The sequence below is a fragment of the Streptomyces krungchingensis genome (assembly GCF_054729265.1).
This window is the reverse complement of the sequence record NZ_JBPUKY010000001.1, coordinates 4,913,383-5,028,052: the sequence shown is the minus strand read 5'-3', so window position 1 is coordinate 5,028,052 and position 114,670 is coordinate 4,913,383. Positions and strand designations below refer to the sequence as shown.

Genomic DNA, 114,670 nt, shown 5'->3' with positions numbered 1-114,670 from the left:
AGGGCGTGCGCGGTGGCTTCGGCGTCTTCCGGATGTGAGGTCCCTCCAGTGATCAGCTCAGTCCTTGTCGCCAACCGGGGCGAGATCGCCTGCCGTGTCTTCCGCACCTGCGGCGAACTCGGGATCCGGACCGTCGCCGTGTACTCCGACGCCGACGAGAACGCCCTGCACACACGCATGGCGGACGCGGCGGTGCGGCTGCCGGGCGCGGCCCCGGCGGAGACGTACCTGCGCGCCGACCTGATCGTGAAGGCGGCGCTGAACGCGGGCGCGGACGCCGTGCACCCCGGCTACGGCTTCCTCTCCGAGAACGCCGACTTCGCGCGCGCCGTCCTCGACGCCGGCCTCGTGTGGATCGGGCCGCCGCCCGGGGCGATCGAGGCGATGGCCTCCAAGACCCGCGCCAAGCAGCTGATGGGCATCGAACCCCTCGCGTCGGTGACGGACGGCGACCTGCCCGTGCTGGTGAAGGCCGCCGCGGGCGGCGGCGGACGCGGCATGCGGATCGTGCGGGACCTGGCCGACCTGGACGCGGAGCTCGCGGCGGCACGCGCCGAGGCACTGAGCGCGTTCGGCGACGGCGAGGTCTTCGTCGAGCCGTTCGTGGAAGGCGGCCGGCACGTCGAGGTGCAGGTCCTCGCCGACACGCACGGCACGGTGTGGGCGCTGGGCACCCGCGACTGCTCCCTCCAGCGCCGGCACCAGAAGGTTGTCGAGGAGGCGCCGGCACCGGGCCTGGGCGACGAGCTCGCCGCCGAGCTGCACGCGTCGGCCGTGCGCGCCGCCCGCGCCGTCGACTACGTGGGCGCCGGGACGGTCGAGTTCCTGGTCGCGGACGGCCGGGCGCACTTCCTGGAGATGAACACCCGTCTCCAGGTGGAACACCCGGTGACCGAAGCCGTGTTCGGCATCGACCTGGTGGCGCTGCAGATCCGGATCGCCGAGGGCGGTGCCCTGGAGGACGAGCCGCCCCGGGCGCGGGGGCACGCGGTCGAGGCCCGCCTGTACGCGGAGGACCCGGCACGCTCCTGGGCCCCGCAGACCGGGGTCCTGCACCGCCTCGCCGTCCCGGACGGCATCCGCCTGGACACCGGGTACGCCGACGGCGCCGAGATCGGCATCCACTACGACCCGATGCTCGCCAAGGCGGTCGCCCACGCCCCCACGCGCGCCGAGGCCGTGCGGAAACTGGCGGGCGCCCTGGAGCGGGCGACCGTGCACGGCCCGGTCACCAACCGGGATCTCCTCGTCCGCTCCCTGCGGCACCCGGAGTTCGCCGAGGCCCGCATGGACACCGGGTTCTACGACCGCCACCTGGACGAGCTGACCGAGCCCGCCCCCGACCCGTACGCGCCGCTGGCCGCGGCCCTCGCCGACGCGCACGGCCGGTCCCGGTTCGGCGGCTGGCGCAACGTGGCCTCGCAGCCGCAGGTCAAGCGCTACCTGATGGCCGGCACCGAGCACGAGGCGCGCTACCGCCACACCCGCGAGGGCCTCGCGGCCGACGGAGTGCGCGTGGTGCGCGCCGACGACTCTCTCGTCGTCCTCGAAGTCGACGGTGTGCGGCGCGACTTCGCGATCGCGCGCCATGGCGACCAGGTCTTCGTGAACGCCACCGCGCTGACCGCGCTGCCGCGCTTCCGTGATCCCACCGCCCAGCAGGACCCCGGCTCGCTGCTCGCACCCATGCCCGGAACCGTCGTACGCGTCGCCGAGGGCCTGGCCGTCGGCACCTCCGTACGGGCGGGGGAACCGCTGCTGTGGCTGGAGGCGATGAAGATGGAGCACAAGATCTCCGCGCCCGCAGCGGGCACGCTGACGGCCCTGCACGCGGCCCCCGGCCGGCAGGTCGAGGTGGGCGCGCTGCTCGCGGTCGTGCAGCCGGCCCCGCAGGACGACACCCCGTAACGCCCCGGTGCGGCGGCCGGTGCCGCCGCGCCGCGCGCGACCCGGCCGGACCGCGCGACCCGTCATGAACCAGCCGTACTTTCCGTCTTCAGGAGGCTCCATGAGTTCCGCCGTCGAGACCGAAGAGCACAAGGCACTCCGTTCCGCCGTGGCCGCCCTGGGCGCGCGCTACGGCCGCGACTACCTCGCCAAGGTCGTCGCTGACGGAGGGCACCCCGACGAACTCTGGTCCGAGGCGGCCAAGCTCGGCTACCTCGGCGTGAACCTGCCCGAGGAGTACGGCGGCGGAGGCGGTGGCATAGCGGAACTCTCCATCGTCCTGGAGGAGCTGGGCGCCGCCGGCTGCCCCCTGCTGATGATGGTCGTCTCGCCCGCGATCTGCGGGACCGTCATCGCACGGTTCGGCACCGAGGAGCAGAAGCGGCAGTGGCTGCCCGGACTCGCCGACGGCAGCCGCACGATGGCATTCGGCATCACCGAGCCCGACGCCGGCTCCAACTCGCACCGGATCACCACCACGGCCCGCCGGGACGGCACCGACTGGGTCCTCACCGGCCGGAAGGTGTTCATCTCGGGCGTCGACATCGCCGACGCGACGCTCATCGTGGGCCGCACGGAGGACGCACGGACGGGCAGCCTGAAGCCCTGCCTGTTCATCGTCCCGCGGGACGCGGAGGGCTTCGGCCGCCGTCCCATCGACATGGAACTGCATGGCGCGGAGAAGCAGTTCGAGCTGACCCTGGACGACGTGCGGCTGCCCGCCGACGCGCTCGTCGGCGACGAGGACGCCGGCCTGCTCCAGCTCTTCGCCGGCCTCAACCCCGAGCGGGTGATGACGGCCGCGTTCGCGATCGGCATGGGCCGGTACGCCCTCGCCAAGGCCGTCGGGTACGCGCGCGAGCGCACCGTGTGGAAGGCGCCCATCGGCGCCCACCAGGCCATCGCGCACCCCCTGGCGCAGTCCCACATCGAACTCGAACTGGCCCGCCTGATGATGCAGAAGGCGGCGTATCTCTACGACCGCGGGGACGACGTGGCGGCCGGAGAGGCGGCGAACATGGCCAAGTACGCGGCCGGTGAGGCCTGCGTACGGGCCGTCGACCAGGCCGTGCACACCCTCGGCGGCAACGGCCTCACCCGTGAGTTCGGCCTCGCCTCCCTGATTACGGCCTCGCGCGTGTCTCGTATCGCGCCGGTGAGCAGGGAGATGATTCTCAACTACGTCTCCCACCAGACCCTGGGTCTGCCCAAGTCGTACTAGGACCCGGCGAGCCGCTCCAGGAGGAACCGTGTTCCGCAGCGAGTACGCAGACGTCCCGGCCGTCGAGCAACCCATCCACGAGGCCGTCCTCGGCGGGGCCGCCGAGCGCGGCGACACGCCCGCGCTCGTCGACGGTGTCGACGGCACCACGCTCACCTACGGCCAACTCGACCACTTCCACCGCAGGCTGGCCGCCGCGTTCGCCGAGGCCGGCGTCCGCAAGGGCGACGTGCTGGCCCTGCACAGCCCCAACACCATCGCCTTCCCCACGGCGTTCTACGCGGCCACGCGCGCGGGGGCCTCGGTCACCACCGTGCACCCGCTCGCCACGGCCGAGGAGTTCGCCAAGCAGCTGCGGGACAGCGCGGCGAGCTGGATCGTGACCGTGTCCCCGCTGCTGGAGACCGCCCGCCAGGCGGCCGAACTCGCGGGCGGGGTACGGGAGATCTTCGTCTGCGACCAGGCGCCGGGGCACCGTTCGCTGATCGAGCTGCTCGGCAGCACGGCGCCCGAGCCCCAGGTGCACATCGACCCCGTCGAGGACGTCGCGGCACTGCCGTACTCCTCGGGCACGACGGGCGTCCCCAAGGGCGTGATGCTCACCCACCGGTCCATCGCCACCAACCTCGCACAGCTCTCGCCGTGCATGCCGATGGGCACCGGCGACCGCATCCTCGCCGTACTGCCCTTCTTCCACATCTACGGGCTGACCGCCCTCATGAACGCGCCCCTGAGGCAGGGCGCCACCGTCGTGGTGCTGCCGCGCTTCGACCTGGACACCTTCCTCGCGGCCATCCAGAAGCACCACATCACCGGTCTGTACGTGGCCCCGCCGATCGTCCTGGCCCTCGCCAAACACCCGGCCGTCGCGCAGTACGACCTGTCGTCCCTGAAATACATCATCTGCTCGGCCGCGCCGCTGGACGCGGCCCTGGCCGCCGCCTGTTCGCGGCGGCTCGGACTGCCGCCCGTCGGCCAGGCGTACGGCATGACGGAACTGTCGCCCGGCACGCACGTCGTCCCGCTGGACGCCGAGAACCCGCCGCCCGGGACCGTCGGCAAGCTGATAGCCGGCACCGAGATGCGGATCGTCTCCCTCGACGACCCCGCCAAGGACCTGGGCGTCGGCGAGGCCGGCGAGATCACCATCCGCGGACCCCAGGTGATGAAGGGCTACCTCGGGCGCCCCGACGCCACCGCCGCGATGATCGACGCGGACGGCTGGCTGCACACCGGGGACGTCGGCCATGTCGACGCCGACGGCTGGCTCTTCGTCGTCGACCGCGTCAAGGAGCTCATCAAGTACAAGGGCTTCCAGGTCGCGCCCGCCGAACTGGAGGCGCTGCTGCTCACCCACCCCGGCATCGCCGATGCCGCCGTCATAGGGGTCTACAACGAAGACAACAACGAAGTCCCGCACGCCTTCGTGGTGCGCCAGCCGTCCGCACCGGACCTCTCCGAGGCGGAGGTCATGATGCACGTCGCCGAACGCGTCGCCCCGTACAAGCGGGTCCGCATGGTCACCTTCGTCGACGGGGTCCCCCGGGCCGCCTCCGGGAAGATCCTGCGCCGTCAGCTGCGGAGCCTTTCATGACCGTCGTGCACGCGGCACACGACCGCGCCGTCACCACGCTGACCCTCGACTCGCCCGCCAACCGCAACGCCCTGTCGGCCGTCCTCGTGGGCGAACTCGCCGACGCGCTCACCCGGTGCGGCAAGGACGACGGCGTGCGCGCCGTCGTCCTCACCCACACCGGGAACACCTTCTGCGCGGGCGCCGACCTGCGCGACCCACCGCACCCGGACGCCCTCGTCGCGCTGCTGCGGCAGATCGTCGAGCTGCCCAAGCCCGTGGTGGCCCGGGTGACCGGCCATGTGCGGGCGGGCGGGCTCGGCCTGCTCGGGGCCTGCGACATCGCGGTCGCGGGGGAGGGGGCGAGCTTCGCCTTCACGGAGGTGCGTATCGGCGTCGCACCCGCCGTGATCTCCCTCACGCTGCTGCCCCGCACCGACCCGCGCGCCCTCGCCCGCTACTACCTCACCGGCGAACGCTTCGACGCCGCCGAGGCGGTCCGCACCGGTCTGCTGACGGCCGCCGGCCCCGACGCCGACGAGGTGCTCGCCCCGGTCCTCGACGGGGTGCGCCGGTCCTCGCCCCAGGCTCTCGCCGAGACCAAGGCGCTGCTCACGGCTAAGGTGCTGGAGACCTTCGACCGGGAGGCGGCCGGGCTGACCGCGCTCTCGGCCCGGCTGTTCTCCTCCGCGCAGGCCGCCGAGGGGATGACCGCCTTCCTCGAACGACGGGATGCCGCATGGGTGGTGTGAGCACGACGGAACACGTCGGGCGTCTTCCGCATGTCCCCAAGCAGGACCGCAGCCGGGCCACCCGGCAGCGGCTCCTGGAAGCCGCCGTGGCCTGCCTCGCCGAACACGGCTGGGCGGGCTCGACGGTCTCCGTCGTCGCCGAGCGCGCCGGTGTCTCCCGGGGCGCCGCCCAGCACCACTTCCCCACCCGTGAGGACCTGTTCACCGCGGCCGTCGAGTACGTCGCCGAGGAACGATCCACCGCCCTGCGCGCGCTCTTCCCCGACGGCGCCGCCGACCGCCGGGTCGTGGTGGCCGCCCTCGTCGACCTCTACACGGGGCCGCTCTTCCGCGCCGCCCTGCACCTGTGGGTCGCCGCCTCGAACGAGGACCAACTGCGGACGCGGGTCACCGAGCTGGAGGCCCGCGTCGGCCGTGAGAGCCATCGCATCGCGGTCGACCTGCTGGGCGCCGACGAGTCCCGGCCGGGAGTGCGCGAGACGGTGCAGGGCCTGCTCGACATGGCCCGCGGTCTCGGCCTCGCCAACCTCCTCACCGACGACGGGGCGCGGCGGGCGCGGGTGGTGGAGCAGTGGGGGGCACTCATGGAGCAGGCGCTGGACTGAGGCCGCGGGCCGGAGCCCCGGGCCCCGGCCCGACCCTCAGGGGCTGAGGCGCTCCACCCGCCAGCTGCCGTCCGGTTCGGCCACGTAGCGGAGCCGGTCGTGGAGCCGGTTCTCACGGCCCTGCCAGAACTCGACGGCCTGCGGGGCGACGCGGAAACCGCCCCAGTTCGGCGGCACCGGGACCTGCTCGCCCTCCGGGTACCGGGCGCTCAACTGCGCGTACGAGGACTCCAGTTCGTCCCGCGAGGCGATGACCGAGGACTGCTCGCTGGCCCAGGCGCCGAGCTGCGAGCCGTGCGGGCGGGTGCGGAAGTACGCCGCGGTCTCGTCCCGGGCGGTGCGCCGCGCCGTGCCGGTGACGATCACCTGCCGGGCCATGGGGTGCCACGGGAAGAGCAGCGAGACGTACGGGTTCTCGGCCAGCTCGCGGGCCTTGCGCGAGTCGTAGTTGGTGTAGAAGACGAAGCCCTGCTCGTCGTACTGCTTGAGCAGCACGGTGCGGGAGCTCGGCCGGCCGTCGGCGTCCGCCGTGGAGACGACCATCGCGTTCGGTTCGTGCACGAAGCCGTGCACCGCCGCCTGCGCGGCCTGCCGGAACCAGTGGCCGAACTGATCCATGGGGTGCGCCGCGAGATCGTCCTCCACCAGGCCCTCGGCGCGGTAGTGCGCACGCATCGCGGCGGGATCGACGGCCAGCTCCTCCTCGGCGGCCTCTGCCGCCTCGGCGGCACGCTGGACGATGGGTTCGGCGGCGGAGTCGTCCGGGAAACGATCGTTCACGCGGTCATCTTGCCGTATACGCGGCCCTCCCTGGAGAGGAGTGTGGTTCATCACTGCGTGGCACTGAGTGCCGCACACCCTCCCCAAAGGTGGCACCCGGGGATATCGTGCTGCTGCCGTCGCGGTTGGATGACCGCCAGCCGCACGGGGCATCACCGGGGTGAGACCGCTTCGGACCGCGAGTCGCAGAGGGCTGTTCGGACGACTTCCGAGATCTTTCGGAAATTGCCCGCAGCCTTCGCCGCCGACCGTGGAACCGGACCGGCCGGTCGAACGACCATCGACCGTCGCCCTGTCGTCCACGCCTGACACATGGTCGCGAACACGCGTACACCCGTACGTGCCGTACACCCCCACAGCCATCTGTCGCACACGTCACGAGGAGCCGCCTGATGTCCGACTTCGTACCCGGACTCGAAGGAGTCGTCGCGTTCGAAACGGAGATCGCCGAACCGGACAAGGAGGGCGGCGCACTCCGGTACCGGGGCGTCGACATCGAGGACCTGGTCGGCCACGTCTCGTTCGGGAACGTGTGGGGTCTCCTCGTCGACGGCGCCTTCAACCCCGGCCTGCCGCCCGCCGAGCCGTTCCCCATCCCCGTCCACTCCGGCGACATCCGCGTCGACGTGCAGTCCGCGCTCGCGATGCTCGCCCCCGTCTGGGGCCTCAAACCGCTCCTCGACATCGACGAGGAGCAGGCCCGCGACGACCTCGCCCGCGCCGCCGTCATGGCGCTGTCGTACGTCGCCCAGTCCGCCCGCGGCCAGGGCCTGCCCATGGTGCCGCAGAGCGAGATCGACAAGGCGCACTCCGTGGTCGAGCGGTTCATGATCCGCTGGCGCGGCGAGCCCGACCCCAAGCACGTCGCGGCCGTGGACGCCTACTGGACGTCGGCGGCGGAGCACGGCATGAACGCCTCCACCTTCACGGCCCGCGTCATCGCGTCCACCGGCGCGGACGTGGCGGCGGCGCTCTCCGGAGCGGTCGGCGCGATGTCCGGACCGCTGCACGGCGGCGCGCCCTCCCGCGTCCTCGGCATGATCGAGGAGATCGAACGCACCGGGGACGCCGAGGCCTACGTCAAGAAGGCCCTCGACAGGGGCGAGCGCCTGATGGGCTTCGGCCACCGGGTGTACCGCGCCGAGGACCCCCGCGCGCGCGTGCTCCGCCGCACCGCCCGCGACCTCGGTGCCCCCCGCTTCGAGATCGCCGAGGCCCTGGAGAAGGCCGCTCTGGAGGAGCTCCACGCCCGCCGCCCGGACCGCGTGCTGGCGACGAACGTCGAGTTCTGGGCCGCCATCATGCTCGACTTCGCCGAGGTCCCGGCGCACATGTTCACCTCGATGTTCACGTGCGCCCGTACCGCCGGCTGGTCGGCGCACATCCTGGAGCAGAAGCGCACGGGCCGCCTGGTGCGCCCCTCCGCGCGCTACGTGGGCCCCGCGGCGCGCGGCCCGCAGGCGATCGTCGGGTACGAGGACATCGCGCACTGAGGGGCGCCGAGCCCCACTCGCACGCCGGTCGTCACGCGGGGGTGAGCAGCTCCGCGTGATGACGGGCGGCGGCCAGCGGGTGGGCGCGCAGCTTCCCCTTCAGCTCGTTGAAGCCGTACTCCGCGAAGAGCGGGTTGTCCGGGTCCGTCGTCACACCGGGGGCGGCGGACGCGTACGGGAAGGGCAGCGGCTCGATACGGGCGTCCAGCCGGGGGTTGTAGAAGAACGGCACCGAGAACCGCTCGGTGGCCCCGGCGGGACTCACCACCCGGTGGTTGGTGGCCAGCAGGTACCCGTTCGTGGCCACCTCCAGCAGCTCGCCCAGGTTGACGACGAAGGCACCCGGCAGCGGCGGCACGTCGTGGAACAGCCCGTCCTCCCGCTGCACCTGGAGTCCGCCGACCTGGTCCTGGAGCAGCAGCGTCAGGAAGCCGTAGTCCTTGTGCGCGCCGACGCCCTGATCGGCGCCGTCCCCGGAGCTCCCGGGGTAGCGCACCAGCTTCAGGTGCGGGTGCGCGCGCTCCCCGAAGACCGGGTCGTAGAAGCCGGCCGGAGCCCCGATCGCGGTCAGCAGCTCGCGCAGCAGCCGCTCGGCGACCGAGCTGAGCCGGTCGATCCAGGCGAGCGCCGCGGTGCGCAGCTCGGGCAGCGCGGCGGGCCACTGGTTCGGGCCCTGCAGCCACCAGTAGGCGGGCTCGCCGGGGCCCGGCACGTGCGGGGCCCGCTCGGCCCCTATGTCCAGCTGGTCGCGCCAGTCCCGGCTGCCGCCCGTGCGCTCGTCGCCGGTGCGGGTGTAGCCGCGGAAGTGCGGCGAGTTCACGTTGTCGAGGGCGAGCCGGTCGGCCTCGGGGAGGGCGAAGAACCGGTGCATCGCGCGCAGCAGCGCGCCGGTCTCCTCCTCGCTCACGCCGTGCCCGACGAGCTGGAAGAAGCCCACGTCGTGGGCTGCGCTGTGCAGCTGCGCGTGCAGCAGGGCGCGGGCCTGGGGTCCGCGGTCGGCCGCGGACAGATCGATGATCGGAAGCTGCCGGGAGCCGTGCTGCTGCCCGGGCAGGCGGTGGTCCGGGGAAGACGTGTACGTCGTCATGAGGTGCGTCCGCAGGGTGTACGGGTGCCCGGGCGGCCGCCGGGGGTGGGGCGGGGGCCACGGGTGCCAAATGGAAGAGGAGGCCGTGCGAAGAGGGGCTGGGTCAGGCAGAGCGCCGACAGCCCATGCTCGTGACGCGCACGAAGTCCACGTGGCGGCGTCGAACGAGCATCGGAAGCATGGCCCAAGAGTACTGCGGGCCTTCGGATACGGGTGTGTCCCGCCTCACACCCCGCGAAATCGCCCGCGGGCGGGTGCGGGGCGCGGGTCGGGCGGCCCCGCGGACGAGGGTGCCGGGCGCGGAACGCCCCGTGAAACGCAGACGACCTGCGGGCTCGGGTCCCTCCGCCTCGCGGCAAAGGAGCCGGCCGGACGTACCGGCGAGCCCACAGGTCGGGTGACTGCTTGGGATTGGGGCCGGCTGCACGCTCGATTCACGTGCTGGTCCGGCACCGCACTGGATGTGGTGACGGGCCGCTAGCCCGCAGCCACCTCACGCGTCCGGTTTCCATACATCTGCCGAACCACCTCCCTTCTCGTGTGCACCACACACTAGGAACCGATCCCGCACGCTTCAACCGTTTTTTTGGAAAGTATCCGCGGCGCCCGTGCGGGGCGTTCCCGCAGGCCCCGTGCGGTGGCCGGGAAAGTCATGGGTTTCTGGGGCGGGCGGGACGGAAATCCGGCGTACAACGATTTCGTCCAATCTTTGGGGAAGGCGATGTGGGCTGGGTCACGTTCGAGTTGAATGATTGCCAGTGAGTGAACTGTCGCGCCGTACGTGCGGACACACAGCCTGCAGGGGGTCCAGGTGAGTGCTTCCCGGCGTAGTGGGACCACCGACGAGCTGGGGCCCGACGAGCCCGAGCGGGATGGTTCGGATCTGCTTGCCGCGCTGTTGGACGGGATGGACGCGGCGCTGTGTGCCTTCGACGCCGACGGCGTCGTCACCCACTGGAACCGCGAGGCCGAGCGCATCCTGGGCTGGACCGCCGCCGAAGCCGTCGGCCGGCACGGGTTCGCCGGATGGGCGGTGCGCACCGCGGACGCCGAGGAGGTCGAGGCGCGGCTGCTGTCCGCCATGCAGGCACCCGGACGGCAGGTCCACGAGTTCGCCCTGCTGACCAAGGAGGGCGGCCGGGTGCTGGTGCGCACCCAGTCCGCCGCCGTGCGCGGACCGGACGGCAAACCCGCCGGCGTGTACTGCGCCTTCAGCGAGGTGCACGCCCAGATCGACCTCGAACGGTCCATCGCACTCAGCGAGGCGCTGTTCGAGGACGCCAGTTGGGGCGTCGTCCTCGTCGACGCCGACCTGCGGCCCGCCGTCGTCAACGCCCACGCCGCGCGAGCCCTCGGGACCGGCCGTACGTCCCTGCTCGGCCGCCCCCTCGGAGAACTGCTCTCCCAGGGCGTCGAGGACCTGGAGGGTGCGCTCACCCATGTGCTCGCCGAGGGCGCCCCGCCCGCGCCCGCCGAGATGTGGGTGAGCCTGCGGACCCCGGAGGGCGAGAAGCGGCGCTGCTGGCGCAGCGGGTTCCTGCGCCTCGCCTCACCGCTCGCCGAGGAGCCCGTACCGCTCGGCGTGGGATGGCTCTTCCAGGACGTGACGGAGGCCAAGCAGGCCGAGCAGGACGCGGCTCAGCTGCGCTTCCGCGCCATCCAGCTGCACCGCGCGGCACGGGCCGCCGCCGAGTGCGAGGACCCGGCGGAGGCCGCCACCGTCCACCTCGACTTCTCGCTCGCCGGCTTCGCCGACCACGCGCTGATCGACCGGGTGGCGGGCGGCTCGCTGCGCGACGGGGAAGGCCCCGTCCGGCTCGTCCGGGCCGCCGCCACGCCCTCCGGGGCACCCGGCCCGAGCATGCCGACCGGCAAGGCGGGACTGCCCGTGCGCTACGGGGACGGACATCCCGCGCTCCAGAGCGTGGACCGCGCCGGGTCCGTACGGGCCAGCGCGGGTGCCGCCGGGACCGAGCAGGCACGCGAGTGGGCCGTGGCCCGCCAGTGGCCGCCGGACTCGGTGCACGCGCTGTGCGTGGTGCTGCGCAGCCGTGGACGGACCCTGGGCGTCGTGACGTTCCTGCGGGGCGCGGGACGCAGCCAGTTCGAGCGCTCGGACGCCACGTACGCGGAGGACGTGGCCGTCCGGATCGCGATGGCACTGGACCTGGAGGGACTGCTGGGGAGCGAGTAGGGACCGGCCCCGCGCTCCGGCCCGTGTCCGCCTGCCGGGGCGGGACGCCTGAACTGCCGGGGAGCGCGCAGGGTCCGGCCCCGCCGCCCTGGCGTGCCCGTCATGGGCGGGACACGTGGACCGCCGGGCGGGCCTGGCCCCGCTGCCCGCGCGTGCTCGCCGGGACGAGGCACCCGGTGCCTGGGCTGCCGGGCCACGGCGGTGCCGGGGGGCAGGCCGTTCCCGCCTCCGGCGGGCCGGGTCAGCGCCGGTAGAAGATCCGGTCCCCGTACTCCGTCATCACCCGGTTGTTCCAGTCGTGGCCGCCGTCCACGTTGCCCGAGCGCAGCAGGGGCGGTTCGATGCCGCGGCCGGCGAGGGTGCCCGCTGCCGTCGCCATGACGGCCTGGAGCACGGCCGTGGTCACCACGGTGGACGCGGGGGCGAAGGGGGCCTCGATCGCGTCGAGGGTGAGCTCCGCGTCACCGACCGCGATCTTCGAGTCGAGGACGACGTCGCAGTGGTCCTTCAGATAGGTGCCCGAGACGTGCCGCGACGTCGTCTCGGTGGCGTAGGCGACCGAGGTGACGCCGATGACCTTCACCCCCAGCGCGCGGGCGTTCATGGCCATCTCCACCGGGAGCGCGTTGCGGCCGGAGAGCGAGATGATCACGAGCAGGTCGCCGGAGCGCAGCGGGCTGCAGTCGAGGACCGCGCTCGCCAGCCCGTCGACCCGCTCCAGGGCGGAGCCGAGCGTGGCGGGCATGACGTCGACGCCCACGACCCCCGGCACGGTCAGCAGGTTCATCAGGGCGAGGCCGCCCGCGCGGTACACGATGTCCTGCGCGGCGAGCGAGGAGTGCCCGGCGCCGAAGGCGAACAGCCGCCCGCCGTCCGCGACGGTGTCGGCGATCAGGGTGCCGGCCGCCTCGATGTCCGCGGCGCCCTCGTCCCGTACCCGCTGGAGCAGGCCGATCGCGGCGTCGAAGAACTGCCCGGCCAACTTGCTGTCGCTCATCGGCGAAGCCCTTTCCACGTCTCGTCGTATCGTCGGGGTCGACGCGCACGGCCGAAGGGCGGCTGAACCGGAGTCCCGGTGCGGCCGTACTCCTGTCGTGTCGCGGATCACGTTGCGGTCTGGACCACTGCGCTGTCAACAACGCCCGCCCGTCCGGGCGGGTCCGTCGCTCCGGCCCGCTCCCTGCCCGCACGGCCGCGGCGGGCAGGCGTGACGGCCCGGTTTCGACGGCCGGGCACGGTTGTCAGTGGTATGCGTCAGAATTGAGTTCAGGGCCAGCGCACACGCCGGTGGGCCGTCGCGTCTCCGGCAGAGCTAATCGAGGGGCACGAATGTCCGGACTGATCGACACCACGGAGATGTATCTCCGCACCATCCTCGAACTCGAGGAGGAAGGCGTGGTCCCCATGCGCGCCCGGATCGCGGAGCGGCTCGACCAGAGCGGCCCCACGGTCAGCCAGACGGTGGCGCGCATGGAGCGCGACGGCCTGGTGGCGGTGGCCAGCGACCGCCATCTGGAACTCACCGAGGAAGGGCGGCGGCTGGCCACCCGGGTGATGCGCAAGCACCGTCTCGCGGAGTGCCTGCTCGTCGACGTGATCGGTCTGGAGTGGGAGCAGGTGCACGCCGAGGCGTGCCGCTGGGAACACGTGATGAGCGAGGCCGTCGAGCGCCGCGTCCTGGAGCTGCTGCGCCACCCGACCGAGTCGCCGTACGGCAACCCGATCCCCGGCCTGGAGGAGCTCGGCGAGAAGGACGGCGCCGACCCGTTCCTCGACGAGGGCATGGTGTCCCTGTCCGAGCTCGACCCGGGTATGGACGGCAAGACCGTGGTGGTCCGCCGGATCGGCGAGCCGATCCAGACGGACGCGCAGCTGATGTACACGCTGCGGCGCGCGGGCGTGCAGCCCGGCTCCGTGGTGAGCGTGACCGAGTCGGCGGGCGGGGTCCTCGTGGGCAGCGGCGGTGAGGCCGCCGAGCTGGAGGCGGACGTCGCCTCCCACGTGTTCGTCGCCAAGCGCTAGCGCCCGCGTCCTGGGCGGCGCTTCGGGGCCCGTGCTCGTGACGGGCCGCCCGCGCCGCCCGCCGGAGGCGCCGGCGCGACCGGTACCCGCGAGGGGCAGCTCCCGGGGGCCGGCGCGGGGACGGCATCGGCCGGTCCCGCGCCGGTTCCCGGGCGCACGCCGTCCCGTGTACCGCGCATTCCGGCCGATCCGCTTGGGACATGTCAACTCCCGCGGTGTCAGGGGCAGTTGTGATGTCTCCGCGATCCCGCCGAAACCAAGATTCAGTGTGCGGAATCGCAGCGGCGGGACCGTATGCGTGCGAGGCTGTCGCGTGAGGCATATGACCTGAGGGCTCTTGACCGTGTCCGAGAGCGATGGTGCGCGGTCGGGGAGGGGGCGCAAGGATGTGCCGTAGTCGTGGAGAGGGCCCCGGCGCCGCATGGCGCCGGGGCCTGTCCTCCCCTGTGCTGACCCGGAGCCCCGAGCTCTCAGGGTCAATCCCCTCGGACCGTTTTCCCCGAGCGGTCCGCCTCCCGCTGAAGATCTCCCCTCGGCGGCGGCGGTCAATCCTGGGACATGGTCACTCGAATGAGGGGTGTTGCAGCCAGGAGGCCCATTTTCGAAACCTCATTCGATAGCGTGGCGGTGCGTCAGGGGTACATGTAGAGCAGCACACCAGCAGGAGCAGCGGCAGGAAGCGGTACGAGTGGACCGGCCGGTTCGAGCGGGAGTGAGCCGGTCCGAGCGAGCTAGGGGGGTGCCCGATGGTGCGGCGCATCGACGTGAGGGGAACGGGCGGCGTACGCCTCGCCGCTTGGGAGTTCGCCGACCCGCCGAAGACCGACCCGCCCAGGGCCTCGGAGGAGTCGCCCGGCGTGCTGTTACTGCACGGCCTCATGGGCCGTGCCTCGCACTGGGCGTCCACCGCCCGCTGGCTCTCCGAGCGGCACCGTGCCGTCGCGCTCGACCAGCGCGGCCACGGCCAGAGCGAGAAGCCGCCGGAGGCGGAGTACACCCGCGAGGCCTATGTGGAGGACGCCGAGGCCGCCCTCGAACAGCTCGGTCTCGCCCCCGCCGTCCTGATCGGCCATGCCATGGGCGCGCTGACCGCCTGGCAGCTCGCCGCCAAGCGCCCCGACCTCGTCCGTGGAGTGATCATCTGCGACATGCGGGCCTCCGCGCTCGGGGCCGCGTCCCAGCGTGAGTGGGAGGACTGGTTCAAGGCCTGGCCCGTACCCTTCGCCACCCTCGCCGACGTACGGAAGTGGTTCGGTGAGGACGACCCCTGGGTGGAGCGCCCCAACCCGTCCCGCGGCGAGTTCTACGCCGAAGTGATGCACGAGTCCCCGGACGGCTGGCGCCCGGTCTTCGAACCGGAGCAGATGCTCAAGTCCCGCCAGACCTGGGTGTTCGACGCCCACTGGGAGGAGCTCGCGCAGGTCCGGTGCCCCGCCCTGGTCGTCCGGGGCCTCGACGGCGAACTGGGCCGCGCCGAGTCCCAGGAGATGGTCCGTGTCCTGCCGCGCGGCCAGTACGCGGAGGTGGCCGACGCCGGGCACCTGGTGCACTACGACCAGCCGGAGGCCTGGCGCGCGGCCATCGAGCCGTTCCTCGACGGCGTCCTCACCGGCTAGGTCCCCCGACCGGCCTCGGCGCCCGCACCTGGGCTGTCCCGTACCCACGACCTCGTCCCGGCCCGCGTCCGGGCTCCGTGACGGTGCCGCTCCGCCGCCACTTCCCCGCGACGGCCCCTGAGCCGTGGGATCCGTGAGATCCGTGGGATCCGCGGCCGGCCTGTGGATCAGCCCTTGCTGACCGCCGCCAGTATCTCCGGCAGCCGGTCTGCCGTCCGCGGTGCCGCCATCCGCAGCCCCAGCTCCGTGATCAGGGCCCCGTATCCGGCGCCCAGCGGCAGCACCAGCCAGCTCCAGTCGTCGCCGCCGGACGTCACGTTCAGCCAGATGGTGAGCGCGATGACGGGGGCCGCGAGCAGCGCCGCCGAGACCATGCCGCCGACGACGGAGATCCAGGCGAGGCCCGCCTGCCCCGGGGCCACGTTCTTGTAGCCCTCCTGCGGGATCGAGTACGGGAAGCGTGCCGAGGACCACGCGCCGGTCGCCAGCATCGCGCCGAGCAGCGCGAAGGACAGACCGAGCACCTCGGGCAGCTTCGGCCAGTCGCCGAGCATCGCCGTCGTCAGGACGGTGACGAGCGTCGCGTACGGCAGGGTGATCACCAGCAGCGCCAGCGCACGCCCGCGCAGCTCGACGTACGCGTCCCGGGTGGACGAGATCGTCATCGCGACCATCCAGAACGCGGACGTGTCCTGCCCGAACTGGTTGTACATCTGGATGCCGAGCATGCCCGCGGCGAAGCACGCGAAGTAGATCGAACCGGTGCCCTGGAGAGCGTTGAACACCGGCACGATCAGACCGATGGCCAGCGACGTCACCCAGGCCGCCTTGGTCTTCGGATCGCGCCACACGTACCGCAGGCTGCGCTCCATGACGGTCCCGGTGCGCCCGGACGGCAGGAGCCGGGCCGCTCCCGACGCCCCCTTCTCCCGCGCGGCCGGCTCGGCCGCCTGAAGCGTCGAACCGTCCGGCGAGGTCATCAGACGGGTCAGATGCCGCGACCACAGTGCCAGCAGCCCCGCCAAGGCGGCCACGGCCAGCAGCAGTTGGACCACGCCGGTCGTGTACGACCCGTCGCTCACCGAGTCCACCGCGCCGATCGCGGAGGCGGGCGGCACCCAGCGCAGTACGTCCGCCACGGGGTCGAGCTGCGACAGACCGCCCGCCGAACCGAGGCGCTGCGCACCGAAGTTGACCAGCTGCGCGCCGACCGCGATCACCAGACCGCTGAGCACCGCGAGATCACGGCCCTTGCGGCTGGACAGCAGCCGGATGTTGGCGGCGGCGACGGCCCGTGCGAGGGCCACGGAGACGAGGAGTGCGACGGCCACGGCGACGACGGCGGTGACGTACGCCGCCGCACCGTGCGCGACGGAGATCACCGAGCCGATCAGCAGACAGAGCGTGAAGAGAGGCCCGACGCCGACCAGGGAGGCCGCCAGCAGCGCCCGTACCAGCGGGTGCGGACGCAGCGGCAGCATCACCAGACGCGTCGGGTCGAGGGTCTCGTCGCCGCTGGGGAAGAACAGCGGCATCACGGCCCAGCCGAGTGCGAGCAGCGCCACCAGCAGCAGGGCGACGGCGGGCGCGTGCGTGTTGCCGCGCAGCGCGATCAGGCCGATCAGCTGAAGGGCGGCGACGAGCAGGACGAGGACGACGGAGGAGACGTACGCGGCCCGCCGGCCGGCCGACTGGCGCAGCCCGTTGCGCAGCAGCGACAGCTTCAGCCGTACGACGACGGGGGTGATCGACGCGGTCGAGACGCCGCCGGCGGCGCTCATCGTGCCCCGCCGCCCAGCCAGTCCAGATCGGCCCCGGCGGAGCGGCCCTGCGCGCCGACCAGTTCGAGGAAGGCCTCCTGGAGGGAGGGCGCGCCGCCACGGACCTCGGCGAGCGGGCCGTGCGCGCGGATGCGCCCCGCGGCCATCACGGCGACCCAGTCGCACAGCGACTCCACCAGCTCCATCACATGGGAGGAGAACACGACCGTGGCGCCGGAGCCGGTGTAGCGCTCCAGGACACCGCGGATCGTCTGCGCGGAGACGGGGTCGACGCCCTCGAACGGCTCGTCGAGGAAGAGGACCTCCGGGTTGTGCAGGAGGGCACAGGCCAGGCCGATCTTCTTGCGCATGCCGGTCGAGTAGTCGACGACGAGTTTGTGCTGGGAGCCCGCGAGGTCGAGGACGTCGAGGAGCTGGGTGGCGCGCTTGTCGACCTCGGCGCCGGGCAGACCGCGCAGCCGGCCCGTGTAGGCGAGGAGTTCGCGCCCCGAGAGCCGTTCGAACAGCCGCAGCCCCTCGGGCAGCACGCCGATGCGCGCCTTCACCTCCACCGGGTCGCGCCACACGTCGTGGCCGACGACCTCGACGGTGCCCTGGTCGGGCCTGAGCAGCCCGGTCACCATCGACAGCGTGGTGGTCTTGCCGGCCCCGTTCGGGCCGACGAGCCCGATGAACCGGCCCGCGGGCAGCTCCAGATCGATCCCCGCGACGGCGATCTGTTCCCCGAACCGCTTCCAGAGCCCCTGTACACGTACGGCGGGCACACCGGCCCCTGCTCCCTCGGTCATGCGAGAACCCTACGTGGGTGCGGTGCAGCCCCCGGAAGCCCGGAGACCGGCGGGCGGGCGCACGGCGACCGCGGACAGCCGTGCGCCCGCCGACGCCGAACGGCGGTGGCGGGCAAGGCGGTCGGCGGTGCTACCGGTCCCGTCCGCACGCGTACGCCAGGGGCGAGATGAGCTCCTCCGCGTCCGGCAGCCACCGGTTGGCGGGCGTGGGGCGGCGGGCCCACTGCACGGCGCCGCGGGAACCGAAACGGGTGGGCGGGGCGGCCACGTACGAGCCCTCGCCGAGCGCCTGCAGATCGAGGGAGGCGGGCGGCCAGCCCAGCTTCCGCACCAGGTCGGGGACCTTCGCGGCGGCACCCGGGAGCACGAAGAAGTGCATGCGGCGGTCCGGGGTGCAGGTGACCGGACCGAGGGTCAGCTCCATGCGCTCCATGCGGGCCAGGGCGAGGAAGCCGGCCGTCTCCGGGACGTCGATCGCGTCGAACGTCCGCCCCGTGGGCAGCAGGATCGACGCCGACGGCTGCTTCGACCACAGCCGGCGCGCGACGGTCGAACTGCCCGTCGCCTGAGTCGCCCAGTCCTCGCGCGCCGGGTGCGCGCCGGGTGAGGCGCACGCGGGATCGCCGCAGGAGCAGTGCTGCACCCCGTCGACGGCTTCCAGCCAGGTGCCCGGGACCACGTCCCAGTGGCGTTCATCGGCATAGCGCACGGCGGTTTCCTGCAGCGATTCGCCACGCTGCTGGGGGATATGTGCGGACTCGGTGCCTGCCATGGTCTTTTCCACGTGGAACTCAACTCCCGTGTCCACCTCGGGTTACGGGGGACACACGCGCGGGGGAGGAGCATCGATTCCGCGTCTGGGGCGCATGGATGCACGTGTGGGGGCGCGCGGGAGGAACAGCCGCGGGGAGTGGGTAGGCAGCGGTGGGGTCGGCAACCGCCTTTACCCCGGCAAACCTCACATGTCTCGCATCTTCGGCATGTCTGCGGGGCATTGATCTTCCTGGCCGACTTCTTTCGGTGCGGTCGGCCGCTGAAGACACGTCAAGTCGGTGCGTGGGCAGGCACCGCAGCCACGGGCGGGTGAGTCGAAGGGGCATGCCGGTGCGAGGGACGACGCGCAAGGGCCCGCGGGGCCCGGGCGCGATCGCCCCCTCGGCACCGGTCGGCGCGCCCCGGAGGCGAACCGCCGGAGAGCAGGGGGTACGCCATGGCCGCAAGGCCTCTCATCGCCAGGCAGCCGAACGAACGGCTCCAGGCACTCATCCAGGAAGCGGGCTGTTCCAATGCCGGGCTCGCGCGCCGGGTCAACATGTGCGGCGCGGAACACGGTCTCGATCTGCGCTACGACAAGACGTCCGTGGCGCGCTGGCTGCGCGGACAGCAGCCGCGCGGGCGGGCCCCGGCGATCATCGCGGAAGCGCTCGGACGCAAGCTGGGCCGCACGGTCACGATCGACGAGATCGGCATGGCCAACGGCAAGAACCTCGCGTCCGGCGTGGGCCTCCAGTTCTCGCCGACCGTACTGGGCGCCATCGAGCAGGTCTGCGAACTGTGGCGCAGCGACGTGGGACGACGGGACTTCCTGTCCGGTTCCTCGGTCGCCGCCTCCGCGCTCGTCGAACCGAGCCGGGACTGGCTGATCTCCGCGCCGGACGCCCAGGTGGCGCGCTCGGCGGGCCCGCGGGTGGGGCTCTCGGACGTGGCGGCGGTCCGCGCCATGACCCAGGCGCTCGTCGACCTGGACCACCAGTACGGCAGCGGGCATGTGCGCCCGGTGGTCGTGCACTACCTCAACAGCGTGGTGTCCGGACTGCTCGCCGGCTCCTACCGGGAGGCCGTCGGGCGCGACCTGTTCGCCGCGGTCTCACGGCTGACGGAACTCGCCGGGTACATGGCCGTCGACACCGGCCAGCCGGGGCTCGCCCAGCGCTACTACATCCAGGCGCTGCGGCTCGCCCAGGCGGCCGGTGACCGCGGCTACGGCGGCTACGTGCTCGCCGCGTCCATGAGTCATCTGGCCGCACAGCTCGGCAACCCGCGTGAGATCGCGCAGCTGGCGCGCGCCGCGCAGGAGGGCGCGCGGGGGCGGGTGACGCCCCGCGCCGAGTCGATGTTCCACGCCGCGGAGGCGCGCGGGCACGCGCTGATGGGCGACGCGCGCGCCGCCCAGCTGGCGTCCGGGCGCGCGGTGACCGCACTGGAGGGCGCGGACGCGGCCTCCGGGGACGACCCGACGTGGATCGCGCACTTCGACGAGGCCTATCTCGCCGACGAGCTGGCGCACTGCCACCGCGACCTGGGGCAGGCGGAGGCGGCGGCGCGGTGCGCGGAGGAGTCCCTCGCCGGGCACCCCGAGTCGCGGGCCCGGCGCAGGGCGATCGGCTATGTGCTGCTCGCCACGGCACAGGTGCAGCAGCGCGAGGTGGAGCAGGCCTGCCACACCGGGATGCGCGCCGTGGAGCTGCTGGGCACGTTGCGTTCCAACCGGGGCGCGGAGTATCTGGACGACCTCCAGCAGCGGCTGGAGCCGTACCGGGACGAGCCGGTGGTCCGGGAGTTCGGCGCGCGGATGGACCTCCAGGCGGCGGCGTGAGCCCGGGGGCCGTGCGGGCGACATGAACGCACGCTCCGCCCGGGCGTGAACGGCGGGGAAACGGACGCGGCGGTGAAGAAGGGAGCCGTATACAGCGCCGCGCGGGACGGATTCGTTACCCGGGTCACAGGGGGCGGTGGTCACGTCCCGTGCTGCGTGGCACCGGGTTGTGGGGACCCGGTAGCGTGAGCCGACGATTCCGAAGGTCCCCCATTCGTAGGAGTCCCGGTGACGCAGAGTGGACAGGGCGAGGAGCCCTCGGCGCGGCCCGCGCACGAAGGCATCGTGCTGCCCTCCGACGGTGGCGCGCCCCTGCTGCCCGGTACGGCGGGTGACGCCGCGACCCCGGCGGGCGGCCAGGCCTGGGGCCGGCCGTGGGGCCCGGACCAGTCGGCCGCGCCCGCGCCCGGCGGCGCCGAGGGCTGGGGGGCGCCCGAGAACGACGCCCAGGCATGGGGAGCCGCCGAGCCGCCGGCACCGGCCGCGCCCGCCTCCGACTGGGGCACCTCCCACCCCTCCCAGGGCTGGGCCGCCTCCGGCGCGCACGCGGCTCAGCAGCCGCAGGGATTCGCCCCGCAGCCGCCGGCCGGTGCGGGCCCGCTGCCCCCCGAGGGCGCGCAGGCCCCCTTCGGTGTACCGGGCGGCGGGTACGGTTACCCGCCCCCGGTGCAGCACCCCGGCACCGCCCTCCCGCAGGAAACGAGCGGGTACGGCACCCCTGGCGCTGCTCTTCCGCAGGCCGGCGACGGGTACGGCGCCCCCGGGGCGCCGCTGCCGCCCGCTGCCGTCGACGGCGCCACGCAGTACATACCTCACATGCCGCCCGCCCCGGCCGGTGACGAGGGAGCGACCCAGTTCATCCCGCCCGTCCCCGCCACGCCCGACGAGGGCGCCACCCAGTTCATCCCGCCGGTCGGCCCGGGGGCACTGCCGCCCGAGATGCCGGCCGGCGACGCCACGCAGTTCCTCGGCCGGGCGCCGCAGGGCGGCCCCGAGGCCGGGCAGCTGCCCACCGCCGGGCACCCGGACGCCGAGGCCACCCAGTTCATCGCCCCCGTTCCCGCACAGCCCGGATCGGAGCCGTACGGCATACGTCCGGGCGCGCCGGAGGACCGGCAGCCCCCGGCGGAGTTCGACAACCTCTTCCGCAGCGAGCCGGAGGGGCCGGCGTCGACGCAGCAGATGCCGCGCTTCGACCCCTCGGCCCAGCAGACCCCGTACGGCGCGCAGGCCCCGTACCCGTCACCCGCCCCCGGCGGCCGGGCCGCCGCACGGCGCGGCGGCACCTCCGACTTCGAGGAGGGCGGCGGCCGCGGCGGGCGCAGCGGCTCACGTATCCCGGTGATCGCGGCCATCGGCATCGGTATCGCCGTGCTCGGTGTCGGCGCCGGTGCGCTGCTCAGCGGCGGCGGGGACTCCGACAGCAAGGACGACGGCAGCAAGACCGTGTCGGCGACGGCTCCCGCCACGCAGGAATCGGCGTCGCCGGCCGCGGACCCGGTCAAGGCGCAGGCCGTCGAGCTGGACAAGCTCCTCGCGGACAGCAGCAACAGCCGGGACTCGGTGATCAAGGCCGTGGCGAACGTGCGGGCCTGCAACAACCTGGACCAGGCGGCCGGTGATCTGCGTGACGCGGCGAAGCAGCGGGGCGAGCTGGTCACCCGGCTCGGCGCGCTGTCCATGGACAAGCTCCCGAACCACGCCGCGCTGTCCACCGCGCTCACCAACGCCTGGAAGGCCTCGCAGTCGGCCGACAACCACTACGCGGCCTGGGCCGACCAGGTCGGCGGCAAGAAGGGCTGCCGCAAGGGCCATGCCCGCGAGACCGGGCAGACCCAGGCGGCCACCCGGGCCAGCGGCACGGCCTCCACGGAGAAGGAGAAGGCCGCCCGGCTGTGGAACTCCATCGCGTCCAAGTACGGACTGACGCAGCGGACGCGGATCCAGCTGTGAGCCGCCCCTGACGGCGGGAGGGCGCGGGCGATCTCAGTCCGCGTTCTCCAGCGTCCTGGACACGTTCACGAACCCGCGCCGCTCCGAGGTCAGCAGACCCTGGCGGACCACCTGGAAGGTGACGTCGGCGTTGACCAGGCGCGGGAAGTCGACGGCCGCGATCAGGTCCTCGAAACGCCAGCTGAGCGTCGGGGTGAGCCCGCCCGTGGTCACCTTCAGTCCGTTGTCGAGGGCGCGCCGGATGGCCAGTGAGGTCACCTTCTGGTCGCCGAGCGACTCGATGACCGCCTTCAGCACGGTGTACGCGATCCAGGTGGTCTGCACTCCGGCGTCCGCGGGGTCGATCCGGTTGTCGCCGAAGGCCTGCTCCTTGATCACGGAGCGCATCTGGTCCCAGCGGGAGTCGTTCGAGGTCGGGTACCAGCCGGTGACGTAGGAGCCCTCGTACGGGCTGGACTTGCCGCCCGTGGCGTCGATCAGCGACTGGTCGACGCTGCCGAGCACCGTGCCCGTGCTCACCTTCGGATAGTTCTGGCGGTCGCGCCGGAAGGAGTCCATGAAGGTGTCCGTGCGGTCACCGAGCGCGGGCACCACACAGCCCCGCTCGGCCGGGTCGGAGGTGGCGTGGGTGAGCGCCTGCTGCGTCTGCCGCGCGTACTCCGTCGCGTCCTCGGCGGCCCGCTGGTCCGCCGCGGCCGAGTGGGCCCGCGACTTCAGGCCCGAGTCGAGCAGCACCGGGAGCTGGTCGCCGGCGATGGTGTCGGGACGGATCAGCGCGACCGGACCGCAGTTCTTGCCGAGCTGTTCGCCGAGCCCGGCCAGCAGCGCGGGCTCGCCACCGTTGACGGGGTAGGACAGCGGGCTGGTGAATTCGTCGTCGGTGACGCCGTAGCCGCCGATGTACGGGATGCCCGCGCTCTCCAGCGGAGCGAGGAAGTCCCGGCTGTGCTGGCTGTAGGAGCCCACGACCGCGACGACGTTCTCCTTCGCCGCGCGCTGCGCGCACTGCGCGGCGAACACGGCGTCGTTGTGGTCGTTGCAGGTGAGCACCTTGAGCGGGTGGCCGTTGATCCCGCCGTGCGCGTTGACCCAGCGGGCGTAGGCCTTCGCCATGGCGGGCATGCCGGGTTTGTTGGTCGCCGCGGTCTTCTCGGGCGCCCAGGTCATGACGGTGACGGAGTCGTCCCCGGAACCCCCCGTGGCACCAGGGATGACCCCGCATCCGACGGCGATCGACGCACACGCGGCCAGCGCGCCCGCGGACAGCAGCGTGGCCCTCAGGGGCCGGGGGAGGACGGAGGAGCTGGTGCGCGTACGCCGACTGCCGGTCATGGACACGCACGATTCCGTCACATCACTAACCTTCGAGTGACCCGTGGTCAACGGAAGGTGACACAGAGGTGAATTACGGGGGCCTGTGATCCGGATTTCGCGGGGAACGTACGATCGATGACCGTGCAAGGTTCGGAGAACTCTTCCCGTCGCGGCCGTCGCTCATCCACCATGGGCGGCATGCCACTCAACGACATGCCGTGGTGGCGCTGGCGCAGCAATGTGCGCTCCGCGCTGCACATGCTCTCCGACCCCGTGTTCCAGCGTGACGTCTGGCTCGCGGGCATCGACGGGTACGGGGACGTCACCGACGCCGTGTACCGCCTGGTCGAGGACACCTGGCTGGACAACTGGTCCGCCGAGAAGTACGTCGGCACGATATTCCGGGACTCCCAGGAGGCGGCCCTCGTCGACACCGCGGTGCTGCGCGTGCTGCGGATCATGCACCAGGTCGGGCCCGACGCGCCGGTCTCCGCGTACCTCGACCACCACGCCTGGCCGGAGGCCGTGCGCGCCGCGCGCGACGCGCACGTGCGGCTGGCGGCGAGCGACGGTGAGGACCCCGACACCCCGCCGCGCACGCTCGAAGTGCTGCGCATCCTGACGCGCTCGGCCTGAGGGCTGTCCCGTAATCCCTGGTGGATCAGCGCGCGGCGTCGGATGCGGTGCATCGCAAGGCAAGGCGGAGGGTCGTCCTCATACTGGGTGTATTCGGGCGATCCGACAACGCGGCGAGGTGCCGTAGCTGTCGTCGTGTGCCCGCCAGGGATGACGGGACAGCCCTTAGCGCCCGCCACGCCCCGACGGCGTCCGTGTGGCGGGACGGCTGCCCGCCGCGGGGGTCTGATATGGGACCCTGTGCTGCATGAATGAGCAGTCCGTCCGCGGGGCCGCACCCGCCGCCGAGCAGTACGTCCTGATCCTCTCCTGCCCGGACAAGCAGGGGATCGTGCACGCCGTGTCGAGCTATCTGTTCATGACCGGCTGCAACATCGAGGACAGTCAGCAGTTCGGCGACCACGACACGGGACTGTTCTTCATGCGGGTCCACTTCTCGGCGGAGGCGCCGGTGACCGTGGACAAACTGCGGGCGAGTTTCGCGGCGATCGGTGACTCCTTCCACATGGAGTGGCAGATCCACCGTGCCGAGGACCGGATGCGGGTCGTCCTCATGGTCAGCAAGTTCGGCCACTGCCTGAACGACCTGCTGTTCCGCGCACGGATCGGCGCGCTGCCCGTCGACATCGCCGCCGTGGTCTCCAACCACACCGATTTCGCCGAGCTCGTGGCGTCGTACGACGTCCCCTTCCACCACATCCCGGTGACCAAGGACACGAAGGCGGAGGCCGAGGCCCAGCTCCTCGAACTGGTCCGCGGCGAGAACGTCGAACTCGTCGTCCTGGCCCGCTACATGCAGGTCCTCTCCGACGACCTGTGCAAGCAGCTCAGCGGGCGGATCATCAACATCCACCACTCCTTCCTGCCGAGCTTCAAGGGCGCGAAGCCCTACCACCAGGCCCATGCCCGGGGCGTCAAGCTGATCGGCGCGACCGCGCACTACGTCACCGCCGACCTCGACGAGGGCCCGATCATCGAGCAGGAGGTCGAGCGGGTCGGCCACGACGTGACGCCCGACCAGCTGGTCGCCATCGGCCGTGACGTGGAGTGCCAGGCGCTGGCGCGGGCCGTCAAGTGGCACGCGGAGCGCAGGATCCTGCTGAACGGGCGCCGGACGGTGGTCTTCGCCTGAGGGCTGTCCCGTGCTCCCCGGCGGGCGCACGACGACAGCTACGGCACCTCGCCGCGTTGGAGGGCCGCCCGAATACGCCCAGTATGAGGACGCCCCTCTGCCTTGCGATGCACCGCATCCGACGCCGCGCGCTGATCCACCGGGGATCACGGGACAGCCCTCAGGGCCGTCCCGAGCCGCCGCAAGGGGGCTCACCCCTTGTATCCGACTCGGCGACTGCATCGGCCTCGGCGACTACATCCGGCTCAGCGACGCCGCGGCGAAGAGCACGTCCCTGATCGCCTCGCGGTCGCCGTCCTGACCGGCGGCGGCCTCCTGCGGGGAGACATGGCCCGCGGCGAGGCGGCAGAACTCCACGCCGTCCAGCGCGACATGGGCCACCTCCCGCTCCGTGGAACCGACCGCGCCCGGCGAGTCGAGCGGGATCATCCACTCACCGCCCCCGGACCCCTCGATCTCCAGGCGCAGGCTGCGCCCCGGCGCCCCCGCGGCGACGAGATGACGGGACGGGGCCTCGGAGAGCCCCGCACGCCGGCGCCCGGCGAGCGTGGCGGGCAGCATCCGCGCGGCCAGGTCGATCATCTTGTGCAGATGCCGGGGCGCGGGCGGCTCGTACGGGTAGTCGACGGCCTCCGCGATGTCGCCCGCGTGCACCCAGCACTCGAAGGCGCGGTCCAGCATCGCGTCGCTCAGCGGCAGTCCGAAGCCGCCGTACGCCACGGTCAGACCGCCCGAGCCGGTCCCGGCCTCGCCCGCCGACGCCCCCTCGACGGCGAACGACACCGTACGGACGAGATGGTGGCTCTGCTCCCGCCAGGGCAGGCGCACGGCCCGGGTGGGCGGGAAGTGCGAGGCACGCCAGTACGCCTCGGTGCGGCCCTCCGGGGTGGCGGGGTCCGCGGACTCCGGGACGGCCGGGCCGAGCGGGTCCTCCAGGCCGAGCGCCGTCGCGACGAGCCCGTCGACGCTCAGCAGATGCGCGATGACCCCGGCGACCGTCGTACGGCGGCTCACCGGCCGGTCGGCGGCGAACCAGCGCAGCCGCACCGGCGCATGCCACTCGGCGCCCCCGATGTCCTGGAGCAGTGCGTCGAGCCGGGCGGTCTCGGCGTCGTACGGATCCGCCCAGTCGGGCACCGGGATGCGCGGCGGGCGCCGGTCGAGGCAGCTCTCCAGGACACGGGTGCGCAGCGTCGGGTCGAGGTCGAGGCTCTCGGGCGGATGCAGCAGCCCGACCGCCTCGCGCAGCCGCAGCGCCTCGTCGGCGCAGGAGCCGCAGTCCCCGAGATGCTCCTCGACGGCCCCCGTCTCCTCCGCCGAGCAGGCGGCCAGCGCCCATGCGCCGAGCAGGGACTTCAGCACCCGGTGGTCGAGGACGAGCGGCGCCGGGGCGGTGGCGGTGGCGGGGGCCGGGTCGGGCAGCGGGAGTCCGGTGTCCTCGACCGAGGAGCGGGGCAGCGGTATGCGCGGGGGCCCGCCCGGCTGTCCGGCGGCGCCTGAGTGCTCCGGGGAGCCGGGGCCGCCCGGACCGGCCGGATCGCCGCCCGCCGGGGAGCCGGGGCCGTCGTGCGGTGCCGCGCCGGCGTCCGTGCCGTGCCCGGTGTCCGTCCGCTCGTCGGGCGCGTCCTCCCAGGGGCTGCTGTCGGGGGCCTCTTCCCGGTCGTCGTGCTCGTCGTGTGCGGCGTGTGCGGCGTGTGCGGCGTGTGCTTCGAGCGCGCCGCGTCCGTGTCCGTCGCGTCCGTCGGGCCCGTATGCGCCGGGCCCGTGGGCCTCGTGCTCGTCGAAGGCCTCGGACCGGTCGGGTCGTCCGTTCACCGCGCACCCCCGTACTCGGGCGGGGCGCCGGCGGGGCCGGCGTCGTGGGCGGTGGACAGGAGCTGGAGTCCGAGACGGAGCCTGCGGCGGGCCTCGTCCTCGGTGACGCCCAGGTCGGCGGCGGCCTGGCGGTAGTCCCGGCGCTGGAAGTACGCGAGCTCCAGCGCGGCCCGCAGCGGGGCCGGCATGGACGTCACGATGTAGTCCGCGCGGGCCGCGACGGAGGCGCTGCGCACCTTCCGCTCCAGCTCCTCGGTGGTGCCGTGGCCGCCCCGGGCGAGGGCGGCGGTCTCGTTCACCCGCAGCCGCTGGACGGCGAGGCGGTGGGTGAGCGTGGCCACCCAGGAGCGCAGCGGGCCCTGTTTGGGGTCGTAGGCCTCGGGGTTCTCCCAGACGTGGGTGAACACCTCGCGGGTGATCGCGTCGGCCGCGCGCTCGTCTCCGAGCACGCGGTGGGCCAGACCGTGCACGAGCGAAGCGAACCGGTCGTAGAGCTCACCGAGCGCCGCGGCCTCCCCGCGTGCGAGCCGCTGTTGCATCTTGCGGTCCCAGCGGGGCGGTGTGTCCCTCTTCGCCATGCGGCCCCCCTCACCCCTGGTCGTGCCGGCGCCCGTCCCTGTCGCCCGTGCGTGTGCCCGTGTGCGTCCTGTCCCTGTCCAGCCTGTGTGCACGGCTGTCTCGAATGTAGTCGGCACGTCTGACGGTGCACGCCCCTTTACGTCAATACGCGCCCCTGGACAAGCCGCAGATGGTAGAAGCCCGACACCTTCCCCATCGAATCCGATCAAAACGCGACCGAAGAAGACCGTAGTCGTCCGAAAAAGCGCGCTCGGCTGACATTTTCGACCGTGGACCGGCGTTTCTTCCTGTGCGAACCGGTGTTTCATGGAACGACGGCTGGGCAGCCGCGCTGGAAGGAAGCGAAGTGACTGCTTCCGTTTCTATTGGGCGAGGCGAGCGAGAGGCGTGGCGGTGACGCTCAAGGTGACCGACGGCGTACAGGGCGAGTGGGCCGTGCTCCGGGTGTCGGGCGAGCTGGATCTCGTCACGTCACCGGTCCTGCGCCAGCGGGTGCACGACGCGGTGGCCGAGGGCCGGCGAAGTCTCGTCCTCGACCTCTCCGAGGTCTTCTTCTGCGACTCCAGCGGTGTCGGCGTCCTCATCGCCACCCGCCGGCTCCTCCGCTCCTGCCGGGGCCGGCTGAGACTGATCCTGCCCGCGCGCGGCGCGCTCGACGGCTCCCACGTCAACCGGGTCCTCGGCGCCCTCGGCGTGCGCCGGCTCTTCGACGTGTACCCGGACGTGACCTCCGCCGTCGACGAGGAGTCCAGCCCCCTGTCGGCGTGACGTGTTCCACCCCGCGGCCCTCCGGTGCCACACAGTTGTCCCAGAATTCCCGCGGTCTTGGTACAACCGTCGTTTTCCCGTGCCCGCGGCGGGTCCGGCGTCGTACGCTCCGTCCCAGATGAACCCCAGTCCGGTCAGACAGGAGACCGGCTGAGATGTAAGGCGGTCCGAACACACCATGGTCAGTACCGAGTACGAACGCAGGATTGCCGACCGGTTCGCCGGCTTCGACCAGGACGGCAACGGCTACATCGACCGTGAGGACTTCAACGCCGCGACCAAGGCGGTCCTCGCCGAATTCGGTACGACGGCCCGGTCGGACAAGGGCCAGGCCCTGTACGGCGGCGCCGAGGCGTTCTGGCAGGGCATGGCGGGGATAGCGGACCGGGACGGCGACCAGCGCATCACCCGCGAGGAGTTCGTCAGCGGCGCGGTCAAGCGGCTGCGCGACAACCCCGAGCGGTTCGCGGAGATCGCCCGTCCCTTCCTGCACGCGGCCCTCGCCGTCGCGGACTCCGACGGGGACGGCGCGGCCACGGTCGAGGAGACCGAGCGCGTCCTCAAGGCGCTCGGCGTGCGCGACGAGGTCGCCGCGGTGGCCGCGGCCGCGCTCGACACGGACTCCGACGGCCGGATCGGCGAGGCGGAGATCGTGACCGCGTTCGCCTGCTACTTCACGGTGCCGGAGTAGCGCCGTCCCGCGCCGCCGGGCCCCCGCCCGGCCCGGACGGTGCCGCATAGCGCTCCCTGAGCTTGTACTTGAGCACCTTGCGCAGCGTGTCGTTGCGCGGAAGGGCGTCCACCACCTCCAGTTGTTCCGGCAGCTTGTGGACGGACAGCCCTTCCCCGCGCAGGTGGGCGGTCACCGCGTCCAGGGTCAGCACGTCCGCGCCCGGCGGCTGTTCGACCACCGCGCAGACGCGCTCGCCGCGTTCGGCGTCCGGCAGCCCGATCACCGCGGCGTCGGCGACGCCGGGGTGCCGGTGCAGCAGGTCCTCGACCTCCTTGGCGGAGATGTTCTCGCCCTTGCGGATGATGATGTCCTTCAGGCGCCCGGTGAGGACGAGATGTCCGCTCTCCGTCAGATGCCCGACGTCCCCGGTGACCAGGAACCCGTCCGCGTCGAACGCGGCGGCGGTCTGCGCGCCGTCCAGGTAGCCCTGACAGACGGCCTCGCCGCGCAGCCGCACCTCGCCGTCCACGATCCGTATCTCCATGCCCTCCGGGGGCCGGCCCTCCGTGGTCGCCAGGTTCTCGGCGGTGTCGTCCGGCGCGCCCATCGTGATCATCGGGACCTCGGTCATCCCGTACCCGTGGGTGAGCTGCACCCCCATCTCCCGTACGACGCAGTGGTAGACCTCGGGCGGCTTGGGCGCGCCGCCGCCCGCGAGGAGCCGCAGGGTGGGGACGACGGGCACCCCGGGCTGCTTGCGCTGTTCGGCGAGGAACATCGAGTAGAAGGCCGTGGAGCCGCCGGCCACCGTCACCCCGTGCCGGCGGTAGTCCTCCAGGGCGGCGGGCAGCGCGAAGTGCTCGAACATCACGGCCGGGAAGCCGTACAGCAGCAGCATCACGGTGTAGTCGGGCCCGGCGATGTGCGCGTAGGGAAAGGCCATCGAGCCCACGTCGTCGGCCGTCAGGCGCAGCGCGTGCGCGAGGCACGAGCCGCCCGCGATCAGCGAACGGTCCGTGTGCAGGACGCCCTTGGGGTCGGAGGTGGTGCCGGAGGTCCAGTAGATCCAGCGCACCGAGGTGCCGTCGGCGGGCGGCGGCGGGAGCACCGCCGGATCGCCGTCCGGCAGTGCGTCGTACGCCTCGAATACGCCCTTGGCGCCGAGCCGCCGTGCTATCGCGGTGTGGTCGAAGCCCCGCCACTCGCCCGGCACCGCGAAGAACTCCGCCCTGGACTCGCGCAGGGCGAAGCCCACCTCGCGGTCGCGGTAGAAGGGGATGACCGGGGACTGCACGGCGCCGAGCCGGGCCAGCGCGAAGGACAGCAGCGCCGTCTCGATGCGGGTGGGCAGCTGCCAGGCCACCACGGTGCCGGGGCGTACGCCCATGTCGTACAGGCCCGCCGCCACCCGCTCGGCGCGGTCGCGCAGCGCGCCGAAACTCAGCGACCGGTCGTCCTGGAGGAGGACGGGCCGGTCGGGGGTGAGCGCGGCGCGGCGGTCCACCAGTTCCCAGAGCGTGCGCGCGGAACCCAGGGCGTGTGCGGTGTCGTTCACGTCGGCCCTCCTTCGGCCGGGCTTCGCCGGCCCGACTTCAGCTGACGGTCAGTCAGATCCTGGCAGAGCGTAGGGCTCGCCGCCTTGTCGGTCCATAGGTGCGGGGCTAGCCTGCTTGTGTCGAGAGATCTGACGGGTCATCAGATAAGTTCGCCAGGCGGAGGGGAACCATGACCGAACTGCCCCGCATCATCAGCGTCGACGACCACGTGATCGAGCCCGCGCACCTCTTCGAGACCTGGCTGCCGCGGAAGTACCACGACCGGGGACCGAAACCGCTGACCGCCGGCATCGGCGAACTCGCCTATGTGGGCGGCAAGTACCAGATCACGATGGACCCGGACGGCCCGCCCACCGACTGGTGGATCTACGAGGACCTCAAGTTCCCGTACAAGCGCAACATCGCCGCCGTCGGCTTCGACCGCGACGAGATGACGCTGGAGGGCATCACCCGCGCGGAGATGCGGCGCGGCTGCTGGGACCCCGTCGAACGGCTCCGGGACATGGACCTCAACCACGTCGAGGCCAGCCTCTGCTTCCCGACCTTCCCGCGTTTCTGCGGGCAGACCTTCGCCGAGGCGCACGACAAGGAGGTGGCCCTGGCCTGCGTGCGCGCCTACAACGACTGGATGGTCGACGAGTGGTGCGGCGACAGCGGCGGCCGGCTCATCCCGCTCTGCCTGATCCCGCTGTGGGACGTCGGCCTCGCGGTCGCCGAGATCCGGCGCAACGCCGCCCGCGGCGTGAAGGCCGTGACCTTCTCCGAGATCCCCACCTACCTGGGACTGCCGTCCATCCACTCCGGCTACTGGGACCCGTTCTTCGCCGTCTGCCAGGAGACCGGCACGGTCGTGAACATGCACATCGGGTCGAGCAGCCAGATGCCCGCCGCGTCCCCGGACGCCCCGCCCGCCGTGCAGGCCTCGCTGTCCTTCAACAACGCGATGGCCTCGATGATGGACTTCCTCTTCTCCGGGGTCCTCGTCAAGTTCCCGCAGCTCAAACTCGCCTACTCCGAGGGCCAGATGGGCTGGATCCCGTACGCCCTGGAACGCGCCGACGACGTCTGGGAGGAACACCGCGCCTGGGGCGGCGTCCGGGACACGATCCCGGAACCCCCGTCGACGTACTACTACCGGCAGATCTTCTGCTGCTTCTTCCGCGACAAGCACGGAGTCGCGTCCCTGGACGTCGTCGGACGGGACAACGCCACCTTCGAGACCGACTACCCGCACGTCGACTCGACCTTCCCGCACACCAAGGAGGTCGCCCTCGACCACGTGAAGGGCCTGGACGACGAGACGATCCACAAGCTGATGCGCGGCAACGCGATCCGCATGCTCGACCTGGACCTGTAGTGGACCTGGACCACACTCCCGAGGAGGAGGAGTTCCGGGCCCGGCTGCGCGAGTGGCTCGCCAAGGCGCTCCCGACCCTGCCCGCGAAGCCGTCCCCCGACGACTGGCCGGGCAGACGGGCCTACGACCTCGGCTGGCAGCGGATGTTGTACGACGCCGGGTACGCCGGACTGCACTGGCCCGTCGACGCCGGCGGCCGGGGCGCCACCCCGACACAGCACCTCATCTACCTGGAGGAGACGGAGAAGGCGGGCGCCCCCTATGTGGGGGCCAACTTCGTCGGGCTGCTGCACGCCGGGCCGACCATCGTCTCCGAGGGCACCGCCGAGCAGCGGGCTCGCTGGCTGCCGCCCGTGCTGCGCGGCGAGGAGGTCTGGTGCCAGGGCTTCAGCGAGCCGGACGCGGGCTCCGACCTCGCGGCGCTGCGCACCCGCGCGTGGCGCGACGGCGACGAGTACGTGGTGAGCGGGTCCAAGATCTGGACGTCCCACGCGGAGGTCGCGGACTGGTGCGAACTGCTCGTCCGCACGGACCCCGACGCCCCCAGGCACCGGGGCATCACCTGGCTCGCCCTGCCCATGGACGCGCCGGGCATCACCGTCCGGCCGCTGCGGACCCTCGCGGGCTCCACCGAGTTCGCCGAGGTTTTCCTCGACGAGGTGCGCGTCCCCGTCGGCCACCGCGTCGGCGCCGAGAACGACGGCTGGCGGGTCACCATGGTGACGCTGTCCTACGAGCGGGGCACCGCCTTCGTCGGAGAGGTCGTCGCCTGCCGCCGGGTGCTGGGCGCCCTCGCCCGCCGGGCACACGAGAACGGGCGCTGGGACGACGCCGTGCTGCGCCGCCGCCTGGGCAGGCTGAACGCCGAGTTCCGCGCGCTGTGGCGGCTCACCCAGTGGAACGTCGGCGAGGCGCAGCGGACGGGGTCGGTGCCAGGCGTCGGCGGCTCGGTCTTCAAGCTGCGCTACTCGCACGCGCGCCAGGAGCTGTACGACGCCGCGGCCGAGGTGCTCGGCCCCGAGGCGCTCGACCTCGGGCAGGAATGGACCCTCGACCGGCTCTCGTCGCTGTCGTACACGATCGCGGCCGGCACCTCGCAGATCCAGCAGAACATCGTGGCCGAGCGCATCCTCGGCCTCCCCAAGGGACGGTGAGCGGCGCGCCATGGACTTCCAACTCACGGACGACCAGAAGGCGTTGCGGTCCGGCGTGCGGGAGCGGCTGGCGGCACGCTTCTGCCGCGACCGACTGCGCGCCGCCGTCGACGACGGGCCGCCGCGCCTGGACCGGGCCCTGTGGCGCGAGCTGGGCGAGGCCGGGTTCTTCGCCCTGCGGCTGCCGGAGGCCGAGGGCGGCGTCGGGCTGGGCCTTCCGGAAGCGGTGCTCGTCTTCGAGGAGGCGGGACGGGTGCTGCTGCCCGGACCGCTGATCGCGACGCACCTCGCGGCGGGAGCCGTGGCCGGGGCCGCCGCCGGCGAGACGGTGGTGACCGCCGTCGACGGAGGTCTCGTGGAGTGGCTGGAGGCCGCCGACGCGGTACGCGGGGACGCGGCCGGCGCCGAACCGCTGGCCTCGGTGGACCCGCTCACCCCGCTGCACCGGGTGCCCGCGTCCCCGGCCCGGGACCGTGAGGGCGGCCGGGAGGCGGGCCGGGACGCTGTCGCCCGGCTCCTCACCTCGCTCCTCACCGCCGCGGAGCAGCTGGGCAGCGCCGCCCGCACCTGCGAGCTGGCCGTGCAACACGCCCGGACGCGCGAGCAGTTCGGACAGCCGATCGGCGCCTTCCAGGCGGTGAAGCACCTGTGCGCGCAGATGCTGGTGCGGACGGAGGTGGCGCGCGCGGCCGTCTACGCGGCCGCCGTGACCGCGGATCCGGTGGACGTCGCCGCGGCCCGGCTGCTCGCCGACGAGGCCGCCGTGCGCGGCGCCCGCGACTGCCTCCAGGTGCACGGCGGCATGGGCTTCACCTGGGAGTCCGACGTCCACCTCCATCTGAAGAGGGCCTGGGTGCGGACGCACCGTGCGGGCGGCGCTACCGAGAGTGAGGACATTCTGTCCGACGGCCTTTCCGTGGCGATCGCCTGAAAGGCCCCTGGGCAGGCATGTCGCGGGAAGAGGCCGAGAAATGTCGCGGATCGTGGCATACCGGAATTACGGAGCGTTGATATCGGGTTGTGTCCTAGGCGTGACTTGTCACGGCCTGGAGTCGGCGCCCGGCTCGGGTACCTTGTGTGGGATGCGAGTGGTTCTGAGGCTGAGCCATCCCGGTGTTGCCCGCGAGGCGGCGCCGGATCCGGCGATGCGTGCCGCTCGTGAGGCGGGTCGGGCCCCCGAGCCCGCCTGTTCGACTCCCCATGGCGAGCGTCGCACAGTATGCCGCACGCGTACTCCTTCGCGCTGGAATATGCCCGAAGCGCTTGTTGGGGTGACTGTACGTCAACCATGCTGTCTCGTAAGGGAATCACGTTCCGTGATCCTTGTTCTGGCCATGCAGAAAATGGCTACGATCGTGGCCCTTGTGAGGCGCGAGGCGATGTGTCCGCCGGTTCGGATGGTGTGAGCGGTGCAGGTGCTTCAAGTGCAGCTGGAGATCCGGCCCGACCCCGCGGAGGTGGGGCGAGCCCGGCGATGGGCCAGGTCGAGGCTCGCCGGGTCCGGGATAGGGGCCGATGAACCGCTCGCCGAGACGCTGATCCTGCTCGTCTCCGAACTCGTCACCAACGCCGTGGTGCACACCGGCTGTCCGGCCGTGCTGCGGCTGTCCCTGCCGGGCGGGTGCGAGGCGGCCACCGTCCGCCTGGAGGTGGCCGACACCAGCGCCCGGCCCCCGATTCCCCGCCATGCCGAGGGCGACGAGACCAACGGCCGCGGCCTGGAACTCGTCGACGGACTCGCGGACCGCTGGGGCTGGAACCCCGAGGGCGCCGGCAAGCGGATCTGGTGCGAGGTGGACCGCTGCGCACCGGGCGCCTCGACGGGCGCCGCCTATCCGGGCTACGAGGACTTCGCGTACGAGGCGGTCTAGGGCTCATCTCCCGGGCCGCACGACGGTCCAGGGCCGGTCCGCCGAGCCGCCCGCGCCGACCGTGGCGCGCAGTCGGGGTCGCGCCGGGGCTGCGGAGCCGTGAGCGCCTTCGTCGTGCCGGGTTCGCCGTGCCGTGATGTGCCTTCGTCGTGCCGAGCTCGCCGTGCCGTGATGTGCCGCCACCGCGCCGCCGTGTCCCCGATGCTCCGTATCGCCGGCTTCTCCGGCTCGATGCGGCCGGGTCCGCCCCGGCCGGGGCGCGGGGTGCACGATGCGGGCACATGCGCACGGGCCCGCGGTGCCGGGCCGCGGTCGCGGCCGAATGCGCCGGGGTGTGCTTCGGTCCGTGCTGTCGCAAACAGGGATGTACAGGGATGAACCGTCGAGCGGGTGTTGACGTGGCGTGTCCGTTTGATCACGCTTGTGGTCAGCGATTCGCCGCGAGGGGACGACGAGGGTTCCGGTGACGGGAGCCCTCGGCGAGTGTGAGTCGCATTCGGCGTCGGCTCCTCCCCGGGCCAGGAGGAGCAGGGCGGGTACGCCGGAGCCGGATGGCGGCGCGCAGTGCCGTGCTCGGGGCGCGCAGTGACGCGCCGCCAGCCGATCCAGGTCCGCGGCGGTTCGTGGTGGCGCCGGACGCGGGCCGAGGGCGGCTCACCACGGCGGTCGACGCACGTCCATGACGGTCACCGGCCGGCCTCGGGGCGTCGCGGTTCGCGGCGGGAGCCGGTGGCCGGCCGCCGTGCCGCGTGACGGACGGCCCTCAGAGCACCGCGACCGGTGCCACCGGAGTCCCCGTGCCGCCGACGAAGGGTTCGGGCATCGCCGACAGCAGGAACGCGTAACGCCCTTCTTGTCCACAGGCTGTGGACAACTCTTCGAGATTCCAGTTCTGGCCCTGCAGCATGCCCATCTCGACCAGGTCGAGCGCGTGTACGGGCAGCCACAGGTCCTCGATCTCGGGCGGGAAGATCTCGAAGGTGAGGGTGTCGTTCGCGACCGCCGCGACGTCGCGTGCGTGGAACCACTCCGGGGTGTGCACCGACAGACCCGGTGAGGGGTAGCCGTACGCGTGCTTGTCCCCGGCGAGATACACCTGGACCTGGCCCGTGCGCACCAGGACGACGTCTCCCGCCCGGACCCGGGTGCCCGCCAGCTCCTCGGCGGCGTCCAGGTCGTCGGGCGTCACGGCGTGCCCGCCGTCGAGGCGCTCCACGCCCCGCGCCCGCGCGACGTCGAGCAGGACGCCCCGCGAGACGATGTGCCGCGGCTTGTCGATCCCGCTGAACTCGGCGCCGCCGTGCGGGGTGACCGTGCCGGCCGGGCGGCCGTTGTAGATCTTCCCGGAGTGGGAGACATGGGTGAGGGCGTCCCAGTGGGTGCCCGCCTGGAGCCCCATGGTCACCGCGTCGTCGCTGCACGCGACGGTCCCGGGACCGAAGAGCTCCTGGTTGATCTGCACCATGACGTGCAGCGGATTGACGCGTCCCGGGATCATGCCGGTCTGTACGCCGTCCTGCCTCAGGGGCAGCGCCAGCGGCACACGGCGTCCCGAGCGCACGGTCGCGGCGGCCTGCCGTACGACCTCGTCGGTGATGAGGTTCAGCGTCCCGATCTCGTCGTCCGACCCCCAACGGCCCCAGTTGTTCACGCGCTTGGCGATCTCGTGGAACTCCGGACGGAGCGCCGGCTGCGACATGAGTCCTCCCCGGGGGCTTGTCTCCAGGTATCTGACGGGTCGTAGAATCCGAGTTGAATCTAACGGACCGTCAGAAACTGCGGGAAGGGGCCGGGCGTGGGGAACTTCTTGGCAGGCAAGGTCGTCGCCGTCACGGGAGGCGGACGGGGGATCGGCCGGGCCGTCGCCCTCGCCGCCGCGGCGGCGGGCGCGCGGGTCGTCGTCAACGACTACGGCGTGTCCGTCGAGGGCGCCGAGCCCACCAGTTCGGTCGCCGAGGCCGTCGTCAAGGAGATCGAGGCGGCCGGCGGGGACGCGGTGGCCGTCGCCGACGACATCTCGACCATGGCGGGCGGGCAGCGCGTCGTGGACACCGCGCTCGCGTCGTACGGACGGATCGACGGCGTGGTGTGCGTGGCCGGCATCCTGCGCGAGCGGATGTTGTTCAACATGTCCGAGCAGGAGTGGGACCCGGTGGTCGCCACCCATCTGAAGGGCACCTTCACGCTGTTCCGGGCCGCCTCCGCGGTGATGCGCAAGCAGGGCTCGGGCACCCTGATCGGCTTCACCAGCGGCAACCACCAGGGGTCCGTCTCGCAGGCCAACTACAGCGCGGCGAAGGGCGGGATCATCTCGCTCGTCCGCAGCGCGGCGCTGGGGCTGCACAAGTACGGAGTGACGGCCAACGCGGTCGCGCCGGTCGCCCGGACCCGTATGTCCGCGGGCGTCCCCATGGAGCTCAAGGAGATCGGCGAACCGGAGGACGTCGCCGCGCTGGTCGTCTACCTGCTGTCCGACCGGGCTCGCGAGGCCCGGATCACCGGCCAGGTGTACACGATCGCCGGCCCCAAGATCGCGGTGTGGGCGCAGCCCCGCGAACTGCGCGCCGGGTACGCGGACGGCACCTGGACCCCCGAGCGGATCGCCGACTTCCTGCCGGGCACCGTGGGCGTCGACCCGATGCCTCTGCTGGAGCAGGTCGAGGCCATGGCGCGGGCGGCGGCCGACAAGGCCCGGCCGAACGCGTGAGGGACCTGGCTGCCGGGGAGGGGGAGCGCGCATGGAGTTCGGATTCGGCGCCGAGGACGAGGAGTTCCGGCACGAGGCGCGGGCGTGGCTGGCGGCGCACCTCACCGGCCGGCCCGAGCGCCGAGACTGGGAGCGGGAGCTCGGCCGGGGCGGCTGGATCGGCCTCGGATGGGGCGAGGACGGGTACGGCAACCGGCGGGTGAGCCTGATCCAGCAGGTCGTCTGGGCCGAGGAGTACGCCCGCGCGAAGGCGCCCGCCCGCTCGGGGCACATCGGGGAGAACCTGCTCGCCCCGACCCTCGTCGCGCACGGCACACCGGAGCAGAAGTCCCGGTTCCTGCCGCCCGTCGCCCGCGGCGACGAACTCTGGTGCCAGGGCTACAGCGAGCCGGGCGCGGGCTCGGACCTCGCCGGCGTGCGGACCGCGGCCGTACGGGACGGCGGCGCGTACCGCGTCACCGGGCAGAAGATCTGGACCTCGCTGGCCCACGAGGCCGACTGGTGCTTCGTGCTGGCCCGTACCGGTGCCGGCTCCGTCCGCCACCACGGCCTGTCCTTCCTGCTCGTCCCGATGGACCAGCCCGGCCGCGTCGAGGTCCGCCCCATCCGGCAGCTCACCGGCACGAGCGAGTTCAACGAGGTCTTCTTCGACGGGGCGGTGGCGCGCGCCGAGCACCTGGTCGGCGGCGAGGGCGACGGCTGGCGCGTCGCGATGAGTCTCCTCGGCTTCGAGCGGGGGGTCTCCACACTGGCCCAGCAGATCGGGTTCGCCGAGGAGTTGGGGCGCGTCGTGGAGTCGGCGGTGGCGACCGGAGCCGTCACCGATCCCGTCCTGCGCGACCTGCTCGTACGCCAGTGGGCCGAGCTGCGCACCATGCGCTGGAACGCCCTGCGCACGCTCGGCGGTCCGGACGCGGGCGGCACCGGGGCGCCCAGCGTGGCGAAGCTGCTGTGGGGCGGCTGGCACCGGCGGCTCGGCGAACTGGCCGTGCGGGTGCGGGGGGCCGCGGCGGCGGTGGGGCCCAAGGACTGGTCGGCGGCGACACCGTACGAACTGGACGCGTTCCAGCACCTGTTCCTGTTCAGCCGGGCCGACACCGTCTACGGCGGCTCCGACGAGGTGCAGCGCACGATCATCGCCGAGCGCGTGCTCGGCCTGCCGAAGGAACCCAGGGGATAGCTCCGGGACACGAACCCACGGGACGGCCCCGGGACCGGAACCCGGTGGCGGCCCGGGACAGAGGGGAGCACGGCGCGATGCGAGGCGTGATCTTCGACGGGAAGCAGACCCAGGTCGTGGACGACCTGGAGGTACGGGAGCCGGGTCCCGGCGAGGTGCGGGTCGCCCTCTCCGCGGCCGGACTCTGCCACAGCGACCTCTCCGTGGTGGACGGGACCATCCCGTTCCCCGTGCCCGTGGTGCTCGGACACGAGGGCGCGGGCGTGGTGGAGAAGATCGGCGACGGCGTCACCCACGTCCGGCCGGGCGACCATGTGTCACTGTCCACGCTGGCCAACTGCGGTGCCTGCGCGGAGTGCGACCGGGGACGGCCGACGATGTGCCGCAAGGCGATCGGGATGCCGCAGCAGCCGTTCACGCGGGCGGGGCGGCCGCTGTACCAGTTCGCCGCCAACTCGGCCTTCGCGGAACGCACGCTCGTGAAGGCGGTGCAGGCGGTCCGGATCCCCGAGGACATCCCGCTGACGTCCGCCGCGCTCATCGGCTGCGGGGTCCTGACCGGTGTCGGCGCGGTCCTCAACCGCGCCCGGGTGGACCGGGGCGACAGCGTCGTCGTGATCGGCACCGGCGGCATCGGTCTCAACGTGCTGCAGGGCGCGCGGATCGCGGGCGCCCTGAAGGTCGTCGCGGTCGACGCCAACCCGGCGAAGGAGTCCGCCGCCCGCCGGTTCGGCGCGACGCACTTCCTGACCTCGACGGAGCGGGTGAAGGACATCCTGCCGACCGGCGCCGACCACGTCTTCGAGTGCGTCGGCAGGGTCGAACTCGTCCGCGAGGCCGTCGACCTGCTCGACCGTCATGGGCAGGCGGTGCTGCTCGGGGTGCCGCCGGCGACGGCCGAGGCGTCCTTCCTCGTCTCCTCCCTGTTCCTGGACAAGTCGATCCTGGGCTGCCGCTACGGCTCCTCCCGCCCGCAGCGCGACATCGCGCTCTACGCGGAGCTGTACCGCGAGGGCCGCCTGCTGCTGGACGAGCTGGTCACGGCGACCTACCCGGTGGAGGACTTCGACAAGGCCGCGGAGGACGCGCACCAGGGGAGGGTGGCGAGGGCGGTGCTGACCTTCTAGCGCCCCGGGCTCCGCGACCGGGCGGCGGCCGCCACCCCGCTCACCGGCCCGGCGCGGACCGAGTGAGCGAGTCGCCGGAGCCCGCGCCGCCGCCGGGCCCGGGGCCGGTGCTCCCCGCCCGGAACGTCCGCCGGTACACGGTGGGCGTGACCCCGAGCGCCGACTGGAGGTGCTGGCGCATCGACTGCGCCGTGCCGAAGCCCGCGTCCCGCGCCACCTGGTCGATGGACAGGTCGCTGGACTCCAGCAGATGCCTGGCCCGTTCGACGCGCTGCTGGGTGAGCCACTGCCCGGGGCTGATGCCGACCTCCTCGCGGAAGCGGCGCGTGAAGGTGCGTACCGACATGGCCTCCTGCTCGGCCATGTCGCGCAGCTGGATCGGCTCGTGCAGGCGGCCCAGCGCCCAGGCGCGGGCCGCGGTGGTGGTGGCCGCCTGCGCCTCCGGGACCGGGCGCTGGATGTACTGCGCCTGGCCGCCGTCGCGGTGCGGCGGCACGACCGTGCGGCGGGCCACCTCGTTGGCGACGGCGGCGCCGTGGTCCCGGCGTACGAGATGGAGGCAGAGGTCGATCCCGGCCGCGACCCCGGCGGAGGTGAGGACGTCGCCGTCGTCGACGAACAGGACGTCCGGGTCGACCTGGATCTTCGGGAAGAGCTGCTGGAAGTGGTCCGCGTGCATCCAGTGCGTGGTGGCGGGGCGCCCGTCGAGGCGGCCGGCGGCGGCGAGGACGTAGCCGCCGATGCAGATGGAGACGAGCCGGGTGCCGGGGCGGATGCGGGCGAAGGCCGAGGCCAGTTCGGGGGTGAGGACGCCGTCCTCGTAGACCGGGCCGAGCTCGTACGACGTGGGGACCACCACGGTGTCGGCGGTGTCGAGCGCCTCCGGTCCGTTCGCGACGAGGACGGCGAAGTCGGCGTCCGTCTCGACCGGTCCGGGCGCCCGGACCGAGCAGGTGACGACCTCGTACAGGGGCCGGCCCTCGGCGTCCCGTGCCTTGCCGAAGATCCGCTGCGGGATGCCCAGCTCGAAGGGCATCAGGCCGTCGAGCGCGAGGATGGCGACACGGTGCCGCCGGTGCGGTGCCTGCTGTTCGGTCATGGCCCGATCCTAACGAATGCTGTCTCTCGGGCCAGTGGTTCGCGCGGAGCCCGTCCCCGAAGCTCTATGTCGTGACCCAGACAACCGAAGCCGCCGCGCCCGTCGAGGACTCCCGACCCGCACGCCCCTTTGGCGCCCACCGCATCCACCGCGCCTGGTTCGTCGCCGCCGTCACCTTCGTGACGATCATCGGCGCGGCGGCTTTCCGCTCGCTGCCGGGACTGCTGATCGATCCGCTGCACCAGGAGTTCCACTGGTCGCGCGGCACGATCGGAGCCGCCGTCTCGGTCAACCTCGCGCTGTACGGACTGACGGCGCCGTTCGCCGCCGCGCTGATGGACCGCTTCGGCATCCGGCGCGTGGTCGCCGTGGCGCTGACGGTGATCGCGCTCGGCTCCGGTCTCACCGTGTGGATGACGGCGGCCTGGCAGCTGCTGCTGTGCTGGGGCCTGCTCGTGGGCCTGGGCTCCGGCTCGATGGCCCTGGCCTTCGCCGCGACGGTCACCAACCGCTGGTTCACCGAGCGCAAGGGGCTGGTGACGGGCATCCTGACGGCCGCCTCGGCGTCCGGCCAGCTGATCTTCCTGCCGGTGCTGTCCTGGATCGTCGAGGAGCACGACTGGCGTCCGGCCGCGGTCACCGTCTCCCTCGCCGCCCTCGCGGTCGTCCCCTTCGTGTGGCTGCTGCTGCGCGACCATCCGGCGGACGTGGGCCAGAAGCCGTACGGGGCCACGGAGTTCGTGCCGAAGCCCGAGCCGGTGCCCGGCGCCGCCCGGCGCGCGGTGACCGTCCTGCTCTCCGCCGTCCGCACGGGGCCCTTCTGGCTGCTCGCCGGAACCTTCGCGATCTGCGGCGCCTCCACGAACGGCCTCGTGCAGACGCACTTCGTGCCCGCGGCCCACGACCACGGCATGCCCGTCACGGCGGCCGCCTCGCTCCTCGCGGTCATCGGTGTCTTCGACGTCGTCGGCACGGTCGCCTCGGGCTGGTTCACCGACCGCTTCGAGCCCCGCCGGCTGCTGGCCGTGTACTACGCGCTGCGCGGCATCTCGCTGCTGTTCCTGCCGATGCTCCTCGCCCCGAGCGTGCACCCGCCGATGATCTTCTTCATCGTCTTCTACGGCCTCGACTGGGTCGCCACGGTCCCGCCCACGCTGGCCCTGTGCCGCGAGCAGTACGGCGAGGACAGCGCCATCGTCTTCGGCTGGGTCCTCGCCTCCCACCAGGTCGGCGCCGCCCTCGTCGCCTTCCTCGGCGGTGTCGCGCGGGACACCTTCGGCTCGTACGACGTCGTCTGGTACGCCTCGGGCGCGCTGTGCGCGGCGGCGGCGCTGATGGCACTGGTGATCCGGCGCAGGCGTCCGGCGACGGCCGCACCCGCACCCGCGCTCGCGTGACGGTCGGGGTCCCGGGAGCCGCGGTCCAGGCGAGGGCCGCGGCTCTCGGGTCGGTGGCGGTCCGTGCGCCGGTCGCTTTCCGCGTGCCGGTCGCGGTCTAGAGGAAGCGGCCCTTGTGGAAGAGCAGCGGTGCCGCGTCGTCGTCTCCGGCGCCGAGGGCGTCCACCCGGCCCACCACGATCAGATGGTCCCCGCCCGTGTGCACCGCGTGGATCGTGCAGTCGATCCAGGCCGCGGCCCCCGCGAGCCGCGGCGAGCCGGAGACCGGCGCCGCGTCGTACGCGACCCCGGCGAACTTGTCCGCGCCGCTCACCGCGAAGCCGCGGCACAGATCGCCCTGGTGGGCCCCGAGGACGTTCACGCAGAAGACTCCCGCGCGGGCGATCCGCGGCCAGGTCGTCGACGTACGGCCGACCATGAAGCAGACCAGCGGGGGGTCGAGGGAGAGCGAGGCGAAGGACTGGCAGGCGAAGCCCGCGGGCCCCGCCGGTGCCTCGTGATCCGTCGCCCGGGTGTCCGGGGCGGTGACCACGGTGACGCCGCTCGCGAAGTTCCCGAGCACCCGGCGGAACTCGGCCTGGTCGACCGGCGCGCGTTCGTCGTCGCCGACCGCGCGGAGGTCCGGGCGCGGCAGCGCCTCGACGGGCCCCGCGGCGGTGGGGGCCCCGGCCGACCGGAGGTAGCGGACGGCGGCTGCGGCCATTCCTGCGTGTCCCATCACATTCCCCATTGAAGCTGACGGTGCGTCAGATGGGAAGGGGTGAAGTGACGGAGGAGGGGACGGGACGGGAGGCGCAGGGGCGGAAAGGGGCCGGGGGAGCGATGTCGAACGGCGGCGGAGGCGCGGGGCCGGGTCCGGCGGGCGCGGCGTGCGGGCCGGGGCGGTCGCCGAACCCCTCGCGTGCCGTCGCGCACCGGCCGCGTATCTTTCGCCCATGGGGTGGGGAGACACGGGTCGGCCCAGGCATTCGCGGCTGACATGGGAGAACGCCGAACTGAGCGCCGCGGCCGCGGTCTCGGCCGTACAGCTCGCGGTGGCCGCCACGGTCTGGTGGGTCGGGACGTTCGACGACGACAATCACGGCGCCGGGACCGGCGGCGCACTCGCCGCCGCGGGCCTGCTGTGCATGGTCGTCCTCGGCCCGCTGCTGCTCGCCGCGCTGGGCATGCTGCACGCGGCCGTCCACACCATGCCGGCCGCCACGCTGGCCCGGCTGACGAACCGGCACGCCCCCGGTCCCGAGACCGTCCGGCACCTGGTGTCCGTGATCCTCCTGGGCGCCCTGTGGGCCACCGTCGCCGTCACCCTCGGCGGTCTGCCGCCCACCGGCGCACCCGCCCTGCTCCTCGCCGCCTCCGGGATCCTGCCCGCGCTGGGCGTCGGCCACGTCCGGCGGCGGGCCCGCGCCAACGGCCGCGCGTCACGCGTCCGTCGCATCTGGTCCCGCTCCGCGCTCGCCGCCCTCGCGGCGTGCGTCCTGGTCGCGACGGCCGGCGCGGTGGGGCTGTCCACCGGACTCATCGAGGAGTACGAGCCCCCGACGCTGACCACCGCACAGCTCGTCGGGGTCTGGCACGGCGACGGCGGTGCGGTGCTGCGGTTGCGGGCCGACGGCCGGGCCGACCTCACGAAGCTGCCCGCCGAGCCCGAGTTCGACGACGTCGCGAAGCGCGACTTCACCCGCTGCGACGGCACGGGCAGCTGGTTCCTGGACACCGAGGGCCGTTACGACCCCTACGCGGGCGGCGACGGGCCCGAGGTGCGGGACGGCGTCGTCGTACGCGTGAAGGACTGCGGCCACGACACCTACTGGACCATCGGGGGCAGCGAGAGCGGCCCCGAACTGTTCGTGCTCTTCGGCGACCCGGACAGCGGCGACCTGCGGACCCTGACCCGCGACTGAGGGCTGTCCGCCGCCGGGCGGACGGCGGTGCCGAGCGGCCGACGGCGGATGCCGACGGGTCAGCGGCCCTCGAAGCGGGGGGCGCGCCGTTCCACGAAGCTCGTGACGCCCTCGACGGCGTCCGCCGTCGTCATGTTGATCTCCTGCGCGGCCGCCTCCGCGGCGAACGCCGTCGCACGGTCGGTGTCGAGGGAGGCGTTGACCAGCTGCTTGGTGAGGGCGAGCGCACGGGTCGGGCCGGCGGCGAGCCGCTCCGCCCACTCACGGGCGGTCTTCTCCAGGTCGTCCGGCGGCACGACCCTGTTGACGAGCCCGATCCGCTCCGCGTCCGCGGCCGCCAGCGCGTCGCCGAAGAACATCAGCTCCTTCGCGCGCTGCGGACCGACGAGCCGCGGCAGCAGATGGGCGCCGCCGCCGTCGGGGACGAGACCGCGGCGCACGAACACCTCGATGAACCGGGCCGGTTCCGCCGCGAGCACGAGGTCGCACGCGAAGGCGAGGTGCGCGCCGATCCCGGCCGCCGTGCCGTTGACGGCCGCGATCACCGGCTTCTCGCAGTCGAGGACGGCGGCGATCAGGCGCTGCGCGCCGAGCCGGATCGTCCGGGCGACGTCGCCGGCGACCCGCTCCCCGGCGGGCGGGCCGCCGCGCAGGTCCGCGCCCGCGCAGAAGCCGCGCCCCCGCGCGGTGATCACGACGGCCCGCACGGCGGGGTCGGCGGACGCCTCGGTGAGCAGCGCGATCACCCGTTCCCGCTGGTCCCAGGTGAGGGCGTTCATCGCCTCGGGCCGGTTGAGGGTGATCCACGAGACGGCGTTGTCAGTGGTCCGAAGTATCGATGAGTCGAGGGGATTTCCGGACGGGTGGGGTGATTCCGACGGTTCGCGGGCCTCGCGCGGCTCAGGTGTTCCGCGTGGGTCGGCGGACCGACGGGATTCCGGGGATTCGCGGAGGGAGTCGGACATGGGGGTACTCCGATGCGTGCGGGGGACGGTGGGCCGTGCGGCGGGCCGGTCAGTGGCAGACGACCATGGCGTCCAGGGCCACCGCGCCCTGCCCGCGCGGCAGCACCATCAGCGGATTGATGTCCAGCTCCGCGATGTCGTCGCCGAGTTCGAGGGCCATCCGCTGCACCCGCAGGGCGACCTCGACGAGCGCGTCGACGTCCACCGGAGGCCCACCGCGCACCCCGTCGAGAAGGGCTCGCCCCCGCAGCTCGGACAGCATGGCCCGTGCCTGGTCCTCACCGAAGGGCGGCACGCGCACGGCGGTGTCCCGCAGCACCTCGACGAGCACACCGCCGAGTCCCACGGTCACGGTCGGCCCGAAGAGCGGGTCGTGGGTGACACCGACGACCATCTCGACACCCCGCTCGACCATCTGGCACACGAGCACACCGTCGAGCGTGATCCCCTCGTAGCGCGCGATGTCGGTCAGCTCGCGATAGGCGTCGCGGACCTGGCTGGCGGAGGTCAGCCCCACCTTGACCAGCCCGAGTTCGGTCTTGTGGGCGATCTGCGCGCCGGAGGCCTTCATGACGACCGGGTAGCCGACCAGGCTCGCCGCCCGTACGGCAGCCGCCGCGCTGGTCACCAGTTGCTCGCGCGGCACCCTGATGCCGTAGGCGCGCAGCAGCTGCTTGGCCGCGTGTTCGCTCAGCTGCTGGCCGGGGCGCATCAGTGCCTGCGCCTTGCGGAAGGAGGGGGAGGGCGTGCGGGGTGCCTCGTCGAAGGGGGAGCGGTAGGTCGAGACGAACCGGTGGTGGTCCAAGTGGGCGCGGACGGCGGTGATGCAGTTGGCGAAGGTGCGGAAGGTGGCGACCCGCGATGACCCGAGCAGCGTCTCGCGGTAGGCGGCCTCCGTTCCGACCGGCGACCCCCACACCACGCACACCAGCTTGTCCGTCTGCTCCGCCGCGTCCACCAGATCCCGGGCGAGCCGGTCGCTCATCGGCGGGAAGGGGCCGGTGATGGGGCAGATGAGCACCCCCACGGAAGGGTCGGCGAGGATCGCGTCGATGATCTTCCGGCCGCGCCAGTCGCCCACCGGATGCCCGCCGTTGTCGACGGGGTTGGCGACGTTCAGGTAGTCGGGTATCCACTGGTGCAGCTCGGCCTGCTTCTCCTCGGACAGCGTGGGCAGCGCGAGGCCGGCCTCGCTCGCCAGGTCCGCGAAGTGCGCGCCCGTGCCGCCCGAGATCGAATAGACGACGACGCCGTCGGCGTGCGGGGTGCGTGCCCGCGCCAGCAGGGCGGCGGTGTCCTGGAGCTCGTCGAGCCCGTCGACGCGGATCACTCCGTACTGCCGCATGGCCGCGTCCACCACCGCGTCGGCCCCGGTCAGCTTGCCGGTGTGCGAGGCGGCTGTGCGCGCGCCGGTCTCGGTGCGGCCGACCTTGACCGCGACGACGGGCACCCCGCGCCGGGCCGCGCGGTCCGCGGCGAGCAGGAAGGAACGGCCGTCCTTGAGGCCCTCGACGTAGCAGGCGATGGCTCCGATGCCGGGCTGTTCGGAGAAGTAGGAGATGAAGTCGGCGGTCTCCAGGTCGGCCTCGTTGCCGGTGGGCGCCCAGTGGGAGAGCCGGACGCCCAGCTCCTGCAGGGCGAACACCGGGCGTCCCTGGTGTCCCGACTGGGTGATGAGCGCGATCGCCGGACCCGTCAGGTCGTCGCGGAACTTCTCGAAGGCGTTGAGGTTCGTGTTGGGACCGAGCAGCCGGAGCCCGGAGCGCCGGACGGCGGCGGCGAGACGGTCCTGCGCCTCGGCGCCGTCGGCCCCGGTCTCGGCGAATCCGGAGGCGAAGGCGACGGCGAACCTCACCTTGGCCTGGGCCAGTTCCTCGATCACGGAGAGGGGGTCGCCGACGAGCAGCACGGCGAGATCGACCTGCTCGGGCAGGTCGGCGACGGAGGGGAAGCAGGGGATGCCGAAGACGGACCGGCGGGTGGGGTGCACGGGGTGCAGCCGGGCGCCGACCCGCTCCGCCCAGGCGATGAGCTGCCTGGTGATGCCGGTGTTGGGCCGTCCCTCGGCGTCCGAGGCGCCGACCACGGCCACGGATTCGGGACGGAAGAAGCGGTCCAGATCGGGGACGTCGGCGTACAGCGGACGCCCGCTGACGTCCAGGTCGTCGACCTCGGCCGGCCGGCCGTGCACGACCGGCGAGGGTTGCTCGCCGCAGGCGATGACCCGGGCCCGGCGGGAGTCGGTGGTGAGGGTGCCGTGGGTTGATCCAAGCATCGGTCCGCCCGCTCCTGTGTGACAGCCAACTTCTAACTGACGCAGTGTCAGATTACGCAACTGACGCCGCGTCAGGAACCGTTGTGCAGGCAAAGGCTGTGCGCGGCGAGGGGGCGCGATGGTGCGGCCCCGGCCCCGGTGGCCCGGCGGGACGCGCGTGCGGGGGTGCGGCGGGTACGTGGTTCGTACCCGCCGCCCGGCCGGGCGGAACCGTCACAGCACCGCCAGGACCTCCTTCGCCACACGCTCGCCGGAGCGGACCGCGCCGTCCATGTAGCCGTTCCAGTAGGTGGAGGTCTCCGTGCCGGCCCAGTGGATGCCGCCGACGGGCCTGCGCAGGGCCGGGCCGTACTCGGTGAGCACCCCGGGCGGGGCGTAGGCGACCGGGCCGCCGCGCGAGTACCCCTCGTTGTCCCAGCGCTGGAGCACGAAGGAGATGGGCGACCTGGCCTTGTCGCCGAAGTACACGGCGTAGTCCTTCAGCACGGCGGCCTTCACCTCGTCGGCCGTCGCGCTGTCACACGCGCGCATCTCGTCGGCCTCGATGAAGCCCATCAGGGCGCCGTAGGAGGCCTCCGGCGGCGAGTTGTCGAAGGTGGAGCGGACGGTGCCGGTGTCGCTGACGACCTGGCCGTTGAGGCCGTCGGCGCGCCAGAACGGGGTGTCGTACACGGCGATCGCCTTGCCGATCGACCCCATCGGCAGCCGCTGGCAGAGCTGGTCGCGGTCGGCGGGCAGCAGCGGGTCGTACGCGATGCGCGCGGCCAGCGGTGGCGGGAGCGCCACGACGACGCGCCGCGCGGAGACCGTCGTCCCGTCGGCGCCCACCAGGTACCTGCCGCCGGAGAGCGTGACGGAGCGCACCGGGGCGCCGAGCACCACCCGGTCGCCCAGGGTCTCGGCGAGCTTGACCGGCACCTGCTGGGAGCCGCCGACGAAGCGGGACTCCTGGGCGCCGTTCGCGGTCTCGGTCAGGCGCTCCAGGGTGCCGGGGCTGGACTCGTTCCCGGCGGCGGCGATGTAGAACAGCACGAACAGCAGGGAGAGTTCGCGCGGCTGCGCGGAGAACACGGACGTGCAGGCCACGTCGATGAGGAACTTGGCCGAGGGGACGACGGCCTTGGCGTTCAGCCAGCTCTCGAAGGTCTGCTTGTCCCACTCCGCGGCCTTGGCGGCGGTCCACGGCGCGGCGACGGGGACCTGCTTGGCCATGGCGTCGAGTTCGGCCTGCACGACGGCGGCGTTGGCGAGCCCCGCCACGTCGACGGGCGGGACCGAGCCGAGCAGGCCGTCGGTGGCGTACGGGGTCCTCTTCCCGTCCTTGTAGAGCAGGTTCTTGCCGGTGTTGTAGGTGGTGAAGGTCGCCACGCCCAAGCTGTCGGCGAGGGCCTTGATGCGGTCCTGGGTGGGGCCGATGAACTCGCCGCCGCCCTCGGTGACACCGCCGTTCGGCAGCTTCAGGTTGACCACCCGGCCGCCGACGCGGTCGCGGGCCTCCAGGACGACCACGGATTGGCCCGCAGCCACCAGGTCGCGGGCCGCGGTCAGTCCCGCGAGCCCGCCGCCGATGACGGCGACGTCGGCCTCGCGGGCGGTGGTGGCGGCCGCGGCGGGGTGCGCGGTCACGCCGGTGAGGGCCACGCCCGTCGCGGCGGCGCCGCCCAGGACCGAGCGCCGGGAGAGCCGGGTCGCCGGGCGGGGAGAGAGCTGTCTTTCACGTGCCACGTTCATCCTCCGTCGATGCGAGTCGAACACGAGAGGTGGATGGAGCCGGAACCGGAAAGTGAGCAGGGCTCGCATTCTGGCTCGCGTGGCTGGATCGGTACAGCACCGGCGCCACATCTGACGCGCGAGTAACACGGTTGGTACGTCGATGAGTTGATGGCTGCCGCTGCCGCACGACGGAGCGGCCCGGCGCGCGGACGCGATGGCGGGGCGCGGGGCGCAGGCGCCGCGTGTCCGGTGCCGGGCGTCGGATGCCGGATGCCGGATGCCGGATGTCGAGTGCCCCACCGGGGCCGAGGCCCGGCTGTCGGGCGGGGTGCGTGGGTCAGCGGGTCCCGGCTGTCGGGCGGGGTGCGTGGGTCAGCGGGCGGCGGGTGCGGACCCCCGCGCCGCGGTCGTGCGGCGGGCGACAGACTTGGCGATCTTCTGTGCGTCCAGGGCGAGTTCGCGGAACATGCCGCTGATGGGGTTGGTGAAGCCGGTGAAGTAGAGACCCGGGGCGTCCTTCGGGGAGCGGGCGCCGTGCACGACCGGGCGGCCGCGCGGGTCGAGCACGCCGAGGTGGCCCACGACGTCCTCCAGCGCCCGGACGTAACCGGTGGCGGCGATCACCGCGTCCGGACCGATCCGTTGGCCGTCGGCGAGGATCACCTTGCCGTCCTCGAAGCCGTCCACGGCGGCCACGATCTCCACCTTGCCCTTGCGGACGGCGTCGATGAGGCCGACGTCCTGGACGGGGATGGAGCCCTCGTTGACACGGGAGTAGAGCCCGGTCCCGGGGCGGGGCAGCCCCTGGGCCGACAGGTCGGGGACGCTCAGCCTGGCCATCGGCCGGGCGAGCCGGTCCACGAGCCGTACCGGCAGCCGTCGGACCAGGATCCCGGTGAACTGCGCGGCCCACCCGGCGGTGGAGCGGCGCACGATGTGCGGTGCGGTGCGGACCGACAGGCGTACGCGGCGGGCGCCGCCCTCGACCAGGTCCACGGCGATCTCGGCGCCCGTGTTGCCGATGCCGACGACGAGGACGTCCCGGCCGGCGTAGGGCGTGGGGTTGCGGTACTGCCCGGCGTGCAGCAGCTCGCCGGTGTAGTCGTCCCGGCCGGGCCAGTCGGGCACGCGGGGCGTGTGGTTGTAGCCGGTGGCGACGACCACGGCGCTGCCGGTCAGTTCGCGTCCGCCGGTGGCGCGCAGCAGCCAGCCGTCGCCGCCCGGCGCGGGCTCGATGCGCGAGACCTCGACGCCGGTGACGATCTCCAACTGGTGGTGCTCGGCGTACTTCTCCAGGTAGCGCACCACGTCGTCGCGCGACACCCAGCGCCCGAAGGAGCGCGGCATGGGCAGCCCCGGCAGCGCGGACAGCCGCCGGGTGGTGTGCAGGTGCAGCCGGTCGTAGTGGCGCCGCCAGGAGGCGCCGACCTTGTCGGACTTCTCCAGCACGACGGCCCGTACGCCCTGGGCGCGCAGCGCGTACGCCGCCGCGAGTCCGCCGGGGCCGCCGCCGATCACGTACACGGGGCGGTCTTCGTGGGACGGCACCGTGCGGGGCGTCGAGGAAGCAGTCGAGTCGGCCATGAGCGCGAGCGTAATCACGACTTAGCTTGATAGGTCTCGGTCAAGACCGGAATCGGTTGCGAACTGATCACGGCTGTAGGAGGAGTGGGTGGGGCCGGTGGCGTAGACGGCCTCGTTGTGGTGGGGGTGTGGAGTGGGTGGCGGTGCCGCGCCGGTCCGGCGGGAGGTGCGCCGGAGCCGGTGCACGCCTCTTGCGCGGCCCGCACGCTTGCGCTGAACTGACGTACCGTCAGATCTGCGCGGGCGGCGGGAGGATCGGCCATGGACACCATCTGGCTCAGCGGCGCGGAATGGCTGGCCGTGCTCCGGATCGGGCTCGGCCTGTGGTGGCTGGAGAGCTGGCGGCACAAGGACAGGAAGGGCTGGTTCGAGCGGGGCACCGGGATCGCCTGGGCGGCGGACGTCGCGGCCAAGCACCGCTGGAACGCCGTGCGCTCCGGCTTCGACGTGGTCGTCGCGCCGCGCCCGCGCACGATGGCGTACGTCGTCGTCTACGCCGAACTGGCCCTCGGGCTCGGGCTGGTCACCGGCCTGCTGACGCCGGTCGCGCTGGTCGGCGGACTCCTGCTGAACCTCCTCTACCTCGTCCTCATGATCCACGACTGGGCCGAGCAGGGGCAGAACTCGATGATGGCGCTGATCTCCCTGGTCGCCCTGTTCGGGATGTCGTGGCAGACGTGGTCGCTGGACGACGCGTTCGGGCTCTTCCGGTGAGCGGGACGGAGAGCGGCGCGGCCGGCGCGCGGTTCGACCTTCCGGAGGTGGACGCCTTCACCCGGCCGTACTGGGACGCGGCGGCCGAGGGCCGCCTGTTGCTGCGCCACTGCGCCGCCTGCGGCCGGGCGCACCACTATCCCCGGGAGTTCTGCCCGCACTGCTGGAGCGACGACGTCGCCTGGCGGCCGGCGAGCGGGCGCGCCACGCTCTACACCTGGTCCGTCGTGCACCGCAACGACCTCCCGCCGTTCGGCGGGCGTGTGCCGTACACCGCCGCCGTCGTGGATCTCGCCGAGGGCCCGCGGATGATGACCGAGGTGGTCCAGTGCCTCCCCGCGGCCCTGCGGGTGGGGATGGAGCTGGAGGTGACGTTCCGGGACGCGGGGGCGGTGCGCGTGCCCGTGTTCCGGCCCCCGGTGTGAGCGGGCCGCGACGGAGGCGGGGACGGGGGCGGGGACGGGGACGGGGGCGGGGACGGAGGGGCGACGGAGGTGGGGACGGAGGCGGTGACGGCCCGGCACGGTCCGGGGTACCGCCGTCGCGGCTGCCACGGACCCGGTCACCTCCGACGCGGTCACCACCGTCGCGGCCGCCACGGACCCGGTCACCTCCGACGCGGTCACCGCCGTCGCGGCCGCCACGGTCCCGGTGACCACGGACCCGATCGCCGCGGCGTTGGCCGGCGCGGACCGGGATCCGAACAAACCCCACGACTCCGTGTGAAGCGAGGGGATTGAATGGTCCGATGAGCAACGTCCACCAGCAGTACGCAGTGAACCCCTTTCCCGAGCTGCGTGGTCACGGCCTGTGGCTGCGCCCCTGGGACGCGGAGTCCGACGCCGACGCCGCGTCATGGCTCCGCGGGCTGTCCGATCCGGAGTTCCAGCGCTGGAACACGCCGCTCAAGTTCGTGCGGGACGTCGACGCGGCCCGGGAGTCGCTGCGTTCGCGCGCCGAGAGCGCGCGGGAGGGCACCGGCGTCGCCTTCCGCGTCACCGACCCGGACACCGGGGACGCGCTCGGCCACATCGGCGTCAACGCCATCGACCACGTGATGCGCCGCGCGATGGTCGGCTACTGGGTGCTCCCCGAGGCCCGCGGCCGGCACGTCGCCACCCGTGCCCTGCTCCTGGCCACCCGGTTCGCCTTCACCGAACTGGCCCTGCACCGCCTCGAACTGGACCACGCCGCCGGCCACGACGCCTCCTGCCACATCGCCGAACGCTGCGGCTACCGGTACGAGGGCACGCTGCGCGGCGCGATGTTCGACGCGGGCCGCCACGACGCCTTCCGCGACTGCCATCTGCACGCCCGCCTCACGACCGACCCGGAACCGGAGGTCCGGGACCTCGCTGAGGGCGCGCGGTGAGATCCGCCCCGGGGGAGCCGCCGGTGCCCGGGGGCCGCGGAAAACCGGAGGCGGGACGCGGCCGGCCCGCGGGACCATGGGGCATGGACCCCGCTTCCCGTTCCTCCGCCGCGTCCGCCGCTTCCCACGACTGGCAGGTCACCCACGACCTCGACCGCTTCCTCGGGCAGGCGGGGGACTTCCTGCGCTCCGAGCCCGCGCTGCACACCGTGGCGCTGTCCGTGACGGCGGCGCTGCGCCGGCGCGGGGATCAGGCGTTCGGGCAGGAGGCGCCCGTCTTCGGATTCCTGGAGCGGGAGGGTGCCGTGCGGGCGGCCTTCTTCCGCACGCCGCCGTACGGGCTGAGCCTGACGCGGCTGTCCGCGCGGGACGCGGACGCGCTCGCCGCCCGGCTCGTCGACGAGCGGCACCGGCTGCCCGGGGTGACCGGGGACAGCGCCACGGCTGCCGCGTTCGCCGAGGCCTGGCAGCGGCGCACGGGAGCCGGCGCCGTGCTGCGCCGGAGCGAGCGGCTGTACCGCCTCGGCACGCTGACGGTGCCGGCGCCGGCCCCGCCGGGCAGGGCGCGGGTCGCGACCGCGGCGGACCGGGACCAGGTCGCCCGGTGGAGCGCGGAGTTCGCCGAGTTCCTCGGCGAGGACGCCGACCGCGACCACGGGGCCTGGGCCGACGACCGCGCGGCCTACGGGGGCGTGACTCTCTGGGAGACCGACGACGGCAGGCCGGTGGCCATGGCGAGCGTGACCCCCCTGATCGCCGGACAGGTCCGCGTCGGTCCCGTCTACACCCCGCCGCGGCAGCGCGGCCGTGGCTACGCGGGCGCCGCCACCGCGGAGGTCAGCAGGGCCGCGCTGGACTCCGGCGCCGACGACGTACTGCTCTTCGCCGACCTCGCCAACCCGACCAGCACCGGGCTGTACCAGCGCATCGGCTACCGCGCCGTCGCCGACTTCGCGGTGTACGACTTCACGGCCGCGGCGACCGCCTGAGCCGCACGGCGAGGGTGGCTCCCTGAGCCGTACGGCCGCGGCGGCTGCCCGGACCTCACGGCCACAGCAGCTCCTTCAGCCAGTCGCCCGAGGTCGTGCGGCGGTAGAGGAGGCGCACATGACGGCGGCGGGCGTCGCCCTGGAAGAACTCCACCTCCTCGGGGCGAAGGCGGTACAGCGTCCAGGTGGGGGCCGGGGCGTCCGGCTCCCGGCGGGCCCGGTCCCAGGCGGCGTCGGACGCGCGCTCCAGCTCCTCGTACGAGGGCAGTACGTCGCTCTGGCGGCCCACCAGCGCGGCGGCCAGCGCGCCGGTGGAGCGGGCGTGCAGGTCCGCCTGGCCCTCCTCCGGCGGGGCCGCCGTGACGGGCCCGCGCAGACGGATCTGGCGGCCCTGCGAAGGCCAGTAGAAGCCGAGGGCCGCGTACGGGCGGGACCCGAGCTGGCGTCCCTTGCGGCTCGTCGCGTGGCTCGCGAACGACCAGCCGTCGGCGTCCGCGCCGTGCAGCATCACGGTCCGCACGTCCGGAAGCCCGTCCTCGTCCGCCGTCGCCAGCGACATGGTGTGCGGCTCGGGCTGACCGGCCGCCACCGCCTGTGCGAACCAGCTCACGAAGAGGGGCAGCGGCTCCCCGGGCGCCTCGTCCGGCGCGAAGCCGGGCAGCTCCGTGTCCCACACCCGCAGCGACCTGAGCAGCTCATGAAGATCCAGTTCCATGCCTGTGAGTATCGCCCCCGCGCCCGGCGGCAGTAGGTTGGTCCGCCTGCCGGAGCTCAGCGAGGGGAAGGCGGGGGATCCGTGCGCGCGACCGAACCGGTCCTGTTCCGAAGGGCCCTGCCCGGGGCGGCCTCGCGCCGGCCGGTCCGGGGCCGCCGCGGGGGCGCGGTCCGCCCGGACGGCCGGGCCGTCCGGTGAGGGGTGTGACCGCCGCGGCCCTCGGCGGCGCCCTGCTGCTGGGGCTCACCGGGTGCGGCCCCCTGGACAAGCCCCCGAAGCCGTCGCTCTCGGCGCCCGGGCTCTTCTACGTGCGCCCCACCGGCGACAAGTCCGGCCCCGAGGACAAGGAGCCGTACCACGTGAGGGTCGGGAACGACACGGGAGCGGGCGCCCGCCGGCTGACCGTGGACGTCCTGCCCGGCTCCGAGCACGCGGTCCGGCTGCGCCGCCAGGGGCACTGCTCGGGCGACACCCTCCACGTCACCTGCGACGTGGACTCCTCCTACAACAACTGGGTGAACGGCGAACGCGTCCTGCCGGTCGCCGCCGAGGGCAGCAGGCCCGGCGACACCGGGACCGTCCGGGTCACCTACACGACGAAGGACGGGAAGGAACTCTCCGCCCGCACCAGCGTCGTGGTCGGGGAGCCCGTGGTCGAGGTGCGCACCGCCGCGCCGCTGGAGGACGTCCGCCCGGGTGCCGAGATCACCGCCCCGGTCGTCGTGCACAACGCCGGCGAGGTGCCGGTGGTCGGCCTCGGGCTCGAAATCGGCTCCGGAACACAGGAGTTCACGCAGCGGTACTCCAACTGCCGCTATCCCGAGACCCGTCACGGGCACACCGCTGTCTGCAGGTTCCCCCGGCTGCGCATCGCCCCCGGCGAGACCGTCGTCCTGCGCCCGGCGCTGCGCATGCGCGCCTCGGCCGCGTACATGTACGGCTACTTCACCCAGGAGGCCTGGGCGCTGGACATGGGACCGGGCCAGTACGGCAGCTACCCCAAGGGCGGCGATCCGGGTGACGGGCCGGCTCTGCGCGCCGAGGTCACCCGGGACGGGCACGGCAGGTTCGCCCAGCGGATCGTGAGCACCCATGTCCGCCTCGACACCCGCGCCGACTACGAGCTCTCCGACGTCACCGTGCACGGCGACCCGGGGGACGAGCGCGAGGTGCGGCTCACCGTCCACAACGAAGGGCCCGGCGATCCCGGCCTGTCCGCCCGGCTGGTGTTCGAGCCTCCGCCCGGCTCCGGTGTGGTGAAGCAGCCCATGGCGCAGGTCGACGACGGCTACTTCGAGCCTTACTGCGCCGAGAAGGACTTCACGTACATCTGTGACGTGGGCGAGCTCGCGCCGGGGAAGAGCCGCACCTTCGACTTCACGCTGCACCTCGGGGAGCCCGGGACGGGCAGGATCGCGCTGCGGAGCATCGTGGTGCCGGACGGCGGCCGGACGGACCGCCGGGACCCGGACCCCACCGACGACTCGGCCCTGGTCACCGTCGCACCGTGACCGCCGTGCCCGGTCCCGCCGGGTGCGGCGGGCCGCTCAGTCGCGTCCCAGCACCACGGTGCCCGAGGAGCAGAACCAGCCGCCGGTGCCGGAGGCCACGGCCAGGCGCGGCAACGTGCCGTCGCGGCGGCGCACCTGCCGCCCGTCCGCCTCTCCCCGGAGCTGTCGCACCGCCTCCACCAGCAGGAACAGGCCGCGCATGCCGGGATGCTGGGCCGACAGACCGCCCCCGTCCGTGTTCACCGGCAGGTCGCCGGACAGGGTCAGCCGGCCCTTCTCGACGAAGGCGCCGCCCTCCCCCTTCGCGCAGAACCCGAGGTCCTCCAGCGTCACCAGCGTCATGTAGGTGAAGGCGTCGTAGATCTCCGCGAGGTCGACCTCCTCGGGGCGGACGCCCGCCCGTCCGAAGGCGTGCCGCCCGCTGACCGCCGCGGGCGAGACCGTGAAGTCCTCCCACTCCGACATGGTGGTGTGCGAGACGTGCTCCCCGGTGCCGAGGATCCAGACCGGTGTCCTGCGGCAGTCCCGTACGTACTCCTCGGCGGCCAGCAGGACCGCGGCGCCCCCGTCGGAGCGAAGGCAGCAGTGCAGCTTGGTGAACGGGTCCGCGATCAGCGGTCCGTCCAGCACCTCGTCGACGGTGATCGGGTCCCGGAACATCGCCTCCGGGTTCGCCGCCGCGTTCGCCCGCGCCTGCACCGCCACCGACGCCAGCTGCTCGATCGTCGTGCCGTACGTGTGCATGTGCCGGCGCGCGGCCATCGCGTACTTGGCGATGAGCGTGTGGCCGTACGGGACCTCGAACTGGAGCGGGCCGCGGGACCCGAACGACAGGTTCCCGGTGCGCCGGCCCGCCTTGATGTCGGCGCGTGCCGTGGACCCGTACACGAGGAGGACGGCGTTGGCGTGACCCGCGGCGATCGCGTCGGCGGCGTGGGCGGCCATCACCTCCCAGGTGGAGCCGCCCACCGAGGTGGAGTCGACCCAGTCCGGGCGCAGTCCGAGGTATTCGGCCACCTCGGCCGGGGCGAGCGTGCCGAGGCCGGCGGAGGCGAAGCCGTCGACGACCCCGCGGTCCAGGCCCGCGTCGGCGAGGGCCCGTCGTGCGGCCTGGGCGTGCAGTGCGTACGGCGTCACGCCGTCCACGCGGCCGCAGTCCGAGAGGGACACGCCGACGACGGCGACTTTCCGGCTCCCTGGCGTCATGGATCTGACGGTACATCAGATCGAGCCGGGAAAGGGAGGTCGTCACGGGCCTGTGCATTCGACCCCCTCCGCCCTAACATGACGGGCCGTCAGATGGGCCGTTCGCGCAGGGCCCGTCGGATACGCGTGTCCCGTGAGGCCACGTGGCCGCCGCAGGAGGAGCCCGCCGATGGACGCCAGCTTCACCGCCGAACAGGACGAGATCCGCCGCACGCTCAGGGAGTTGCTGCACAAACGCTGCGGCCCGGAGGAGTTGCGGGCCGCCGTGGGCACGCCCGCCGGGTACGACACGGCGCTCTGGGAGGCGTTCGGCCGGCAGCTGGGGCTGCCCGGACTCACCCTCCCCGAGCGGTACGGCGGTGTCGGCTGCTCGGTGACCGAACTGGCCCTCGCCTGCGAGGAGTCGGGCCGGGTACTGGCCCCCGGGCCGCTGCTCGCGACAGCGGTGCTCGCCGCGCCGCTGGTCCTCGCCCTCGGCACCGAGGCGCAGCGCGCGGCGCTGCTGCCCCGCCTCGCCTCCGGTGAACTGACCGCCGCGCTCACCGTGCCGGGCACGGCCCTGGCGACGGCCCTCGGCCTGGTGGGCGACAACCGGGGCGACTGGTCCGGCGGGGGACGGGCCGGCGGGGTGCAGGCACGCCGGGCCGACGGCGGGTGGCGCCTGTACGGGCAGGCGGCGCAGGTGCTCGACGGGCACAGCGCGGGACTGCTCGTGGTGGCCGCGCACACGGGCGGGTTCGCCCGCTCGCGCACGCTGCTGTTCCTCGTCCGGGCGGGGGCCGAGGGACTCGTCCGCGTGCGGCAGACGACGCTGGACGAGACCCGGCCTCAGGCCCGCGTGGAACTGCGGGACGTGGAGGCCGAGTTGCTGGGCGGGAGCGATGCCGGGAGCGATGCCGGGAGCGATGCCGGGAGCGATGCCGGGAGCGATGCCGGGAGCGAGCGGCGGGGCGCGGCCGGCTCCGGGGTACCCGGCGCGCTCGCCGCCGTCGGGAACACGGCCGCCGCCGTGCTGGCCGCCGAGGCCGTGGGCGCCGCGGACCGCGCCCTGGAACGGACCGTCGAGTACGTGCGGCAGCGGGAGCAGTTCGGGCGGGCCATCGGGTCGTTCCAGGCGGTCAAGCACCGGCTCGCGGACGTCTACGTGGCGGTGCAGGCGGCGCGCTCGGCGGCGTACTACGCGGCCTGGGCCGCGGCGAAGGGGGAACGGGTGGGGCCCCTGGCCCTCGCGCAGGCCCTGGAAGCACTGCGCACCGCGGCGGCGGAGGGAATCCAGCTGCACGGCGGCATCGGGTTCACCTGGGAGCACGACGCCCACCTGTACTTCAAGCGGGCGTCCGGCGACGAACTGCTCTTCGGGCCCGTGCACCGGCTGCGCGGGCACGCCGCGGACGCGGCACGGCTCTTCGACGGCGGGGAGGTGGCGGTGTGACGACCCAGGGACGGGGGCCGCGCCGGGTCCCCGGTGTCCGGCTGGTGCAGAAGGTGTCCTCCACCCGGGCCTTCGCCCGGGTCGCGCCGCACGTCGTGCCCGCCCTCGACCGCGCCGTGCACCGGCTGACCCGGGGCAAGGTGCTGCTCAGCGCGCAGATGCTGCCCGGGGTCGTGCTCACCGCGCGCGGCGCCCGGAGCGGGCTGGAGCGGCGTACTCCGCTGGCGTGCATGCCGGAGGGGCCCGGTCCCGACACCTGGCTCCTCATCGGGTCCAACTTCGGCCGCACCGACCATCCCGCCTGGACCGCCAACCTGCTCGCCCATCCCGACGCCGTGATCAGCTGGAAGGGTGAGGACGTCCCCGTGACCGCCCGGCTGCTGGCGGGGGAGGAGCGGGCCGCGGCCTGGAAGGCGGCGCTGGCGTTCTGGCCGCCGTACGCCACCTACCAGGCGCGGGTCGACCGGGAGATCCGGCTGTTCCGGATCGAGCGCCGCCGACCGCCCGCGCGCTGACCGCACCGGCCCGCGCCGGCCGCACCGGCGCGCTCGCTGACCGCACCGGCCCGCGCGCGGACCGCGCCCGCCGGCGGGGCCCCGCGTCACAGTGTGGCCAGGCGCTCCACCAGCAGGAACCCGCCGATGCCGAGCATCGCGGCGCCGGAGGTGCGGGCCACCGCACGGGCCGCGGCGGGGCGGGCCCGCAGCACGGCACGGGCCAGCAGGCCGACGGTGAGGTAGACGGCGGCGCAGGCGGCCATGTGGACGGCCCCGAGCAGGCCGGTCTGCGCGGCCACCGGAACCCCGCCCGGTCGCAGGAACTGCGGCAGCACGGAGAGGTAGAGCAGCAGGCCCTTGGGGTTGAGGCCGCTGATGGCGGACCCGCGCAGAAACGTGCGCAGCGGCGGTGCCGCCGGGGCGTCCTGGGCCGTTCCTGGCGTCGCCGGCCTGCGCAGCACGCCCCAGCCCAGCCACAGCAGATAGCCCGCCCCCGCCACCGTGAGCCCGGTGAGGAGCGCGGGCGACCCCGCGACCAGCACCGCGAGCCCGGCCGTCGCGAGCAGTGTGTGCACCGCGTACCCGGCGACGAGCCCCGAGACGGCGGGAAGCACCGAGCCCCGCAGCCCCGCCGAGATCGCGTACGCCCAGTCGGCGCCCGGCACGCACACCAGCAGCAGATCCACGGCCAGAAACGCCGTGACCAGTCCCCAATCCATAAGAGGGACATTAGGCGCGATCGCCCCAAAGGTGTTTTCGAAGTTTGCTCATGATCGCGCCTTCGGGGGCAGAATCTTCCTCATGGACGCCGTGGACCAGAAAATTCTTGCCGAGCTCCAGCAGGACGGCAGGCTCACCGTCACCGAGCTGGCCGCCCGGGTGCGGCTGAGCGTCTCGCCCTGCCACCGGCGGCTGCGCGAGCTGGAGCGGTCCGGTGCCATCCGGGGCTACCGCGCGGTCGTGGACCCGGCCGCCGTCGGCCTGACCTTCGAGGCGCTGGTCTTCGTCTCGATGCGCCAGGAGGACCGGGACACCGTCGCCGACTTCGAGCGGGCGCTGGCGGACATCCCCCACGTCCTGGACGCGCAACGGCTCTTCGGGGAGCCGGACTACCTGCTGCGGGTCGCGACCGCCGACCTCGCGGCCTTCCAGCGGCTCTACGACGACCGGCTGGCGACGCTGCCGGGCGTGCAGCGGCTGACGTCGACGCTCGTGATGAAGCATGTCGTCACCGACCGCCCGCTGCCCTCGTAGCGCCCGGCGCCGGGGCCCGCACAGCGCAGCGGGCGGCAGCCCACACCGGTGGACTGCCGCCCGCATGACAGGAATTGAGCAGGGGATCTGAGCAGGAAAAGGGGAGACGCTACTTCGTCGGCTTCTTCCCGGTCACTCCGAGGTGCACCAACAGGGCGAGATTCGGCTTGAGTTCGGCCTGCTTGACGCCCCAGGACTGGAAGCCCTTCTGGTGCGAGGCCACCGCCGCGAGCATGGCGACGAGGGAGCCGGCCATCGCCGCCGGGTTCACGTCCTTGTCGACCTTGCCCTTGGACTGGAGCTCGGTGACCGTGTCCGTAAGGGAGTTGTTCACGGAGTTCAGGATCTTCATGCGGATCTTGTAGAACCGCTTGTCGCCCTCGGCGGCGCCCAGATCGACGACTCGCAGGATCGCGTCGTTCTTGCGCCAGAACTCCAGGAAGCCGTCCACGAGCTCCTGGGCGGTCTGCCAGCCGGCCTTGCCGACCCACGAACGTCCTTCGAGCAACTGGGTCAACGCCGCGCCCTCCGCGGCCATTTGCTCGGCGATCTCCAGGACGGCGCCTTCGACGTCCGGGAAGTACTGGTAGAAGGTCGCCGGCGACGTACCCGCCTTCCGGGCGACATCAATGACTTTGACGTCCCGGTAGGGCGAGGAGCTGAGCATCTCGCTGAGGCAGTCGAGCAGCTTCTGCCGGGTCGCCTGCCCACGCCGCCCGGCCACGCGGCCGTCGACGGTACGCACTTGTCCTGTCATGCCGTCAGCTTACCGAGGGGTGATCGGAGCGCGATTCGACCGACTGCAAATGGGGTGCGGCGGCCCGCCACGGGAGTTCACGGGGGTGGGCGCGCCCGCTCTGCGGGATGCGGGGAGGGCCGTTAGCTTGGCCGCATGGCCGAATCAGCCGTTTTCTCCGAGGGCGTGCCCTGCTGGGTCGACGCGCAGCTCCCCGACGTGGACGCGGGCAAGCGCTTCTACGGCGAGCTCTTCGGCTGGACCTTCGCCGAGGGGTACGGCCCGTCCGGCTGGGCCCGTCTGCGCGGCGAGGCCGTCGCGGCCCTCGCGCCCAAGCGGGACGGCCGGATGCCCACCGTGTGGACGGTCTACTTCGCGGCGCCCGACGTCACCGCGCTCTCCCGCCGGGTCACGGAGGCGGGCGGCCGGCTCATCACCACCCCCGAGCCGGTCGACACCCTGGGCACGGCCGCCCTGGCGACCGATCCGGAAGGTGCCGTGTTCGGCCTGTGGCAGACCGGCACGCACCCCGGCTTCGGGCGGCGCCACGAGCGCGGCTCCTTCTGCTGGGCCGAGCTGTACGCCCGGGACACCGCGACCGTCGACCGCTTCTACGGCTCCCTCTTCCACGACGCCCTCTTCGGCCCCGACGCCACCCCCGATTTCGGCCGGGCCCCGGTCTCCGACGTCTTCCCGGCCGAAATGCCACCCCACTTCCTCGTCCACTTCGGGGTCGAGGACTGCGACGCGGCGCTGCGGACGGTGAGCCGGCTCGGCGGCCGTGTCCAGGCCGCGCCCTTCGAGACCTCGTACGGGCGGGTGGCGGTGGTCACGGACAACCAGGGGGCCTCCTTCGCCGTGCTGGAGAGGTGAATCGGCCACGGGCGACGGGCGGTGCGGCGGTCCACCACCGAAAAACCCTGCCCCTTTGTCCTGATACATCATGAGACACCCCGATTCGACCCCTGGTTCGCAACCTTCGGCTCGGCCAGGAAGAATCGGGGTGCGTGCCGCCATGGCGGTGCGGTGGTGAGACGCTGCACGGGGTCGCGTTCATACGTGGACGGCGCGGCCCGTACGGGGAGGTGGCAGGCAAGTGGTGGATCAGCTGACACAGCACGATCCGCGGCGGATCGGGCCGTTCGAGGTGCTGGGGCGGCTCGGTGCCGGCGGCATGGGGCTGGTCTATCTCGCGCGCTCGGCGTCCGGCCGGCGCGTGGCGATCAAGACGGTCAGGACGGAACTCGCCGAGGACCAGCTGTTCCGGGTCCGCTTCTCGCGCGAGGTCGAGGCGGCCCGCGCCGTGTCCGGCTTCTACACGGCGGCCGTCGTGGACGCCGACGCGCGCGCCGCGGTGCCCTGGCTGGCCACGGCCTACGTGCCCGCGCCCTCCCTCGAAGAAATAGTGAACGAGTGCGGGCCGCTCCCGGCCCAGGCGGTGCGCTGGCTGGCGGCGGGCGTCGCGGAGGCCCTCCAGTCCATCCACGGCGCGGGTCTCGTCCACCGCGACCTCAAGCCCTCCAACGTCCTGGTCGTCGAGGACGGGCCGCGCGTGATCGACTTCGGCATCGCGTCCGGCGTCTCGAACACCCGCCTGACCATGACGAACGTCGCCGTCGGCACGCCCGCCTACATGTCTCCCGAGCAGGCCAAGGACTCCCGCAGCGTCACCGGCGCGAGCGACGTCTTCTCACTCGGCTCGATGCTCGTCTTCGCCGCGACCGGCCACGCCCCCTTCCACGGCGCGAACCCGGTCGAGACGGTCTTCATGCTGCTGCGCGAGGGCCCGGACCTGGAGGGGCTGCCCGACGAACTGCGCCCCCTCATCGAGTCATGCATGCAGATGGAGGCCACGGCACGCCCTAATCCCGCCGACCTCCAGTCCCAGCTGGCCCCCCACCTCTTCGGCTCCGGCTCCGACGACAGCGGCACGGCGTCGGCCTGGCTGCCCGAGCGGGCGGTGGGCCTCATCGAGGCGCGCCGCGGGGGCCGTCCGGCCCCCAAGCCCACCGCCGGCGGCGGACGCAGCGCAGGAGGCCGCTCCGCCGTGCCCGCGCCGCCCTCGCACGCGCCCGTGCCCGTCGGGGCGCCCGACACCGGCCCGGTGCGCCTCGCGGGCGCCCAGGTGCCCATCGGCCCCGGGCCGCGCGTCGCCGACGCCCGTGCCGCCGCCGTCAAGGCGCCTCCCCCGGAGGCGGGCCTGGCCGCGTCCTGGTCCCGGCCGCACGCCGGGGTGAACGGCGCCGACCCCGTGCCCACCGTGGCGCCGGCCCCGCCCGCCGAGTCGGCCTCGGGCTGGCGGCCCTGGCGCTTCCGCATGTCCAACGACGTGTGGGGGACGCCCGCGGTCGCCGACGACCTGGTCTACGTCACCTCCTTCGAGGTCCACGCGCTGGACGTGGCCACCGGACGCCGCCGGTTCAAGACCCGGGACGTGGCCTGGTCCATGGCGGTCGCCGACGGCCGTATCCACGCCTCGGACGGGCCCACGCTGTTCGCGCTCGACGCCCGCGAGGGCGGTGACCTGTGGCGCCTGTCGACGGACGCCTGGGTGTACTCCCTCAAGGCGGACCGGGGCACCGTCGTCACCGGCACCCGCGGCGGCGGCGTACAGGCGTGGGAGGCCTCCAGCGGCCAGAAGCTGTGGGAGATCACCGGCGCCCAGACCGACTTCGAGTCCCCGGAGGCCGGACCGGCCCTCCACGACGGCACGGTCTACGTCTGGAAGGACGCGCGGCTGCGCGCCCTGGAGGCGCGCACCGGTGAGGAGCGCTGGTCCTACCCGGTCGGCGACGCGGCCTCCTGCGGCGGCGTACCGGTCCGGATCACCCAAGCCCCCGACGGCTACGTCTACGTCTGCGCCGGCACCCGCGTGCTCGCCATCGACGTGGCCGGCGGACACGTCCGCTGGCACTTCGAGGCCCCGGCGGTCTTCCTCTGCCCGCCCACCTTCGCCCCCGGCCCCGCGGTCACCGGAGGCGGTGTCTACCTCGCCGACTACCTCGGCACGGTCTACGCCCTCGACGCCACCGACGGCCGCGACCGCTGGCGCATCGCCACCGAGTCCCGGGCCTCCGTCGAGCCGGTGCTCGTCGCCGCCGGCCACGTCCACGTCGGCAGCGGCAAGGGCCTCTACACCCTCGACGCCGTCACCGGTACGCCCAAGTGGCGGTTCCAGGCGGGCGGCGACCTGGTGGGTGCCCCGGCGGTGGCGGAGGGCCGGATCCACTTCGGCTCCACCGACCATCTGCTGTACACCCTGAAGGCCGACGACGGCCGGCTGCGCTGGAAGCTCGCCACGGGCGGCGAGATCACCGGCGCCCCGGTGGTCAGGGACGGGGTCGTCTACGCCTGCAGCAAGGACCGCTGCGTGTACGCCCTGGACGCGGAGAAGGGGACGGGCACGGCCCGCACGACGTAGCGCGCGCCGGGCCCGGCGGACGGTGACGGCCGTCGTGCCGGGCACGGAAGGGAGTCCGGACGGCGGCCGTCGCAGCAGACGCTACGCCCGGTCCGGGAAGCCCGCCACGCGACGCCGACTCCCCCCTCAGGGCTGTCCCGTGATCCCCGGGGGGGCGCACGACGACAGCTACGGCACCTCGCCGCGTCGGAGGGTCGCCCGCATACGCCCAGGATGAGGACGGCCGCCCCCTGCCTTCGGCGGGGGGACCCCCACCGCCTTGCGATGCACCGCATTTGATGCCGCGTGCTGATCCACCAGGGATGACGGGACAGTCCTCAGCGCAGCCGGAACCCGGGCCGTCGTCCGGTGAACAGCTCCGCCTGCCGTTCCGTCGGCAGATTCCCGAGCGTGACGAGCTGCGGGGCGTGCGCGAGGGCCTGCGCGCGGGCCGCCTCCTTGGCGAGCCACAGCGCCCGTACGGTCCCCTGTACGGCCTCGGGCGGATGCGAGGCGATGACGGCGGCGCACTCGACGGCCGCGTCCAGCGCGGCACCGGGCGGGGTGAGTTCGGACACCAGGCCCACCTCGTGGGCCCGCCGCGCCGACAGCCGCTCGGCCGTCCCCATCAGCGCCATCCGCGCCACCTCGCCGAACGGCATCCGCTGCGCCATGTGGACGGACTCGTAGGCGCTGACCATCCCGTAGGTGGTGTGCGGGTCGAAGAAGGTCGCCGTCTCGTCCGCGACCACGAACTCCGCCTCGCCCAGCAGGTAGAAGGCGCCGCCGCAGGCCATGCCGTTGACTGCGGCGATCACCGGCTTCCACAGGTCGTTGGCCTTCGGCCCGACGGTGAGGAGGGGGTCGTCCACCATGAACGGGGAGCCCGGCTGCGGCACCGCCGCGTCCCGGTCGAGCCCGGTGCTGAAGGCACGCTCCCCGGCGCCGGTGACGACGACGGCCCGCACGCCGTCGTCGTAGCGGAAGTCACGCCAGGCGGCGGCGAGTTCGGCGGCGGTGCCGAGGTCGATGGCGTTGAGCCGGGCCGGCCGGTCGATGGTGACGACGGCGACGCCGGTGTCCTTGTCGGCGCTGACGCGCAGTCCGCCGCCGCTCACGGCCGCTCCAGGACCCAGCGGGGCACGGACACCCCGTCGACCTCGGTGAAGACCGCCTGCACCCGTGCGCCGATCCGCAGTCGCTGCGCGGGGACGGAGTTCAGCGGGGCGTCGGGGGCGGTCACCAGATTGCCCACGAGACGTATCCGCGGGGCGTCCGCGAGCTCCACCACGATCGCGTTGTACGGCGCCTGTTCGGCGTAGGCGGGCAGCAGCGGGGGGTGCGGGACGACGTACGACCACACGCGGCCCCGGCCGCTCATCCGGCGCCATTCGCTCGCGAAGGAGTGGCAGTGCGGGCAGCAGGGACGGGGCGGGAAGCGGAGTTCGCCGCAGTCGGCGCAGGCCTGGACGCGCAGTTCGCCGTGTGCGGCGTACCGCCAGAAGGGGGCGCCGTCGTCGTCGGGCACGGGGGAGAGCAGGCTGTCGGACATCTCAGCTCCTCAGCAGAAGGGCGGAGGTCGGGACGCCTTCCCCCGCGGTGACCAGGCAGGTCGTGGCCCCGGGTATCTGTGCGGTGCTCGTGCCGCGCAGCTGCTTCACCCCTTCGTTGATGAGGTTGAAGCCGTGCACGTACGCCTCGCTGAGTCCGCCGCCGCCGGTGTTGACCGGCAGCCGTCCGCCGATCTCCAGCGCGCCGCCCTCCGTGAACGCGGCGCCCTCGCCCCGCGCGCAGAATCCGTAGCCCTCCAGGGAGAGCGGTATGAGCGGGGTGAAGGCGTCGTAGATCTGCGCCACGTCGACGTCCTCGGGGGTGAAGTCGGCGTGTTTCCACAGGTGTCGGGCGGCCGTCCAGGCGGGCCCGGTGAGCGGGTCGTCGTTCCAGTAGTTGACCATCCCGTGGTGCTGGGCGGGCAGGCCCTGGGCGGCGGAGTGGACGTAGACGGGCCGGGTGCGGCAGTCGCGGGCGCGTTCGGCGGACACCAGGACGCAGGCCAGCGCGCCGTCGGTCTCCAGACAGTTGTCGAAGAGGCAGAGCGGTTCGCTGATCCACCGGGAGGTCATGTACATCTCGCGGGTGAGCGGGCGTTCGTACATGATCGCGGCGGGGTTCTGGTTGGCGCGGTTGCGGCAGGCGAGGGCGACGTTGAACAAGTGGTCGCGGGTGGCGCCGTACTCGTGCATGTACCGGCGGGCGAGCATGCCGATCTCGTCGGCGGGGCGCAGGAGTCCGAAGGGTCGGGTCCACTGCGCGGGGGTGGGGAGCTGGACGGTGGTGTTCTTCCACGGCCGGGGGCCGGAGCCGCGTTTGCGCGACCGCCAGGCGACGCCGACGGTGGCCTGCCCGGCGGCGATGGCGGCGGCCAGGTGCGCGACCGTGGCACAGGAACCGCCGCCCCCGTAACCGACCTTGCTGAAGAACGTGAGATCGCCGAGGCCGACCGCCTTGGCGACCTCCACCTCGTCCGTCTCCTCCATGGTGTAGGAGGCGAGCCCGTCGACCTCCGACGCCGCGATGCCGGCGTCGTCGAGGGCGGCGAGGATCGCCCGGCAGGCCAGGGCCTTCTCGGACTCCGGGAGGTGTTTGGCGAAGGGGGTCTGCCCGATCCCGACGACGGCTGTGGCGTCCTTGATCCCCGGCATGGGTGCACCTCCGCGCAAGGTCCCGGCTGCTGACAGGGCGTCAGGCTACAGCTAATCTGACGGACAGTCAGCTAGTGGTGTGCGGGCGGGAGGTACGCGATGCGCGGTGACCTGGAGTGGACGAGCGTCCCGGGGCTGGTGCGGTCGGCCACGGAGCGCTTCGCGGACCGCGAGGCGGTCGTCGACGGCCGCACCCGCGTCTCGTACGAGGAGCTGGGCGCCCGCGTCGAACGCGCGACGGCGGCCTGCATGGCGAACGGGGTGGAGCCCGGGGACCGGGTCGCCGTCTGGGCGCCCAACACCCTCGACTGGATCGTCTGCGCCCTCGGCGCCGTCGGCGCCGGTGCCGTCCTCGTCCCCCTCAACACCCGCTTCAAGGGCGCGGAAGCGGCGTACGTGCTGTCCCGGAGCCGCGCGAAACTGCTGTTCGTCACGGGCACCTTCCTGGGCACCTCGTACGTGGCGTCGCTGCGCCGGGCCGCCGGGGAGGGCGCCGGATCCGGTCCGCTGCCGGGGCTGCCGCACCTGGAGCAGGTGGTGGTCCTCGCGGACGACGCCCCCGCCGACTTCCGCACCTGGAAGGACTTCCTGGCCGAGGGCGAAGGCGTGGGCCGTGACGACGTGCGGCGGCGCGAGGACGCCCTCTCCGGCGCGTCACCCTCCGACATCGTCTTCACCTCGGGCACGACCGGCCGGCCCAAGGGCGCGCTGATCACCCACGCGCAGACACTGCGCGGCTACGCGATCTGGAGCGACCTCGCGGGTCTGCGCGAGGGCGACCGCTATCTGATCGTCAACCCGTTCTTCCACACCTTCGGCTACAAGGCCGGGATCATCGCCTGTCTGATGCGCGGCGCGACCATGGTCCCGCAGCCCGTGTTCGACGTGGAGACCGTGCTGGCGAACATCGCCGCGGAGCGCATCTCCGTCCTCCCGGGCCCGCCCACCCTCCACCAGTCCCTGCTGGACCACCCGTCCCGGGACACCCACGACCTCTCGGCCCTGCGCCTGGTGGTGACGGGCGCGGCCGTCGTCCCGCTGCGCCTGGTGGAACGGCTGAAGTCGGAGCTGCGGATCGACACCGTGCTGACGGCCTACGGTCTCTCCGAGGCCAGCGGCATCGTCACCATGTGCCGCCGGGGCGACGCCGCGCCGGTGATCGCCGCCACGTCGGGCCGGGCCATCCCGGGCAGCGAGGTACGGGTCGTGGACACCGCGGGAGACCCCGTCGGCCCCGGCACGCCGGGAGAGGTCCTGGTCCGCGGATTCAACGTCATGCAGGGCTACTTCGAGGACCCGGAGGCCACCGCCGCGGTCCTGGACCCGGACGGCTGGCTCCGCACGGGGGACGTCGGCGTCCTCGACGAGGCGGGCAACCTCCGCATCACCGACCGGATCAAGGACATGTTCATCGTCGGCGGCTTCAACGCGTACCCCGCGGAGATAGAGCAGCTTCTCGGCCTGCACCCGGACGTGGCGGACGTCGCCGTGATCGGCGTCCCCGACGGCCGCCTCGGCGAGGTGGGCAAGGCCTACGTGGTCCGCCGCGCGGACTCCACCCTGACCTCCGACGACCTCATCGCCTGGTCCCGCCGCGAGATGGCCAACTACAAGGTCCCGCGCGCGGTGGAGTTCGTGGCCCACCTGCCGCGCAACGCGAGCGGGAAGGTGGTCAAGGGGGAGCTGCGGGCCCGCTGACGGACGGGCGGGCCGGCCGGCGTCTCCCGGACCCCGGACATGCCTCGGCCGCGACGGCTCCCCCTCCGCGCCGCCGCGGCCGATCCCCGTCGTAAGGCAGTCTTCAGTCCCGGCGCAGCGCCGGAGGCACGGGAGCGTGGCTGTCCATCGTGGTCACGCCGTCCTTGGCCGGCGGGGCCGGCGCATGGCTGTCCATCGTGGTCACGGCGTCCTCGCCGGGCACGGGCGCGTGGCTGTCGTCCGTGGTGGCGACGGGGTCCTTGGCCGGCGGAGCGGGCGCGTGGCTGTCCATCGTGGTGGCGTCCGTGAGGTCGTCGGTCTTCTTCTCGTCGCTCATCGCTGGGCCCTCCCGTTGAGTTGAAGGTGTGCTGTGGGGAACGCCCGTTCGGCAACTCCCCCGTGGGTCGCCGAACGGGCGTTCCAGGGCCGCTCACCCTACAAGTGGGGCCCACGCCGATCCGTCTGCCCCCCGACGCGACGGGTCGATGCACTGAGACTGGCAGCCGCCCATAAACGTTCGATGAACGCCGCCCCGGGGCGGCTCAGGCGGCGGCGACGGGGCTGAGCAGAGCGCGCAGTTCGTCGGCCTCGGGGGCGCCCGCCTCCTCGTGGATGGTGAGCGCCTCGTTCCAGCAGGCGCGTGCCCGGTCCACCTGCCCGAGACCCTGCAACGACCGCCCGAGGAGGGTGAGGACGTTGGCGCGCATCCAGTCACCGCCGATGCAGCCGGTGCTGAGGGCCTGTTCGGCGTGCTGGGCCGCCTTGGCGAGACCGCGGCCCGCCAGGTGCACCTGTGCGATGCGGAAGTGCGTGGTGCCCTCCCACAGGCGCTGCCGGTTCTCGACGAAGATGGCGAGCGCCTGGGTGAGTTGCTGCAGTGCCTCGACGTGGCGCCCGGCGTGGCCGAACGCGATCCCGAGCGCGTAGCGGGCGTTGGCGAGCCGGACGGTCAGGCCCAGTTCGTCGTAGATCGCGATGCCCTGCTGGGCCAGCTCGATGCCCGCCGCGGTGCGGTTCATCGAGACCAGCACACGGGAGAGGTTGCACAGGGCGCTCGCCTCGCCGGGACGGTTGCCGTCGGCGCGGAAGCTGTCGATCGCCTTGAGCAGGTGCGCCTCGCCGGCGGCGTGCTCGTTGCGGCAGATGGCGATGATGCCGAGCTCGTTGGGCGCGTTGCCGCTGGTCCAGGGGTCCATGGCCGCCTCGCCGAGGACGACGGCCCGGTCGGCCTCGGCGGCCGCCTCGTCGAAGCGTCCCGCGGTGCTGAGCACCTGGGTGAGCGTGACCCGGGCGCGCCCCGCCGCGTGGGCGTCGTCGAGGGCCTCCGCGGCGTCCCGGGCGGCCCTGGTCGCCGCCTCGTACGCCAGGGAGCTGGCCCCCGATTCCGCGAGGTCCTTGGAGGCGAGCAGGAGATCGACCCCCCGGCGCAGCGTGTCCGGGCCGAGCGACTGCTGGACGAACGCCAGGATGCAGGCCGCCTCCGCGTGCAGCCAGTCCAGCGCCTTGCCGTCGTCGGCGAACTCCTGCCCCTGCTGCCGGGTCACTTCGAGATGGTCCACGGTCCGGTCGCCGGGGCGTTCGATGGCGTAGACCGCCGTGGCCGAGGCCAGGTAGAAGTCGAGCAGCCGCGACATCGCGGCGGCGCGTTCGCTCGGCGGCTGTTCGTCGCGCTCGGCGCAGGCACGCGCGTAGAGCCGTACGAGGTCGTGGTAGCGGTAGCGGCCGGGCGCCGCGGACTCCAGGAGCGAGGTGTCGACGAGGGACTCCAGGAGGTCCTCGGTGTCCTCGACGTCCAGGTCGAGCACGGCGGCCGCCGCGGGCAGCGAGATGTCCGGTCCGTCGGCCAGGCCCAGCAGCCGGAAGGCACGGGCCTGGGCGGGCTCCAGCTGGCCGTAGCCGAGTTCGAAGGTCGCCTTGACGGCGAGGTCGCCCGCCTGGAGCTCGTCCAGCCGGCGCCGCTCGTCGGCGAGCTTGGCGGCCAGCACGGACACGGTCCAGGTGCGGCGGGCGGCCAGCCGGGAGGCGGCGATGCGGATGGCCAGGGGGAGGAAGCCGCACGCGGCGACCACGTCCAGGGCTGCCTCCCGCTCGGACGCCACCCGCTCCTCGCCGACGATCTTCGTGAAGAGCTGGAGGGCTTCCTCGGGGGACATCACGTCGAGGTCCACGAGGTGCGCGCCCGCCAGGTCGACCATCCGCACCCGGGAGGTCACCAGCGCCGCGCAGCCCTCGGTGCCGGGCAGCAGCGGACGCACCTGTGCGGCGTCCCGCGCGTTGTCGAGCAGGACGAGCACGCGGCGCCCGTCCAGCACGGAGCGGTAGAGGGCGGCCCGCTCCTCCAGGGAGTCGGGGATCGCCGAGTCGGCGGTGCCCAGGGCGCGCAGGAAGGCCCCGAGCACGGTCTCGGGCTCGGCGGAGCGTGCGCCCGCGCCCTGGAGGTCCACATACAGCTGACCGTCGGGGAAGGCCCCGCGCGACTGGTGCGCGACGTGCACGGCGAGGGTGGTCTTGCCCACGCCGCCGATCCCGGCGAGCGCGGAGACCGCCATCACGCTGCCCTCCGCGGAGGTGGCGGAGGCCAGGACCTCGCTGAGCTCCTGGACGAAGGAGGCGCGCCCGGTGAAGTCGGTGACGGTGGCCGGCAGCTGGGCGGGGCGCACGGGAGCCGCGGCGGGCTCGGCGGCCGGGGCGGACGGTTCGGCGAGGCCGGGGTCGGCCTGGAGGATGCGCTGCTGGAGCTCCTTCAGGCCCGCCCGCGGGTCCACACCCAGCTCGTCGGCGAGCAGGCGCCGGGTGTCCGCGTACACCGCGAGGGCCTCGGCCTGGCGGCCGCTGCGGTAGAGGGCGAGCATCAGCAGCTCGCGCAGCCGTTCGCGCAGCGGGTGCGCGGCCGTCAGGGCGGTCAGCTCCGAGACGGCCTCCGCGTGGCAGCCCTGCTCCAGGTCCATGTCGAGGCAGGTCTCGAGGAGTTGCAGCCGCCATTCGTCGAGCCGTGCCCGCTGGGTCTCGGCGTACGGGCCGGGCACGCTCGCGAGCGCCTCGCCGTCCCACTGGCCGAGGGCGTCCCGGAGCAGCTCGCGGGCGCGGCACAGGTCTCCGCCGCCGCGGGCCTTCTCCGCGTCGGCGGCGAGTTCCTGGGCGCGGGCGAGATCCAGCGCCCCGTCACCGAGGGAGCGGATGGCGTATCCGCCGGACTCGCTGACCAGGACCTCGGTTCCGAGGGCCTTCCTGAGCCGTGACGCGTAGGTGCGGACGGCGGCCAGCGCCTGGGAGGGGGGTTCGTCGCCCCAGAGGGCGTCGATGAGTTCGGATGCCGTGGCCGTGCGGCCCTCGCGCAGCAGCAGGGCCGCCAGCAGGGCGCGTTGTTGTGGTGACCCGGCGGGCAGGGCGTCGTCCCCGCGCCAGGCGCGCACCGGTCCGAGCACGCTGAAGCGCAACGCCGCCGATTCCTCGGGACGTCGCTGCTCCGGTACCCGCGGCACACCGACCATCGCTGTCCCCCTGCCGAACCGTCAGTACAACGAGGCCAGTTTGCCTTGTTCATGGCGGATGCGTCAGCCGTGGGAGACGGCTGTCACAGGGCGCCGGACGGTACACCACAAGGTCCTCACACAGTCTCCCCACATGTCCGCACACAATCGCCCAGCCCACGGGTGGCGGCACGGGCGGTCGGACGGAGAGCTGACGGGTCGTCAGATCAGCGCTACCGTGGGCCGTATGGAGACCACGCAGAGCAAGGCGGGCCCTTCGGTGACCTCCGAAACGCCCTTCCCGAAGATCATCTCGGTGGACGACCACACGGTGGAGCCCCCCGACGTCTGGCGCGACAGGCTCCCGGCCAGGTACCGGGACACCGGGCCCCGCATCGTCCGGGCGCCGCTGAAGGAGATGACGTTCCTCGGCGGGAAGTTCGCCCCGGTGATGGGCGCCCCGGGCGACGACGGCCCGGTCGGCGACTGGTGGGTGTACGAGGACCTGCACCGCCCGCTCACCCGGCTCGACACGGCCGTCGGGTACTCCCGCGACGAGATCAGGCTCGAAGTCATCACGTACGAGCAGATGCGACCAGGCTCGTACGACGTGCCCCGGCGCCTGGCCGACATGGACGTCAACCATGTCCAGTCCGCTCTCTGCTTCCCCACGTTCCCCCGCTTCTGCGGCCAGACGTTCACCGAGGCCAAGGATCGCGAGCTGGGCCTGCTCGCGGTGAAGGCCTACAACGACTGGATGGTGGAGGAATGGTGCGGACCGCGGGCCGCCGGCCGCCTCATACCACTGACCCTCATTCCGCTGTGGGACGCCGAACTTGCGGCGGAAGAAGTACGGCGCAATGCCGCCCGTGGCGTACGCGCGGTGGCCTTCTCCGAGATTCCTCCCCATCTGGGGCTGCCCTCCGTCCACACCGACGCCTGGGACCCCTTCCTCGCCGCGTGCGACGAGACCGGCACGGTCGTCGCCATGCACATCGGCTCCTCCAGCCGCATGCCCTCGACCTCCGCCGACGCCCCGCCCGCCGTCGGCTCCACCATCACCTTCGCCAACTGCTGCTTCTCGATGGTGGACTGGCTGATGAGCGGCAAGTTCGAGCGCTTCCCGAACCTGAAGGTCATGTACGCGGAGGGGCAGATCGGCTGGATCCCCTACATCCTCGAACGGGCCGACGTGGTGTGGGAGGAGAACCGGGGCTGGGGCGGTGTCGCCGACAAGGTGCACCGGCCGCCGTCCGAGCTGTTCGCCGACCATGTGTACGGCTGTTTCTTCGACGACGCCTTCGGCCTGCGGAACCTGGACGCGATCGGCGTCGGCAACGTCCTGTACGAGACGGACTACCCGCACTCGGACTCCACCTGGCCGAAGTCCCGGGAGGTCGGCGAGTCACAGATGGCCCATCTCGCCCCCGATGTCGTCGAGCGGATCGTGCGGCGCAACGCCATCGACCTGCTGGGGCTCACGGAGGACGGTCTCTGGGCGTCCTGAATACCGGCCCGCCTCTTGTCTGACGGTCCGTCAGCTACGACGATGGGCGGCAGCCCGAGCGACATGACGGATCGTCAGATGGGAGGGCGTGCCATGCAGGTGCTGCCCGAAGGACGGCTGGCGTACGGGATGCAGCTCCCGGTCCAGTCGCAGAGCACGCTCTACGCGGAGGCATGGGAGGCCTCGGCGGGCCCGGCCGACCTCGTCGAGATCGCCCGCAGCGCCGACCGCGCCGGCTTCGACTACATCGCGAGCTGCGACCACGTCGCCATCCCGCGCCGCCTCGCCGGGGCGATGAGCACCATCTGGTACGACCCCGTCGCCACCCTTGCGCACCTGGCGGCCGTGACGGAGCGGGTCCGGCTGCTCAGCCATGTCGCGATCGTCGGGCTGCGGCATCCGCTCGTCACGGCCAAGCAGTACGCGACCCTCGACCACCTGTCCGGCGGCCGGCTCGTGCTCGGGGTGGGCGCCGGGCACGTGCGCGAGGAGTTCGACGCGGTCGGGGCCGACTTCGAGCGGCGCGGGGCGGTGCTCGACGAGACCGTGGACGCGCTGCGCGCCGCCCTCGGCCCCGAGGAGTTCCCCGTCCACCACGGCAAGCTGTACGACTTCGAGGGGCTCGGGCAGCGGCCGAGGCCGGCCCAGGACCGGGTGCCCGTGTGGGTCGGCGGCTCCTCGCCCGCCGCCGTGCGCCGTGCCGCGCTCCGCGGGGACGGCTGGCTGCCGCAGGGCGACCCGCGCGACCGGCTGCCCGCGCAGATCGCCCGGCTCGGCGAGCTGCGCGCGCAGGCGGGCATCGAGGACCCCCTGACCGTCGGCGCGATCACCGAACCGCTGTACGTCGGCGAGCCGGGCTGGGACGTCGGGCGGCGCACCCTGCACGGGTCGCCCGGGGCGCTCGCCGAGTCGCTGCGGGCGTACCGCGCGATGGGCGTGCACCAGATACAGGTGCGCTTCCGCAGCCGCAGCCGCGGCGAGCTCACCGACCAGATGGCCGCGTTCGGCGCTGAGGTCGGGCCGCTCCTCGACTGAGGCGGGGCACGGTTCCGGACCCAGGAGGTGCGGCCGGGTCCGCCCTCGCCCGCACCCACCCCAACAGGCAGAGCAGGGAGACACGGCATGGGCAAGCTGGACGGACGCGTCGTCATCGTCACCGGCGCGGCGCGCGGACAGGGCGAGCAGGAGGCGCGGCTCTTCGTGGCGGAGGGCGCGCGGGTCGTCCTCGCCGACGTGCTGGACGACCAGGGCGAGGCCCTCGCCAAGGAGATCGGGGCCCGCTACGTCCATCTCGATGTGAGCAGTGAGGACGACTGGCGCGCGGCCACGGCGGCCGCGAAGGACGCGTACGGACACGTCGACGGGCTCGTCAACAACGCCGGCATCCTGCGCTTCAACGAACTGGTCGACACGCCCCTCGAAGAGTTCCAGCAGATCGTGCAGGTCAACCAGGTCGGGGTGTTCCTCGGCATCAAGACCGTCGCACCGGAGATCGCCGCCGCGGGCGGCGGCACGATCGTGAACACGGCCTCGTACACGGGACTCACCGGCATGGCGTGGGTGGGCGCGTACGCGGCCACCAAGCACGCCATCGTCGGGCTGACCCGGGTGGCCGCCCTGGAGCTCGCGGCCAAGGGGATACGGGTCAACGCGGTGTGTCCCGGCGCCGTCGACACCGCCATGAGCAACCCCGCCCAGCTCGACCCGGACGCGGACCCCGAGGAGACCTCCGCCGCCCTCGACCAGCTGTACCGCAAGCTCGTGCCGCTGGGGCGTGTGGGGAGGCCGGAGGAGGTGGCCCGGCTGGCCCTGTTCCTGACCGGCGACGACTCCTCCTACATCACCGGGCAGCCGTTCGTGATCGACGGGGGATGGCTGGCCGGGGTCAGCGTCATCTGACGTGCTGTCAGCTATTGACGGCTCAAGGGTGCGGTGCAACAGTCGGCGCATTGGATCTGACGGTCTGTCAGATAAAGACGTGGGGACGGTGAACCTCCTTGGAATTCGGGCTCTTTGTACAGGGATACGTGGGCAAGCGGGCCGAGACCGATCCGCTCGCCGAGCACAAGGCGCTGATGGAGGAGACCGAGTACGTCATCCAGGCGGACAAGTCCGGCTTCAAGTACGCCTGGGCGTCCGAGCACCACTTCCTGGAGGAGTACTCGCACCTCTCGGCGAACGACGTCTACCTCGGCTACCTGGCGCACGCGACCGAACGCATCCACCTCGGCTCGGGCATCTTCAACCCGCTCGCCCAGGTCAACCACCCGGTGAAGGTCGCCGAGAAGGTCGCCATGCTCGACCACCTCTCGCGCAACCGCTTCGAGTTCGGCTCGGGGCGCGGCGCCGGCTCGCACGAGATCCTCGGCTTCATACCGGGCGTCACCGACATGAACTTCACCAAGGAGATCTGGGAGGAGACGATCGCCGAGTTCCCGAAGATGTGGCTCCAGGACGAGTACGTCGGCTTCCAGGGCAAGTTCTGGTCGCTGCCGCCGCGCAAGATCCTGCCGAAGCCGTACGGGAAGTCGCACCCGGCCATGTGGTACGCCGCCGGCTCACCGCCCTCGTACGCCATGGCCGCCCGCAAGGGCCTCGGAGTGCTCGGCTTCAGCATCCAGAAGGTCTCCGACATGGAGTGGGTGCTGGAGCAGTACAAGACCGCGATCGTGAACGCCGACCCGATCGGCGACTTCGTCAACGACAACGTGATGGTGACGACGACCGCCATCTGCGCGCCCACCCACGACGAGGCCATCGACATCGCCGTCCGCGGCGGGCTGCACTACCTGCCGTCCCTCGTCTTCCGCTACCACGACACCTTCCCGCGCCCCGAGGGCTTCCCCGTGTGGCCCGAGACGCTCCCCGAGTACACCCCCGAGTTCGTCGAGCTCCTCATCGAGGAGGAACTGCTGATCTGCGGCGACCCGGACGAGGTGCTCACCCAGTGCAAGCGCTGGGAGCAGGCGGGCGCCGACCAGCTCAGCTTCGGACTGCCGGTCGGGGTGCCCAAGGAGGAGACCCTGCAGACCATCCGGCTGATCGGCGAGCACGTGATCCCGAAGATCGACACGGATCCCGTGCACCGGACCACGCGGTTCCGGCAGAGCGCCTGAACGCCGCGGGGCCGCGGACCGCCGGGCGACCGCGGACCCCCGGCGGCCGGCCGCGCAGTTCCCCGCGCCCCTGTGGGGGCGCCCACCGCCGCGGAGTTCAAGGAGGGACGCCGCCATGCTCGATCACGTCATCAGGGGCGCGACCGTCGTCGACGGGACCGGCGCGCCCGCGTTCGTCGCCGACGTCGGCATACGGGACGGCCGTGTCGCCGCCGTCGGCACGGTCACCGAGGAGTCCCGCACGGCCGAGGACGCGGCCGGCCTCGTCCTCGCGCCCGGCTTCGTCGACCCGCACACGCACTACGACGCCCAGCTCTTCTGGGACCCGTACGCGACGCCGTCCCTCAACCACGGGGTCACCACGGTCGCGGGCGGCAACTGCGGCTTCACCCTGGCGCCGCTGAACCCCGCCCGCCCCGCCGACGCCGACTACACCCGCCGCATGATGTCCAAGGTCGAGGGCATGTCCCTGGTCGCCCTGGAGGAGGGCGCGCCCTGGAACTGGCACACCTTCGGCGAGTACCTGGACGCCCTGGAAGGCCGCATCGCCGTCAACGCCGGCTTCATGGTCGGGCACTGCGCGCTGCGCCGCCATGTGATGGGACCCGACGCGGTGGGCGGCCGGCCCACCCCGGGCCAGCTGGAGGACATGCTGCGCCTGCTCCACGAGGCGATGGACGCGGGCGCCTGGGGCCTGTCCACCACGCAGTCCTCCACCCACTCCGACGGCGACGGCGAACCGGTCGCCTCGCGGCACGCCGAGCCCGCGGAACTGCTGGCGCTCAGCAAGGCGGTCGGCGAGCACGAGGGCACACAGATCGAGGCGATCGTGGCGGGCTGCCTCGACCAGTTCAGCGACGCCGAGATCGACCTGTTCGTGGAGATGAGCGCGGCCGCGGGCCGCCCCCTGAACTGGAACGTCCTGACGATCGACGCGGCCGTGCCCGAACGCGTCCCGCGGCAGCTGGAGGCGAGCGAACGGGCCCGCAAGGCCGGTGGCCGTGTCGTCGCGCTCACCATGCCGATCCTCACCCCGATGAACATGTCGCTCGGCACCTTCTGCGCGCTGAACCTGATCCCCGGCTGGGGTCCGGTCCTCGCCCTGCCCGTCCCGGAACGCATCGCGAAGCTCCGCGACCCGGACGTCCGCGCCGAGATGCTGCGGCGGGCCGACAGCAAGGAGGCGGGCGTGTTCCGGCGGCTCGCCGACTTCGGGCGCTATGTCATCGGGGACACGTACAGCGCGGCGAACGAGGGACTGACCGGCCGGGTGGTCCGGGACATCGCGGCCGAGCGCGGCCAGGAGCCCTTCGCGTGCCTGGTCGAGATCTGCGCCCACGACGACCTGCGGACCGTGCTGTGGCCGATGCCCACCGACAACGACCCCGGCTCGTGGGCGCTGCGCGCGGAGACCTGGCAGCACCAGGACGTGCTGCTCGGCGGCTCCGACGCGGGCGCCCACCTGGACCGCATGTGCGGAGCCCCGTACACCACGCGCTTCCTCGGCGACTGTCTGCGCGGGCGGAAGCTGGCGACGCTGGAGCAGGCCGTACGGATGCTGACGGACGATCCGGCGCAGCTGTTCGGGCTGCGCGAGCGCGGACGCATCGAGGTGGGGTTCCATGCCGACCTGGTCCTCTTCGACCCGGAACGGATCGACGCCGGCAAGGCCACCCTGGTGCACGACCTGCCGGGTGACAGCCCGCGCCTCGACTCCAAGGCGATCGGCGTGAACGCCGTGTGGGTCAACGGCGTCGAGGCGATCAGGCAGGACACGGTGACCGGCGCCGTGCCCGGCAGGGTGCTCCGCTCCGGGCGGGACACGCGGACGGTGAACACCAGGTGACGGGCGTCCGGGCCGCCGCGCGGCGGCGGCCCGGACCGGTTCTTCGAGGGGGTCAGGTGACCGGCGAGCAGCGGTTGTTCATCGGCGGGGCGTGGGTGGAGCCCGAGCACGGGCACTACGAGGTGATCGACCCGGCGACCGAGGAGGCCGTCGGGCTCGCGCCCGAGGCCTCGCGGGACCAGGTGCACGCGGCCGCGGCGGCGGCACGTGAGGCCTTCGGCGTGTGGTCGCGCACACCCGCGGAGGAACGGGCCGCGGTGCTCGGCCGGGCGGCCGGGATCATCCAGCGCAACTTCCTCCCGTACGCCGAGCTCGCCCAGGCCGAGAGCGGTGCCACGACGGGCACGGCGCGCGGCATGCAGGTGGGGGTCGCGGTGGCCCGCTTCCGGCGCTACGCGAAGGTCGAGCCCGTCGAGCAGGCGCTGCCGCCGCAGATCAACGAGGCCGGCCCGTTCGGCGGGGCCGCCGTGATGGGCGCGCTGGCCGTGCGCCACCCGGTGGGGGTGGTCACGTGCATCACCTCGTACAACAATCCTTGGGCCAACCCGGCCGGCAAGGTGGCCCCCGCCCTGGCCATGGGCAACACCGTGGTGGTCAAGCCCGCGCCGCAGGACCCGCTGTCGGTGTACCGGATGGCGGAGGCCCTGGAGGCGGCCGGCGCCCCGCCGGGCGTGGTGAACGTGGTGTCGGGATCGCTGCCGGAGGCCGGGGAGGCCGCGGTCGACTGCCCGGACGTCGACATGGTCAGCTTCACCGGTTCGACCGCGGTCGGGCAGCGGATCGCCGAGGTGTGCGGCCGGGGGATGAAGCGGCAGCTGATGGAGCTGGGCGGGAAGGGCGCGGCGGTCGTCTTCGACGACGCCGACCTGGACTCGGCGGTGTCGGGGATCGGCACCACGTTCTCGTTCTACAGCGGGCAGATCTGCACGGCGCCGACCCGGGTGATCGTGCAGCGGGGCGTGTACGACCGGCTGGTCGAGCGACTGGCCGCGTACGCACGGCATTTGACGGTGGGAGACCCGAGGGAGCAGGGCACGGTGGTCGGCCCGGTCATCTCCGCGGCCCATCGCGACCGTGTCGAGGCGTACGTCGAACTGGGGCGCAAGGAGGGCGCGCGCGTCGTCACGGGCGGTGAACGGCCCGCCGCCGAACGGGGTTTCTACGTCGCGCCCACCCTGCTCGCCGACTGCACGCCCGACATGCGGGTGGTGCGTGAGGAGATCTTCGGCCCGGTCGTCGCGGTCCTCCCCTTCGACGACGAGGAGGAGGCGGTCGCCCTCGCCAACGACAGCGACTACGGCCTGATCGACTACGTCTGGTCCGGCGACGTCGCCCGCGCCTTCCGCGTCGCCCGCCGGCTGCGGGCCGGCGGGGTGGGCGTGAACACGGTCGGCCGCAACATGGAGGCCCCGTTCGGCGGCTTCAAGAAGAGCGGCGTCGGACGGGACGTGGGGTCCTACGCGCTGCACGCCTACAGCGAGGTGCAGGCCATCGTCTGGCCGGGGTGAGGCGCGGCCGAAGACCGCCTGAGGGTCCGGCCGACTGCGGACGTCTGCCGGCCGGGCCGGCCCGGACGCTCAGTCGGTGAGGTCGGCCCGGACGGTCAGTCGGTCAGGTCGACCCGGACGGTCAGCAGCCGGGTGCCGAGGGCGCGGACGGCGGCGCTGTTCATGCGCGGCAGCAGTCCGAGGCGGGCCCGCGGGTCGTCGTCGGGGAGCGGATGGGCGGTGCCGTGGTGCCAGCGGCCCCGGAGGCGGACCCGGACCCGCGGGTCGGCCTCGATGTTCCGTACGTACTGGGACTTGTCGCCGAACTCGGAGACGAGCCAGAACGAGTCGCCGACGCGGCGCCCGCCGACCGGGGTCCGGCGCGGCAGCCCCGAGACGCGTCCGGTGGTCTCCAGCAGGGTCTGCCACGGCAACCGCTTCAGCAGCGGGTTGCCGATCCGCCGCTGGAACGTCGTGACGGCCCGGTGCTTGGTGTCGAGGTAGCGCGACATGAGGGCTTCTCCCGCTCGGTCCGGTCGACCCTATCGGGGGCGGGGTGGGAGCGGCCTGGCGGGCCGTTCCCCACCCCGCCCCGCGCCACCGCGAGCCGCCGTGCGCCGCCGAGCAAATGTGCCGCCGTATCGGCGCTCCGTAGCGATGCTACGAATCAGGGGTAGCGCTGCTACTCCATCGGTGTTAGCGTTGCTTCTGTCGGGAGCGGAACACCGCTACCACCGTCACGCCAAGGAGCAATGCCATGAGCGAGCAGCAGGAGCCGGCCGCAGCCTTCCCCCGCGTCGCGATCGTCACCGGCGGATCACGCGGCATCGGCCGGGAGACCGCCGAGCGGCTCGCCGCCCAGGGGTACGCCGTCGTCGTGAACTACGCGAGCAACGGCACGGAGGCGGACAAGGCCGTCCTCGCGATCACCGAAGCGGGCGGGCGGGCGATCGCCGTCCGCGCCGACGTGGCCGACGAGTCCGCGGTGGCCGGCCTGTTCGACGCGGCCGAGCTGGCCTTCGGCGGCGTCGACGTCGTCGTGCACGCCGCCGGGTCGATGACCCTGGCCCCGCTCGTGGACCTCGACCTCGACGTCCTCGACCGGATGCACCGCACCAACGTCCGCGGCACGTTCGTCGTCGACCAGCAGGCCGCACGCCGGCTGCGCGAGGGCGGCGCGCTCGTCAACATCTCCAGCTCCGTGCTCGGCCTCGCCCTGCCCGGCTACACCGCGTACGCCGCCTCCAAGGGCGCGGTCGAGGCGATGACGCTGATCCTGGCCCGAGAGCTGCGCGGCCGGGACGTCACCGTCAATGCCGTGGCCCCCGGGCCGACCGCCACCGAGCTGTTCCTGGACGGCAAGGACGAGGAGACCATCGCCTGGATGGCCGCCCAGCCGCCGCTGGAGCGCCTCGGCACCCCCGAGGACATCGCCTCCCTCGTCGCCTTCATCGCCTCGCCCGCCGGGCACTGGGTCAACGGCCAGGTGGTCCGCGCCAACGGCGGCATCATCTGACGCCGCCCCGCCGCCCGCCCGTCCCTCACCCCAGGAGTTCCGACATGAGCAAGAAGACGATCCTCATCACCGGCGCCGGCAGCGGCTTCGGCGCCCTGTCCGCCCGCGCGCTCGCCCGCGCCGGGCACACGGTCTACGCCGCGATGCGCGACACGCGGGGACGCAACGCGGACCGCGTCGCCCGGGCGGCGGCCCATGCCGCGGAGCACGGCGTGGACCTGCGCACGGTCGAACTCGACGTCCTCTCCCAGGAGTCGGCCGACGCGGCCGTGGCCTGCGTCCTCGCCGAGGCGGGCGGCCTCGACGTGATCGTCCACAACGCGGGCCACATGGTGACCGGTCCCGCGGAGGCCTTCACCCCCGAAGAACTGGCCGCGGTCTACGACACGAACGTCCTCGGCACCCAGCGCGTCAACCGGGCCGCGCTGCCGCACCTGCGCGCCCGGGAACACGGCCTGCTGCTGTGGATCGGCTCCACGTCCAGCAGGGGCGGCACCCCGCCGTACCTCGCGCCGTACTTCGCCGCCAAGGCCGCGATGGACGCGCTCGCCGTGTCCTACGCCGCCGAGCTGGCCCGCTTCGGCATCGAGACGACCATCGTGGTACCGGGCGCCTTCACCTCGGGCACCGACCACTTCGCGACGGGCGGTCACCCCGCCGAGCGGACCGTGCTGCCGGCGTACGAGAAGCGCTACGGCGCGCTGACGGAGCAGGTCGCGCGGCGGCTCGCCGACCTCGCCCCGGCCGACGCCGACGCCTCCCTGGTCGCCGACGCCGTCGTCGAGGTCGTCGACACCCCGCACGGCGAGCGGCCGTTCCGCGTCCATGTCGACCCCGCGGACGACGGGTCGGAGGAGGTCAGCCTGGTCGCGGACCGCATCCGCGAAGAGTTCCTGACCCGGATCGGCCTGGGCGACCTGCTCGCCCCGCGGGGGACGGCGGCGTGAGCACCCGCACCGCCGCCACCGCGGCCTCGGATAGCGTCCCTGGCGTGAGTACCAAAGCACGCATCCTCGAAGTGGCGGCCGCGCTGGTCGCCGAGTCACCGGACGGGGACGTCTCGACCCGGGCGGTCTGCGAGGCCGCCGGAGTCGGCGCCCCGGCGCTCTACCGTCACTTCGGGGACAAGGAAGGCATGCTGTCCGCGGTCGTCGACCACGGCTGGGAGCAGTACCTGGCGACCAAACGTGATCGCCGCCCCGGCACGGACCCGCTCCAGGACCTGCGCGACGGCTGGGACACCCACACCGAGTTCGCCCTGCGCAACCCGAACCTCTACCGGCTCATGAACTCCCCGGTCATGCGCACGCCCCCGGCCGCGGCCGTGGAGTCCCACGAGATCCTCACGTCGGACCTGCGGCGCGCCGCCGAGCAGGGCAGGCTGCGTCTCGCCCCCGAGCTCGCCGCCCAGATGATCATGTCCGCCAACGTCGGGGTCGCGCTGATGCTGGTGTCCCGCCCGGCGAGCTTCACCGACGCGTCCCTGTCCCGACGGGTCCGGGACGCCGTGCACGCCGTGGTCTTCACCCCGGACGCGGCCGAGCCCCGTACGCCGGCCGCGGACGGGGCGGAGGGGCCGCAGGTCCCCGCGACCGCCGCCCGCCTCGGCGCGCTCCTGTGCCAGTCCCCGAGCCCGGCCCTCACCCCCGCCGAGACGGGCCTGCTCGGAGAGTGGCTCGACCGGCTCTCCAACACGCCCCCGGACGACACCGGCCCGGCTGGCGGGCCGTCGGGCGGACGGCGGTCCTGAGCCCGAGCACCGGGGCGGACTGAGTACGCGCACGGATGTCCGGCGCGGGCCGGGCTCCATAGCGTCGGGGCATGGATCACACGAAAGGCTCCGGCGCACCCGCGGAACCCGTCACCGAGGCACGGCGCACCCCCGCCGCATGGGCCGGACTGACCGCGCTCGCGCTGCTGGTGCTGTTGACCGGCGCCCTCGTCGGCGTGTTCGGGCCGCTGCTCGCCATCGCGTGCGAGGCATGCCAGGACGGCGTCCGGACCCCGCGCCACGGCGACGCGCTGGTCGCCGTCGCGCAGGGAGCCGTACCGCTCGTCACCCTCGGCACGGTCCTCGGGATCTTCCTGCCCCGGGGCGGTGCGAAGGCGGGCGGGGCCGGGCTGGGCGTGCTGGTGCTCCTCCTGGTCGTGATGCAGGCCCTCAGCGCCTGAGGGGCCGGCTCAGCCGTCCGCGGCCCCGGACGCCCCCAGGAAGATGGGGTTGGTGAACGCGGCGAGGGCCCCCGGCAGCGGACCGGCCGCCACCTCGTGCCGCACCTCGGCCCGTACGTACGCCGCGTAGGAGGCCGTGGTGCGCCACTCGACCGTGCCCGAGCCGGACACCGGCAGCGGGGCGCTGGTGAACAGGACGCCCTGGTCGGTGACGAAGCGGACCGTGCAGCGGGGGACGCCGGTGGCCTCCAGACGCACGGTGACCGGGGTCTCCCGGTCCACGTGCAGCCGTTCGCCGATGCCCGCGTGCTCGCCCCGGCCGCCGGACGCCGTGAAGGACAGCGAGACCGTCTTCGACTCGGCCACGTACGAGCGGCCCGCGCGGAGGCCGTCCTGGACGGCCTCGCGCGTCAGGTCGTCGGCGAGGACGACGGTCTGCGGCGTGCCGACCGGGTCGGGGTCGCGGTGCGCGTCGCTGTTGCCCATCGCGGGGATCCAGTCGCGCCCGGAGCGCACGGAGGCGACCAGCATGCCGTCCCAGTCGGCCAGGGCGACCTCGTCGTCGGGCGTGTACGGGCCGTTCCACACCTCGACCGCGTCCGCCTCCCCGAAGCCGAACTTCCAGGCGCAGCCGACGCAGGTGGCGTGCGGGTGGGCGGGCACGACGAGGCCCCCGGCACCCCGGATCTGCCGTGCGTACCGGCCGAAGCGGTTGTCCCGGGCGCGGTAGCGCCAGTCGACGAAGGTGCCGGGGTCGGTGCCGAGGGCCACCACGTGGCCGTTGCGGGTGGTGACCTCCTCACCGAGCATGATCAGCAGGTCGTCGCCCGCCTGGTCCGCCCAATGGGGGTGCGAGGAGTGGGTGTTGTGGTCCGAGGTGTTGATGAAGTCGAGACCGGCGGCGCGGGCCAGCGCGGCGATCTCGGCCGGTGTGCGGCGGCCGTCCGAGTACCAGGAGTGCAGATGGCAGTCGCCGCGGTACCAGTCCCGGCCGCGGCCCTTCGCGCGCTCCGGCGGGTAGACCGGCTCGGGGGTCGGGGCCTGCTCGCCGTAGGTGAGGGTGATGGTGACCTCGTACGCCAGTCCCTGCGGGGCCACCGTGTAGGGGCCGAGCGCGATGTGCCAGGTGCCGGCGCGGACCGGGCCGGGGAGGTACCCGGGGGTGGCGTCGTCGCCGCGCAGGAAGAACTCGGTGCGCGCCCCGCCCGACCAGCCGCGGAAACCCCGGCCGCCCGGCGCGGTGCCGCGCTCGTCGAAGATGCCGATGTCCAGGGCGTTGCCCGCGGTGCCGGCCGGCACGGACGGCCTCTCGTAGGTGTACGCGACCCTGATCTCCCGAACGCCGCGCGGCACTTCGACCGGCAGGTACACGAAGTCGGGCGAACCGGTGGGCAGGGTGCCGCGCACCGTGCGGGTCTCCGAACCGCCCGCCGGGGTGCCGGAGCCGTCGGCCGCGTCGGCGCCGCTCGCGAAGGTCACGCTTCCCAACGTAAGCGCCGCGGCGGCGCCCGTCACGAACAGGGCGCGTCTGCCCATCCCGTTTCCGTGGTCGTCCTCGCACATGCTGCTGCTCCCAGGGGTGTCGAGCATGACAGTGGCATGACATTGACTGCCATGGTGTGGCGCGGGGGTGGCAGGAGCAACCCTGCTGTCCGGCCGTGAACGCCGTTGCACGGGAAGGGGATCGGCGGTTTGCACGCAGACGACGCCCCCGGACGGACCGGGATTGTGCGCGGGGCCTGCTGGGCCTGATCACGGCGATCGTATGCTCGAAGGATGACGACTTCCGAGACTCCCGGAACCGGGCCCACGACTCCCGCGACGTCCGGGACCGGGCCGACGGCGAACTCCATGCGGCGCGCCCTCAGGCGCGCCCGCGACGGCGTCGCGCTCGACGTCGGTGAGGCGGCGGTTCTCCTCCAGGCGCGCGGCGCCGACCTCGACGACCTGGCCGCGTCCGCCGCGCGCGTGCGCGACGCGGGACTCCAGGCGGCGGGCCGCCCGGGCGTCATCACGTACTCGAAGAGCGTCTTCATCCCGCTGACCCGCCTGTGTCGGGACAAATGCCACTACTGCACCTTCGTCACGGTCCCCGGCAAGCTGCGCCGCGCGGGCCACGGGATGTTCATGTCCCCCGACGAAGTGCTCGACGTCGCCCGCCGCGGCGCCGAACTCGGCTGCAAGGAAGCCCTGATCACCCTCGGCGACAAGCCCGAGGACCGCTGGCCCGAGGCCCGGGAATGGCTGGACGCCCACGGCTACGACGACACGATCGCCTACGTACGGGCCATCTCCATCCGCATCCTGGAGGAGACCGGCCTGCTCCCGCACCTCAACCCGGGAGTGATGTCCTGGACGGACTTCCAGCGGCTCAAGCCGGTGGCCCCGTCGATGGGCATGATGCTGGAGACCACCGCGACCCGGCTGTGGAGCGAGCCCGGCGGCCCGCACCACGGCTCCCCCGACAAGGAACCCGCCGTCAGACTGCGGGTCCTGGAGGACGCCGGCCGCTCCTCCGTCCCCTTCACCAGCGGACTGCTCATCGGCATCGGGGAGACGTACGAGGAGCGCGCCGAGTCGCTGTTCGCGCTGCGCCGGGTGTCGCGGTCGTACCACGGCATCCAGGAGCTGATCATCCAGAACTTCCGCGCCAAGCCGGACACCGCGATGCGCGGCATGCCGGACGCGGAACTCGACGAACTGGTGGCCGCGGTCGCCGTGGCCCGGCACATCATGGGCCCGTCGGCCTGCCTCCAGGCCCCGCCGAACCTCGTCGACAGCGAGTACGGACGGCTCATCGGCGCGGGCATCGACGACTGGGGCGGCGTCTCGCCGCTGACCATCGACCACGTGAACCCGGAGCGGCCCTGGCCGCGGATCGAGGAACTCGCCGCCCGTTCGGCCACCGAGGGCTTCGAACTGCGCGAACGCCTCTGCGTCTACCCGGAGTTCGTGCGCCGCGGCGAGCCCTGGCTGGACCCGCGGCTGCTGCCGCACGTCCGGGCGCTCGCCGACCCGGAGACCGGCCTCGCCCGCCCCGACGCGGTCGTCGAGGGACACCCGTGGCAGGAGCCCGAGGAGGCCTTCGTCTCCTCCGGACGCACCGACCTGCACCACACCATCGACACCGAGGGCCGCACCGGCGACCGGCGCGACGACTTCGACGAGGTGTACGGCGACTGGGAGGCGCTGCGCGAGGCGGCGGCGCCCGGCATGGCGCCCGAGCGCATCGACACCGACGTACGGCAGGCGCTGGCCACCGCCGCCGACGACCCCACGAAGCTCACCGACGCCGAGGCGCTCGCCCTGCTGCACGCCGACGGCGCCGCGCTCGACGCGCTCTGCCGGGTCGCCGACGACGTCCGCCGGTCCGCCGTCGGCGACGACGTCACCTACATCGTCACGCGGAACATCAACTTCACGAACGTCTGCTACACCGGCTGCCGCTTCTGCGCCTTCGCCCAGCGCCGCACGGACGCCGACGCGTACACCCTGTCGCTGGAACAGGTCGCGGACCGCGCCGCCCAGGCCTGGGACGTCGGCGCCGTCGAGGTCTGCATGCAGGGCGGCATCCACCCCGACCTGCCCGGCACCGCCTACTTCGACATCGCGAAGGCGGTCAAGGAACGGGTCCCCGGCATGCACGTCCACGCCTTCTCGCCGATGGAGGTGGTCAACGGCGCCACCCGCACCGGCCTGTCCGTCCGGGAGTGGCTCACGGCCGCCAAGGAGGCGGGCCTCGACTCGATCCCGGGCACCGCCGCGGAGATCCTCGACGACGAGGTCCGCTGGGTGCTGACGAAGGGCAAACTGCCGGCGGCGACATGGATCGACGTCGTCACGACGGCGCACGAGCTGGGCATCCGCTCGTCCTCGACGATGATGTACGGCCATGTCGACCAGCCCCGCCACTGGCTCGGCCACTTCCGCACGCTCACCCGCATCCAGCAGGAGACCGGCGGCTTCACGGAGTTCGTGACGCTGCCCTTCATCCACACCAACGCCCCCGTCTACCTGGCCGGCATCGCCCGCCCCGGCCCGACCACCCGCGACAACCGCGCCGTGGTGGCGATGGCCCGTCTCCTGCTCCACCCGCACATCCCCAACATCCAGACCAGCTGGGTCAAACTCGGCACCGAGGGAGCCGCCGAAATGCTGCGCTCCGGCGCCAACGACCTCGGCGGCACCCTCATGGAGGAGACCATCTCCCGCATGGCCGGGTCGTCCTACGGCTCGTACAAGTCGGTCAAGGACCTGATCGCGGTGGCCGACGCGGCGGGCCGCCCGGCCAGGCCCCGGACGACGCTGTACGGCGAGGTGCCGGAGGAACGGCAGCGGGCCGCCGCCGCGTCGGACGGGCATCTGCCGGAGTTGTTGCCGGTGCTGGAGTGAGGGGAAAACGCCCTGCGGCGCCGGAACCCCGGTTCCGGCGTGCTCTCCCGCTAGGCCCACCGCCGGACGTCCGTAGGTGAGTTGGGCCAGACTGGGGGCGGGTCCGGAGCGTGGTGCGCCGGGGGAGCCGGGAGGACGACGGATGCCTGGGGCGCGTTCGGTGCCGTCGATGCAGGAGCTGATCGAGGCGCGCAGACGGCTCGCGTTCGTGGGCCGCGGTGCCGAACGCGCGGCGTTCCTGGCGAACTTCGATGTGCCGCTGCGGGACCCGGGCCGCCGCTTCCTGTTCCATGTGCACGGCAACGCGGGAGTCGGGAAGACCTTTCTCGTCCGGGAGTTGCAGCAACTCGCCCAGGAGGCCGGGGCGCTGACCGCGTACGTCGACGAGAGCACCGGCAGCGTGCCCGAGGCGCTGGAGACGATCTGCGCGCAGTTCGCCCGCCAGGGGCGCCGGTTCAAGGATCTGGAGCGGCTGCTCGCCAGACACCGCGAGCGGCGTCACGAGGCCGACTCGGTGCTGCAGGGGTCCCCGCCGGCGGAGCCCTCCGCCGCCGGGACGACGTTGGCGCGGGCGGGTCTCGTGGGGATCGGCATGGTGCCCGGGGTCGGCCCGTTGGCCGGAGCCGTCGACCCGGCCCTCCTCGCGGGCGCGGCCGACCAGGTGCGGGCGGGACTCAGCGCGCACTTCCGCGGCCGGGACGACGTACGGCTCCTTCTGTCGCCCGAGGACGTGCTCACTCCGGTCCTGCTGGAGGAACTGACCAGGGCTGCCGCCCGTGCCCCGCGCCAGGTGCTGTTCTTCGACACCTACGAGCGGACCGGCCCGTTCCTCGACGCCTGGCTGCACGCGACGATGGCCCTCGGGGACCACGGTGCGATGCCCGCGAACGTGGTGGTCGTGACCGCGGGACGGAATCCGCTGGACGCCGGGCGCTGGGGAGGCTGCGGCGACTCCGTGGCCGAGATGCCGCTGTTGCCGTTCACGGAGCAGGAAGCGCGGGAAGTGCTCGCGGGCAGGGGCGTGGTGGCGGAGTCGGTCGTCGAGGAGATCCTCCGCGTCACCGGCCGGCTGCCGGTCCTCGTCTCGACGCTCGCCGAGACGCGCCCCGCCGATCCGGACGACGTCGGCGACCCGAGCGCCACGGCCGTGGACCGCTTCCTGAAGTGGGAACACGACCCGGTGCACCGGGCCGTCGCCCTGAACTGCGCGTTCCCCCGACGACTGGACGCCGATGTCTTCCGCGCGGCGGCGGACTGCCCGGACGAGGAGGCCGACGCCCTGTTCGACTGGCTGCGCGGTCTGCCCTTCGTCACCGAACGCGGCGGGGGGATCCAGTACCACGACGTCGTACGGGCGCCGATGCTCCGCTCGCAGCGCCTCCGTTCGCCGCGCGGCTGGACCGAACGGCACAGCCGCCTCGCGGAGACCTTCGGCCGGTGGCGGCAGGAGGCCGAGGCGGGAGAGGACAGGGGCCGGCTGTGGGCGCACGACGGGTGGCGGGAGCTGCGGCTCGCCGAGTCGTACCACCTGCTGTGCGCGAGGCCGCGGACCGCGCTTCCGGTCGTGCTCCGCGAGGTCGTGGACGCGTGCGCCGCCGGCGACGTCCCTGCCCGGCAGTGGGCGCGTGTGCTGGCGGAGGCGGGACGTGACGCCGGTGCGGAGGAGCCGTCCCGCCTGGGGAGCGACCTGCTCCGGGCGCTGGACGAGGACGGAACGGCCGCCGCCCTGGAACTGCTCCTGAACCGTGCCGGATTCGACGCACCCGCCGAGGCGTTGGCCCGGGCGGTGCGCGGCAGCGTCCTGCGGCACGGCGGGGCGTACGAGCGCGCGATGACGGAGTTCGACCGGGCGATCGCCCTCGATCCCGGGCTGGTGCGGGCCCATCGCAGCCGGGCCATGACCCGTGCCGAGGCGGGTGACTACGCGGCCGGAATCGCCGGCCTGGACCGGGCGCTGGCCCTGTCGCCCGACGACGGACGGTCGTTCGCCGTCCGGGGCGAGTACCACCGGGTTCTCGGCGACTACGACGCGGCGCTCGACGACCTGGACCGCGGGATCGCCCTCGATCCCACCCGGGACTTCGCCTGGGCCTCCCGCGGGGCCACCCGGCTGAGCCGCGGCGAACTCGACGCGGCCCTCGCGGATCTGGGGCGGGCGCTCGAACTCAAACCGGACTACGGATGGGCGCTGGCCCGCCGCGCCCGGGTGTGGCGCGCCCTCGGCGAGGAGGACCGGCAGATGGCGGACCTCGACCGGGCCGTCGCCGTGCAACCCGACTGGGCGTGGGGCGTCTGCGAGCGGGGCGACGCCCTCCGCGTCGCGGGCCGGCACGCCGAGGCGCTGGCCGACTACGACCGCGCCGTGGAGCTCGACCCCGAGTACGCGTCGGCGTACGCGAGCCGGGCCGTCTCCCGCAGCGCGCTGGGACGCCACGAGGAGGCGCTCGCGGACCTGGACCGGGCCCTCGGCCTGAGGCCCGACTACGCGTGGGCGCACAGCCACCGGGCGGAGATCCTGGCACGCGCCTCGCGTGCCGGGGAGGGCGGCACGGCGTAGCGCGCTCCGGACGCCTGCACGGGCCGGCCGGTGAAGGCGGCGCGGGCGGACGCGCGTGCGTCGGTGACCCGCTTCCGCCGTCGGGGAGCATCACGGGACATGCCGTCCGAACGCCGCCCATAGTCGATCACTTGAGGCCACTCGGAGCACATCCCGTATATGGATCCGGAACCTCAACCGACCGTTCGCGTTCGATTACAGTGCTGAGCTGTCGGACGTGCGGACGGTGCCTGGGAGGTCTCGGTGGGTGCGACAGCCGGTGCCGTCTGGGGCCGTACCGAGCAGCAGGACTTTCGCAGCAGGGTGCGCGGCACGCTGCTGGGCGCGGCCGTGGGCGACGCGCTGGGCGCACCGCTGGAGGGGCTCGGCCTGGAGGAGATCCGCGAGGCGTACGGCGCGGAGGGCCTCACCGATCTGGCGTCCGCGTACGGCAGACGCGGCGCCGTCACCCATCTCACGCAGCTCACGCTGTTCAGCGTCGACGGGCTGATCCGCGCCCAGGTGCGGCGCGACACGGGAGCCTGGCATCCGCCGACGGACCTGCACCGGGCCTACCGCCGGTGGGCCGCCACCCAGAGCGACTGGGGGCCCGACGAGCGCCGCAAGGACGACGGCTGGCTGGCCCGCGAGGAATGGCTGTACGCGCGCCGTGACCCGGCCAGGTCCTGTCTGCTCGGCTTCGGCGACGAGATCATGGGCACGCTCGACGCGCCGAAGAACCCCGGTGAGGCCGGCCCGGAGGCCGCGGCCCGCTCGGCGCCCTTCGGACTGCTCGTCGGCTGGGAGCCGCAGCTGGTGATGCAGCTGGCCGTGGAGTGCGCCGCGCAGACGCACGGGCATCCGGCGGCCTACCTGGCGGCGGGTGCGTACGCCGTGATCGTGCACGCGCTGGCCCGCGGCGAGAGCCTGGACGCCGGCGTGCAGCGGGCCCTCGGGCTGCTCGGCGCGCGGCCCGGACAGCAGCCCGTCACGGACGCGCTCCAGCACGCGCTGGGTGCCGTCCGGCAGGGCATGCCGACTCCGGGGCGGGTGGAGGAACTCGCCGGGAACGCCACCGCGGAGGGGCTGCTCGCGGTCGCCGTGTACTGCGCGCTGGTCGGCGAGGACATCCGGCACGGGCTGCGTCTCGCGGTCAACCACGGCGGCCCGTCCGGTGTCGCCGGGGCGCTCACCGGCGGGCTGCTCGGCGCCCTGCACGGCGAAACGGCCCTCCCCCCGGCCTGGCTGGCCGAGCTGGAGGGCCGTCCCACCGTGCTGGTCCTCGCGGACGACTTCGCGATGGAGATGACCCAGGGGCCCGCACTGCACGGGCCGGGCGGGTCGTCCCCCGGGTGGCTCGCCCGGTATCCCCGGGGCTGAGCCGCCCCCACTCCCTAGTCCTTCGTCGGGGTTCCCACCACGCCGTCGGCCGCCCCGGCGGGCGCCGGGATCGCCGCCGCCGCGCCGCCGGTGTCGTCGTCCGTGTTGATCTTCTCGATGATCGCGTCCCGCTCCGGGGTGTCCTCGGGCCGCAGGTGGCCGATGAGGATGTACAGGATCAGGGAGATGGCCATCGGCACGGCCACCTGGTACTCCAGCTTCACATCGGTGCGCTGCGAGAAGTCCAGGTTGTAGTTGACGAAGAAGAACGCGAGCAGACCGCAGGCCCAGCTGGTCAGCGCCGCCGTCGGACCGGACTTACGGAACGGGCGGAGCAGTCCGAGGATGAACGGGATCGCGATCGGGCCCATCAGGCCGGCCACCCACTTGATGACGACCGTGATGATGTCCTTGAAGGTGGGGGAGTTGACCTGGGTGGCCACCGCCATCGAGAGGCCGAGGAAGGCGACGGTGGTGACGCGGCCCGCGATCAGCCCGGTCCGGGTGTCCCAGGCCCGCGCGGCCTTCGACAGCACCGGGACGACGTCCCGGGTGAACACGGCGGCGATCGCGTTGGCGTCCGAGGAGCACATGGCCATCGTGTGCGAGAAGAAGCCGACGACGACCAGGCCCAGCAGGCCGTGCGGCAGCAGCTGTTCGGTCATCAGGCCGTACGCGTCGGAGCCGTCGGGCTTCTTCGCGGTGACGAGCAGCGGCGACAGCCACATGGGGATGAACAGGATGACCGGCCACACGAACCACAGTCCGGCGGACAGGAACGCCGAGCGCGTGGCCTGCTTGGCGCTGCCGGTGGCCATGTAGCGCTGGGCCTGGTTCCACATGCCGCCGTTGTACTCGAACAGCTTGATGAACAGGTACGCGATGAAGAACACGGTGAGGTACGGGCCCGCGAAGCCGTCCGCGTGGCCGTCGAGCTTCGGCGAGTCCAGCGCCTTGGACAGGCCGCCCTGGTCGGAGATCTTGTTCAGCGCGATGACCAGCATGGCGACGCCGGCCAGCAACTGGATGACGAACTGGCCGAGTTCGGTGAGCGCGTCGGCCCACAGCCCGCCGATCGTGCAGTACACCGCCGTGATGCCGCCGGTGATGATGATGCCCTGGGTGAGCGTGACGCCGGTGAAGACGCTGAGGAGGGTCGCGATGGCGGCCCACTTCGCGCCCACGTCGACGATCTTCAGCAGGATGCCGGACCAGGCGAGTGCCTGCTGCGTCGGTACGTTGTAGCGGTCCTTGAGGTATTCGAGGGGCGAGGCGACGTGCAGGCGCGAGCGCAGCCGGTTGAGCCGGGGCGCGAAGGCCTTGGCGCCGATGGCGACGCCGATGGCGATGGGCAGGGCCCAGGTGACGTACGACGTGATGCCGTACGTGTACGCGATGCCGGCGTAACCGGTGAACATCACCGCGCTGTAGCCCGACATGTGGTGCGAGATGCCCGACAGCCACCACGGCATCTTGCCGCCCGCGGTGAAGAAGTCGCTGACATCGTCCACACGCTTGTGGGACCAGACGCCGATCGCTGTCATCACGCCGAAGTACGCGACCAGGACGGCCCAGTCGAGACCGTTCATGTGCCCCCTCCAGGGGTCCGCCTTGTGAACCTGCTGATACCGGACGGCACTTCGCCAGTACGCGCTGGGGCGGCGCCCCCGTGCGGGAGCGGGGACTTCGGGGATTGAACCGCTGGTCCGACCGGCCGGTCAAGACCTTTCGCGGTCACAGATATGAACGCAGATCAGAAAGCAGAACGATTTTACGTCTACTTTACCCGTCGGGCTGTTGTCGTGCTCGTGACGTGGACCACACGATGAGCGGGCACTTCGCCAGACCGGCGGACCCACGAAGCCCACGAAGAAGGACGACCGGACGACAGCCGTACGGGATGCGGGTCCCGTACGCCTGGGAAAGGAGGGACGACAGCAGTGACTACCGCATGAGTTCGCCGGCGTTCACGAGCAGCGACTGCCCCGTGATCGCCCGTGCCCGGTCGGACGCCAGGAACACCGCGGCGTCCGCCACGTCCCCGTCCGTGGCCAGCTCCGGCAGAGCCATCCGCTCGGTGAGCCGCCGCAGCACGTCCGCCTCGGGCACGCCCTCGGTGTGCGACGTGAACTGCACGTACGCCTCCACGGGCGGCCCCCACATCCAGCCGGGCAGCACGGTGTTGACCCGGATCCGGTGCGGTCCGAGTTCCCGCGCGAGCGAGTACATCGCACTCGTCAGCGCGCCCTTCGACGCCGCGTAGGCCGCCTGGCGCACCTGGCTCGGCGCGGCCACCGAGGACTGCGTGCCGATGATGACGACCGAACCGCCCCGCGCCTTGAGCGCGGGCAGACAGGCTCGGGTCATCCGCAGGGTGCCCAGCAGATTCACGTCGATGACCGACTGCCAGGTCGCGAAGTCGGCGTCCTGAAGGCCGCCGAAGTAGCTGTCCCAGGCGGCGACATGGACGACCGCGTCGATCCGCCCGAACCGCTCCGTCGCCAGCGCGGCCAGCGCCTCGCACTGGCCCTCGTCGGTGATGTCCGTCGCCCGGTACGCCGTGTGCGAGCCGTCCGGATCGAGCTCCGCCGCCGACTTGGCGAGGTTCGCCTCCGTGCGCGCCCCGAGCACCGCGTGGCCCCCGTCGCGCACCACCGCCGCCGCGACCTGATGGCCGAGTCCGGCCCCGACGCCCGACACGACGACGGTCCTGCCCGCGAGCAGTGACATCGCTGCCTCCCCTTCGGTTGCCGTACCTCTGGCGCATCATCTGACGGAGCGTCAGAGTAGGGGCGTCGACCGGAGGAAGGAAGGGGAGCGACGTGAGTGAGCAGACCCGCAGCGAGGTGTACGCGGAACTGGCCGCCGTGGGCCCGTACGGCGTCCGTCCCGGCCATGCCCTGATCACCATGGTCGAACCGCACCCGGGCCACGAGTACGCGTACAACCGCTGGTACGAGGACGACCACTACTACGCGGGCGCGATGGCGATGCCCTGGATGTACGCGGGCCGCCGCTGGGTCGCCACCCGCGACCTCCAACTGCTGCGCTACCCGGAGAAGTCGGCGGTCGCCCAGCCGGTCACCGCCGGCTGCTACCTCTCCACGTACTGGGTCACCGAGGGCCGTTACGACGACCACATGAAGTGGACCGTCGGCATCAACAAGCGGCTCAACCGTGACGGCCGCGTCTACCAGGACCGCACGCACGTCTTCACGGCCTTCCAGGACCACGAGGCCACCGTGTACCGCGACGGCGCCGCGGGTCCCCGCGACCATCACGCCCTGGACCATCCGTACGCGGGGCTGGTGCTGGAGGTCGTCGACGCGGAGTCCGCCGAGCGGCGCGCCGAACTGCTGGAGTGGCTGCGCTCCCGGCACCTGCCAGGGCGCCTCGCGGGCTCGCCGGCCGCCATGGTCACCGTCTTCAGCCCGACCCCGCTGCCCGGCGACCGGATGACGTACGTCAAGCAGGTCGAGGGCGTGGACACACGGCTGACGCTGCTGTGGTTCCTGGAGGCGGACCCACGGGACTGCTGGGAGGAGTACTTCACCGGGCTCGACGCGGAGGTGGCCGCCGCGTCCGCCGGCGGCCCGGACCCGGGGGCGCTCGGCAGGGTGGAGCTGGTCGCGCCCTTCATCCCCACGGTGCCGGGGACGGACAGGTACGTGGACCGGCTGCGCTAGTGACCTGAGTCAGAGATTCGGTGGCAGTAGGCGGCGAGTTTGTCGAGGATCTCGTCGGCTGTCTTCGTCCAGACGAAAGGCTTGGGGTGGTCGTTCCAGTCGGCGAGCCAGGCCCGGATGTCGCGTTCGAGGGCCTGGACGGAGCGGTGGACGCCGCGCTTGAGCTTCTTCTGTGTGAGCTCGCCGAACCACCGTTCCACCAGGTTCAGCCAGGACGCGCTGGTCGGCGTGAAGTGGAGGTGGAACCGCGGGTGGGCCAGCAGCCACTTCTTGATGCCGGGCGTCTTGTGGGTCGCGTAGTTGTCGAGGATCAGGTGCACCTGAAGCCCGGCAGGTACTTCCCTGTCGAGCTTGGTGAGGAACTTCTTGAACTCGGCGGCCCGGTGGCGGCGGTGGAGGGAGCCGATGACCTTGCCGGTCGCCACCTCCAGGGCCGCGAACAGAGTGGTGGTGCCGGCGCGGATGTAGTCGTGGCTGCGGCGTTCGGGAACACCGGGCATCATCGGCAGGACCGGCTGGGACCGGTCCAGGGCCTGGATCTGCGATTTCTCGTCCACACAGAGGACCAGGGCCTTCTCCGGCGGGTCCAGATAGAGACCGACCACGTCGCGGACCTTGTCGATGAACAGCGGGTCCGTGGACAGCTTGAACGTCTGTGAGCGGTGCGGGGCCAGGGCGAACGCCCGCCAGATCCGGGAGATCGCCGACTGCGACATCCCGGTCGCCGCTGCCATCGACCGGGTCGACCAGTGCGTCGCGTTCTTCGGCGTCTCTTCGAGCGTCTTGACGATCACCCGCTCGACATCCGCGTCGGTGATCTTCCGCGGGACGCCGGGACGCGGCTCGTCGTGCAGGCCCTCCAGGCCACGGTCGAGGAAGCGCCGTCGCCAGGTGCGGACCGTGTCCGCCGCGACCCCCAGCCGGCGCGACACCTCCGCGATCGAATGACCCTCGGCGCACTCCAGCACGATCCGGGACCTCTGGGCCAGAGCCTGAGCTGTCGAACGCCGACGCACCCACCCCTCAAGCACAGCCCGCTGGGCATCGGTCACAGACAACGGCGGAATCTTCGGTCCAGGACGACTCACACCCAACCAACGACGAATCTACGACTCAGGTCACTAGGGGGTTTCGTTCGGATCAGCAGGTGCGGGAGAAAAGAGCCGAGCCCCCTCGGCCAGGACGGCGGGCCGGTCGAGAGGGCTCTGTCGGTGGATCGTATGAAGTTGTGTCGGGTCATGTGTCGGACGGGGCGTGGGGTCGCACCTCAGACGAGGCCGGCGGCCCCACGGCTCACCTCGGCCACGAAGGTGTTCCAGGCGTCCGCGGGAAAGGCCAGGGTGGGGCCTGCGGGGACCTTGGAGTCCCGTACCGCCATCGCCGCGGGGACCGGGGACTTGACCTCGACGCAGGCGCCGTTCCCGGTGGAGTAGGAAGACTTGGTCCACGTGTCGGTGGCGCCCTGCTGAATTGCCATGTTCGCTCCAGTAAGCCAGTCGTTCATCTGTGAGTACCCCCGACGACGCGGTCGACGCGGTGCCACCGCGCCGCGGGTCCCTTCGGAACCCGCAGTCCGGTTTGCGCCAACGTTGTTGTTCGGTGGCGTGATCGACGCTACTCGCCAACATCGGCTGACGAAGCGACTATTCACTCGACTGGATGGCATATTCCAGTGGGGTCTTCCGCCCCGGCCCGGCGAAGGTGTATCGTCCGGCACCTTCCCGTCAGGACCCCTCCGCGAGGCCGTCCCCGACGTCCGGAGCCCCCCGCCTCAGCGCGCGTGCTCCTTGGCGATGTCCGCGATGAACTGGCGTGACTGCTCCACGTTCAGGGCCTGGGCCCGCAGGTGCTCGTACATCACGCTGTACTTCTGGACGTCGTTCGCCTTCTCCAGGTACAGGTCGCTCGTCACGCCCTCGATGTAGACCACGCTGGAGTCCGCCGCGTCGGGGAACTCCAGGATCGCGTACTGGCCGTTCAGCCCGGGGTGCGCTCCCATGTCGAAGGGGATCACCTGCACCGTGACGTGCGGCAGCTGGGACTGCTCGACGAGGTGCTCCAGCTGGTCGCGCATGAGGGAACGATTGCCGACGGTACGGCGCAGGGCGGCCTCGTCGAGGACCGTCCACAGGCGCAACGGGTTGTCCGGAGCGGAGATTCGTTCCTGCCGTTTCATCCGCACCTGGACCCGCTTGTCGATGTCGCCGGGCGCCGTTTCCGGCAGCGCGCCCGCGATCAGGGCCTCGGCGTACGACCGGGTCTGCAGCAGGCCGGGGACGACCTGCGGGTCGTACACGCGCAGCGAGGCCGCGTCCGTCTCCAGACCGATGTAGACGCTGTACGGGATGTCACCGAAGGAGTGCCACCAGCCCTGCTGGCGCGAGTCCTTGGCCATCTGCATCAGCGAGTCGACGATCCGGTGGTCCTCGACCTCGTACACGCCGCACAGGTCACGGACGTCCCGCTGGCTGATGCTGCGCCGTCCGTTCTCCAGCCGGCTGATCTTCGACTGCGAGACCAGCAGCCGCTCGGCGACCTCTTCGGCCGTCATGCCCTTCAGTTCACGGAGCCGGCGCAGTTCCTGACCCAGCCGGCGCCGCCGGACGGTGGGATTGACATTGGACGCCACGGGACGTGCACCTCCGGCTGCGGGCCTGTACTTTGCGTATCTGCTGTTGAGCAGATTGCCACCAAGGTGCTTTCTACCGCTGGGAAACGGCGGATATGCGCTGGGTGCGCGCCAGTTCGGCGATCCGCCGCGCGACGGCGCGCCTCCGCGGCCCCGGATGCGGCCGCGCGGGGCGCTGGGGCCGTGTCGTCGTCCGGACGTACGGCCTCATCGCCCCGCGCGAGCCAGCGGCTCCCGAACCGGGTCGTGGGGACTGCGGTGCGGCGCTGAGGTTCTGGCGGTGCTGGTGGTTCCGGCGGTGCTGGTCCTGCTGTGGGGTGCCGTGGGACTGCGGCTCAGTGCACCACGGCGCGCGCCATGGAACCGCGGCGCGGTTGCATCGGAACACCGCGGGCGGGTTCCGGCGCGGACCTGACCCCGGCGGTGGCCGGACGGCCTGCCGGTGCCGGGTTGCGGCGAGGCTGAGCGGCCACGCCGTTCTGGACGTCCATGACCGCGTGGGCCACGAGACCGCCCATGGGGTCATGCCTGATCAGATCCCGCAGCCGGGAGCGGGACGACCGTCCCTCGTTCCCCGGGTACAGGTGCTTGCCGAGTCCGACCGCGTGGGCCAGCGCGGCGAGCGCCGCGGTCCGCGGGTCCGGCGGTACGCCGGTGCGGATCGCGCTGTCCAGCCGGGACCTGATCTCCCGGCTGATCGCCGTGTCCGTCGCCTGGTAGCGAGTCGTCGGCAGCACCCCGCACATCTGGCCGGCCACGGCATGGACCATGCCGCACCTCTCCAGATGCGAGAGGTAGGTCTGGCGCAGCCCCAGCCGGGGTCCGCCAATCCAGTTGACCGCGCGTACGGGTGCTCCGCGGCGGCGGAGCAACTCCAACGCACAGTCCAGTGTTGGATCTCCAGTCGGCCGTGGCGCCACCACGGCGATACGATCCCCGTCTGGGGCTATCCGTCCGGCCAGCGCCAGCTCCACTAGCTGTGCTCCGGCCAGACCGAGGTCGAGCGACTGCGGCTGTGCGGTGGTACCCGTTGTCGGGTCCAACGCCAGCAGCAGAAGCTCCTCCGGAAGTGTTCTGCGGCTCCTGCCCATCCATGCCTCCCCGCGTGGATGAATGACAGGGTGACCCCTCTCACATCGGTCTGTCGAGGGTGCGTGACCGGAATGCAGTGGAACCGGTAGGTATGTCGTTCTCGTCTACCACAGGGGCCAAGCCCTCACACAGGACACTGGTACATGGTTCGGACAGCGATGTCCGGGCGGCGGTTCAACGGATGACGGTTCGTTTGGACGCACGGGGCGTGCGTCGCATGGAGGAGGCATCGGTGGCGGGCGAGTCCCCCGACAGGTCGAAGCAGCACGAGTCGTCGGCGCCGTCGGCAGAACCGACGCCGGTGACCCCGGCGGCGGTTCCGGGTCCGGCGCGCGGGGCCGCGTCGAGTCCGTCCACGGCCCCGGCTTCGGCCGACCCCCGCGTGGCGATGGCCCGCGAGAGGGCGGCCACGGTACGGGTGGATCAGGCGACGGCGGTGTTCTCCACGAAGGCGGTCACGGCGGAACGGGCGGTGACGGAGGCCGAGTCGGCTCCCGCGCCGGCTCCCGCGTCGGCGGACACCGTGGACACCACGGACGCCGCCGACGAGCCCGCCGGGTCCGGCGAGGCCGGGTCCGCGGGTGACGCCCGGCTGCGCGCGGCCGTGGCCGCGTGGGTGGCCGGTGCGGACGAGGAGGCGCCGGCGGGAGCCGGTGAGCCCGCCGGGGCCGGGACGTCGGCCGGGGCGGGGGAGTCGGGGCGTGACGCCGACGGCGCCGACGACGCCGCGAACGACGCCGCGAACGATGGCGCCGACGAAGCGGCCGCCGACGCGGACTCCGACGACGCCGCCGAGGCCGGCGCCGCCATGGACGCGGACTCGGGCTCCGGCTCCGGCTCCGAGGCCGACTCCGCAGACGCTGACGAGGCGTCAGCGGTGGGTGCCGACGCCGACGAGGAGCAGAGCTCCGGGGCCGCCGCCGACGAGACCGCCGACGCGGCCGCCGACACCGGCGCCGACGCGTCCGAGGACGAGCCCCGGGACGACGTGGTGTCCGGCGCGGCCGCCGCCGACGACACGGCCACCGACGACATGGCCGAGTCCGACCCCGAGCCCGAGCCCGAGCCCGAGCCCGAGCCCGAGCGCGAGTCCGAGTCCGGGGCGGACGCCGCCCGCTCGGACGAGACCGCCGCCCCCGGTCGCCCGAAGAGTGCGCCGGAGGACTCCCCGAAGGACTCCGCGGACGCCGAGGACCCTGCGGACGCGAAGCCTGCCGTGGACGCGGAGACCCCGGAGGACGCCACGTCCCCGGCCGACGCCGAGGCTCCCGCCGACTCCACCGGGGCGAAGGCTCCCGCGGACGCCAAGCCCTCGGACGGCTCCGAGCCGGCGGCGGACGTGAAGACGCCCGCCGACGCGGACTCCGGCGCCGCCGCCACGTCCCCGGCCGACGCAAAGGCCCCCGCCGAGCCTCCCGTCGACCAGCCCACCGCCGTCTTCAAGGCGCCGCGGCCGCCCGCCGTGGACCAGCCCACGACGATGCTCAAGCTGGGCGGCGGCACCAGGCCGGGCGCCGGCAGGGCCCCGGCGAAGCCCGGGGACGAGCCCGCCGACAAGGCCCCCGCGAAGCCCGCCGACAAGCCGGCCGCGAAGCCCGAGCCCGCAGCCGAGCGCACCAGCAGGTTCGTCGCGCTCAAGCCCCTCGACGAGCCGGCCCCGACGAGGCCGAAGCCCGCCGAGCCCGCGCCCGGCACGGCCAACAGGCCCGCCGCGGACGCGACCGCCGCCCTCCCGCAGGTCGGCCCCGAGCGCACGACCCAGCAACCGCTGCCGCCCAAGCCGCCGCTGGACCTCCTGGCGGAGCTGACGAACACCCCGCCGCCCCCGCAGACTCCGGTCCGCACGATCGTGCGGCGGGTCAAGATCTGGACCCCGCTGGTCCTGCTGCTCGCCGTGATCTTTGCAGTCGCGCAGGCCGTGCGTCCGCTCCCGGCGGCGTCGCTCGCGCTGACCGCCGACGAGACGTACACCTTCGACGGAGGCTCCCTCGACCTGCCCTGGCCCGGCCAGGGGCAGTCGGCGATCGAGGTGGAGGGTGTCGGCAGCCTCGGCACCGACGGCAAGCAGACGCCCATGCCCGTCGCGAGCGTCGCCAAGATCATGACGGCGTACGTGATCCTCAAGGAGCACCCCCTCAAGGGGGACGAGAGCGGCGAGAAGATCACCGTCGACCAGCAGGCCGAGGACGAGTCGAAGCTGCCGGACGAGTCGACCGCGGCGATGTCGAAGGGCCAGCAGTTCACCGAGCGGCAGATGCTCCAGATGCTGATGATCCCGTCGGGCAACAACGCGGCGCGGCTGCTGGCCCGCTGGGACTCCGACAACAAGAGCTTCGTCGCCAAGATGAACGCCGCGGCCGACGAGCTGGGCATGACGAACACGACGTACACCGACCCGAGCGGTCTGCAGAAGACGACGGTGAGCACGGCCACCGACCAGCTCAAGCTGGCCAAGGAGGTCATGCAGAACGATGTGTTCCGCGGCATCGTCGGGATGGCCAGCGCGAAGATCCCCGGCCTCGACAAGCCCATCTACAACAACAACGACCTGCTGGTGCAGCAGGTCGGGGTGATCGGCCTGAAGACCGGCTCGTCCACGCCCGCCGGCGGCAACCTGGTGTGGGCCGCGACCAAGACGGTGAACGGCAAGACCCAGACCGTCTACGGCGCGGTCATGAACCAGAACGCCGGAACCGGCAAGGTCTGGGACAGCCTCCACCTGGCCCTCGTCAACAGCCAGAAGCTGATCGACACGGTCCAGAAGGGGCTGACCACCGCCCAGGTGGTGAAGAAGGGGCAGGTCGTCGGCTACGTGGACGACCAGCTCGGCGGCCGGACCCCGGTCGTCGCCACCAAGGACATGACGGCGATCGGCTGGCCGGGTCTGAAGACCCGGCTGTCGATCGGCGACGGGGGCAAGGCGGTCCCGCACTCCGGCAAGGCCGGCACGGTCGTCGGCGAACTGACCGTCGGAGACGGGTCCAGCCACGCCGTGAAGATCCCCGTGGCGCTCCGGTCGGACCTCGCGGAACCCGGCTTCGGCGCGAAGCTGACGCGCGTCGGCTGAGCCGCCGCCGTCGCCCGGACGGACGTACGCACCGATGACGTACCCGCGGACGTGTCGGTGACGTATTCCGGATACGAGCACACGCCCCGCATCCCGCCGACGGCGCCCCACCCGGGCGCCACCCGGCGGGGTGCGTGCTAGCGTCGCGAGGTCGGGGCTGCTCGCCGCGGGCCGCGGGTCCCGGACGAGAACGGAAAACGGGACACGGGGAGTGCCTTGCAGTGGCGACAGCGGAGCCGACACACGCCGACGACGCCGATCCGGGCCCGGGCACGGGTCCGCGAATACCGCTGCGCTCCCGCATATCCGAGGAGGCCGGTGACGACCCCGGCGCCCGGGAGCAGGAGCACGGCACCCGGCTGAGCCGCTTCCTGCGGCACCCCGTCACCCTGGCCACCGTCCTCTCGGGCGTGCTCCACCTCGCCTGGTTCTTCACGTTCGCGAACAGTGGCGGGGATCTGGCGGCGCAGGACGCCTGGGCGGAGTTCGTCGGGCGTCACCCGGACTCCGCGTACAACCTCGCCTGGTACGGCGGGATGCACCCGGTGTCGTACAGCGTGGTGTCGCCGTACCTGATGTCCGTCCTCGGCGTCCGCACGACCATGATGATCGCGGGGACGGTGTCGGCCGGCCTGCTGACGCTGATCCTGATCCGCAGCCGCGCGGTGCGCAATCCGCTCTGGCCGACCGTCGCCGGGATCTTCGCGCTGCTGTGCAACGCCATCTCGGGCCGGGTGACCTACGGCCTCGGCATGGTGTTCGCGCTCGCCGCGACGGCCGTCGTGTTCTGCTGGCCCTACCGCTGGCGCTACAAACGCTGGGCGAAGGCGCTGTGCGCGGCGCCGCTCGCCGCGCTCGCCACCACCGCGTCCCCGGTGGCCGGACTGTTCGTGGGCCTGGTCGCCGTCGCACTCTTCCTCCAGAAGCGCCGTCCCGGCGCCTACGCCCTGGGGATCGCCCCGACGATCGTGGTGGCGGTGTCGGCCTGGCTGTTCCCCTTCTCCGGCACCCAGCCGATGACCGTCTACTCGGTCATCCTGCCGTTCCTGTACGCCGGGTTCGTCTTCTTCCTCGTCCCCAAGGAGTGGACGACGGTCCGCATCACGGCGGCCGTGTACGGCACCGCCGTCGTCCTCGTCTGGCTGATCAGCTCGCAGATCGGCTCCAACATCACCCGCCTGGCCATGCTCTTCGGGGGCGTCGCCCTGCTGGCGGCACTGCCCTTCACCGTGCCGCGCTCCCGCAAGTGGTACGCGATCGTCGTCACCTTCGTCGGGTTCACCACCTGGATCGGCGTCAAGTCGGTCGACGACATCGTGCACACGACCCCGGCCGCGTCCTGGGCCCGCGAGCTCGCCCCCCTCGTCAACCAGCTCCAGGTGGTGGGCGCCGAGAAGGGCCGCGTCGAGGTCGTCCCCGCCCGGTCGCACCGCGAGGCGTCCGCCCTCGCCCCCTACGTGAACCTCGCCCGCGGCTGGAACCGCCAGGCCGACATGGAGCGCAACCCGCTCTTCTACGACGACACCCTCAACTCGGCGAACTACCACGAGTGGCTCCAGCGCTGGGCCGTCCACTACGTCGTGCTGCCCAAGGACGAGCCCGACGGCGACGGCGGGGAACGCGAACGCCAGCTCGTCCAGCGGGGCATGCCCTACCTGCGGCAGATCTGGGGCGACGCGAACTGGCAGCTGTTCGCCGTCACCGATCCCGTCCAGCTCGCCGAGCCCGACGCCGTCGTCGAGCGCGCCGAACAGGGCGAGATGACGATCGAGGTGAAGAAGGCGGGCCGCATCCTGATCCGCGTCCCCTACTCGCCGTGGCTGAGCATCGTCGACGCCAAGGGCAAGAGCGTGCAGCCCCCGCAGGAGACCGATGAGTCCAAGCACCGCGAGGACAGCACACCCAAGACGTACGACAACCTCAACGGCTGCCTGATGCCGACCGAGGAGACCCCGGCGGGCGACAAGTGGACGGAGCTGCTGGCCCCGAAGCCGGGCACCTACCGCCTGGCCGCGCCGTACCAGCTGCCCCGCGGCACGCCCTGCCCGGAGGAGCTGCGCTGACCCGGCGGGGCCCCACGCCCCGCCGGCCCGCGCCGCCTCACTTCACGGGGAACGCCACGTCGCACACCGGGTCCTCGGGCCCGGCGGCGTCCCAGTCGGCGAAGTACACCTCCCGGCAGGGGCCGTCGTACGACAGTCCCCGTTCGGCGATCCACGCCTCGACGGCCTCGAAGGCCACGTGGATCTGCGGATAGGCGACCTGCGCCTTGGGGATCCGCGCGTAGGCCAGACGCTGCGCGGGCTCGACACGGACCTTGATCTCCCGGCCCCGCCCCCGCGCCCGGACCCACGCCCGCGCGGCGTCGGCGTCCGCGACCGGCACACAGGCCTCCACGGGCCCGTCGCTCTCCGTGCTGACCTCGGCGTAGTAGACGACGAAGGGCGGCCCGTCGAACCCCCCGCAGGCGCGGGCGCCCTCCTCCAGCCGCCCCAGCGAGGCGGGGATCCACACCGGCAGCTCGGTGGCCAGGACATGCCGTGTCTCCGTCAGCACCACCCGCTCGGGCACCTCGACGGTCTCGACGACGAACTTCTCGTACATCTGCGAACTCCTCCCGGACAGCCGTCCACGGAGGTACGAGGCGAGCGCCCGCTGCGAGGCGAAGCGTTCCTCGGCGTCGTCCCAGTACGCGCCGAGGAGCGAGGCGGCGGCGGACCCTTCCGCCTCCACCACCTCGGCGATCCGGGCGAGCGGCATGTCGAGCCGGCGCAGCAGCACCACGAGCCGGGCCCGCTCGACCTGACCGACGCGGTAGTAGCGGTAGCCGCTGACCTCGTCGACGTGCGCCGGGGCCAGCAGCCCCAGCCGGTCGTACAGCCTGAGCGCCTTCGCGGACAGCCGGGCCCGAGCGGCGAACGCGCCGATGGTGAGCAGGTCGCCGTCCACGGCGGCACCCCCTTCTCCCTGGGCACGGTTCGCCCCCTCGTCACCTCCGTCACCGGGCGCCTTCCGCCCGGTGACGAGGACGCTCCCCCCTGCCCCAGGGGCAAGGTCAACGACGTCAGGCGGCGAGCTGCTTCTCCACCGCCGCCACGACCTCCGCCGACTCCGGCTCGGTCTGCGGCGAGAAACGGCCGACGACCGTGCCGTCGCGCCCGATCAGGAACTTCTCGAAGTTCCAGCGGATGTCGCCGCTGTGGCCCTCGGCGTCCGCGGTGCCCACCAGACGCTCGTAGAGGCCGTGCCGCCCGTCGCCGTTCACCTCGACCTTCTCGGTCATCGGGAAGGTCACGCCGTACGTCGCCGAGCAGAACTCCGCGATCTCCTCGGAGGTGCCGGGCTCCTGGCCCATGAACTGGTTGCAGGGCACGCCGAGCACGGTGAAGCCCTGGCCGGCGTAGCGCTCCTGGAGGCGCTCCAGGCCCGCGTACTGCGGCGTCAGCCCGCACTTGGAGGCGACGTTCACGATGAGCACGGCCTTGCCGCGGTACTGCCCGAGGTCGGCGGAGCCGCCCTGGAGGGCCCCGATCTCGATGTCGAGCACAGAATGGTCAGTAGTCATGAGCGGATGCTAACTCCGCCGGGTGACAGGACCGTCAGTCGCGCTGGGCCGTGACGAGCACCTCGCCGGCCGCCGTCCGCGAGTACAGCACCGACCGCCCCGCCCGCCGCCGCTCGACGAGCCGGGCGTCCAGCAGCACCTTCAGATGACGTCCGACCGAACCCAGCCCCTGCCCGGTCACCGCGACCAGCTGGCTCGTCGACATGGGGGAGTCCAGCAGCACGAGCACCCCGGCGCGCGCCGTCCCCAGGAGCGCGCCGAGGCTCTCCGGCACCGCCCCGGCCCGTCCGTCCGCGAGGACGCCCGTGCAGGGGTAGACGACGGCGTACCGGTGCGGATCCTCCCAGGACACCCACCCGGCCCTCGGGGTGACGGGCACGAACAGCAGCCGGGCACCGGAGATCTCCCGCGGCGGATACTCGTGGAGATTCACCTGGAGCCGGTTGTCGCCGAGCCAGCGTGTCCCCGGCCGCAGCGCGTCCAGCGCCGCGGCCCAGCCGCCCTGGCTCAGGTGCGCGGTCCGTGCCACCACGTCCGCCTCCAGGACGCGCCGCCGCCGCTCCCAGTCCGGGCATACGCACTCCTCCCACACGTGCGTGAGGAGATCGGCGGCGCGCCCGGGCAGGTCGTCGCGGTCCGCCAGCGCGGCGGGCAGCGGGCCGCCGAGCGAGACGGCGAGATGCGCGCGCGCCGCCTGCGGCGGGGTCTGCCGCATCCTGGCGATCTCCACCTCGAAGGGTTCGTCGCCGTACGGGGTCGGGGTCAGGAAGTCGGCGATCCACTCCCGCCCGAGCCCGGAGCGGATCAGCACGGCGGTGAGCGGGTCGGCGGCCAGCCGCCGCCGGTAGGCGGGCAGATGGGCCCGCAGCCACCGCAGCTCGCCGGGGTGCGAGGCGGTCCCCGACTCCAGCGTCTTCAGGGCCGCGAAGGTCTCGGCGAGCGGGGACAGCACGAAACGGCTGCCGGCGAGGGTGTCGGCGTTGACCTGCCACCAGCCCATGCGTGCACCCCTCCGTCCGTGCTCCTGGGCCCGCCCTTGTTCCGGGGCCCGTCCGTGCTCCGGAGCCCGTCCTTGTTCCGGGGTCCGTCCATGCTTCAGGGACCGTCCGTCGTTCCGGGGACTGCCCGGCGCAACGCTTGTCCGCCGCGCGGTCCGGTCCGTGTCCGTCGCGGCGCTTGTCCGTGGTCGGGTCCGGTCCGCGGCCGTGCTGCGGGGGCGTCCGTCGCCGGGAGCGGTCCGTTCCCGGCGCGGGGCCGTCCGCCGTCCGGTCCGTGACCGTTGGTTTCGCCCCCGCGCGAAACAATATCGACCGTCCCGCGGACCGTCCCAGACTCCGCGCATGCGCAGCTACTCGGACCTCTTCCGCACCCGGGAGTTCACCCCCCTCTTCCTCTCCTCCGCCCTCCACGCGGCGGCCTCGACGATCGGCGGCCTGGCCATCGGCACGCTGGTGTACAGGGCGACGGAATCGCCCCTGCTGTCGGCCGTGAGCATGTTCGGCCCGCAGCTGGCCCAGGTGGCCGGCGCGACCACCCTGCTGTCCGCGGCCGACCGGCTGGCGCCGCGCGCCACCCTGACCGGCATCGCGCTGTCGTTCGCCGTCGGCACGGCCGTGATGGCGACGCCCGGCCTGCCCGTCTGGACGGTCTTCGCCCTCATCGCCGTCCTCGGCCTCGTCTCCTCGCTCGGCGGCGGGGTCCGCTGGGGCCTGCTCAACGAGATCCTCCCCAAGGAGGGCTACCTGCTGGGCCGTTCGGTCTTCAACATGGTCAACGGCCTCATGCAGATCACCGGCTACATGACGGGCGCCGCCCTGGTCGCACTGCTCTCCGCGCAGGTGACCCTGGCGACCGCGGCGGTCCTGTACCTCGGGTCGGCCCTGACCGTCCGCCTCGGCATGGCCCGCCGGGCACCGCGGGCCACCGGCCGCCCCTCGGTCGCGCAGACCTGGCGCACCAACGCGCTCCTGTGGTCCTCGCCCCCGCGCCGGACGACCTATCTGCTCCTGTGGATCCCCAACGGCCTGATCGTCGGCTGCGAGTCCCTGTTCGTGTCGTACGCCCCCGAGCGGGCCGGTCTGCTCTTCGCGTGCGCGGCGTTCGGCATGTTCGTGGGCGACGTGACGATCGGCCGCTTCGTCCCGCCGGCGGTCCGCCGCCGCCTCGGTATCCCCTGCCTGCTGCTCCTGGCGGCCCCGTACCTGCTGTTCGCGCTGCGGCCGGGCACGGCCGTCGCGGCGGTCTGTGTCGCCGTCGCCTCGGTCGGCTTCGGCGCCAGTCTCATCCAGCAGGAGCAGCTGATGTCGCTGACCCCGGACGAGCTGAGCGGCCACGCCCTGGGCCTGCACTCCTCGGGCATGCTCACCCTCCAGGGCGTCAGCGCGACGGTGGCGGGGGCGGTCGCCCAGCTGACCTCGCCCGGCGCGGCGATGACGGTGATGGCGCTCGCGTCGCTGGCGACGACGCTGGCACTGGCCGCGGCCCCCGCACGACGACGGCCCGTGCGGCCGGGCGCGGACCCAGGCTCTGTACAGGAGCACCGGCCCGGGCCGGCCGCGGCACGGGAGCCGGAGCAGGCACCGGAATCGGCGTAGGCACCCGGGGCAGCGGGCAGGCCGGCCCGGGCCGCCGGGATCCCCCGGGCCCGTGGCCGTCTGTCGCAGGGCGCGGGGGCGGGCTAGCTTGGCCGCGTGGACGACGGACGCGAGCGTGACGGGCGCAGGCCGAGGGTGATCGTCGTGGGCGCGGGCTTCGGCGGCATCGCCGTCGCCGCCGAGCTGCTGCGCCACGGCCTGGACGACGTCACCCTGCTGGAGGCGGCGCCCGCGCCCGGCGGCACCTGGCACCACAACCGCTACCCGGGCGCCGCCTGCGACGTACCGAGTCACCTGTACTCGTACTCCTTCGCCCAACGCCCCGACTGGACCCACCTGTTCTCGCACCAGCCGGAGATCCTCGCCTACCTGAGGCAGACGGCGGACTCCCTCGGCATCACCCCGCGCGTCGTCACCGGCACCGAGGTCACCGCCTGCACCTGGGACGACCGCACCTGCACCTGGACGGTCCGCAGCCGCCGCACGGACACGACCGGGCCCTACGAGGAGCGGGTGGCCGACGCGCTGGTGCTGGCGACCGGGCAGCTGGACAAGCCGTCCTTCCCCGCCGTCGAGGGGCTGTCCCGCTTCGCCGGCCGCAGCTTCCACTCCGCGCGCTGGGACGACACCTACGACCTGCGGGGAAAGCGCGTGGCGGTGATCGGGACCGGCGCGAGCGCCGCCCAGCTCGTCCCCGAGATCGCCCCGCGGGCCGCCCGGCTGACGGTCTTCCAGCGGACGGGCAACTGGTTCCTGCCGCGCAGCGACCGCCCCACCCCCGCCCTCCTGGCCCGGGTGCTGCGCCGCCTGCCGGTGGCGCGCCGGGCCTGGCGGGGGCTGCTCCACCACGGCATCGAGCTGATCACCCTGTGCGTCCGCCACCCCCGCACCGTGGGCCGGATCGGCGCCGCGCTCTCCGCCGCCCACATGCGCCGTCAGCTCCCCGACCCGGAACTGCGCCGCAAGGCCTGGCCCGACCACCCCTTCGGCTGCAAGAGGGTCCTGCTCAGCTCGGACTTCCTGCCGGCCCTGCGGCGCCCGAACACGGAGCTCGTGACGGACCGGATCGTGCGGATGGAACCGGAGGGCCCCGTCACCGCCGACGGCCGCCGCCACGACGTCGACTGCGTGATCTACGCGACGGGCTTCCGCACCAACACCTTCATGCTGCCGATGCGGGTCACGGGCCGCGGCGGCCGCACGGTCGAGGAGGCCTGGTCCGACGGCGCCCAGGCCCACCTGGGCATCACCGTCTCCGGCTTCCCGTCGATGTTCCTGATGTACGGCCCCAACACCAACACCTCGGGTGGCTCCATCCTGTTCTTCCTGGAGGCGCAGGCCGCCTACGTCCGCCGGGCCCTGCAACTGACCCTGCGGACCGGAGCGGCGGCCCTCGACGTGCGTGCCGAGGCCCAGGCACACGGGCTGGCGCGGCTGCGGGCCCGGTTCGCGGGCACCGCATGGACCGCCTGCAGCTCCTGGTACCGCACGGCCGACGGCCGCAACGTCGCCAACTGGCCCGGCTACATGGGCGAGTACGCGGAACGGACCCGCCGTGTGGACCCGTCGGAGTACCACCTGATCCGCGCGCCGCGCCCCTGACGAACCCCAACCGGCCACTCTCCGGACGGGCGTTGACACTCTCCGTGTCCGCCAGCTAACTTCGCGGCGTCGTTGCCACACCAGGAGCACCAGGCTCCATCGGGACTAGCGACGCGAAGGACACTCTCCAGTTGACGACTGCGACCGTCTCCGAGATCCAGCACGTCACTCCCCGCCCGACCATCGCGGGCCTTTTCAGAGTCCAGCCCTACACACCCCACTGCCAGGTCATCCACGCCGCGGGCGACCACGCCGTGATCGGCGTCTCGCCGGGCAACAGCTACTTCTCGGCCCGCCGGGTCGACGCCCTGGCCCGCTGGGGCGTCGAGCACTTCGACCGGGTCGACCTCGTCTACACCGACCTCCATGTGGCCGAGATGTACGAGGCGCTCGGCTATCCCGCCGACGACGCCCGGCGCAAGGCGGTGAAGAACCTGCGTGGCGTACGCGCCAAGGTGACCGCCGCGGCGGCGGCCCACGGCGCGGGCGGCGGGAGACTCGCCGCGCACGCCATGTCCGACTTCGCGGACAACCCCGCCTACCGGCGGATCCACGACCACATCAGGGAACTCCTCGACGAGGACACCGAGTTCCGCGAAACCTGCGACGCGCTGGTGGACACGTACCTCGCCACGAAGGTCCTCGACGGGCGGGTGGCCACCGAGCGGCAGCGCGCCGTGTGCCTGGAGTACGTGTGCGCCGAGGCGCCGCTCTTCCTGGACACCCCGGCCATCCTGGGCGTCCCCTCCTCCCTCAACTGCTACCACCAGCTGCTGCCGATGGCCGAACTGCTCTACGCGCGCGGATCGGGCCTGCGCGCGTCCCGCAACCAGGGGCACGCGATCGTCACGCCCACGGAAGGAGCCGGCGATGCCCACTGAGGAACTGCTCGACTTCCCCTTCTCCTGGCGCGGCGATCAACTCCCTGCCGAGGTGGCGGAACTGCGCGGGTCGACCCCCGTGCGCCGGGTGCGGACCATCGCCGGGGACGAGGCCTGGCTGGTCTCGTCCTACGAACTGTGCACCCAGGTGCTGGAGGACGCCCGCTTCAGCCTGAAGGACACCTCGGCGCCCGGTGTGCCCCGCCAGTACGCCCTGACGATCCCGCCCGAGGTCGTCAACAACATGGGCAACATCACCGGCGCCGGACTGCGCAAGGCCGTCCTCAAGGCCCTCAACCCGAAGAGCGAGGGCCTCACCGACTGGATGCGCTCGCACGCGGCCCGACTCGTCGACGCCCTGCTCGCCGAGGGCGCGCCCGCGGACCTGCGCGGCGGTTTCACCGACCCGTACTCGGCCGGCATGCACTGCCACATCCTCGGCATCCCGCAGGCGGACGCGCCCCGGCTGATGCGCAGCCTGGACATCGCGTTCATGAACTCCGCCTGCCCCGTCACCGGCGCCCGCCTGAACTGGGACCGGGACATCGCGTACATGACCGACCGCCTCGACGACCCGTCGACGACCGGCCTGATGTCCGCGCTGGCGGCCCTGCGCGAGGACCCGGAGTACGCGCACCTGACCGACGAGATGCTGGCGACGGTCGGGGTGACGATGTTCGGCGCGGGCGTCATCTCGACGTCCGGGTTCCTGACCATGGCCCTGGTCTCCCTCTTCCAGCACCCGCAGCTGCGAAGGGAGGTGACGGATCACCCCGAGAGGATCCCGGCCGCCGTCGACGAACTCCTGCGCGTCAACCTCTCCATCGGCGACGGTCTGCCCCGGCTCGCCCTGGAGGACGTACGGCTCGGCGACGTGGACGTCCGCAAGGGCGAACTCGTCCTGGTCCTCGTCGAGGGCGCCAACTTCGACCCCGAGGAGTTCCCCGACCCGCTCAGGCCCGACCTGACCCGCGAGAACAGCGCCACCCACCTGTCCTTCGGCGGCGGACGCCACTACTGCCCGGCCACCGCCCTGGGCAAGCGCCATGCGGAGATCGCCCTGGAGACCCTGCTCACCCGCATGCCCGAGGTCCGACTCGCGGTGCCGATCGAGCAGTTGGTCTGGCGCACCGGATTCATGAAGCGCATCCCGGAGCGGTTGCCGGCGATGTGGTGACGGACGACGCCGGCCGGGGCCCGAAGACGGGCGGTCCCCGGCCGGCGTGCGGTGCCGCCTCCGCCTGCCCTCCGGGCTTCAGGCGCCGCCCGCGCGTCCGGCGCCGTGCGTGTGGGCGGCGTGGACGGCCAGTACGTGCTGGAACTGCTGCCGCGCCTCATGGACGCGACCCGTCGCCAGATACGCATGCGCCAGGCGGGACCGGATGTCCATCTCCAGCCAGTCGTAGCTGGGTTCCGTGAGAGGGGACAGCAAGGCGTGCTGGCGCAGCGCCTGGTGATGCAGTGCGACCGCCGCGTCCGGGTCGCCCTCGGCCTGCTCCGCCGTGCCCAGCCGGGTCAGGCTGCGTGCGCACAGGAAGACGTCCCCGGCCTGCTCGACCAGGCCGACCGCCCGGCGGAGCGCGCGCTTGGCCTCACCGTGGTCGCCGAGCCGGAGGTGGACGTCCGCGGCGCAGCTCAGCGGCCTGCCGAGCATGCGCGGTCTGCCGTCCCGCTCGGCGAGGGCCCGGGCGTCGGCGAAGCAGGCCAGCGCCTCCTCGTCACGTCGGCCGAAGTAGTGGGTGAGCCCGAGGATGACGAGCGCCATCGAGGCGACCCAGTCGCTGCCCAGCCGCCCGGCCAGCTCCGCCCCGGCCGAGGCATGGCGAACAGCGCCGTCACCGTCCCCCAGACTCAGGTCGAGAGCCCCCAGCCCGGTGAGGGTGCGGGCCTTCTCGTGCGGGTCGGGGTCGCGCCGGCCGATCTCCAGCGCCTCCGTGAAGCAGGCGCGGGCCTGTGGGTACCGGCGCTGGTGGACGCAGATGTAGCCCAGGCAGTTGCGCAGGGCCTGGGACATGCGCGGATCGCCGGCCTCGTCCACCCGCGCGAGCGCGATCTCCAGCGCCGTCCGGCCCTCCTGGTAGCGGCCCTGCCGCACGAAGTAGTCGCACAACGCCTCCGCGATCCAGCAGGCGAAGTCGGCCTCGCCGTGGGCCGCGGCGTGCGCGACGACGTCGGGCAGTTCCCCGCCGGCCGCGTCCAGCCAGGCCTCGGCGTCCTGCCAGGTGCCGAACGGCGCTCCGGCGGGCCGCGGCCCGGTGGGGAAACCGGTACGGCCCCAGTCGCTGGCGACGCGTCCCGCGTCGAGGAAGAGCCGGTACGCGGCCCTGCGCGTCGCGGCGGCCTCGCCGGGCACGGCCTCGGCGACCCGCCGCGCGTGCACCCGCACCAGGTCGTGCAGCCGGTAGCGGCCCGGCCGCGGCTCCTGCAACAGGCTCGTGTCGACCAGGCTCTCCAGGACCCGCTCGGTGTCGCGGGGCGGCGCGTCGAGCACGGCCGCCACCGTCAGCACGTCGAACTCGACCGTCGGCACCCCACCCAGGGCACGGAACCCGCGCTGCTGCCCGGGTGTGAGCTGGTCGTACGACAGGCGGAAGGCCGCCTCCACGCTGCGGTCCCCGACGCTCAGTTCACCGAGCCGGTGCTCGTCGCCCGCCATGCGGCCCACCAGGTATTCCACCGTCCAGGAGCGGC

Annotated in this window: 94 protein-coding genes (2 of these 94 running past the window's edge); 56 read left to right on the top strand and 38 right to left on the bottom strand. The window is 72.9% G+C overall.

The features are described from left to right. The 6 genes from ACSYGO_RS22065 to ACSYGO_RS22040 form a co-directional block, all read left to right on the top strand. A protein-coding gene (locus tag ACSYGO_RS22065; protein ID WP_095935063.1) for an acyl-CoA carboxylase subunit beta crosses the window boundary here: on the top strand, positions 1-38 show its 3' portion. The gene continues 1,561 nt to the left of window position 1, outside the view; 38 of the gene's 1,599 nt are visible here — the last part of the coding sequence; its start codon lies off the left edge, out of view; the stop codon is at positions 36-38. A 10-nt stretch (positions 39-48) separates the two neighbouring features. Further along, positions 49-1,908: an acetyl/propionyl/methylcrotonyl-CoA carboxylase subunit alpha gene (locus ACSYGO_RS22060; RefSeq protein ID WP_460387351.1), complete on the top strand. Its 1,860-nt coding sequence runs from the start codon at positions 49-51 to the stop codon at positions 1,906-1,908. A 100-nt stretch (positions 1,909-2,008) separates the two neighbouring features. After that, a complete protein-coding gene (locus ACSYGO_RS22055; RefSeq protein ID WP_426677533.1) occupies positions 2,009-3,169 on the top strand; it encodes an acyl-CoA dehydrogenase family protein in 1,161 nt (386 codons plus the stop codon). A gap of 28 nt (positions 3,170-3,197) precedes the next feature. Continuing rightward, positions 3,198-4,763 carry a 4-coumarate--CoA ligase family protein gene (locus tag ACSYGO_RS22050; protein ID WP_426677534.1) on the top strand — a complete coding sequence of 522 codons (1,566 nt, stop codon included), beginning with the start codon at positions 3,198-3,200 and terminating at the stop codon, positions 4,761-4,763. Next, entirely contained in the window at positions 4,760-5,494 is a 735-nt protein-coding gene (locus tag ACSYGO_RS22045) for an enoyl-CoA hydratase family protein (RefSeq protein ID WP_432172575.1), read from the top strand. Before ACSYGO_RS22050 ends, ACSYGO_RS22045 begins: the two co-directional genes overlap by 4 nt. Next, positions 5,482-6,099, top strand: coding sequence for a TetR/AcrR family transcriptional regulator (locus ACSYGO_RS22040; protein WP_426677536.1), 618 nt, complete (start codon positions 5,482-5,484; stop codon positions 6,097-6,099). The genes ACSYGO_RS22045 and ACSYGO_RS22040 overlap by 13 nt, the downstream gene beginning before the upstream one ends. A 36-nt stretch (positions 6,100-6,135) precedes the next feature. On the opposite strand, the gene pdxH is transcribed toward ACSYGO_RS22040, so the two are convergent. After that, positions 6,136-6,774: a pyridoxamine 5'-phosphate oxidase gene (gene pdxH / locus ACSYGO_RS22035; RefSeq protein WP_426677844.1), complete on the bottom strand. Its 639-nt coding sequence runs from the start codon at positions 6,772-6,774 to the stop codon at positions 6,136-6,138. A 497-nt stretch (positions 6,775-7,271) separates the two neighbouring features. Between pdxH and ACSYGO_RS22030 the strand changes: the two genes are divergently transcribed. Further along, positions 7,272-8,372 (top strand): citrate synthase 2, encoded by a 1,101-nt coding sequence (locus ACSYGO_RS22030; RefSeq protein WP_460387348.1) that lies wholly within the window; start codon positions 7,272-7,274, stop codon positions 8,370-8,372. Between the two features lie 31 nt (positions 8,373-8,403). Here the strand turns inward: ACSYGO_RS22030 and ACSYGO_RS22025 are convergent, their stop codons facing one another. Further along, on the bottom strand, positions 8,404-9,459 hold the full coding sequence (locus ACSYGO_RS22025; protein ID WP_435223490.1) for an isopenicillin N synthase family dioxygenase: 1,056 nt from the start codon (positions 9,457-9,459) through the stop codon (positions 8,404-8,406). 811 nt (positions 9,460-10,270) lie between these two features. Between ACSYGO_RS22025 and ACSYGO_RS22020 the strand changes: the two genes are divergently transcribed. Next, positions 10,271-11,653 (top strand): PAS domain-containing protein, encoded by a 1,383-nt coding sequence (locus ACSYGO_RS22020; RefSeq protein WP_432172579.1) that lies wholly within the window; start codon positions 10,271-10,273, stop codon positions 11,651-11,653. 241 nt (positions 11,654-11,894) lie between these two features. On the opposite strand, the gene ACSYGO_RS22015 is transcribed toward ACSYGO_RS22020, so the two are convergent. Then, entirely contained in the window at positions 11,895-12,650 is a 756-nt protein-coding gene (locus tag ACSYGO_RS22015) for an SIS domain-containing protein (RefSeq protein WP_460387345.1), read from the bottom strand. Between the two features lie 332 nt (positions 12,651-12,982). On the opposite strand from ACSYGO_RS22015, the gene ACSYGO_RS22010 reads away from it, so the two are divergent. Then, positions 12,983-13,675, top strand: coding sequence for a metal-dependent transcriptional regulator (locus tag ACSYGO_RS22010; protein WP_028802813.1), 693 nt, complete (start codon positions 12,983-12,985; stop codon positions 13,673-13,675). 746 nt (positions 13,676-14,421) lie between these two features. Then, complete coding sequence (locus ACSYGO_RS22005; protein WP_426677541.1) at positions 14,422-15,291, top strand: alpha/beta fold hydrolase; 870 nt, start codon at positions 14,422-14,424, stop codon at positions 15,289-15,291. A 167-nt stretch (positions 15,292-15,458) separates the two neighbouring features. Here ACSYGO_RS22005 and ACSYGO_RS22000 read toward each other — a convergent pair whose 3' ends face one another. The 3 genes from ACSYGO_RS22000 to ACSYGO_RS21990 form a co-directional block, all read right to left on the bottom strand. Continuing rightward, on the bottom strand, positions 15,459-17,072 hold the full coding sequence (locus tag ACSYGO_RS22000; RefSeq protein WP_460387343.1) for a transporter: 1,614 nt from the start codon (positions 17,070-17,072) through the stop codon (positions 15,459-15,461). Beyond that, a complete protein-coding gene (locus ACSYGO_RS21995; protein WP_426677543.1) occupies positions 17,069-17,860 on the bottom strand; it encodes an ABC transporter ATP-binding protein in 792 nt (263 codons plus the stop codon). Before ACSYGO_RS21995 ends, ACSYGO_RS22000 begins: the two co-directional genes overlap by 4 nt. Before the next feature lie 130 nt (positions 17,861-17,990). Then, positions 17,991-18,632, bottom strand: a complete 642-nt coding sequence (locus tag ACSYGO_RS21990) for a bifunctional DNA primase/polymerase (RefSeq protein WP_426677544.1) — start codon at positions 18,630-18,632, stop codon at positions 17,991-17,993. Between the two features lie 438 nt (positions 18,633-19,070). Between ACSYGO_RS21990 and ACSYGO_RS21985 the strand changes: the two genes are divergently transcribed. Continuing rightward, on the top strand, positions 19,071-20,456 hold the full coding sequence (locus ACSYGO_RS21985) for a transcriptional regulator (RefSeq protein WP_095935048.1): 1,386 nt from the start codon (positions 19,071-19,073) through the stop codon (positions 20,454-20,456). 228 nt (positions 20,457-20,684) lie between these two features. After that, positions 20,685-22,409 carry a hypothetical protein gene (locus ACSYGO_RS21980; RefSeq protein ID WP_460387340.1) on the top strand — a complete coding sequence of 575 codons (1,725 nt, stop codon included), beginning with the start codon at positions 20,685-20,687 and terminating at the stop codon, positions 22,407-22,409. Between the two features lie 33 nt (positions 22,410-22,442). Here ACSYGO_RS21980 and ACSYGO_RS21975 read toward each other — a convergent pair whose 3' ends face one another. Then, the gene (locus tag ACSYGO_RS21975) at positions 22,443-23,741 is read right to left on the bottom strand and encodes an ABC transporter substrate-binding protein (protein WP_426677546.1); all 1,299 of its coding nucleotides are present in this window, start codon (positions 23,739-23,741) and stop codon (positions 22,443-22,445) included. Between the two features lie 117 nt (positions 23,742-23,858). On the opposite strand from ACSYGO_RS21975, the gene ACSYGO_RS21970 reads away from it, so the two are divergent. Then, the gene (locus ACSYGO_RS21970) at positions 23,859-24,359 is read left to right on the top strand and encodes an SCO4402 family protein (RefSeq protein ID WP_426677547.1); all 501 of its coding nucleotides are present in this window, start codon (positions 23,859-23,861) and stop codon (positions 24,357-24,359) included. 247 nt (positions 24,360-24,606) lie between these two features. Next, complete coding sequence (purU, locus tag ACSYGO_RS21965) at positions 24,607-25,491, top strand: formyltetrahydrofolate deformylase (protein WP_095935044.1); 885 nt, start codon at positions 24,607-24,609, stop codon at positions 25,489-25,491. A gap of 234 nt (positions 25,492-25,725) precedes the next feature. Here purU and ACSYGO_RS21960 read toward each other — a convergent pair whose 3' ends face one another. Then, positions 25,726-27,306 carry an MDMPI N domain containing protein gene (locus ACSYGO_RS21960; RefSeq protein WP_460387338.1) on the bottom strand — a complete coding sequence of 527 codons (1,581 nt, stop codon included), beginning with the start codon at positions 27,304-27,306 and terminating at the stop codon, positions 25,726-25,728. Beyond that, on the bottom strand, positions 27,303-27,884 hold the full coding sequence (locus tag ACSYGO_RS21955) for a sigma-70 family RNA polymerase sigma factor (RefSeq protein ID WP_426677549.1): 582 nt from the start codon (positions 27,882-27,884) through the stop codon (positions 27,303-27,305). The genes ACSYGO_RS21960 and ACSYGO_RS21955 overlap by 4 nt, the downstream gene beginning before the upstream one ends. A gap of 388 nt (positions 27,885-28,272) precedes the next feature. Here ACSYGO_RS21955 and ACSYGO_RS21950 point away from each other — a divergent pair, with 388 nt between their 5' ends. Further along, the gene (locus ACSYGO_RS21950; protein WP_426677550.1) at positions 28,273-28,653 is read left to right on the top strand and encodes an STAS domain-containing protein; all 381 of its coding nucleotides are present in this window, start codon (positions 28,273-28,275) and stop codon (positions 28,651-28,653) included. Between the two features lie 178 nt (positions 28,654-28,831). After that, positions 28,832-29,344: an EF-hand domain-containing protein gene (locus ACSYGO_RS21945; RefSeq protein WP_426677551.1), complete on the top strand. Its 513-nt coding sequence runs from the start codon at positions 28,832-28,834 to the stop codon at positions 29,342-29,344. On the opposite strand, the gene ACSYGO_RS21940 is transcribed toward ACSYGO_RS21945, so the two are convergent. Further along, positions 29,328-30,881: a class I adenylate-forming enzyme family protein gene (locus tag ACSYGO_RS21940; RefSeq protein WP_460387335.1), complete on the bottom strand. Its 1,554-nt coding sequence runs from the start codon at positions 30,879-30,881 to the stop codon at positions 29,328-29,330. The two genes, ACSYGO_RS21945 and ACSYGO_RS21940, sit on opposite strands and share 17 nt — an antisense overlap. Positions 30,882-31,051: 170 nt before the next feature. Between ACSYGO_RS21940 and ACSYGO_RS21935 the strand changes: the two genes are divergently transcribed. The 4 genes from ACSYGO_RS21935 (at position 31,052) to ACSYGO_RS21920 (ending at position 35,264) form a co-directional block, all read left to right on the top strand. Beyond that, a complete protein-coding gene (locus tag ACSYGO_RS21935; protein ID WP_426677553.1) occupies positions 31,052-32,239 on the top strand; it encodes an amidohydrolase family protein in 1,188 nt (395 codons plus the stop codon). Beyond that, positions 32,239-33,393, top strand: a complete 1,155-nt coding sequence (locus ACSYGO_RS21930) for an acyl-CoA dehydrogenase (protein WP_460387333.1) — start codon at positions 32,239-32,241, stop codon at positions 33,391-33,393. Before ACSYGO_RS21935 ends, ACSYGO_RS21930 begins: the two co-directional genes overlap by 1 nt. Before the next feature lie 10 nt (positions 33,394-33,403). Further along, positions 33,404-34,324 (top strand): acyl-CoA dehydrogenase family protein, encoded by a 921-nt coding sequence (locus ACSYGO_RS21925; RefSeq protein WP_460387331.1) that lies wholly within the window; start codon positions 33,404-33,406, stop codon positions 34,322-34,324. 478 nt (positions 34,325-34,802) lie between these two features. After that, a complete protein-coding gene (locus ACSYGO_RS21920) occupies positions 34,803-35,264 on the top strand; it encodes an ATP-binding protein (RefSeq protein WP_078629236.1) in 462 nt (153 codons plus the stop codon). Between the two features lie 763 nt (positions 35,265-36,027). Here the strand turns inward: ACSYGO_RS21920 and ACSYGO_RS21915 are convergent. Next, on the bottom strand, positions 36,028-36,963 hold the full coding sequence (locus tag ACSYGO_RS21915) for a cyclase family protein (RefSeq protein ID WP_426677556.1): 936 nt from the start codon (positions 36,961-36,963) through the stop codon (positions 36,028-36,030). Positions 36,964-37,059: 96 nt separating this feature from the next. Here ACSYGO_RS21915 and ACSYGO_RS21910 point away from each other — a divergent pair, with 96 nt between their 5' ends. The 3 genes from ACSYGO_RS21910 (at position 37,060) to ACSYGO_RS21900 (ending at position 40,278) form a co-directional block, all read left to right on the top strand. Further along, positions 37,060-37,971 carry an SDR family oxidoreductase gene (locus tag ACSYGO_RS21910; RefSeq protein WP_095935034.1) on the top strand — a complete coding sequence of 304 codons (912 nt, stop codon included), beginning with the start codon at positions 37,060-37,062 and terminating at the stop codon, positions 37,969-37,971. A 31-nt stretch (positions 37,972-38,002) separates the two neighbouring features. Beyond that, positions 38,003-39,151 carry an acyl-CoA dehydrogenase family protein gene (locus tag ACSYGO_RS21905; RefSeq protein WP_460387328.1) on the top strand — a complete coding sequence of 383 codons (1,149 nt, stop codon included), beginning with the start codon at positions 38,003-38,005 and terminating at the stop codon, positions 39,149-39,151. A gap of 77 nt (positions 39,152-39,228) precedes the next feature. Continuing rightward, on the top strand, positions 39,229-40,278 hold the full coding sequence (locus ACSYGO_RS21900; protein WP_460387326.1) for a Zn-dependent alcohol dehydrogenase: 1,050 nt from the start codon (positions 39,229-39,231) through the stop codon (positions 40,276-40,278). A 40-nt stretch (positions 40,279-40,318) separates the two neighbouring features. Here ACSYGO_RS21900 and ACSYGO_RS21895 read toward each other — a convergent pair whose 3' ends face one another. Continuing rightward, positions 40,319-41,377, bottom strand: coding sequence for a GlxA family transcriptional regulator (locus ACSYGO_RS21895; protein ID WP_426677559.1), 1,059 nt, complete (start codon positions 41,375-41,377; stop codon positions 40,319-40,321). Between the two features lie 71 nt (positions 41,378-41,448). Between ACSYGO_RS21895 and ACSYGO_RS21890 the strand changes: the two genes are divergently transcribed. Next, complete coding sequence (locus tag ACSYGO_RS21890) at positions 41,449-42,774, top strand: MFS transporter (RefSeq protein ID WP_460387324.1); 1,326 nt, start codon at positions 41,449-41,451, stop codon at positions 42,772-42,774. 97 nt (positions 42,775-42,871) lie between these two features. On the opposite strand, the gene ACSYGO_RS21885 is transcribed toward ACSYGO_RS21890, so the two are convergent. Further along, on the bottom strand, positions 42,872-43,492 hold the full coding sequence (locus ACSYGO_RS21885; RefSeq protein WP_460387323.1) for a flavin reductase family protein: 621 nt from the start codon (positions 43,490-43,492) through the stop codon (positions 42,872-42,874). A 217-nt stretch (positions 43,493-43,709) separates the two neighbouring features. Here ACSYGO_RS21885 and ACSYGO_RS21880 point away from each other — a divergent pair, with 217 nt between their 5' ends. Next, positions 43,710-44,678, top strand: a complete 969-nt coding sequence (locus ACSYGO_RS21880) for a hypothetical protein (RefSeq protein ID WP_460387321.1) — start codon at positions 43,710-43,712, stop codon at positions 44,676-44,678. Positions 44,679-44,737: 59 nt separating this feature from the next. On the opposite strand, the gene ACSYGO_RS21875 is transcribed toward ACSYGO_RS21880, so the two are convergent. The 4 genes from ACSYGO_RS21875 to ACSYGO_RS21860 all read right to left on the bottom strand — a co-directional run bounded on the left by ACSYGO_RS21875 (position 44,738) and on the right by ACSYGO_RS21860 (position 51,215). Further along, on the bottom strand, positions 44,738-45,457 hold the full coding sequence (locus ACSYGO_RS21875; protein ID WP_460387319.1) for an enoyl-CoA hydratase/isomerase family protein: 720 nt from the start codon (positions 45,455-45,457) through the stop codon (positions 44,738-44,740). Positions 45,458-45,692: 235 nt separating this feature from the next. Then, entirely contained in the window at positions 45,693-47,918 is a 2,226-nt protein-coding gene (locus ACSYGO_RS21870; RefSeq protein WP_460387317.1) for an acetate--CoA ligase family protein, read from the bottom strand. Positions 47,919-48,131: 213 nt separating this feature from the next. Further along, positions 48,132-49,649, bottom strand: a complete 1,518-nt coding sequence (locus ACSYGO_RS21865; RefSeq protein WP_460387316.1) for a flavin monoamine oxidase family protein — start codon at positions 49,647-49,649, stop codon at positions 48,132-48,134. Between the two features lie 354 nt (positions 49,650-50,003). Further along, positions 50,004-51,215, bottom strand: a complete 1,212-nt coding sequence (locus tag ACSYGO_RS21860; RefSeq protein WP_426677566.1) for a flavin-containing monooxygenase — start codon at positions 51,213-51,215, stop codon at positions 50,004-50,006. Positions 51,216-51,476: 261 nt separating this feature from the next. Here ACSYGO_RS21860 and ACSYGO_RS21855 point away from each other — a divergent pair, with 261 nt between their 5' ends. The 4 genes from ACSYGO_RS21855 (at position 51,477) to ACSYGO_RS21840 (ending at position 54,290) form a co-directional block, all read left to right on the top strand. Next, complete coding sequence (locus ACSYGO_RS21855; protein WP_345646348.1) at positions 51,477-51,929, top strand: DoxX family protein; 453 nt, start codon at positions 51,477-51,479, stop codon at positions 51,927-51,929. Continuing rightward, positions 51,926-52,354 carry a Zn-ribbon domain-containing OB-fold protein gene (locus ACSYGO_RS21850; protein WP_460387314.1) on the top strand — a complete coding sequence of 143 codons (429 nt, stop codon included), beginning with the start codon at positions 51,926-51,928 and terminating at the stop codon, positions 52,352-52,354. The genes ACSYGO_RS21855 and ACSYGO_RS21850 overlap by 4 nt, the downstream gene beginning before the upstream one ends. 323 nt (positions 52,355-52,677) lie before the next feature. Next, complete coding sequence (locus ACSYGO_RS21845; protein ID WP_426677568.1) at positions 52,678-53,301, top strand: GNAT family N-acetyltransferase; 624 nt, start codon at positions 52,678-52,680, stop codon at positions 53,299-53,301. A gap of 83 nt (positions 53,302-53,384) precedes the next feature. After that, positions 53,385-54,290, top strand: a complete 906-nt coding sequence (locus ACSYGO_RS21840) for a GNAT family N-acetyltransferase (RefSeq protein WP_426677569.1) — start codon at positions 53,385-53,387, stop codon at positions 54,288-54,290. Positions 54,291-54,345: 55 nt separating this feature from the next. Here the strand turns inward: ACSYGO_RS21840 and ACSYGO_RS21835 are convergent, their stop codons facing one another. Continuing rightward, positions 54,346-55,005, bottom strand: coding sequence for a pyridoxine/pyridoxamine 5'-phosphate oxidase (locus tag ACSYGO_RS21835; protein ID WP_460387312.1), 660 nt, complete (start codon positions 55,003-55,005; stop codon positions 54,346-54,348). Between the two features lie 203 nt (positions 55,006-55,208). Here ACSYGO_RS21835 and ACSYGO_RS21830 point away from each other — a divergent pair, with 203 nt between their 5' ends. Next, on the top strand, positions 55,209-56,516 hold the full coding sequence (locus ACSYGO_RS21830) for a COG1470 family protein (RefSeq protein ID WP_460387310.1): 1,308 nt from the start codon (positions 55,209-55,211) through the stop codon (positions 56,514-56,516). A gap of 36 nt (positions 56,517-56,552) precedes the next feature. Here ACSYGO_RS21830 and ACSYGO_RS21825 read toward each other — a convergent pair whose 3' ends face one another. After that, a complete protein-coding gene (locus ACSYGO_RS21825; RefSeq protein ID WP_460387308.1) occupies positions 56,553-57,722 on the bottom strand; it encodes a thiolase C-terminal domain-containing protein in 1,170 nt (389 codons plus the stop codon). A 169-nt stretch (positions 57,723-57,891) separates the two neighbouring features. On the opposite strand from ACSYGO_RS21825, the gene ACSYGO_RS21820 reads away from it, so the two are divergent. Together ACSYGO_RS21820 and ACSYGO_RS21815 are read left to right on the top strand one after the other, a co-directional pair. Continuing rightward, positions 57,892-59,154, top strand: coding sequence for an acyl-CoA dehydrogenase family protein (locus tag ACSYGO_RS21820; RefSeq protein WP_460387307.1), 1,263 nt, complete (start codon positions 57,892-57,894; stop codon positions 59,152-59,154). After that, the gene (locus ACSYGO_RS21815; protein ID WP_432186168.1) at positions 59,151-59,669 is read left to right on the top strand and encodes a nitroreductase family deazaflavin-dependent oxidoreductase; all 519 of its coding nucleotides are present in this window, start codon (positions 59,151-59,153) and stop codon (positions 59,667-59,669) included. Before ACSYGO_RS21820 ends, ACSYGO_RS21815 begins: the two co-directional genes overlap by 4 nt. 86 nt (positions 59,670-59,755) lie before the next feature. Here ACSYGO_RS21815 and ACSYGO_RS21810 read toward each other — a convergent pair whose 3' ends face one another. Continuing rightward, entirely contained in the window at positions 59,756-60,370 is a 615-nt protein-coding gene (locus tag ACSYGO_RS21810; RefSeq protein ID WP_426677575.1) for a LysE family translocator, read from the bottom strand. An 82-nt stretch (positions 60,371-60,452) separates the two neighbouring features. Between ACSYGO_RS21810 and ACSYGO_RS21805 the strand changes: the two genes are divergently transcribed. Continuing rightward, positions 60,453-60,905 carry an Lrp/AsnC family transcriptional regulator gene (locus tag ACSYGO_RS21805; protein ID WP_095935015.1) on the top strand — a complete coding sequence of 151 codons (453 nt, stop codon included), beginning with the start codon at positions 60,453-60,455 and terminating at the stop codon, positions 60,903-60,905. Between the two features lie 109 nt (positions 60,906-61,014). Here the strand turns inward: ACSYGO_RS21805 and ACSYGO_RS21800 are convergent, their stop codons facing one another. Further along, positions 61,015-61,662: a TetR family transcriptional regulator gene (locus ACSYGO_RS21800; protein WP_037765222.1), complete on the bottom strand. Its 648-nt coding sequence runs from the start codon at positions 61,660-61,662 to the stop codon at positions 61,015-61,017. A gap of 135 nt (positions 61,663-61,797) precedes the next feature. Between ACSYGO_RS21800 and ACSYGO_RS21795 the strand changes: the two genes are divergently transcribed. Together ACSYGO_RS21795 and ACSYGO_RS21790 are read left to right on the top strand one after the other, a co-directional pair. After that, entirely contained in the window at positions 61,798-62,514 is a 717-nt protein-coding gene (locus ACSYGO_RS21795; protein ID WP_460387305.1) for a VOC family protein, read from the top strand. 223 nt (positions 62,515-62,737) lie between these two features. Continuing rightward, a complete protein-coding gene (locus tag ACSYGO_RS21790; RefSeq protein ID WP_460387303.1) occupies positions 62,738-65,062 on the top strand; it encodes an outer membrane protein assembly factor BamB family protein in 2,325 nt (774 codons plus the stop codon). A gap of 317 nt (positions 65,063-65,379) precedes the next feature. Here the strand turns inward: ACSYGO_RS21790 and ACSYGO_RS21785 are convergent, their stop codons facing one another. The 3 genes from ACSYGO_RS21785 to ACSYGO_RS21775 are packed head-to-tail and all read right to left on the bottom strand — an operon-like array spanning position 65,380 to position 67,743. Beyond that, complete coding sequence (locus ACSYGO_RS21785; RefSeq protein ID WP_460387301.1) at positions 65,380-66,159, bottom strand: enoyl-CoA hydratase/isomerase family protein; 780 nt, start codon at positions 66,157-66,159, stop codon at positions 65,380-65,382. Then, positions 66,156-66,581 carry a Zn-ribbon domain-containing OB-fold protein gene (locus ACSYGO_RS21780; RefSeq protein ID WP_359488891.1) on the bottom strand — a complete coding sequence of 142 codons (426 nt, stop codon included), beginning with the start codon at positions 66,579-66,581 and terminating at the stop codon, positions 66,156-66,158. The genes ACSYGO_RS21785 and ACSYGO_RS21780 overlap by 4 nt, the downstream gene beginning before the upstream one ends. 13 nt (positions 66,582-66,594) lie before the next feature. Continuing rightward, positions 66,595-67,743, bottom strand: coding sequence for a lipid-transfer protein (locus ACSYGO_RS21775; protein ID WP_426677579.1), 1,149 nt, complete (start codon positions 67,741-67,743; stop codon positions 66,595-66,597). Between the two features lie 99 nt (positions 67,744-67,842). Here ACSYGO_RS21775 and ACSYGO_RS21770 point away from each other — a divergent pair, with 99 nt between their 5' ends. Further along, the gene (locus tag ACSYGO_RS21770) at positions 67,843-69,441 is read left to right on the top strand and encodes a FadD3 family acyl-CoA ligase (RefSeq protein ID WP_435229395.1); all 1,599 of its coding nucleotides are present in this window, start codon (positions 67,843-67,845) and stop codon (positions 69,439-69,441) included. A 103-nt stretch (positions 69,442-69,544) separates the two neighbouring features. Here the strand turns inward: ACSYGO_RS21770 and ACSYGO_RS21765 are convergent, their stop codons facing one another. Together ACSYGO_RS21765 and ACSYGO_RS21760 are read right to left on the bottom strand one after the other, a co-directional pair. Continuing rightward, complete coding sequence (locus tag ACSYGO_RS21765) at positions 69,545-69,778, bottom strand: sigma-like protein (RefSeq protein ID WP_095935009.1); 234 nt, start codon at positions 69,776-69,778, stop codon at positions 69,545-69,547. 205 nt (positions 69,779-69,983) lie between these two features. Continuing rightward, positions 69,984-72,932, bottom strand: a complete 2,949-nt coding sequence (locus tag ACSYGO_RS21760) for an AfsR/SARP family transcriptional regulator (protein ID WP_460387298.1) — start codon at positions 72,930-72,932, stop codon at positions 69,984-69,986. A gap of 226 nt (positions 72,933-73,158) precedes the next feature. Between ACSYGO_RS21760 and ACSYGO_RS21755 the strand changes: the two genes are divergently transcribed. The 6 genes from ACSYGO_RS21755 to ACSYGO_RS21730 all read left to right on the top strand — a co-directional run bounded on the left by ACSYGO_RS21755 (position 73,159) and on the right by ACSYGO_RS21730 (position 80,888). Beyond that, the gene (locus tag ACSYGO_RS21755) at positions 73,159-74,418 is read left to right on the top strand and encodes an amidohydrolase family protein (RefSeq protein ID WP_426677582.1); all 1,260 of its coding nucleotides are present in this window, start codon (positions 73,159-73,161) and stop codon (positions 74,416-74,418) included. Positions 74,419-74,511: 93 nt separating this feature from the next. Next, positions 74,512-75,453, top strand: coding sequence for an LLM class F420-dependent oxidoreductase (locus tag ACSYGO_RS21750; protein ID WP_432172641.1), 942 nt, complete (start codon positions 74,512-74,514; stop codon positions 75,451-75,453). 87 nt (positions 75,454-75,540) lie between these two features. Next, positions 75,541-76,317 carry an SDR family NAD(P)-dependent oxidoreductase gene (locus ACSYGO_RS21745; RefSeq protein WP_435229390.1) on the top strand — a complete coding sequence of 259 codons (777 nt, stop codon included), beginning with the start codon at positions 75,541-75,543 and terminating at the stop codon, positions 76,315-76,317. A 98-nt stretch (positions 76,318-76,415) separates the two neighbouring features. Beyond that, positions 76,416-77,534 carry an LLM class flavin-dependent oxidoreductase gene (locus tag ACSYGO_RS21740; RefSeq protein WP_078629232.1) on the top strand — a complete coding sequence of 373 codons (1,119 nt, stop codon included), beginning with the start codon at positions 76,416-76,418 and terminating at the stop codon, positions 77,532-77,534. A 115-nt stretch (positions 77,535-77,649) separates the two neighbouring features. Next, entirely contained in the window at positions 77,650-79,380 is a 1,731-nt protein-coding gene (locus ACSYGO_RS21735; RefSeq protein ID WP_426677585.1) for an N-acyl-D-amino-acid deacylase family protein, read from the top strand. 56 nt (positions 79,381-79,436) lie between these two features. Beyond that, positions 79,437-80,888 carry an aldehyde dehydrogenase family protein gene (locus ACSYGO_RS21730; RefSeq protein WP_426677586.1) on the top strand — a complete coding sequence of 484 codons (1,452 nt, stop codon included), beginning with the start codon at positions 79,437-79,439 and terminating at the stop codon, positions 80,886-80,888. A gap of 95 nt (positions 80,889-80,983) precedes the next feature. Here the strand turns inward: ACSYGO_RS21730 and ACSYGO_RS21725 are convergent, their stop codons facing one another. Beyond that, positions 80,984-81,379 carry a nitroreductase/quinone reductase family protein gene (locus tag ACSYGO_RS21725; protein ID WP_432186173.1) on the bottom strand — a complete coding sequence of 132 codons (396 nt, stop codon included), beginning with the start codon at positions 81,377-81,379 and terminating at the stop codon, positions 80,984-80,986. Positions 81,380-81,624: 245 nt separating this feature from the next. Here ACSYGO_RS21725 and ACSYGO_RS21720 point away from each other — a divergent pair, with 245 nt between their 5' ends. From ACSYGO_RS21720 to ACSYGO_RS21705, 4 genes are all read left to right on the top strand, one after another. Continuing rightward, on the top strand, positions 81,625-82,383 hold the full coding sequence (locus ACSYGO_RS21720; RefSeq protein WP_432172610.1) for an SDR family oxidoreductase: 759 nt from the start codon (positions 81,625-81,627) through the stop codon (positions 82,381-82,383). Positions 82,384-82,427: 44 nt separating this feature from the next. Beyond that, entirely contained in the window at positions 82,428-83,330 is a 903-nt protein-coding gene (locus tag ACSYGO_RS21715; protein ID WP_432172611.1) for an SDR family NAD(P)-dependent oxidoreductase, read from the top strand. A gap of 44 nt (positions 83,331-83,374) precedes the next feature. Continuing rightward, entirely contained in the window at positions 83,375-84,133 is a 759-nt protein-coding gene (locus ACSYGO_RS21710) for a TetR/AcrR family transcriptional regulator (RefSeq protein WP_460387293.1), read from the top strand. Positions 84,134-84,204: 71 nt separating this feature from the next. Then, on the top strand, positions 84,205-84,555 hold the full coding sequence (locus ACSYGO_RS21705) for a hypothetical protein (RefSeq protein WP_432172612.1): 351 nt from the start codon (positions 84,205-84,207) through the stop codon (positions 84,553-84,555). A gap of 9 nt (positions 84,556-84,564) precedes the next feature. Here ACSYGO_RS21705 and ACSYGO_RS21700 read toward each other — a convergent pair whose 3' ends face one another. After that, a complete protein-coding gene (locus tag ACSYGO_RS21700) occupies positions 84,565-86,118 on the bottom strand; it encodes a CehA/McbA family metallohydrolase (RefSeq protein ID WP_432172642.1) in 1,554 nt (517 codons plus the stop codon). A 213-nt stretch (positions 86,119-86,331) separates the two neighbouring features. Here ACSYGO_RS21700 and ACSYGO_RS21695 point away from each other — a divergent pair, with 213 nt between their 5' ends. From ACSYGO_RS21695 to ACSYGO_RS21685, 3 genes are all read left to right on the top strand, one after another. After that, positions 86,332-88,947: a bifunctional FO biosynthesis protein CofGH gene (locus ACSYGO_RS21695; protein ID WP_460387291.1), complete on the top strand. Its 2,616-nt coding sequence runs from the start codon at positions 86,332-86,334 to the stop codon at positions 88,945-88,947. A gap of 142 nt (positions 88,948-89,089) precedes the next feature. Then, entirely contained in the window at positions 89,090-91,504 is a 2,415-nt protein-coding gene (locus tag ACSYGO_RS21690; RefSeq protein ID WP_460387289.1) for a tetratricopeptide repeat protein, read from the top strand. A 243-nt stretch (positions 91,505-91,747) separates the two neighbouring features. Then, positions 91,748-92,863 carry an ADP-ribosylglycohydrolase family protein gene (locus ACSYGO_RS21685; RefSeq protein WP_426677594.1) on the top strand — a complete coding sequence of 372 codons (1,116 nt, stop codon included), beginning with the start codon at positions 91,748-91,750 and terminating at the stop codon, positions 92,861-92,863. Between the two features lie 14 nt (positions 92,864-92,877). Here ACSYGO_RS21685 and ACSYGO_RS21680 read toward each other — a convergent pair whose 3' ends face one another. Continuing rightward, positions 92,878-94,452, bottom strand: coding sequence for a sodium:solute symporter family protein (locus ACSYGO_RS21680; RefSeq protein ID WP_426677595.1), 1,575 nt, complete (start codon positions 94,450-94,452; stop codon positions 92,878-92,880). A gap of 355 nt (positions 94,453-94,807) precedes the next feature. Beyond that, positions 94,808-95,593 (bottom strand): SDR family oxidoreductase, encoded by a 786-nt coding sequence (locus tag ACSYGO_RS21675; protein WP_432172615.1) that lies wholly within the window; start codon positions 95,591-95,593, stop codon positions 94,808-94,810. Positions 95,594-95,685: 92 nt separating this feature from the next. Here ACSYGO_RS21675 and ACSYGO_RS21670 point away from each other — a divergent pair, with 92 nt between their 5' ends. Continuing rightward, complete coding sequence (locus tag ACSYGO_RS21670) at positions 95,686-96,549, top strand: hypothetical protein (RefSeq protein ID WP_432186179.1); 864 nt, start codon at positions 95,686-95,688, stop codon at positions 96,547-96,549. Here the strand turns inward: ACSYGO_RS21670 and ACSYGO_RS21665 are convergent. The 4 genes from ACSYGO_RS21665 to ACSYGO_RS21650 form a co-directional block, all read right to left on the bottom strand. Continuing rightward, entirely contained in the window at positions 96,546-97,643 is a 1,098-nt protein-coding gene (locus ACSYGO_RS21665) for an IS630 family transposase (RefSeq protein WP_460387146.1), read from the bottom strand. The genes ACSYGO_RS21670 and ACSYGO_RS21665 overlap by 4 nt on opposite strands. 173 nt (positions 97,644-97,816) lie before the next feature. After that, positions 97,817-98,026, bottom strand: a complete 210-nt coding sequence (locus ACSYGO_RS21660; RefSeq protein ID WP_426677598.1) for a DUF397 domain-containing protein — start codon at positions 98,024-98,026, stop codon at positions 97,817-97,819. Positions 98,027-98,320: 294 nt separating this feature from the next. Continuing rightward, entirely contained in the window at positions 98,321-99,178 is an 858-nt protein-coding gene (locus ACSYGO_RS21655; protein ID WP_028802748.1) for a helix-turn-helix domain-containing protein, read from the bottom strand. A gap of 335 nt (positions 99,179-99,513) precedes the next feature. Continuing rightward, a complete protein-coding gene (locus ACSYGO_RS21650; protein ID WP_095934988.1) occupies positions 99,514-100,269 on the bottom strand; it encodes a GOLPH3/VPS74 family protein in 756 nt (251 codons plus the stop codon). 218 nt (positions 100,270-100,487) lie between these two features. Between ACSYGO_RS21650 and ACSYGO_RS21645 the strand changes: the two genes are divergently transcribed. Further along, positions 100,488-103,337 carry a D-alanyl-D-alanine carboxypeptidase gene (locus ACSYGO_RS21645; RefSeq protein WP_460387285.1) on the top strand — a complete coding sequence of 950 codons (2,850 nt, stop codon included), beginning with the start codon at positions 100,488-100,490 and terminating at the stop codon, positions 103,335-103,337. Positions 103,338-103,558: 221 nt separating this feature from the next. After that, positions 103,559-105,400 (top strand): MFS transporter, encoded by a 1,842-nt coding sequence (locus ACSYGO_RS21640; protein WP_426677600.1) that lies wholly within the window; start codon positions 103,559-103,561, stop codon positions 105,398-105,400. A 37-nt stretch (positions 105,401-105,437) separates the two neighbouring features. On the opposite strand, the gene ACSYGO_RS21635 is transcribed toward ACSYGO_RS21640, so the two are convergent. From ACSYGO_RS21635 to ACSYGO_RS21625, 3 genes are all read right to left on the bottom strand, one after another. Then, positions 105,438-106,286: a MerR family transcriptional regulator gene (locus ACSYGO_RS21635; protein WP_460387283.1), complete on the bottom strand. Its 849-nt coding sequence runs from the start codon at positions 106,284-106,286 to the stop codon at positions 105,438-105,440. 115 nt (positions 106,287-106,401) lie between these two features. Next, positions 106,402-106,902 carry a glutathione peroxidase gene (locus ACSYGO_RS21630; RefSeq protein ID WP_426677602.1) on the bottom strand — a complete coding sequence of 167 codons (501 nt, stop codon included), beginning with the start codon at positions 106,900-106,902 and terminating at the stop codon, positions 106,402-106,404. Positions 106,903-106,936: 34 nt separating this feature from the next. Next, positions 106,937-107,902: an ArsR/SmtB family transcription factor gene (locus tag ACSYGO_RS21625; RefSeq protein ID WP_460387281.1), complete on the bottom strand. Its 966-nt coding sequence runs from the start codon at positions 107,900-107,902 to the stop codon at positions 106,937-106,939. Positions 107,903-108,242: 340 nt separating this feature from the next. On the opposite strand from ACSYGO_RS21625, the gene ACSYGO_RS21620 reads away from it, so the two are divergent. From ACSYGO_RS21620 to ACSYGO_RS21605, 4 genes are all read left to right on the top strand, one after another. Next, positions 108,243-109,496 carry an MFS transporter gene (locus ACSYGO_RS21620; RefSeq protein WP_432186184.1) on the top strand — a complete coding sequence of 418 codons (1,254 nt, stop codon included), beginning with the start codon at positions 108,243-108,245 and terminating at the stop codon, positions 109,494-109,496. Positions 109,497-109,592: 96 nt separating this feature from the next. After that, the gene (locus tag ACSYGO_RS21615) at positions 109,593-111,098 is read left to right on the top strand and encodes a flavin-containing monooxygenase (RefSeq protein WP_460387279.1); all 1,506 of its coding nucleotides are present in this window, start codon (positions 109,593-109,595) and stop codon (positions 111,096-111,098) included. Between the two features lie 131 nt (positions 111,099-111,229). After that, positions 111,230-111,979 (top strand): cyclodityrosine synthase, encoded by a 750-nt coding sequence (locus ACSYGO_RS21610; RefSeq protein ID WP_460387277.1) that lies wholly within the window; start codon positions 111,230-111,232, stop codon positions 111,977-111,979. After that, the gene (locus tag ACSYGO_RS21605) at positions 111,969-113,156 is read left to right on the top strand and encodes a cytochrome P450 (protein WP_460387275.1); all 1,188 of its coding nucleotides are present in this window, start codon (positions 111,969-111,971) and stop codon (positions 113,154-113,156) included. Before ACSYGO_RS21610 ends, ACSYGO_RS21605 begins: the two co-directional genes overlap by 11 nt. A gap of 78 nt (positions 113,157-113,234) precedes the next feature. Here the strand turns inward: ACSYGO_RS21605 and ACSYGO_RS21600 are convergent, their stop codons facing one another. Next, a protein-coding gene (locus ACSYGO_RS21600) for an AfsR/SARP family transcriptional regulator (RefSeq protein ID WP_460387273.1) crosses the window boundary here: on the bottom strand, positions 113,235-114,670 show its end. The gene runs 1,438 nt beyond the window's last position; the window shows 1,436 of its 2,874 coding nt (coding positions 1,439-2,874); the start codon falls outside the window, past its right edge; it ends in the stop codon at positions 113,235-113,237.

What these genes read in the sequence shown, in the direction of transcription:
- ACSYGO_RS22055 (WP_426677533.1), top strand. Translation starts at nt 2,009, where the DNA reads ATGAGTTCCGCCGTCGAGACCGAAGAGCACAAGGCACTCCGTTCCGCC.
- ACSYGO_RS22045 (WP_432172575.1), top strand. Translation starts at nt 4,760, where the DNA reads ATGACCGTCGTGCACGCGGCACACGACCGCGCCGTCACCACGCTGACC.
- ACSYGO_RS22040 (WP_426677536.1), top strand. Translation starts at nt 5,482, where the DNA reads ATGGGTGGTGTGAGCACGACGGAACACGTCGGGCGTCTTCCGCATGTC.
- pdxH (WP_426677844.1), bottom strand. Translation starts at nt 6,774, where the DNA reads ATGCGTGCGCACTACCGCGCCGAGGGCCTGGTGGAGGACGATCTCGCG.
- ACSYGO_RS22030 (WP_460387348.1), top strand. Translation starts at nt 7,272, where the DNA reads ATGTCCGACTTCGTACCCGGACTCGAAGGAGTCGTCGCGTTCGAAACG.
- ACSYGO_RS22025 (WP_435223490.1), bottom strand. Translation starts at nt 9,459, where the DNA reads ATGACGACGTACACGTCTTCCCCGGACCACCGCCTGCCCGGGCAGCAG.
- ACSYGO_RS22015 (WP_460387345.1), bottom strand. Translation starts at nt 12,650, where the DNA reads ATGAGCGACAGCAAGTTGGCCGGGCAGTTCTTCGACGCCGCGATCGGC.
- ACSYGO_RS22010 (WP_028802813.1), top strand. Translation starts at nt 12,983, where the DNA reads ATGTCCGGACTGATCGACACCACGGAGATGTATCTCCGCACCATCCTC.
- ACSYGO_RS22005 (WP_426677541.1), top strand. Translation starts at nt 14,422, where the DNA reads ATGGTGCGGCGCATCGACGTGAGGGGAACGGGCGGCGTACGCCTCGCC.
- ACSYGO_RS22000 (WP_460387343.1), bottom strand. Translation starts at nt 17,072, where the DNA reads ATGAGCGCCGCCGGCGGCGTCTCGACCGCGTCGATCACCCCCGTCGTC.
- ACSYGO_RS21995 (WP_426677543.1), bottom strand. Translation starts at nt 17,860, where the DNA reads ATGACCGAGGGAGCAGGGGCCGGTGTGCCCGCCGTACGTGTACAGGGG.
- ACSYGO_RS21990 (WP_426677544.1), bottom strand. Translation starts at nt 18,632, where the DNA reads ATGGCAGGCACCGAGTCCGCACATATCCCCCAGCAGCGTGGCGAATCG.
- ACSYGO_RS21985 (WP_095935048.1), top strand. Translation starts at nt 19,071, where the DNA reads ATGGCCGCAAGGCCTCTCATCGCCAGGCAGCCGAACGAACGGCTCCAG.
- ACSYGO_RS21975 (WP_426677546.1), bottom strand. Translation starts at nt 23,741, where the DNA reads ATGACCGGCAGTCGGCGTACGCGCACCAGCTCCTCCGTCCTCCCCCGG.
- ACSYGO_RS21970 (WP_426677547.1), top strand. Translation starts at nt 23,859, where the DNA reads ATGACCGTGCAAGGTTCGGAGAACTCTTCCCGTCGCGGCCGTCGCTCA.
- purU (WP_095935044.1), top strand. Translation starts at nt 24,607, where the DNA reads ATGAATGAGCAGTCCGTCCGCGGGGCCGCACCCGCCGCCGAGCAGTAC.
- ACSYGO_RS21955 (WP_426677549.1), bottom strand. Translation starts at nt 27,884, where the DNA reads ATGGCGAAGAGGGACACACCGCCCCGCTGGGACCGCAAGATGCAACAG.
- ACSYGO_RS21945 (WP_426677551.1), top strand. Translation starts at nt 28,832, where the DNA reads ATGGTCAGTACCGAGTACGAACGCAGGATTGCCGACCGGTTCGCCGGC.
- ACSYGO_RS21935 (WP_426677553.1), top strand. Translation starts at nt 31,052, where the DNA reads ATGACCGAACTGCCCCGCATCATCAGCGTCGACGACCACGTGATCGAG.
- ACSYGO_RS21925 (WP_460387331.1), top strand. Translation starts at nt 33,404, where the DNA reads ATGGACTTCCAACTCACGGACGACCAGAAGGCGTTGCGGTCCGGCGTG.
- ACSYGO_RS21915 (WP_426677556.1), bottom strand. Translation starts at nt 36,963, where the DNA reads ATGTCGCAGCCGGCGCTCCGTCCGGAGTTCCACGAGATCGCCAAGCGC.
- ACSYGO_RS21905 (WP_460387328.1), top strand. Translation starts at nt 38,003, where the DNA reads ATGGAGTTCGGATTCGGCGCCGAGGACGAGGAGTTCCGGCACGAGGCG.
- ACSYGO_RS21900 (WP_460387326.1), top strand. Translation starts at nt 39,229, where the DNA reads ATGCGAGGCGTGATCTTCGACGGGAAGCAGACCCAGGTCGTGGACGAC.
- ACSYGO_RS21895 (WP_426677559.1), bottom strand. Translation starts at nt 41,377, where the DNA reads ATGACCGAACAGCAGGCACCGCACCGGCGGCACCGTGTCGCCATCCTC.
- ACSYGO_RS21885 (WP_460387323.1), bottom strand. Translation starts at nt 43,492, where the DNA reads ATGGGACACGCAGGAATGGCCGCAGCCGCCGTCCGCTACCTCCGGTCG.
- ACSYGO_RS21880 (WP_460387321.1), top strand. Translation starts at nt 43,710, where the DNA reads ATGGGGTGGGGAGACACGGGTCGGCCCAGGCATTCGCGGCTGACATGG.
- ACSYGO_RS21875 (WP_460387319.1), bottom strand. Translation starts at nt 45,457, where the DNA reads ATGAACGCCCTCACCTGGGACCAGCGGGAACGGGTGATCGCGCTGCTC.
- ACSYGO_RS21870 (WP_460387317.1), bottom strand. Translation starts at nt 47,918, where the DNA reads ATGCTTGGATCAACCCACGGCACCCTCACCACCGACTCCCGCCGGGCC.
- ACSYGO_RS21865 (WP_460387316.1), bottom strand. Translation starts at nt 49,649, where the DNA reads ATGAACGTGGCACGTGAAAGACAGCTCTCTCCCCGCCCGGCGACCCGG.
- ACSYGO_RS21860 (WP_426677566.1), bottom strand. Translation starts at nt 51,215, where the DNA reads ATGGCCGACTCGACTGCTTCCTCGACGCCCCGCACGGTGCCGTCCCAC.
- ACSYGO_RS21855 (WP_345646348.1), top strand. Translation starts at nt 51,477, where the DNA reads ATGGACACCATCTGGCTCAGCGGCGCGGAATGGCTGGCCGTGCTCCGG.
- ACSYGO_RS21845 (WP_426677568.1), top strand. Translation starts at nt 52,678, where the DNA reads ATGAGCAACGTCCACCAGCAGTACGCAGTGAACCCCTTTCCCGAGCTG.
- ACSYGO_RS21840 (WP_426677569.1), top strand. Translation starts at nt 53,385, where the DNA reads ATGGACCCCGCTTCCCGTTCCTCCGCCGCGTCCGCCGCTTCCCACGAC.
- ACSYGO_RS21835 (WP_460387312.1), bottom strand. Translation starts at nt 55,005, where the DNA reads ATGGAACTGGATCTTCATGAGCTGCTCAGGTCGCTGCGGGTGTGGGAC.
- ACSYGO_RS21825 (WP_460387308.1), bottom strand. Translation starts at nt 57,722, where the DNA reads ATGACGCCAGGGAGCCGGAAAGTCGCCGTCGTCGGCGTGTCCCTCTCG.
- ACSYGO_RS21820 (WP_460387307.1), top strand. Translation starts at nt 57,892, where the DNA reads ATGGACGCCAGCTTCACCGCCGAACAGGACGAGATCCGCCGCACGCTC.
- ACSYGO_RS21810 (WP_426677575.1), bottom strand. Translation starts at nt 60,370, where the DNA reads ATGGATTGGGGACTGGTCACGGCGTTTCTGGCCGTGGATCTGCTGCTG.
- ACSYGO_RS21805 (WP_095935015.1), top strand. Translation starts at nt 60,453, where the DNA reads ATGGACGCCGTGGACCAGAAAATTCTTGCCGAGCTCCAGCAGGACGGC.
- ACSYGO_RS21800 (WP_037765222.1), bottom strand. Translation starts at nt 61,662, where the DNA reads ATGACAGGACAAGTGCGTACCGTCGACGGCCGCGTGGCCGGGCGGCGT.
- ACSYGO_RS21795 (WP_460387305.1), top strand. Translation starts at nt 61,798, where the DNA reads ATGGCCGAATCAGCCGTTTTCTCCGAGGGCGTGCCCTGCTGGGTCGAC.
- ACSYGO_RS21775 (WP_426677579.1), bottom strand. Translation starts at nt 67,743, where the DNA reads ATGCCGGGGATCAAGGACGCCACAGCCGTCGTCGGGATCGGGCAGACC.
- ACSYGO_RS21770 (WP_435229395.1), top strand. Translation starts at nt 67,843, where the DNA reads ATGCGCGGTGACCTGGAGTGGACGAGCGTCCCGGGGCTGGTGCGGTCG.
- ACSYGO_RS21765 (WP_095935009.1), bottom strand. Translation starts at nt 69,778, where the DNA reads ATGAGCGACGAGAAGAAGACCGACGACCTCACGGACGCCACCACGATG.
- ACSYGO_RS21760 (WP_460387298.1), bottom strand. Translation starts at nt 72,932, where the DNA reads ATGGTCGGTGTGCCGCGGGTACCGGAGCAGCGACGTCCCGAGGAATCG.
- ACSYGO_RS21755 (WP_426677582.1), top strand. Translation starts at nt 73,159, where the DNA reads ATGGAGACCACGCAGAGCAAGGCGGGCCCTTCGGTGACCTCCGAAACG.
- ACSYGO_RS21750 (WP_432172641.1), top strand. Translation starts at nt 74,512, where the DNA reads ATGCAGGTGCTGCCCGAAGGACGGCTGGCGTACGGGATGCAGCTCCCG.
- ACSYGO_RS21745 (WP_435229390.1), top strand. Translation starts at nt 75,541, where the DNA reads ATGGGCAAGCTGGACGGACGCGTCGTCATCGTCACCGGCGCGGCGCGC.
- ACSYGO_RS21735 (WP_426677585.1), top strand. Translation starts at nt 77,650, where the DNA reads ATGCTCGATCACGTCATCAGGGGCGCGACCGTCGTCGACGGGACCGGC.
- ACSYGO_RS21725 (WP_432186173.1), bottom strand. Translation starts at nt 81,379, where the DNA reads ATGTCGCGCTACCTCGACACCAAGCACCGGGCCGTCACGACGTTCCAG.
- ACSYGO_RS21720 (WP_432172610.1), top strand. Translation starts at nt 81,625, where the DNA reads ATGAGCGAGCAGCAGGAGCCGGCCGCAGCCTTCCCCCGCGTCGCGATC.
- ACSYGO_RS21715 (WP_432172611.1), top strand. Translation starts at nt 82,428, where the DNA reads ATGAGCAAGAAGACGATCCTCATCACCGGCGCCGGCAGCGGCTTCGGC.
- ACSYGO_RS21705 (WP_432172612.1), top strand. Translation starts at nt 84,205, where the DNA reads ATGGATCACACGAAAGGCTCCGGCGCACCCGCGGAACCCGTCACCGAG.
- ACSYGO_RS21700 (WP_432172642.1), bottom strand. Translation starts at nt 86,118, where the DNA reads ATGTGCGAGGACGACCACGGAAACGGGATGGGCAGACGCGCCCTGTTC.
- ACSYGO_RS21695 (WP_460387291.1), top strand. Translation starts at nt 86,332, where the DNA reads ATGACGACTTCCGAGACTCCCGGAACCGGGCCCACGACTCCCGCGACG.
- ACSYGO_RS21690 (WP_460387289.1), top strand. Translation starts at nt 89,090, where the DNA reads ATGCCTGGGGCGCGTTCGGTGCCGTCGATGCAGGAGCTGATCGAGGCG.
- ACSYGO_RS21680 (WP_426677595.1), bottom strand. Translation starts at nt 94,452, where the DNA reads ATGAACGGTCTCGACTGGGCCGTCCTGGTCGCGTACTTCGGCGTGATG.
- ACSYGO_RS21675 (WP_432172615.1), bottom strand. Translation starts at nt 95,593, where the DNA reads ATGTCACTGCTCGCGGGCAGGACCGTCGTCGTGTCGGGCGTCGGGGCC.
- ACSYGO_RS21660 (WP_426677598.1), bottom strand. Translation starts at nt 98,026, where the DNA reads ATGGCAATTCAGCAGGGCGCCACCGACACGTGGACCAAGTCTTCCTAC.
- ACSYGO_RS21650 (WP_095934988.1), bottom strand. Translation starts at nt 100,269, where the DNA reads ATGGGCAGGAGCCGCAGAACACTTCCGGAGGAGCTTCTGCTGCTGGCG.
- ACSYGO_RS21645 (WP_460387285.1), top strand. Translation starts at nt 100,488, where the DNA reads ATGGAGGAGGCATCGGTGGCGGGCGAGTCCCCCGACAGGTCGAAGCAG.
- ACSYGO_RS21630 (WP_426677602.1), bottom strand. Translation starts at nt 106,902, where the DNA reads ATGACTACTGACCATTCTGTGCTCGACATCGAGATCGGGGCCCTCCAG.
- ACSYGO_RS21625 (WP_460387281.1), bottom strand. Translation starts at nt 107,902, where the DNA reads ATGGGCTGGTGGCAGGTCAACGCCGACACCCTCGCCGGCAGCCGTTTC.
- ACSYGO_RS21620 (WP_432186184.1), top strand. Translation starts at nt 108,243, where the DNA reads ATGCGCAGCTACTCGGACCTCTTCCGCACCCGGGAGTTCACCCCCCTC.
- ACSYGO_RS21605 (WP_460387275.1), top strand. Translation starts at nt 111,969, where the DNA reads ATGCCCACTGAGGAACTGCTCGACTTCCCCTTCTCCTGGCGCGGCGAT.